At 71.7% G+C, this 115343-nt stretch carries 91 protein-coding genes, 8 tRNA genes, 2 pseudogenes and 1 riboswitch (1 of these 102 running past the window's edge); of the genes and pseudogenes, 48 read left to right on the top strand and 53 right to left on the bottom strand.

Going from position 1 to position 115343, the window contains the following annotated elements:
- A protein-coding gene (locus tag ASC60_RS00615; protein ID WP_055545591.1) for a cytochrome P450 crosses the window boundary here: on the top strand, positions 1 to 221 show its 3' portion. 997 nt of this gene lie to the left of the window's left edge; only the last 221 of its 1218 coding nucleotides appear in the window; its start codon lies beyond the left edge, outside the window; it ends in the stop codon at positions 219 to 221.
- A gap of 95 nt (positions 222 to 316) precedes the next feature.
- On the opposite strand, the gene ASC60_RS00610 is transcribed toward ASC60_RS00615, so the two are convergent.
- Positions 317 to 1969: an ABC transporter permease gene (locus tag ASC60_RS00610; protein ID WP_055545589.1), complete on the bottom strand. Its 1653-nt coding sequence runs from the start codon at positions 1967 to 1969 to the stop codon at positions 317 to 319.
- On the bottom strand, positions 1966 to 2892 hold the full coding sequence (locus tag ASC60_RS00605) for an ABC transporter ATP-binding protein (protein WP_055545587.1): 927 nt from the start codon (positions 2890 to 2892) through the stop codon (positions 1966 to 1968). Before ASC60_RS00605 ends, ASC60_RS00610 begins: the two co-directional genes overlap by 4 nt.
- Positions 2893 to 3098: 206 nt before the next feature.
- On the opposite strand from ASC60_RS00605, the gene ASC60_RS00600 reads away from it, so the two are divergent.
- Positions 3099 to 3563, top strand: coding sequence for a GbsR/MarR family transcriptional regulator (locus ASC60_RS00600; protein WP_055545585.1), 465 nt, complete (start codon positions 3099 to 3101; stop codon positions 3561 to 3563).
- A gap of 24 nt (positions 3564 to 3587) precedes the next feature.
- On the opposite strand, the gene ASC60_RS00595 is transcribed toward ASC60_RS00600, so the two are convergent.
- The gene (locus ASC60_RS00595; RefSeq protein ID WP_055545583.1) at positions 3588 to 4649 is read right to left on the bottom strand and encodes a hypothetical protein; all 1062 of its coding nucleotides are present in this window, start codon (positions 4647 to 4649) and stop codon (positions 3588 to 3590) included.
- 214 nt (positions 4650 to 4863) lie between these two features.
- Here ASC60_RS00595 and ASC60_RS00590 point away from each other — a divergent pair, with 214 nt between their 5' ends.
- A complete protein-coding gene (locus ASC60_RS00590) occupies positions 4864 to 6147 on the top strand; it encodes an adenylosuccinate synthase (protein ID WP_055545581.1) in 1284 nt (427 codons plus the stop codon).
- 56 nt (positions 6148 to 6203) lie between these two features.
- Here the strand turns inward: ASC60_RS00590 and ASC60_RS00585 are convergent, their stop codons facing one another.
- Positions 6204 to 8033, bottom strand: a complete 1830-nt coding sequence (locus ASC60_RS00585; protein WP_055545579.1) for a DUF4328 domain-containing protein — start codon at positions 8031 to 8033, stop codon at positions 6204 to 6206.
- 53 nt (positions 8034 to 8086) lie between these two features.
- Positions 8087 to 10552, bottom strand: a complete 2466-nt coding sequence (locus tag ASC60_RS41975; protein WP_055545577.1) for a serine/threonine-protein kinase — start codon at positions 10550 to 10552, stop codon at positions 8087 to 8089.
- A 265-nt stretch (positions 10553 to 10817) separates the two neighbouring features.
- On the opposite strand from ASC60_RS41975, the gene ASC60_RS00575 reads away from it, so the two are divergent.
- From ASC60_RS00575 to ASC60_RS00565, 3 genes are all read left to right on the top strand, one after another.
- Positions 10818 to 12188, top strand: a complete 1371-nt coding sequence (locus ASC60_RS00575; protein WP_055545575.1) for an aspartate aminotransferase family protein — start codon at positions 10818 to 10820, stop codon at positions 12186 to 12188.
- A 177-nt stretch (positions 12189 to 12365) separates the two neighbouring features.
- Positions 12366 to 13052, top strand: a complete 687-nt coding sequence (locus tag ASC60_RS00570) for a GntR family transcriptional regulator (protein ID WP_055545573.1) — start codon at positions 12366 to 12368, stop codon at positions 13050 to 13052.
- 105 nt (positions 13053 to 13157) lie between these two features.
- Positions 13158 to 13808 (top strand): hypothetical protein, encoded by a 651-nt coding sequence (locus tag ASC60_RS00565; RefSeq protein WP_055545571.1) that lies wholly within the window; start codon positions 13158 to 13160, stop codon positions 13806 to 13808.
- Positions 13809 to 13819: 11 nt separating this feature from the next.
- Here ASC60_RS00565 and ASC60_RS00560 read toward each other — a convergent pair whose 3' ends face one another.
- Positions 13820 to 14578 (bottom strand): SLATT domain-containing protein, encoded by a 759-nt coding sequence (locus tag ASC60_RS00560; protein ID WP_055545569.1) that lies wholly within the window; start codon positions 14576 to 14578, stop codon positions 13820 to 13822.
- 254 nt (positions 14579 to 14832) lie between these two features.
- Between ASC60_RS00560 and purD the strand changes: the two genes are divergently transcribed.
- The 4 genes from purD to ASC60_RS00540 all read left to right on the top strand — a co-directional run bounded on the left by purD (position 14833) and on the right by ASC60_RS00540 (position 20928).
- On the top strand, positions 14833 to 16095 hold the full coding sequence (gene purD, locus ASC60_RS00555; protein ID WP_055545568.1) for a phosphoribosylamine--glycine ligase: 1263 nt from the start codon (positions 14833 to 14835) through the stop codon (positions 16093 to 16095).
- 260 nt (positions 16096 to 16355) lie between these two features.
- Positions 16356 to 18206 carry a hypothetical protein gene (locus ASC60_RS00550; RefSeq protein ID WP_055545566.1) on the top strand — a complete coding sequence of 617 codons (1851 nt, stop codon included), beginning with the start codon at positions 16356 to 16358 and terminating at the stop codon, positions 18204 to 18206.
- 257 nt (positions 18207 to 18463) lie between these two features.
- Complete coding sequence (locus ASC60_RS00545; protein ID WP_055545564.1) at positions 18464 to 19927, top strand: N,N-dimethylformamidase beta subunit family domain-containing protein; 1464 nt, start codon at positions 18464 to 18466, stop codon at positions 19925 to 19927.
- 83 nt (positions 19928 to 20010) lie between these two features.
- The gene (locus ASC60_RS00540; protein ID WP_055545562.1) at positions 20011 to 20928 is read left to right on the top strand and encodes a phosphoribosylaminoimidazolesuccinocarboxamide synthase; all 918 of its coding nucleotides are present in this window, start codon (positions 20011 to 20013) and stop codon (positions 20926 to 20928) included.
- Between the two features lie 53 nt (positions 20929 to 20981).
- On the opposite strand, the gene ASC60_RS00535 is transcribed toward ASC60_RS00540, so the two are convergent.
- The 8 genes from ASC60_RS00535 to ASC60_RS00500 form a co-directional block, all read right to left on the bottom strand.
- A tRNA-Gly gene (locus ASC60_RS00535) sits at positions 20982 to 21054 on the bottom strand.
- A 105-nt stretch (positions 21055 to 21159) separates the two neighbouring features.
- Complete coding sequence (locus tag ASC60_RS00530; protein WP_234356726.1) at positions 21160 to 21780, bottom strand: response regulator transcription factor; 621 nt, start codon at positions 21778 to 21780, stop codon at positions 21160 to 21162.
- Positions 21777 to 23030, bottom strand: coding sequence for a sensor histidine kinase (locus ASC60_RS00525; RefSeq protein ID WP_055545560.1), 1254 nt, complete (start codon positions 23028 to 23030; stop codon positions 21777 to 21779). Before ASC60_RS00525 ends, ASC60_RS00530 begins: the two co-directional genes overlap by 4 nt.
- 37 nt (positions 23031 to 23067) lie before the next feature.
- On the bottom strand, positions 23068 to 23838 hold the full coding sequence (locus tag ASC60_RS00520) for an ABC transporter permease (RefSeq protein ID WP_055545558.1): 771 nt from the start codon (positions 23836 to 23838) through the stop codon (positions 23068 to 23070).
- Between the two features lie 14 nt (positions 23839 to 23852).
- On the bottom strand, positions 23853 to 24845 hold the full coding sequence (locus ASC60_RS00515; protein WP_055545556.1) for an ABC transporter ATP-binding protein: 993 nt from the start codon (positions 24843 to 24845) through the stop codon (positions 23853 to 23855).
- A gap of 140 nt (positions 24846 to 24985) precedes the next feature.
- Positions 24986 to 25061, bottom strand: a tRNA-Gly gene (locus ASC60_RS00510).
- A 78-nt stretch (positions 25062 to 25139) separates the two neighbouring features.
- A tRNA-Gly gene (locus tag ASC60_RS00505) sits at positions 25140 to 25211 on the bottom strand.
- A gap of 115 nt (positions 25212 to 25326) precedes the next feature.
- Positions 25327 to 25644 carry an Lsr2 family protein gene (locus tag ASC60_RS00500; protein WP_055545554.1) on the bottom strand — a complete coding sequence of 106 codons (318 nt, stop codon included), beginning with the start codon at positions 25642 to 25644 and terminating at the stop codon, positions 25327 to 25329.
- Between the two features lie 308 nt (positions 25645 to 25952).
- Between ASC60_RS00500 and purS the strand changes: the two genes are divergently transcribed.
- The 3 genes from purS (at position 25953) to purL (ending at position 29249) form a co-directional block, all read left to right on the top strand.
- Positions 25953 to 26237, top strand: a complete 285-nt coding sequence (gene purS, locus ASC60_RS00495; protein ID WP_079038074.1) for a phosphoribosylformylglycinamidine synthase subunit PurS — start codon at positions 25953 to 25955, stop codon at positions 26235 to 26237.
- Entirely contained in the window at positions 26234 to 26914 is a 681-nt protein-coding gene (gene purQ, locus ASC60_RS00490; RefSeq protein WP_055545550.1) for a phosphoribosylformylglycinamidine synthase subunit PurQ, read from the top strand. The genes purS and purQ overlap by 4 nt, the downstream gene beginning before the upstream one ends.
- 85 nt (positions 26915 to 26999) lie before the next feature.
- On the top strand, positions 27000 to 29249 hold the full coding sequence (purL, locus tag ASC60_RS00485; RefSeq protein WP_055545548.1) for a phosphoribosylformylglycinamidine synthase subunit PurL: 2250 nt from the start codon (positions 27000 to 27002) through the stop codon (positions 29247 to 29249).
- A gap of 55 nt (positions 29250 to 29304) precedes the next feature.
- On the opposite strand, the gene ASC60_RS00480 is transcribed toward purL, so the two are convergent.
- On the bottom strand, positions 29305 to 29706 hold the full coding sequence (locus ASC60_RS00480) for a nuclear transport factor 2 family protein (RefSeq protein ID WP_055547045.1): 402 nt from the start codon (positions 29704 to 29706) through the stop codon (positions 29305 to 29307).
- A gap of 92 nt (positions 29707 to 29798) precedes the next feature.
- Between ASC60_RS00480 and ASC60_RS00475 the strand changes: the two genes are divergently transcribed.
- The 3 genes from ASC60_RS00475 to purM all read left to right on the top strand — a co-directional run bounded on the left by ASC60_RS00475 (position 29799) and on the right by purM (position 33470).
- The gene (locus ASC60_RS00475) at positions 29799 to 30596 is read left to right on the top strand and encodes a maleylpyruvate isomerase family mycothiol-dependent enzyme (protein WP_055545539.1); all 798 of its coding nucleotides are present in this window, start codon (positions 29799 to 29801) and stop codon (positions 30594 to 30596) included.
- Between the two features lie 182 nt (positions 30597 to 30778).
- Positions 30779 to 32338, top strand: coding sequence for an amidophosphoribosyltransferase (gene purF, locus ASC60_RS00470; protein ID WP_055545537.1), 1560 nt, complete (start codon positions 30779 to 30781; stop codon positions 32336 to 32338).
- A 61-nt stretch (positions 32339 to 32399) separates the two neighbouring features.
- On the top strand, positions 32400 to 33470 hold the full coding sequence (gene purM, locus ASC60_RS00465; protein WP_055545535.1) for a phosphoribosylformylglycinamidine cyclo-ligase: 1071 nt from the start codon (positions 32400 to 32402) through the stop codon (positions 33468 to 33470).
- Between the two features lie 134 nt (positions 33471 to 33604).
- Here purM and ASC60_RS00460 read toward each other — a convergent pair whose 3' ends face one another.
- Positions 33605 to 33865 carry a DUF3073 domain-containing protein gene (locus tag ASC60_RS00460; protein WP_055545533.1) on the bottom strand — a complete coding sequence of 87 codons (261 nt, stop codon included), beginning with the start codon at positions 33863 to 33865 and terminating at the stop codon, positions 33605 to 33607.
- A 469-nt stretch (positions 33866 to 34334) separates the two neighbouring features.
- Positions 34335 to 35492, bottom strand: a complete 1158-nt coding sequence (locus ASC60_RS00455) for a Leu/Phe/Val dehydrogenase (RefSeq protein WP_370592877.1) — start codon at positions 35490 to 35492, stop codon at positions 34335 to 34337.
- Positions 35493 to 35669: 177 nt separating this feature from the next.
- Between ASC60_RS00455 and ASC60_RS00450 the strand changes: the two genes are divergently transcribed.
- Together ASC60_RS00450 and bldC are read left to right on the top strand one after the other, a co-directional pair.
- Positions 35670 to 36506: a hypothetical protein gene (locus ASC60_RS00450; protein ID WP_055545529.1), complete on the top strand. Its 837-nt coding sequence runs from the start codon at positions 35670 to 35672 to the stop codon at positions 36504 to 36506.
- 521 nt (positions 36507 to 37027) lie between these two features.
- Positions 37028 to 37234 carry a developmental transcriptional regulator BldC gene (gene bldC / locus ASC60_RS00445; protein ID WP_003949541.1) on the top strand — a complete coding sequence of 69 codons (207 nt, stop codon included), beginning with the start codon at positions 37028 to 37030 and terminating at the stop codon, positions 37232 to 37234.
- Between the two features lie 390 nt (positions 37235 to 37624).
- Here bldC and ASC60_RS38620 read toward each other — a convergent pair whose 3' ends face one another.
- The 3 genes from ASC60_RS38620 to hrpA all read right to left on the bottom strand — a co-directional run bounded on the left by ASC60_RS38620 (position 37625) and on the right by hrpA (position 42257).
- Positions 37625 to 37828: a DUF6274 family protein gene (locus ASC60_RS38620; protein ID WP_079038073.1), complete on the bottom strand. Its 204-nt coding sequence runs from the start codon at positions 37826 to 37828 to the stop codon at positions 37625 to 37627.
- A 286-nt stretch (positions 37829 to 38114) separates the two neighbouring features.
- Positions 38115 to 38189, bottom strand: a tRNA-Asp gene (locus ASC60_RS00440).
- 132 nt (positions 38190 to 38321) lie between these two features.
- The gene (hrpA, locus tag ASC60_RS00435) at positions 38322 to 42257 is read right to left on the bottom strand and encodes an ATP-dependent RNA helicase HrpA (protein WP_055545527.1); all 3936 of its coding nucleotides are present in this window, start codon (positions 42255 to 42257) and stop codon (positions 38322 to 38324) included.
- A 111-nt stretch (positions 42258 to 42368) separates the two neighbouring features.
- On the opposite strand from hrpA, the gene ASC60_RS00430 reads away from it, so the two are divergent.
- The gene (locus tag ASC60_RS00430) at positions 42369 to 43406 is read left to right on the top strand and encodes a hypothetical protein (protein ID WP_055545525.1); all 1038 of its coding nucleotides are present in this window, start codon (positions 42369 to 42371) and stop codon (positions 43404 to 43406) included.
- 170 nt (positions 43407 to 43576) lie between these two features.
- On the opposite strand, the gene ASC60_RS00425 is transcribed toward ASC60_RS00430, so the two are convergent.
- Entirely contained in the window at positions 43577 to 43888 is a 312-nt protein-coding gene (locus ASC60_RS00425; protein ID WP_055545524.1) for a MerR family transcriptional regulator, read from the bottom strand.
- 436 nt (positions 43889 to 44324) lie between these two features.
- On the opposite strand from ASC60_RS00425, the gene ASC60_RS00420 reads away from it, so the two are divergent.
- A complete protein-coding gene (locus ASC60_RS00420) occupies positions 44325 to 44732 on the top strand; it encodes an ATP-binding protein (RefSeq protein ID WP_055545521.1) in 408 nt (135 codons plus the stop codon).
- A 230-nt stretch (positions 44733 to 44962) separates the two neighbouring features.
- Here ASC60_RS00420 and ASC60_RS00415 read toward each other — a convergent pair whose 3' ends face one another.
- On the bottom strand, positions 44963 to 45964 hold the full coding sequence (locus ASC60_RS00415; protein ID WP_079038072.1) for a LysR family transcriptional regulator: 1002 nt from the start codon (positions 45962 to 45964) through the stop codon (positions 44963 to 44965).
- Between the two features lie 242 nt (positions 45965 to 46206).
- Between ASC60_RS00415 and ASC60_RS00410 the strand changes: the two genes are divergently transcribed.
- From ASC60_RS00410 to ASC60_RS00385, 6 genes are read left to right on the top strand one after another with little or no spacing between them, the layout of a single operon-like run.
- The gene (locus ASC60_RS00410; RefSeq protein WP_234356725.1) at positions 46207 to 47298 is read left to right on the top strand and encodes an aminotransferase class I/II-fold pyridoxal phosphate-dependent enzyme; all 1092 of its coding nucleotides are present in this window, start codon (positions 46207 to 46209) and stop codon (positions 47296 to 47298) included.
- A complete protein-coding gene (locus ASC60_RS00405; RefSeq protein ID WP_055545516.1) occupies positions 47295 to 48320 on the top strand; it encodes a polyprenyl synthetase family protein in 1026 nt (341 codons plus the stop codon). Before ASC60_RS00410 ends, ASC60_RS00405 begins: the two co-directional genes overlap by 4 nt.
- A gap of 2 nt (positions 48321 to 48322) precedes the next feature.
- Positions 48323 to 49498: a UbiA family prenyltransferase gene (locus ASC60_RS00400; RefSeq protein ID WP_199830833.1), complete on the top strand. Its 1176-nt coding sequence runs from the start codon at positions 48323 to 48325 to the stop codon at positions 49496 to 49498.
- Positions 49492 to 51201: a prenyltransferase/squalene oxidase repeat-containing protein gene (locus ASC60_RS00395; protein ID WP_063787049.1), complete on the top strand. Its 1710-nt coding sequence runs from the start codon at positions 49492 to 49494 to the stop codon at positions 51199 to 51201. The genes ASC60_RS00400 and ASC60_RS00395 overlap by 7 nt, the downstream gene beginning before the upstream one ends.
- The gene (locus tag ASC60_RS00390) at positions 51198 to 52484 is read left to right on the top strand and encodes an NAD(P)/FAD-dependent oxidoreductase (RefSeq protein WP_055545514.1); all 1287 of its coding nucleotides are present in this window, start codon (positions 51198 to 51200) and stop codon (positions 52482 to 52484) included. The genes ASC60_RS00395 and ASC60_RS00390 overlap by 4 nt, the downstream gene beginning before the upstream one ends.
- A gap of 13 nt (positions 52485 to 52497) precedes the next feature.
- Positions 52498 to 53358: a TauD/TfdA family dioxygenase gene (locus ASC60_RS00385; RefSeq protein ID WP_055547041.1), complete on the top strand. Its 861-nt coding sequence runs from the start codon at positions 52498 to 52500 to the stop codon at positions 53356 to 53358.
- Positions 53359 to 53510: 152 nt separating this feature from the next.
- On the opposite strand, the gene ASC60_RS00380 is transcribed toward ASC60_RS00385, so the two are convergent.
- Positions 53511 to 54491 carry a sulfotransferase gene (locus ASC60_RS00380; RefSeq protein ID WP_055545513.1) on the bottom strand — a complete coding sequence of 327 codons (981 nt, stop codon included), beginning with the start codon at positions 54489 to 54491 and terminating at the stop codon, positions 53511 to 53513.
- Between the two features lie 116 nt (positions 54492 to 54607).
- Positions 54608 to 54739, bottom strand: a pseudogene (locus tag ASC60_RS40490) (aldo/keto reductase); the annotation flags it as partial.
- Positions 54740 to 54840: 101 nt separating this feature from the next.
- On the opposite strand from ASC60_RS40490, the gene ASC60_RS00370 reads away from it, so the two are divergent.
- Positions 54841 to 55062, top strand: a complete 222-nt coding sequence (locus ASC60_RS00370) for a type II toxin-antitoxin system VapB family antitoxin (RefSeq protein ID WP_063787048.1) — start codon at positions 54841 to 54843, stop codon at positions 55060 to 55062.
- Positions 55059 to 55468 (top strand): annotated as a pseudogene (locus tag ASC60_RS00365) (PIN domain-containing protein). The gene ASC60_RS00370 and the pseudogene ASC60_RS00365 overlap by 4 nt, the downstream one beginning before the upstream one ends.
- Positions 55469 to 55526: 58 nt before the next feature.
- Here ASC60_RS00365 and ASC60_RS00360 read toward each other — a convergent pair.
- The 5 genes from ASC60_RS00360 to ASC60_RS00345 all read right to left on the bottom strand — a co-directional run bounded on the left by ASC60_RS00360 (position 55527) and on the right by ASC60_RS00345 (position 59778).
- Positions 55527 to 55880 (bottom strand): VOC family protein, encoded by a 354-nt coding sequence (locus ASC60_RS00360; protein ID WP_055545509.1) that lies wholly within the window; start codon positions 55878 to 55880, stop codon positions 55527 to 55529.
- 170 nt (positions 55881 to 56050) lie between these two features.
- Positions 56051 to 57172, bottom strand: a complete 1122-nt coding sequence (locus ASC60_RS00355; RefSeq protein WP_055545506.1) for an NAD(P)/FAD-dependent oxidoreductase — start codon at positions 57170 to 57172, stop codon at positions 56051 to 56053.
- 413 nt (positions 57173 to 57585) lie between these two features.
- The gene (locus ASC60_RS00350) at positions 57586 to 58533 is read right to left on the bottom strand and encodes a PP2C family protein-serine/threonine phosphatase (RefSeq protein WP_370592845.1); all 948 of its coding nucleotides are present in this window, start codon (positions 58531 to 58533) and stop codon (positions 57586 to 57588) included.
- The gene (locus ASC60_RS43915) at positions 58464 to 58898 is read right to left on the bottom strand and encodes a hypothetical protein (RefSeq protein WP_370592844.1); all 435 of its coding nucleotides are present in this window, start codon (positions 58896 to 58898) and stop codon (positions 58464 to 58466) included. Before ASC60_RS43915 ends, ASC60_RS00350 begins: the two co-directional genes overlap by 70 nt.
- A 199-nt stretch (positions 58899 to 59097) precedes the next feature.
- Positions 59098 to 59778 (bottom strand): TetR/AcrR family transcriptional regulator, encoded by a 681-nt coding sequence (locus ASC60_RS00345; protein WP_055545505.1) that lies wholly within the window; start codon positions 59776 to 59778, stop codon positions 59098 to 59100.
- A 101-nt stretch (positions 59779 to 59879) separates the two neighbouring features.
- Between ASC60_RS00345 and ASC60_RS00340 the strand changes: the two genes are divergently transcribed.
- Complete coding sequence (locus tag ASC60_RS00340) at positions 59880 to 60845, top strand: NAD(P)-dependent alcohol dehydrogenase (protein ID WP_055545503.1); 966 nt, start codon at positions 59880 to 59882, stop codon at positions 60843 to 60845.
- 246 nt (positions 60846 to 61091) lie between these two features.
- Here the strand turns inward: ASC60_RS00340 and ASC60_RS00335 are convergent.
- The 8 genes from ASC60_RS00335 to ASC60_RS00300 all read right to left on the bottom strand — a co-directional run bounded on the left by ASC60_RS00335 (position 61092) and on the right by ASC60_RS00300 (position 68084).
- Positions 61092 to 61165 (bottom strand) — tRNA-Phe (locus ASC60_RS00335).
- A 4-nt stretch (positions 61166 to 61169) separates the two neighbouring features.
- A tRNA-Asp gene (locus ASC60_RS00330) sits at positions 61170 to 61244 on the bottom strand.
- Positions 61245 to 61380: 136 nt separating this feature from the next.
- On the bottom strand, positions 61381 to 62559 hold the full coding sequence (locus tag ASC60_RS00325; RefSeq protein ID WP_055545501.1) for a hypothetical protein: 1179 nt from the start codon (positions 62557 to 62559) through the stop codon (positions 61381 to 61383).
- The gene (locus ASC60_RS00320) at positions 62553 to 63785 is read right to left on the bottom strand and encodes a glucarate dehydratase family protein (RefSeq protein ID WP_055545499.1); all 1233 of its coding nucleotides are present in this window, start codon (positions 63783 to 63785) and stop codon (positions 62553 to 62555) included. Before ASC60_RS00320 ends, ASC60_RS00325 begins: the two co-directional genes overlap by 7 nt.
- An 8-nt stretch (positions 63786 to 63793) precedes the next feature.
- Positions 63794 to 64693, bottom strand: coding sequence for a 5-dehydro-4-deoxyglucarate dehydratase (locus ASC60_RS00315; RefSeq protein ID WP_055545497.1), 900 nt, complete (start codon positions 64691 to 64693; stop codon positions 63794 to 63796).
- Positions 64694 to 64819: 126 nt separating this feature from the next.
- Positions 64820 to 65734 carry a carbohydrate ABC transporter permease gene (locus tag ASC60_RS00310; protein WP_055545495.1) on the bottom strand — a complete coding sequence of 305 codons (915 nt, stop codon included), beginning with the start codon at positions 65732 to 65734 and terminating at the stop codon, positions 64820 to 64822.
- Positions 65731 to 66627 (bottom strand): carbohydrate ABC transporter permease, encoded by an 897-nt coding sequence (locus ASC60_RS00305; RefSeq protein WP_055547038.1) that lies wholly within the window; start codon positions 66625 to 66627, stop codon positions 65731 to 65733. The genes ASC60_RS00310 and ASC60_RS00305 overlap by 4 nt, the downstream gene beginning before the upstream one ends.
- A 173-nt stretch (positions 66628 to 66800) precedes the next feature.
- Complete coding sequence (locus ASC60_RS00300) at positions 66801 to 68084, bottom strand: sugar ABC transporter substrate-binding protein (protein WP_234356724.1); 1284 nt, start codon at positions 68082 to 68084, stop codon at positions 66801 to 66803.
- Between the two features lie 350 nt (positions 68085 to 68434).
- Here ASC60_RS00300 and ASC60_RS00295 point away from each other — a divergent pair, with 350 nt between their 5' ends.
- Entirely contained in the window at positions 68435 to 71488 is a 3054-nt protein-coding gene (locus ASC60_RS00295; protein ID WP_055545491.1) for a glycoside hydrolase family 2 TIM barrel-domain containing protein, read from the top strand.
- 80 nt (positions 71489 to 71568) lie between these two features.
- On the opposite strand, the gene ASC60_RS00290 is transcribed toward ASC60_RS00295, so the two are convergent.
- Together ASC60_RS00290 and ASC60_RS00285 are read right to left on the bottom strand one after the other, a co-directional pair.
- Positions 71569 to 71641: transfer RNA gene (locus ASC60_RS00290), tRNA-Glu, on the bottom strand.
- 103 nt (positions 71642 to 71744) lie between these two features.
- On the bottom strand, positions 71745 to 73214 hold the full coding sequence (locus ASC60_RS00285; protein ID WP_055545489.1) for a metallophosphoesterase: 1470 nt from the start codon (positions 73212 to 73214) through the stop codon (positions 71745 to 71747).
- A gap of 83 nt (positions 73215 to 73297) precedes the next feature.
- Between ASC60_RS00285 and ASC60_RS00280 the strand changes: the two genes are divergently transcribed.
- From ASC60_RS00280 to ASC60_RS00265, 4 genes are all read left to right on the top strand, one after another.
- Entirely contained in the window at positions 73298 to 73648 is a 351-nt protein-coding gene (locus ASC60_RS00280) for a metallopeptidase family protein (protein WP_055545487.1), read from the top strand.
- Positions 73649 to 73752: 104 nt separating this feature from the next.
- A complete protein-coding gene (locus ASC60_RS00275; protein ID WP_055545485.1) occupies positions 73753 to 74310 on the top strand; it encodes a hypothetical protein in 558 nt (185 codons plus the stop codon).
- 261 nt (positions 74311 to 74571) lie between these two features.
- Positions 74572 to 76680, top strand: a complete 2109-nt coding sequence (locus tag ASC60_RS00270) for a DEAD/DEAH box helicase (RefSeq protein WP_055545483.1) — start codon at positions 74572 to 74574, stop codon at positions 76678 to 76680.
- A gap of 106 nt (positions 76681 to 76786) precedes the next feature.
- Positions 76787 to 76859 (top strand) — tRNA-Lys (locus ASC60_RS00265).
- Positions 76860 to 77008: 149 nt separating this feature from the next.
- Here ASC60_RS00265 and ASC60_RS00260 read toward each other — a convergent pair.
- Positions 77009 to 78226 (bottom strand): right-handed parallel beta-helix repeat-containing protein, encoded by a 1218-nt coding sequence (locus tag ASC60_RS00260; RefSeq protein WP_159043187.1) that lies wholly within the window; start codon positions 78224 to 78226, stop codon positions 77009 to 77011.
- A gap of 699 nt (positions 78227 to 78925) precedes the next feature.
- Here ASC60_RS00260 and ASC60_RS00255 point away from each other — a divergent pair.
- Entirely contained in the window at positions 78926 to 79975 is a 1050-nt protein-coding gene (locus tag ASC60_RS00255; RefSeq protein ID WP_234356723.1) for a right-handed parallel beta-helix repeat-containing protein, read from the top strand.
- Positions 79976 to 80046: 71 nt separating this feature from the next.
- Here the strand turns inward: ASC60_RS00255 and ASC60_RS00250 are convergent, their stop codons facing one another.
- From ASC60_RS00250 to ASC60_RS00240, 3 genes are all read right to left on the bottom strand, one after another.
- Positions 80047 to 80505, bottom strand: coding sequence for a hypothetical protein (locus tag ASC60_RS00250; protein WP_079038066.1), 459 nt, complete (start codon positions 80503 to 80505; stop codon positions 80047 to 80049).
- A 211-nt stretch (positions 80506 to 80716) separates the two neighbouring features.
- A complete protein-coding gene (locus ASC60_RS00245; RefSeq protein ID WP_234356722.1) occupies positions 80717 to 81187 on the bottom strand; it encodes a hypothetical protein in 471 nt (156 codons plus the stop codon).
- A gap of 265 nt (positions 81188 to 81452) precedes the next feature.
- Positions 81453 to 81800 carry a hypothetical protein gene (locus tag ASC60_RS00240; RefSeq protein WP_055545474.1) on the bottom strand — a complete coding sequence of 116 codons (348 nt, stop codon included), beginning with the start codon at positions 81798 to 81800 and terminating at the stop codon, positions 81453 to 81455.
- 422 nt (positions 81801 to 82222) lie between these two features.
- On the opposite strand from ASC60_RS00240, the gene ASC60_RS00235 reads away from it, so the two are divergent.
- The 5 genes from ASC60_RS00235 (at position 82223) to ASC60_RS00215 (ending at position 87647) form a co-directional block, all read left to right on the top strand.
- On the top strand, positions 82223 to 82993 hold the full coding sequence (locus ASC60_RS00235; RefSeq protein ID WP_055545472.1) for a DUF6227 family protein: 771 nt from the start codon (positions 82223 to 82225) through the stop codon (positions 82991 to 82993).
- 137 nt (positions 82994 to 83130) lie between these two features.
- A complete protein-coding gene (locus tag ASC60_RS00230; protein WP_055545470.1) occupies positions 83131 to 83514 on the top strand; it encodes a hypothetical protein in 384 nt (127 codons plus the stop codon).
- Positions 83515 to 83707: 193 nt separating this feature from the next.
- On the top strand, positions 83708 to 84961 hold the full coding sequence (locus ASC60_RS00225; protein WP_079038161.1) for a PP2C family protein-serine/threonine phosphatase: 1254 nt from the start codon (positions 83708 to 83710) through the stop codon (positions 84959 to 84961).
- A 284-nt stretch (positions 84962 to 85245) separates the two neighbouring features.
- A riboswitch (cyclic di-AMP (ydaO/yuaA leader) is annotated at positions 85246 to 85377 on the top strand.
- Between the two features lie 11 nt (positions 85378 to 85388).
- Positions 85389 to 86552 (top strand): M23 family metallopeptidase, encoded by a 1164-nt coding sequence (locus tag ASC60_RS00220; protein ID WP_063787046.1) that lies wholly within the window; start codon positions 85389 to 85391, stop codon positions 86550 to 86552.
- Positions 86553 to 86702: 150 nt separating this feature from the next.
- Positions 86703 to 87647, top strand: a complete 945-nt coding sequence (locus ASC60_RS00215; RefSeq protein ID WP_055545467.1) for an aldo/keto reductase — start codon at positions 86703 to 86705, stop codon at positions 87645 to 87647.
- Positions 87648 to 87909: 262 nt separating this feature from the next.
- On the opposite strand, the gene ASC60_RS00210 is transcribed toward ASC60_RS00215, so the two are convergent.
- Positions 87910 to 88215, bottom strand: coding sequence for a hypothetical protein (locus ASC60_RS00210; protein ID WP_199830832.1), 306 nt, complete (start codon positions 88213 to 88215; stop codon positions 87910 to 87912).
- A 126-nt stretch (positions 88216 to 88341) separates the two neighbouring features.
- On the opposite strand from ASC60_RS00210, the gene ASC60_RS00205 reads away from it, so the two are divergent.
- On the top strand, positions 88342 to 88923 hold the full coding sequence (locus ASC60_RS00205; RefSeq protein ID WP_055545465.1) for a hypothetical protein: 582 nt from the start codon (positions 88342 to 88344) through the stop codon (positions 88921 to 88923).
- Between the two features lie 192 nt (positions 88924 to 89115).
- Here ASC60_RS00205 and ASC60_RS00200 read toward each other — a convergent pair whose 3' ends face one another.
- A complete protein-coding gene (locus ASC60_RS00200) occupies positions 89116 to 89316 on the bottom strand; it encodes a DUF397 domain-containing protein (protein ID WP_055545463.1) in 201 nt (66 codons plus the stop codon).
- Positions 89309 to 90127: a helix-turn-helix transcriptional regulator gene (locus ASC60_RS00195; protein WP_234356721.1), complete on the bottom strand. Its 819-nt coding sequence runs from the start codon at positions 90125 to 90127 to the stop codon at positions 89309 to 89311. Before ASC60_RS00195 ends, ASC60_RS00200 begins: the two co-directional genes overlap by 8 nt.
- A 253-nt stretch (positions 90128 to 90380) precedes the next feature.
- On the opposite strand from ASC60_RS00195, the gene ASC60_RS00190 reads away from it, so the two are divergent.
- Positions 90381 to 91013, top strand: coding sequence for an ATP-binding protein (locus ASC60_RS00190; RefSeq protein ID WP_055547032.1), 633 nt, complete (start codon positions 90381 to 90383; stop codon positions 91011 to 91013).
- Between the two features lie 4 nt (positions 91014 to 91017).
- On the opposite strand, the gene ASC60_RS00185 is transcribed toward ASC60_RS00190, so the two are convergent.
- Entirely contained in the window at positions 91018 to 94158 is a 3141-nt protein-coding gene (locus ASC60_RS00185) for a DUF3427 domain-containing protein (protein WP_055545455.1), read from the bottom strand.
- Between the two features lie 151 nt (positions 94159 to 94309).
- Between ASC60_RS00185 and ASC60_RS00180 the strand changes: the two genes are divergently transcribed.
- Entirely contained in the window at positions 94310 to 95395 is a 1086-nt protein-coding gene (locus ASC60_RS00180; RefSeq protein WP_159043186.1) for an MrcB family domain-containing protein, read from the top strand.
- 89 nt (positions 95396 to 95484) lie between these two features.
- Here ASC60_RS00180 and ASC60_RS00175 read toward each other — a convergent pair whose 3' ends face one another.
- The 4 genes from ASC60_RS00175 to ASC60_RS00160 all read right to left on the bottom strand — a co-directional run bounded on the left by ASC60_RS00175 (position 95485) and on the right by ASC60_RS00160 (position 101125).
- Positions 95485 to 97173: a PrsW family glutamic-type intramembrane protease gene (locus ASC60_RS00175; protein ID WP_055545451.1), complete on the bottom strand. Its 1689-nt coding sequence runs from the start codon at positions 97171 to 97173 to the stop codon at positions 95485 to 95487.
- Positions 97174 to 97237: 64 nt separating this feature from the next.
- On the bottom strand, positions 97238 to 98020 hold the full coding sequence (trmB, locus tag ASC60_RS00170; RefSeq protein ID WP_055547030.1) for a tRNA (guanosine(46)-N7)-methyltransferase TrmB: 783 nt from the start codon (positions 98018 to 98020) through the stop codon (positions 97238 to 97240).
- 186 nt (positions 98021 to 98206) lie between these two features.
- Positions 98207 to 99412 carry an L-2-hydroxyglutarate oxidase gene (gene lhgO / locus ASC60_RS00165; RefSeq protein WP_055545449.1) on the bottom strand — a complete coding sequence of 402 codons (1206 nt, stop codon included), beginning with the start codon at positions 99410 to 99412 and terminating at the stop codon, positions 98207 to 98209.
- Positions 99413 to 99673: 261 nt separating this feature from the next.
- A complete protein-coding gene (locus tag ASC60_RS00160) occupies positions 99674 to 101125 on the bottom strand; it encodes a hypothetical protein (RefSeq protein WP_055545448.1) in 1452 nt (483 codons plus the stop codon).
- An 847-nt stretch (positions 101126 to 101972) separates the two neighbouring features.
- Between ASC60_RS00160 and ASC60_RS00155 the strand changes: the two genes are divergently transcribed.
- Positions 101973 to 104060 carry an asparagine synthase-related protein gene (locus ASC60_RS00155; RefSeq protein WP_107096951.1) on the top strand — a complete coding sequence of 696 codons (2088 nt, stop codon included), beginning with the start codon at positions 101973 to 101975 and terminating at the stop codon, positions 104058 to 104060.
- 102 nt (positions 104061 to 104162) lie between these two features.
- Positions 104163 to 108035, top strand: a complete 3873-nt coding sequence (locus ASC60_RS00150; protein ID WP_234356720.1) for a BTAD domain-containing putative transcriptional regulator — start codon at positions 104163 to 104165, stop codon at positions 108033 to 108035.
- 236 nt (positions 108036 to 108271) lie between these two features.
- Here the strand turns inward: ASC60_RS00150 and ASC60_RS00145 are convergent, their stop codons facing one another.
- Positions 108272 to 109063, bottom strand: a complete 792-nt coding sequence (locus tag ASC60_RS00145; RefSeq protein WP_055545447.1) for a TetR/AcrR family transcriptional regulator — start codon at positions 109061 to 109063, stop codon at positions 108272 to 108274.
- 369 nt (positions 109064 to 109432) lie between these two features.
- On the opposite strand from ASC60_RS00145, the gene ASC60_RS00140 reads away from it, so the two are divergent.
- Both ASC60_RS00140 and ASC60_RS41970 read left to right on the top strand, forming a co-directional pair.
- Entirely contained in the window at positions 109433 to 110740 is a 1308-nt protein-coding gene (locus ASC60_RS00140) for an NAD(P)/FAD-dependent oxidoreductase (RefSeq protein ID WP_234356786.1), read from the top strand.
- Between the two features lie 235 nt (positions 110741 to 110975).
- Complete coding sequence (locus tag ASC60_RS41970) at positions 110976 to 113000, top strand: ATP-binding SpoIIE family protein phosphatase (RefSeq protein WP_055545445.1); 2025 nt, start codon at positions 110976 to 110978, stop codon at positions 112998 to 113000.
- Between the two features lie 42 nt (positions 113001 to 113042).
- Here ASC60_RS41970 and ASC60_RS00130 read toward each other — a convergent pair whose 3' ends face one another.
- Complete coding sequence (locus tag ASC60_RS00130) at positions 113043 to 114386, bottom strand: MFS transporter (RefSeq protein ID WP_055545444.1); 1344 nt, start codon at positions 114384 to 114386, stop codon at positions 113043 to 113045.
- A 146-nt stretch (positions 114387 to 114532) separates the two neighbouring features.
- Between ASC60_RS00130 and ASC60_RS00125 the strand changes: the two genes are divergently transcribed.
- Entirely contained in the window at positions 114533 to 115084 is a 552-nt protein-coding gene (locus ASC60_RS00125) for a MarR family winged helix-turn-helix transcriptional regulator (protein WP_055545442.1), read from the top strand.
- Positions 115085 to 115343: the final 259 nt, after the last annotated feature.

Raw genomic sequence — 115343 nt, 5'->3', positions numbered from 1 at the left:
AGCGGCCCGACACCCTCGACCTCGGCCGCGCCGACAACTCCCACCTCAGCTTCGGCGCCGGGATCCACTACTGCCTGGGCGCCCCGCTGGCCCGCATCGAACTCGCCGCGTCCTTCGGCGCGCTGCTGCGCGCCGCCCCGGGGCTGCGGCTGGTCCGGGAGCCGGAGTGGCAGCCGGGGTATGTGATCCGCGGGCTGACGGAGCTGCTGGTGGAGGTCTGACGTCCGAGGTCTGGTGGCCGCAGCCGCAGCCGCACATGGCTCGGCGCCGGGACCGCCACAGGGGGGGGCGGGCCCGGCGCCGAGAGCGGTGACGGTCAGCCGCCGATGTCGCGGCGGCGCAGGGCCACCAGTCCTCCGGCGGTCAGGACGGCCGAGAGCAGCACCATCCACAGATACGGCGCCGCGGTGACGTGCGCACCGGGCAGCTTCGGCAGATGGCTGAACGGCGAGGTGTTCATGACGGACTGCGGCACCTTGAGCGCCGGGCCCATCCAGCCGAGGGCGGCGACCCAGCCGACCAGGCCCCAGGCGGCGGCCGAGTACGTCGGCAGCGCCCCGACGATCAGGACCGTCAGGCTGGTGATCAGCCACACCGCCGGGGTCTGGGAGAGGGCGGCGCCCAGGACGCGCGGCAGCGCCCCGCCCACGTCGCCCGCCGCCAGTCCGTAGCCCAGGCCCAGCGCGAGACCGCCGACGGCGAGCACGGCGACCGGGCCGAGGTAGGCGATGACCAGGTGGCTGGCGGCCCAGCGGACCCGGCTGACGGCGTTGGACAGCAGCGGTTCGGCCCGCTGTTCGGTCTCCTCGCTGCGCAGCCGCAGCACGGAACCGGCGGTGTAGACGGTGAGGATGGTGCCGAGGACGCCGACCATGGCGGCCAGGAAGGCGTCGTTGAGGCCCTGGGCGCCACCCATGCGCTCGATGATCTCGCGGGTCTGGTCGCTGTCGCCGAGGAAGCCGTCCGCGCCGTCCGAGATGGCGCCGAAGAGGGCGCCCGCGAAGACGAACCCGGCGGCCCAGCCGGCCAGGGCGCCGCGCTGGAGGCGCCAGGCCAGGCCGAAGACGCCGCGCAGGAACGGGCCCGCGGCGGGCGGTCCGGGGCGGGTCGCGTAGAAGCTGGCGCCGACGTCGCGGCGGCCCGCGAGGGTGTACGCGAGGGAGATGGACGCGGCGGCCAGCACCGCGATCAGCAGCAGGGGCCACCAGCGCTCGGCCGCGAACGGCCGGGCGTACTCGGCCCAGCCCAGCGGCGAGAGCCAGACCAGCAGATGACCGGAGCCCTTGGAGCCGTCCTCGGCGGCGTCGCCCGCCATGCGCAGCACGAACGCCACGCCGACGGCGGCCGAGGAGAGCCCCCGGGCGAGCCGCGCGCTCTCGGTGAGCTGGGCGGCGACGGCGGCCAGACCGCCGAAGGCCATCCCGGACAGGCCGACGGCCAGCCCCAGGGCGACCGCCCCGCTGCCGCCCTGGCCCGCGAGGCCGCCCGCGATGAGCAGGGTGACGGCGGCGTTGGCGATGGCCACGGTGAGCAGGGCCGCGGTGAGGCCCGCGCGGCGGCCGACCACGCACGAGGACAGCGCCTCCTGGCGGCCGGTCTCTTCCTCCTCGCGGGTGTGCCGGATGACGATGAGCAGGCTCATGATCGCGGCGAACACCGCGAGGAAGGCGCCCACCCGCCAGACGGTGAGCGCGCCGAGCGAGTCGCCGAAGGCGGTGCCGAACAGCGCGCGGGTCGCCCCGTTGCCGTTCATGTCCTGGACGAGCTGGGAGCGTCGGGCGGGGGTGTCGTAGGCGCTGTCGAGGCGGGTGACGGTGCTGGAGGCGGTCAGCCCGAGGCACAGCACCCACACCGGCATCATGATCCGGTCGCGGCGCAGCGCGAGCCGCAGCAGGGTGCCGGTGCCGGTCAGATCGCGGGACGAGCCCCGGGCCCGGCCGGTGACCCGGGCGTCGGCTACGGCGGTCATCGGGCGATCGCCTCTTCCGTGCCGGTGCCGGTGCGGGTGATGTCGTCCTGGTAGTGGCGCAGGAACAGCTCTTCCAGGGTGGGCGGGGTGGAGGTGAGGCTGCGCACCCCCGCCTCGGTGAGCCGGCGCAGCACGGCGTCCAGGTTGTCGGCGTCGACCTGGAGGCTGACCTGCCGGTCCTGGACGTCGAGGCCGTGGACGCCGGGCAGGCCGGACAGCCCGCTGGGCGGGGCGGCCAGCTCCGCGGTCACCGACGTACGCGTCAGATGGCGCAGCTCGGCGAGCGAGCCGGACTCGACCCGCCGGCCCTTGCGGATGATGCTGACCCGGTCGCACAGCGCCTCGACCTCGCTGAGGATGTGGCTGGAGAGCAGCACGGTGCGCCCGCGGTCGCGCTCCTCGGCCACGCACTCGCGGAAGATCTCCTCCATCAGCGGGTCGAGCCCGGAGGTCGGCTCGTCGAGGATCAGCAGCTCGACCTCGGAGGCGAAGGCGGCGACCAGCGCGACCTTCTGGCGGTTGCCCTTGGAGTAGGTGTGGCCCTTCTTGGTCGGGTCCAGCTCGAACCGCTCCAGCAGCCGCTTGCGCCGGGTCTGGTCCAGCCCGCCGCGGAGCCGCCCGTACAGGTCGATGACCTCGCCACCGCTCAGGCTGCGCCACAGGGTGACGTCTCCGGGGACGTACGCGATGTGCTGGTGGAGGTCGACCGCATCGTGCCAGGGGTCCTTGCCGAGGAGCTGGACCGCACCGGAGTCGGCGCGCAGCAGTCCGAGGAGGACCCGGATGCTGGTGGACTTCCCGGCGCCGTTGGGCCCGAGGAAGCCATGGACCTCGCCCGTTTCGACTTCGAGGTCGAGGCCGTCCAACGCATGGGTCCGGCCGAAGGACTTGTGCAGGCCGGACACGGAGATTGCCGTCGTCATGGGGGTGAAGCTACGCTACTTTCACAAATTTGTGAAGTTAAGGAACTGTATTAACTTATGATGATCTGACGGAGAGGGGAGATGATGAGCCGGTGAGCGAGTTGATCGAACCGGGCCGCGCGCACGACCAAGCGCATGACCAAGCGCACGGACAAGCGCACGGACAAGCGCATGACCAAGCACAGGACGCACGTGACGGCGAGGCGGTGTCCCGGTTCGTCGAGCGGTTCGCGGCCGACCTCGTCGAGGCCGGGATGCAGCGGATGGGCGCCCGCGTCTTCGCCGCGCTGCTCGCCTCCGACTCCGGCGCGCTCACCTCCGCCGAACTCGCCGAGCAGCTCCGGATCAGCCCGGCCGCCGTCTCCGGCGCCATCCGCTACCTTGCCCAGGTCGACCTGGTCGCGCGGGAGCGGGAACCGGGCTCCCGGCGCGAGCGCTACCGGCTCTGCAACGCGAACTGGTACGAGTCGCTGTCCCGCCGCGACCAGATACTCGTGCGGTGGGAGTCCACCATGCGGGACGGGGCGAAGATCCTCGGCCCGGACACCCCGGCCGGGCAGCGGGTGTCCGAGACCGCCGAGTTCTTCGAGTTCATGCAGGGCGAACTGCACACGATGCTGGATCGCTGGCGCGCTTACCAGGCTGCGCGCGGCGGAGCCGAGGAGCAGTAACGATCACTCTGGTCCGCCGGCCGGTCACCGGTGGTGCGGCAGGGTCAGGTTCCACGCCCCGGCGAGCACCGTCCAGGTCCGGCTGCGCACCGGGCCGCGGACCAGCGCGTCCGAGTGGTAGCGGAAGTCCTGGCCGGAGACGGTCACGGCGCGGGCCCGCGCCCGCACCGGCTCCTCGGCGCCGTCGCCCGCGTGCGGATGGACCACCACCTCGGCCAGCCCGCCGCCCGGTGCCGCCGTCGACACCGAGACCCCCTCGACCCGCCGGTCCAGATCGGTCAGCAGCACCCCGTCCGCCTCGACCCGCAGCCGCTGCGGCGGCGGCTGCGCCCGGCGCCCCCGGCCGCCCGCGCCGAGCCCGGTGACCGGCAGCGACAGCAGGGTCAGCGCCGTCCGCGCGGTGCGCGCCGCCGGGGTCCACCAGGGGTGGTGGCCGTCCGCCGCGCAGCCGCCCGTACGCCCCGGACCGGCCTCGCCGCCGGGCCCGGACCCGCCGCCCGGCCCGGCCGCGCCCGGGTCCCCGGCGTACGGATCGCAGCCGCAGTCGCAGCCGCCCGCCGCCTCGCCGCCCGCGCCGCCACCGCTCACGCCGCCGTCCGCGCCGCCCGGCCCCGTACCGGGGGCGCCGGCCGGTCCGTACGGCCCGGCCGGGCCCGGTGGCGCCGTACCGGCCGCGCCGTCGCCGGGGATGCGCAAGCCGCCGAGGACCACCCCGCCGCTCTCGTCCACCAGCAGGTCACGCGGGCTGGCGGCGCCGTCGAGCACCGTGCGCGCCGCCGCGACCGCGTCCGTCGGCACGCCGAGGGCGTGGGCGAGGGCGACCGCGGCCGCCCCGCCGACGGGCACGACCGACAGCGCCGCGTCCGCCAGCTCGCGCTGCCGGTGCAGCATCTCCACGACCCGCAGCAGGGCCCGGTCGTCGCCCACCACCACGGGCCGCCGGCCGCCGCGCCGGGCCAGCGCCCGCTCGACTTCCTCGGGGCCGTCCGGCAGGCAGATTTTCGTCTGCGCGCCCGCACACAGCACATCTTTCGCGATGCGCACCGACTCCCCGTCCGTTCGCCGGGCGGTGGGGTCGATGACCATGAGCAGGCGGCGCCCCCGGACGGTGTCCGGCGGAGAGTGCCAGGGGTCTGGAGCCGACACCTCGGTCCTTCCTCAGGTAATCTCTCGGTGCAAGAGCCCCTGTCGCTGTTGCGCCAGGGGCTTCGTCTATCCGGGGCACCGGTTCGACGGCTCTTGTGGTGACGCACGCCACCACGCACGTTGGACATGCCCCGCCCGGAAGGGGTGTACGCCTGTGCCCGCACTTGTGCTGCTCGGTGCTCAGTGGGGTGACGAGGGCAAGGGAAAGGCCACCGACCTGCTCGGTGGTTCGGTTGACTACGTGGTCCGCTACCAGGGCGGCAACAACGCGGGCCACACGGTGGTGGTCGGCGACCAGAAGTACGCCCTCCACCTGCTCCCGTCCGGCATCCTCTCGCCCGGATGCACCCCCGTCATCGGCAACGGCGTCGTCATCGACCCCGCGGTCCTGCTCTCCGAGCTGAGCGGGCTGAACGAGCGCGGCGTCGACACGTCCAAGCTGCTGATCAGTGGTAACGCCCACCTGATCACGCCGTATCACACCACCATCGACAAGGTGACGGAACGCTTCCTCGGGAAGCGGAAGATCGGCACCACCGGCCGTGGCATCGGCCCGTCCTACGCCGACAAGATCAACCGCGTCGGCATCCGGGTCCAGGACATCTTCGACGAGTCGATCCTGCGGCAGAAGGTCGAGGCCGCGCTCGACTTCAAGAACCAGGTGCTCGCCAAGCTCTACAACCGCCGCGCCATCGCCGTGGACCAGGTGGTCGAGGAGCTGCTGGGGTACGCGGACCAGCTCGGCGGCTACGTCGCCGACACCACCCTGATCCTCAACAACGCCGTCGACCAGGGCCAGGTCGTGCTCTTCGAAGGCGGCCAGGGCACCCTGCTCGACGTCGACCACGGCACGTACCCCTTCGTCACCTCCTCCAACCCGACCGCGGGCGGTGCCTGCACCGGTACCGGCGTCGGGCCGACGAAGATCAGCCGGGTGATCGGGATCCTCAAGGCCTACACCACGCGCGTCGGCGCGGGCCCCTTCCCGACCGAGCTGCTGGACGAGGACGGCGAGAAGCTGCGCACCATCGGCGGCGAGCGCGGTGTCACCACCGGCCGCGACCGGCGCTGCGGCTGGTTCGACGCGGTCATCGCGCGCTACGCGACCCGGGTCAACGGGCTCACCGACTTCTTCCTCACCAAGCTCGACGTGCTCACCGGCTGGGAGCGGATCCCGGTGTGCGTGGCGTACGAGATCGACGGCAAGCGGGTCGAGGAACTGCCGTACAGCCAGACCGACTTCCACCACGCCAAGCCGATCTACGAGACGCTGCCGGGCTGGTCGGAGGACATCACCCAGGCCAAGACCTTCGACGACCTGCCCAAGAACGCGCAGAAGTATGTGCAGGCGCTGGAGGACATGTCCGGCGCGCCCATCTCGGCGATCGGCGTCGGCCCGGGCCGCGACGAGACGATCCAGATCAACTCGTTCCTCTGAGCCCGGTCCGGGGACCGCGACCGCGGCCCGCACACCCTGTGCGGGCCGTCGTCGTATCACGCCACGGGCGGGCCGAAGACACCGGCGGGCACCGGCGGTTGCTGCCGCCGCGCCGCCCGCCGCCTCTCCTGCATCCCGGTCAGCTTCACCACCACGACGACGGCCAGCGCCGCGGCCAGCAGCGAGACGACGTCGTCCGCGATGTGGCCGGCGACCCCGATCCGCCGGTCCTCGTTCTTGCTCTCGACGCTGGCCTCCAGCAGACCGGCGAACGGGGCGGAGAAGCACATCATCACGAAGAACATCCACCACCAGTGCAGCGCCGCGCGGGACCTCCGGCCGGGGCCCGGGGGAGTGCTGCCGGTCCAGACGTCGTTCGCGATCTGCTTGGGGATCCACAGCATCGCGACCGGGATGAACCACGCCCCGACGGCGTAGCCACTGCCGAACCGCAACCGGCCGGGGGACAGCACCGTGGCGTTGATGTACGTACGCCGGAACCACACCAGCCACAGCACGATGAGCGCGATCACGCACGTGCCCAGCGCGCCGTCCAGCGAGCTGATCGCCGCCGCCCTGCGGCCGACCGCGGCGGCGGATCCCTCGTCGTCGGCCAGGTCGCGGAGCGCGCCGAACTGCGACATCCGCAGATACAGATCGCTGATCGTCAGCAGCATCCACAGACTGAACACGCCCACCAGGGCGTTCCCCAGCGCACGCACCGAGCGCACCTTCCCGGCCTGCTCCGGCGGAACGGCCGGTGCCTGGTAGCCGCCGCCCTGCCGCGCCCACGGCCCGCCCGGCTGCTGCGCCATGGGCCCCGCGGCCCCGGCCATCGGGTACCCGGACGCCGCCGGGCCGCTCGGAGCGGCGTAGGCGGAAGGCGTCTGGGGAGCGGCGTACGCGGACGGGGTCCGGGGAGTGGCGTAGGCGCTCTGCTGCGGGGCGGGCGCCGGGGCCGTCGCCTGCTGGTACGGGTTCTCGGCCTCCAGCAGCTGCAGCGCGTCCCGGCCGAGCCGGGCCAGCAGCCCGCCGGGCAGCCACGGCTCGGCGGGATCGGGCGCGGCCGCCTCGGTGTACGCGATGAGGTCCGGCACCGAGGGCCGCTGCGTGGGGTCCTTGCTCAGACAGGCGCTCACCAGGCTCAGCAGCCCCTCGGGCAGCCCGTCCAGATCGGGTTCCTCCTGGGCTATTCGGTATATCAGGGCGTGTATGCCGCTGTCCACCCGGCCGAACGGCTGCCGCCCGGTGGCCGCGAACGCGAGCACCGACCCCAGGCAGAACACATCGCTCGCCACGGTCACCGTCTCGCCGCGCACCTGCTCCGGCGACATGAACCCCGGCGAGCCGACGACCGCGCCCGTCACCGTCAGATTGCTGTTCCCGCCGCCCACCGCGTCCAGGGCGCGGGCGATGCCGAAGTCGATGACCCGCGGGCCGTCGATCGTGATCAGGATGTTGGACGGCTTGAGATCGCGGTGGATCAGCCCCGCGCCGTGGATGTCGCGCAGCGCCAGCGACAGGCCGTGCGCCAGGACCCGCACCGACTGCTCGGGCAGCGCCCCGAAGCCCTCGGCCACCACCTCGTGCAGGGACGGTCCACCGATGTACCCCGTGGCCACCCAGGGCACGGCGGCCTCGGTGTCGGCGTCGAGCACGGGCGCGGTCCACTGGCCGCCCACCCGTCTCGCCGCCTCCACCTCACGCTCGAAGCGGCCCCGGAAATCCGGTTGCCGGGCGAGTTCGGCCTGCACCAGCTTCACGGCGACGGTACGGCCACGGGCCGAACGGGCGAGGTACACCTTGCCCATTCCGCCCTCGCCGAGCCTGCCGAGCAGTTGGTACTCGCCGATCCACCGCGGGTCCTGGGCCCCGAGGTTCTCCATCGCGGTGTGGCTCCTGTCCGTGTGCCGATGGTCCCCGTACGCCGATCGGCCGATCAGTCCAGACGGGTGAAGGTCTGGGTCATGGTCTCATCGCTGAAGCTGTCGGGATCTTCATACACGACGCGCAGCTTGTCCTTTCCAGACGCCGTGAAAGTAAGCGAGGTTCCCGATTCGCACAGATCCTCCGGAGTGGCCTTCGTGATCTTGACGGGGCTCAGCACCAGGCCCTTTCCGACCGAGGCCAGCATCCGCTTGCCCTCGCAGTGGTACTTGCTGCTGTCGCCGATCTGCTCGGCCACCGCGGTGCCGATCGCGCCCTGACTGATCGTCAGTTTCCGGGTGGCGCCCTTCTCCCCGAACGCGTCCTTGGCCAGCCACGTGCCCTCGTAGACGGCCGGTACGGGCGCGTCCCCGGTCTTCGAGGGGCGCAGCGTCGCCTCCGCGGAGCCGTCGGTGGTGCTCCACGCGAGCGAGCCGTCGTCCCCCAGCCGCAGGGTCTGCTCCCCGACGGCGCCGCACGCCTCGTCCGGGACGCTGACCGACACGTCCTCGTCCTCGATCACCAGCAGGCTGTCCGCCGACTTGAGGGTCGCCGAACTCCGGCAGAACTTGTCCGGCTCGGACATCATCGTGTCCGCCACCGACGAGCCGACCGCGCCCTGGGAGAGGACGATCCGGCGGATCTTGCCGGTGGCGTCGCCGTCCTGCTTGATCTCGCCCTCCCAGGCGCCCAGATAGCTCTGCGGCACGTCCCCGGTCGAGCCCAGCGCGGTGGACGACGGCCCCGGCGACCCCGAACCCCCGCCGGGCGCCTTCGACTTCGCCGGGCCCGCGGCGGGCGCGGTGTGGGTCGCCTTGTCGTAGTCGGTGGCCTGCTCGCCCTTGTCGTCGTTGGACTTGACCACGGCGACGGCCGCCGCCCCGGCGATGAGCAACGTGGCCAGCGCGGCCGACGCGACGACGACCGTCTTACGCCGCCCCCGCTGCCGGGGCTCCGGCGCCCCGGGGGCGTTCGGGCCACTGGGGCCGCCGGGGCCGCCGGGGCCGCCGGGTGTCGTGGGCGGCCCGAACGACGTGACCTCGGGCGGCCCGAACGCCTGCGGCGCGCCCTGCGGCGACCCGGCCCCGTACGGCCCGGCGCCCTGCGGCCCGCCCTGCGGCGGCGTGGCCTGCGGCGGCGTGGCCTGCGGCGACCCGGCGGCCTGCGACCTCGCGGCGTGCGCCCCGGCGGCGGCCTGCGCCTCGCCCTGCGGGCCTGCGGCCGGGCCTGCGGCGGCGTACGGGCCCGCGCCCTGCGGCTCTCCCTGCGGCGACCCCGGTCCCGGCTGCCCGCTCTGCGGCGGCCCCGCGGCCGGGGCTGCGTCCTGGCCGGGACCCGTCGCCGGAGCGTCCGGCGCCTCCTCCCGCCCCTCCGCCGTCCGTGGCGGGGCGGACGGGGGCCGTGGCGGGGTGGCCGCCGGGGGCGGGCTGCTGGGCGGGGTGCTGGGCGGGGGCGGGGCCAGGGGGTACGACGTGGCCGACGGCGGCCCCGGTGGCGGCGGCGGGACGGCGCCCGCCGTCGGCGGGAGCGGCGGCGGGGCGGGCACCGCGGGCCGTACCGGGGACGCGGGCGTCTCCACGTCGAGCAGCTGCACCGCGTGGCGGCCGAGTTGGGCGACGAGGCCGCCCGGCAGCCAGGGTTCGGCGTCCGCGCCCGCCTCGCCCTCCGGACCGGCGGTGCGGTCCAGCAGCGCGTCCAGGCCGGGGCGTTCCTCCGGGGTCTTCCGCAGGCAGTCGGTGACCAGCTCGCGCAGCCCCTCCGGCAGCCCGGTCAGGTCGGGATCCTCCTGGGCGATGCGGTACATCACCGCGTGCACACCGCTGTCGGCGGTGCCGAAGGGCTGGCGGCCGGTGGCGGCGAAGGCGAGCACCGAGCCGAGGCAGAAGACGTCGCTGGCGGGGGTGACGCGTTCGCCGCGCACCTGCTCGGGCGACATGAAGCCCGGTGAGCCGACGACGGCGCCGCTGCGCGTGAGGATGCCGTCGGTGACGGTCTCCAGGGCGCGGGCGATGCCGAAGTCGATGACGCGCGGGCCGTCGATGGTGATGAGGACGTTGGAGGGCTTGAGGTCCCGGTGGACGAGACCGGCGCCGTGGATGGACCGCAGGGCGCGGGTGAGGCCGTTGCCGAGGATGCGCACGGTCCGCTCGGGCAGGGGACCGGACTCGGCGACGATGGAGTGCAGCGAGGGCCCGGCGATGTACCCGGTGGCGACCCACGGGGTGGCGGCCTCGGTGTCCGCGTCGAGCACGGGGGCGGTCCATTCGCCGCCCACCCGCTGGGCCGCCCGCACTTCCTGGGTGAACCGCCGCCGGAATTCCGCTTGCTGCGCGAGTTCGGTCTGTACGAGCTTCACCGCGACCGTACGGCCCCGCGCCGAGTACGCCAGGAACACCCGGCCCATGCCGCCTGCGCCCAGCCGCCTGAGCAGTCGGTACTCGCCGATCCAGCGTGGGTCTTCCGCCCCCAGGTCTTCCATGCTGACGAACGTCCCTTCCCTGATCCCCCTGATCAGCCCCCAGGAGAGAATAAGGGCGGCTGGGAGTGAAGTGGACGACGCGGGCGATCCGTTACCGGTTCCGTATGCGCGCCCCGCGGACACGAGGGCCCACCGGCGCACCGCGCCCCCCGACACACTGCCGGGTCACCGGGCCGAAGCCGTACACCTTGGCGGTGTGCGGCCGGTCCGGGGGCTCCGTACGCTGGGGGCACCCCAGACCCGCGAGCGATCCGAGGTAGCGAACGTGTCCGTGCAGCCCACGCACCCCAGCCCCGATCCCGCCGCCGGCGCCGCCGTCAAGGCTGCCGACCGCGCCCACGTCTTCCACTCCTGGTCCGCGCAGGGGCTGATCGACCCGCTCGCGATCGCGGGCGCCGACGGCTCGTACTTCTGGGACTACGAGGGCAACCGCTACCTCGACTTCAGCTGCCAGCTGGTCAACACCAACATCGGCCACCAGCACCCCAAGGTCGTCGCCGCGATCCAGGAGCAGGCGGCGAAGATGTGCACGATCGCGCCGGGCTTCGCCGTCGACGTACGGTCCGAGGCGGCGCGGCTGGTCGCCGAGCGCACCCCCGGCGACCTGGACAAGATCTTCTTCACCAACGGAGGCGCCGAGGCGGTCGAGAACGCGGTCCGCATGGCCCGGCTGCACACCGGCCGCTCCAAGGTGCTGTCCGCCTACCGCTCGTACCACGGTGCCACCGCCGCCGCGATCAACCTGACCGGCGACCCGCGCCGCTGGCCCTCCGACACCGCATCCGCCGGTGTCGTGCACTTCTGGGCGCCGTTCCTCTACCGCTCGCCGTTCCACGCCGAGAACGAGGCGCAGGAGTGCGAGCGCGCGCTGCGTCACCTGGAGGACACCATCGCGTACGAGGGCCCGTCCGGCATCGCCGCGATCATCCTGGAGACCATCCCCGGCACCGCCGGGATCATGGTGCCGCCGCCCGGCTATCTGGCCGGGGTCCGGGAGATCTGCGACCGGTACGGGATCGTCTTCATCCTGGACGAGGTGATGGCGGGCTTCGGCCGCACCGGCCACTGGTTCGCGGCCGACCACTTCGGCGTCACCCCGGACCTGCTGACCTTCGCCAAGGGCGTCAACTCCGGCTATGTGCCGCTCGGCGGCGTCGCCATCTCGGCCGAGATCGCCGCCACCTTCGACCAGCGGCCCTACCCGGGCGGCCTCACCTACTCCGGGCACCCGCTCGCCTGCGCCTCGGCCATCGCCACCATCAACGCGATGGCGGAGGAGGGCATCGTGGAGAACGCGGCCGCGATCGGGGAGAACGTGATCGGCCCGGCCCTGCGGGAGATCGCCGAGCGCCACCCGTCGGTCGGCGAGGTGCGCGGTCTGGGCGTCTTCTGGGCGCTCGATCTGGTCAAGGACAAGGAGACGCGCGAACCGCTCGTCCCGTACAACGCGAGCGGCCCGGCCAATCAGCCCATGGCCGACTTCGCGGCCGCCTGCAAGCGCGGCGGGCTGTGGCCGTTCGTGAACATGAACCGCACGCACGTGGTGCCGCCCTGCACGGTCACCGAGTCCGAGGCCAAGGAGGGGCTGGCGATTCTGGACGAGGCGCTGAACGCGGCGGACGCCCACACCGCGTAGCCGCGTCCTCACCGATACGTCACGTCCTCTTCACGCCCCATAGCCACATATAGGCGTCCGGTGTAGACCACCACCTGACTCTGCGTACTTTGCGCAACGGCCCTCGCATATCGTGATGCGAGGGCCGTCCGCTTCCGGATGACATGACACGACGGCCGCGGAAGGAGACGGTCCTCGATGCCCGTGCCCGGCACCAGCCCGGTCAAGCGGAACACCCTGCGGCAGCAGATCGCCGACGCGCTGTGTGACGAGGTGCTCGCGGGCAGACTGCCGGCGGGGCGGCAGTTCACCGTCAAGGAGATGGCCGACCACTACGGCGTCTCCGCGACCCCGGTTCGCGAGGCCCTGCTCGACCTGTGCTCCCAGGGGTTGCTGGACGTCGAGGAACACCGGGGCTTCAAGGTCCACGAGTTCACCATCAAGGACTTCCGGCACATGGTCGACGCCCGCAACATGGTCGTCGAGGGGCTGTTCCGGCGTGCCGTCGAGCAGACGCTGAGCACCATGAACCCGCAGTCCCTGGCGTCGGTGCGGCGCCGGGCGGAGGCCGCCGAGCGGGCTGCCCGCGCCGGCGACCTCGACATCCTCATCGGCTACGATCTGCGCTTCTGGCGCGAGATCTGCGGGCTGGTCGGCAACCCGTACATCACCGACTTCCTGCAGCGGCTGCGGATGCAGACCTGGGTCTTCACCGTGCCCTATCTGCGCCGGGTCCCCGATCTGCGCGGCGAGCTGTGGGCGGGCCACTGCGAGCTGACCACGGCCGTCACCCGTGGTGATCCCACGGCCTCCGAGCGGCTCATATCGGCGTACAACGCGCACTTCCGTGCGCTGATCGAGCGGTTGGTGACCGGCACCCCCTGAGACAACCCCCGGGGGTGAGAGCCGCCGTTGGCGCTCTTCGCGTCGCGTACCCGGGGCACTACGCTGAAGCGACCAGCGACCATACGGATACGAGAGTGAGATCGCGTGGCCTGTGACCTCTGGCTGGTCCCCCTCGTCGATGTGCTGTGCCACAGCCCCGACAATCCCTTCGCCGACGAGATCGCAACCTACGACAAGGCACTGGGTGAGGCCGGTCTGCCGCCGGTGCCCGTCCTCGGCTATATGCCGGGCCTGTCCGGGGACGTCGCCCCGGTAGCGGGATTCGACTACGACGCGCTCCACTTCCTGCGCCGCGCCTACCTGCTGCAGCTGTGCGGCCTCGAGGTCGCCCCGGTCGACGAACTCGGCGGGGACTACGAGCAGTTGCTGGAGATGTTCGAGCCCACGGCCCAGCAGTCGCACCTGGTGTGGCACTACGACCACGCGGGCGCCTACGTCCCCGTCGACTTCCCCTCCCCGCTGTCCAACGACGAACTCATGGAGGGCGGCGGCCCTCTGGGGTCCAGTCACGGGCTGCTGCGCGAACTGGAGGCCGTCGCCCCGGCGCTCGGCATCGACCCGGGCAACCCCCCGGCCGCCCCCACGCCCCCCGCCCGGCCGACCAGCCTGGAGGAACCGGCCGCGCCCGGACCGTACGAGGACAGTCCGTTCGCCCGCGAGCGCCATGTCTGGCTGGGGCTGCACGCGGCCGCGACCCGCAGCCTGAGCCAGGGCTCGATGATCCTCTTCAGCTGAGCCGCCCGGCCTCAGCGGGGCGGCTCGGGAGGACGCTGCCGCGGCATATTGGGCCGGGTGCTGCCCGGCGGCAGCGGAAAGCGGTGCGCGGGGCTCCCGCTGTCCGGGCGGGAGCCCTGGGCCACCAGTGACCGGGTGAACAGCGAATGGGTGAACATCGGCGCCGACCCCGAGCCGAAGTCCACCATCCAGCCCGCGGTCTCCGTCCGCACCAGCTCCGAGACGTCCTCGCAGAACCGCCGCAGCACCGCCAGACACCGCTCCACCGCCTCGGACGCGGTGCCCTCCGTCGGGCCCAGCACCTCCCGGACGCTCTCCGACGCCCAGTCGAACTGCAGCGACTCCAGCCGCCGCTGCACGGCCTGCGCCGTGGCCACGTCCCGCATCCAGCCGGACGTCAGCCCGAAATACCGGTCGCAGCCCACGCACGCCACGGCCAGCAGCAGCGCCAGCGCGCCCCACCCGGCCCCGGCGCCCAGCACCCCGTTCAGCTCCAGCAGCGGCAGCACGGCGCCCGTCACCGCCCCCGCCGCGGCCCCCGCCCGCAGCGCCCGGGCGGCCCGCCGCTTCCACAGCCGGTCGACGAGGTACCAGTCGCCCACCCGCAGCGCGCCCTCCTCGACCCACCGGTACAGCTCGTCCAGGCGCTCGGCGGGCTCCCCCCAGTCGCCGTGCGGGAACGGCCGGCCGATCAGGTCCTCCCGCGCCGGCCCGCTCCTCGCACCCTCCTGCCGAGGGAGTTCCTCGGGCTGCATCTCCGGCTGACTCACCCGTGCGCTCCCTCTGCGGCGGCGTTGCTCCTGGCGCGCGGCTGGCGCGCGACGACCATTCCTACCGCCGAACGGCTGGCCACGCGGCCACGATCACGGGTATTCCGCCCGTAAGTGGTGGACATCGGATATAGGGCCCCATTCCCGCTCACCCGAAAGAGTGCCCGCCCGCCCCGCCCCGCGTCCTGACCCGCCCGTCCCGCCCTCCGACCCGGCCGGGCCGCCCGGACGGGGGAGGCCGTAGGGTGCCTACCGTGAAGGTCCTCGTCATCGGCGGCGGCGCCCGCGAACACGCCCTGTGCCGCTCCCTCTCCCTCGATCCCCACGTCACCGCCCTGCACTGCGCGCCCGGCAACGCCGGCATCGCGGAGGTCGCCGAGCTGCACGCCGTCGACGTCCTCGACGGCGCCGCCGTCGCCGACCTGGCCGCCGCGCTGGAGGCCGAGCTGGTGGTCGTCGGCCCGGAGGCGCCGCTCGTCGCGGGCGTCGCCGACGCCGTGCGCGCCCGGGGCATCCCGGCCTTCGGGCCGTCCGCCGAGGCGGCGCGGCTGGAGGGGTCGAAGGCGTTCGCGAAGGACGTCATGGCCTCGGCCGGTGTGCCCACCGCCCGCGCCTACGTCTGCACCACCCCCGCCGAGGTCGACGAGGCCCTGGACGCCTTCGGCCCGCCGTACGTGGTCAAGGACGACGGCCTCGCCGCGGGCAAGGGCGTCGTGGTGACCGGCGACCTGGCGGCGGCCCGCGAGCACGCGCTGGCCTGCGGACGCGTGGTGATCGAGGAATTCCTGGACGGCCCCGAGGTGTCGCTGTTCGCGGTGACCGACGGCGAGACCGTGGTGCCGCTCCAGCCCGCCCAGGACTTCAAGCGGGCGTACGACGGCGACGAGGGCCCGAACACCGGCGGCATGGGCGCCTACTCCCCGCTGCCCTGGGCCGACCCCGCCCTGGTCGACGAGATCGTGGCCACGGTCTGCCAGCCCACCGTCGACGAGCTGCGCCGCCGCGGTACGCCCTTCTCCGGGCTGCTGTACGCGGGGCTCGCGATCACCTCGCGCGGGGTACGGGTCATCGAGTTCAACGCGCGCTTCGGCGACCCGGAGACCCAGGTCGTGCTGGCCCGGCTGAAGACCCCCCTGGCCGGGCTGCTGAAGGCCGCCGCGACCGGTGCGCTGGCCGCCGAGCCGCCGCTGCGCTGGAGCGACGGCGCCGCGGTGACCGTCGTGATCGCCTCGCACAACTACCCCGGCACCCCGCGCACCGGCGACCCGATCACCGGGCTGGACGAGGTGGCCGCGCAGGACGGGCCCACGGCGTACGTGCTGCACGCGGGCACCCGGCGGGACGGCGCGTCCGGCGACGTGGTGAGCGCGGGCGGCCGCGTGCTGTCCGTCACCGCGTCCGGCTCCGACCTGGCCAAGGCCCGGGAGCGGGTGTACCGGGCGGTGTCCCGCATCGGGCTGGACGGCTCACACCACCGGACCGACATCGCGGCGAAGGCGGCCTCCGACGGCGTCTGAGCGCACGGATCCCGCCCTCTGAGCGCGGTGGCCCCACCCGAGCCCGACCGGGTTCCCAGTTCCGCTCAAGGCCATTCCATCGGGTGAGGGCTTCCGCATCCTGCTGACGCACGCCCGCCCTCCAACTACTGTGCCGCTCAGGCGAGGTGCGGCAACTGGCCCATCGGCATTGCGGAGCGGGCGGCCGGTGCCACAGTGGGGGGGATAGACGAACGCCGCCGTCGTCCGCTGTTCAACCACCGGCCGGACAGGAGGGGGTGATGAGAACCGTGGCAGGTCCGGAAGCAGGAGCACTGGCGGCACGCGCCCGTGCCCTCGCCGTACTGCGTATCCGGGGCGCCGCGCTCGCGGTCGCCCTCCTTCCGGCCGCGGTGGCGGTCGTGCTGCTGGCGGGCGGCGCCACCGGGCGCATCGGCGGCGGTTCGCACGACGAGGGCTGGACCGCGCTGCGCTGGGCGGTGGTCGGCGGTGCCCTGCTGGTCCTGCTGCTGGCGGCGGCGGTGGCCGCCGTGATCGTCCGGGCGAAACCGGCGCTGACGCCCACGGTCCCCATCGCCGAGGAGACGGCCCCGGACCTGTACCGGCTGGTCCGCGACCTGGCGGAGCGGCTGGAGGTGCCCGCGCCCTCCGCCATAGCGCTCACCCCGGACTGCGACAGCTGGCTGGAGGACCGCACGCATCCGGCGCATGAAGGCCGCCCGGGCGAGGACCGGCCCCCGCCCGGGGCGTCCCGCGCGGTGCACACCGTGGGGCCGTCGGCCACGGACCGGGCGGACCGTCTCGGAAGCGGCCGCTCCCGGGCGGACCGGCAGGAGCGCCGTGCCCCCCGGGCCCCGGTCCTGGTGATCGGCTCGCCCTTCCTGTGGTGGATGCGGGTCGCCGAGCTGCGCGCGCTGCTCGCGCCCGTGGTGGCGGGCACCGGCCCCTCCGTCCACCCGGACATAGCCGCCGCCCGCCGCTTCGTGCGCGGGCTGGACGCCGCCGTGGCCATCGCCGCGTCCGGCGACGACGACCCGGCGAGCGGCGGCGGCACCGGCAGCCCGCTCGGCCGGGCCGTCCGCCGCCCCGCCCTCGCCTTCGTCGGCTGGATCGCCCGGCTGCTGCTGCGCGGCTGCCGGGACCACGCCGCCCAGATGGAGCGCGCGGTCGCCGCGGCCGCCTCCGAGCGGGCCCAGGCCGTCGACTACGGGCTGCGGATCGTCGCCCAGGAGCAGGTGGGCCTCGCCTACGCGGGCTGGGACCGGCTGCTGACCCGGGTCGCGCTGCCCGCCTGGCGGATGGGCCGCTGGCCGTCCCGGCTGGACGCGGGCGTGGTGTCGGCGCTGACCGAGCTGTCCCGCCGGGACCGGCTCGCCGAGGGGTTCGCCTCCCGGCTCAGCGAGCGGCCCGCCTGCGATCTGCTGGAGGAGCCCGGCCTGATCGACGAGGCCACCTCGCTGCTGGCCGCGCGGCTCTTCCACGGCGGCCCCCCGGAGCCCGGCCCGGACTGGTCCCCGGTCGACTGGGGGCAGTATCCGGAAGAGGTCGTGGACCGCAAATGGCGCCAGGAGGCGGCCCGCCTCCACCGCGTCCTGGAGGAGCGCACGGATCCCTCCGGCCCGCCGCCGGCCCCCGCCGGCACCCCCATCCCGCCGACCCTGGCCCGGGTCATGGACCGGCTCACCGCCACCACCCCCGACGGCGCGGCCACCGGCGCGGACGGCCTCGGCGAGGATCTGGCGGCCCGGCTCACCGTGGAGCTGGCCCGTGAGGAGGCCGCCGCCCACCGGGCCACCGCACAGGCCCGCCAGGCCCGTACGGCGGAGGGCGCGGGCGGCGACCCCTGGATCGACGGCTTCGCGCCGCTGCTCCCGCTCCAGCCGCCCCGCACCGGCCGTGAGCTGCTGGCCGACCACGTGACCGCGATGGTCTGCTGCGCCGCCGTGGACACCGCGGGCGCGGCCCCCGGCCTGGACTGGCTCGACGGCCCGGCGCTCCTGGTGGCCGGCCGCCGCCGCGCCGATCTGTCCCATCCGGTGCTCACGCTGGTGGAGGACGGGGACGCGGCCCCGCTGCGCAGCTGGCTCGCCGAGGTCGGCGTCCGCCCCGAGAAGCCGGTGCGGCTCGTCTGATTCGTCCCCGTCGGCCCGGAATCATGGCCGATAAATGGTTTTCGTTTGGTGAATTCGCAACGATCGGTGACGGGGTGAGTGCGTAATGTGATGTGCTGGGGCCGGTCGCTGCCACCCGGCCCAGCGGACCGGACCACCAGCCCGGTTCACCGACCGGACCCGCGAACCCGGGCCCACAAGGCCCGGACCTGCGGGACGGGCACACACGGCAGCGAGGCGACGGGACGCCGCCGGGGCACGCAGGGAGGGGAACGAGGATGGGGACGGACCAGATCCAGCGCTGGGAGTCCGGGGCACTGGCCCACGCGGTGACGGATCCTTTCGGCCAGGGCCCGCTGCCCTGGCTGCGCACCAGTGAGAACTACTTCGACGACACGGGCCATGTGGTCCCCTGGTACGTGGATCATGGCCACCCCCCCGGGGCCGCGGCGCGGATCCCCGGCCCGCGCACCGCCGACGATGTGCGCCGCCAGATCAAGGGCTTCGCCTCGACCTCCGCCGCCGCCCCCGGCGAGGCCATCGACTTCCGCATCACGGTCGACCCGCCGCAGCAGTTCGGCGTGGACATCTACCGCATCGGCCACTACGGCGGCGACGGCGCGTCGAAGATCACCACCAGTCCGCGGCTGTCCGGCATCGTGCAGCCCCCGCCGCTCACCGCCGACCGCACCGTCTCCTGCCACCACTGGTGGCTGTCCTGGCGGCTGCAGGTCCCCTCGTACTGGAAGCTCGGGGCGTACGTGGCCGTGCTGACCACCGTGGACGGCTACCGCAGCCACATCCCGTTCACGGTCCGCGACGCCCGCCCCGCCGATCTTCTCCTGGTCCTGCCCGACTTCACCTGGCAGGCGTACAACCTCTACCCGGAGGACGGCCGCACCGGCGCCAGCCTCTACCACGCCTGGGACGGGCAGGGCAGGCTGCTCGGCGAGTCGGAGGCGGCCGTCACGGTCTCCTTCGACCGGCCCTACGCGGGCGCGGGGCTGCCGCTGCACGTGGGCCACGCGTACGACGTCATCCGCTGGGCCGAGCGCTACGGCTACGACCTGGCCTACGCCGAGACCCGCGATCTGCACGCCGGTGGCGTCGACCCCACCCGCTACCGCGGCCTGGTCTTCCCCGGCCACGACGAGTACTGGTCGGCCGCGATGCGGCGCACCGTGGAGCGGGCCCGGGACAGCGGCACCTCGCTGGTCTTCCTCTCCGCGAACACCATGTACTGGCAGGTCGAGCTGGCCCCCTCGCCCTCCGGCCCGGACCGCCTGCTGACCTGCCGCAAGCGGCGCGGCCCCGGCCGCGCCGCGCTGTGGCGCGAGTCGGCGCCCGAGCAGCAGCTGATCGGCATCCAGTACGCGGGCCGGGTGCCCGAACCACGGCCGCTGATCGTGCGCAACGGCGGCCACTGGCTGTGGGAGGCCACCGGGGCGGCCGAGGGCGACGAACTGCCCGGGCTGGTCGCGGGCGAGGCCGACCGCTACTTCCCGCGCACCCCGCTGCCCGAGCATCTGCGCCGCATCCTGCTCGCCCACTCCCCGTACGAGGACGGCGAGGGCGCCACCCGGCACCAGGACACCTCCCTCTACCGCGCCCCCAGCGGGGCCCTGGTGTTCGCCTCCGGCACGTTCGCCTGGTCCCCGGCGCTGGACCGGCCGGGGCACCGGGACGAGCGGGTGCAGCGGGCCACGGCGAATCTGCTGGACCGCATCTGCAAGCGGGCGTGAGGGGGCGGGGCGGGGCTGACCGCACCGCCGGGAGGCCGTGGGGGAGAATCGTGGTGGCTTGGACAGAACCACCAGGAGGAAGCGTGTCCGGATTCGTCGAAAAGCCCGAACCGGTGCAGGTTCCGGGCCTTGAGCACCTGCACACCGGCAAGGTGCGCGACCTCTACCGGACCGAGCGCGGTGAGCTGGTCATGGTCGCCAGCGACCGGATCTCCGCGTACGACTGGGTGCTGCCCACCGAGATCCCCGACAAGGGCCGGGTCCTCACCCAGCTCTCCCTGTGGTGGTTCGACCTGCTCGCGGACCTGGTCCCGCACCACGTCCTGTCCACCGAGCTGCCCCCCGGCGCCCCCGCCGACTGGCAGGGCCGCACCCTGGTGTGCCGATCGCTGCGGATGATCCCGGTCGAGGCCGTGGCCCGCGGCTACCTCACCGGCTCGGGCCTCGCCGAGTACGAGCGCAACCGCACCGTCTGCGGGCTCGCCCTGCCCGAGGGGCTGACCGACGGCTCCGAGCTGCCCACTCCGATCTTCACCCCGGCGACCAAGGCCGAGGTCGGCGAGCACGACGAGAACGTGAGCTACGAGGAGGTCGCCCGCCGGATCGGCCCCGAACCCGCCGCCAACCTGCGCCAGATCACCCTCGCGGTGTACGCCCGGGCCCGCGACATCGCCCGTGAGCGGGGCATCATCCTCGCCGACACCAAGTTCGAGTTCGGCTACGCGGAGGCGACCGCGGGCGCGGAGGGCGCCGAGCTGGTCCTCGCCGACGAGGTGCTGACCCCCGACTCGTCCCGCTTCTGGCCCGCCGACACCTGGCAGCCGGGCCGCGCCCAGCCGTCCTTCGACAAGCAGTACGTCCGCGACTGGCTGACCTCCCCGGCCTCCGGCTGGGACCGGCACGGCGAGCAGCCCCCGCCGCCGCTGCCGGCGGAGGTCGTGGAGCGGACGCGGTCGAAGTACGTGGAGGCGTACGAGCGGCTGACCGGCATCAGCTGGTAGGACCCCGGGCACGACAAGGGCCCCGGTCGCATCGACCGGGGCCCTTGATCCGGAGCGGACGACGAGGCTCGAACTCGCGACCTCAACCTTGGCAAGGTTGCGCTCTACCAACTGAGCTACGTCCGCCTGCGCCGCCGGTTTCCCGTTCGGCGCGCCTCCACTATAACCAAACCTCCGGCCGCCGCCACCACCACCGGGAACAAACCCCCGCGATCCCGCATGACCCGGCCGCTACAGCCAGCCCCGCTCGCGCGCCCGGCGGACCGCCGCGTGGCGGTTCTCGGCGTGCAGCTTGGCCGCCGCCGCGGACAGATAGTTGCGCACCGTCCCCGGGGACAGCGCCGCCCGCCGGGCGATCTCCGCGATGGACGCCCCGTCCGCCGCCAGATCCAGCAGCTCCGTCTCGCGCGCGGTGAGCGGGGAGTCGCCCGCGCTGATCGCGTCGGCGGCCAGGTCCGGGTCCACGTACCGGCTGCCGCCGTGCACCGACCGGATGATCTCGGCGAGCTGCCGCGCCGAGGCGGTCTTCGGCACGAACCCGCGCGCCCCCGCCTCCAGCGCCCGCTTGAGGTGGCCCGGTTTGCCGTGGCTGGTCACGATCATGGTCCGGCAGTCCGGCAGCTCGGACCGCAGCGCCGCCGCGACCCCGACCCCGTCCGTGACCGGCATCTGCAGGTCCAGCACGGCCACATCGGGCCGGTGCGCCCGCGCCATCGCCAGCGCCTCCGGGCCGGAAGCGGCCTCGGCGACCACCAGCAGGTCGTCCTCCAGGGACAGCAGCGCGGCGAGCGCACCGCGGATCAGGTGCTCATCGTCGGCGAGCAGCACCCGGATCACCTCGCCGTCGTTCACGCGGCGCCCTCCAGCCGGAGTTCGGCCCGCAGCCGGTACGTCCCGACGCCGTCGCCGGGACCGGAGTCCAGCGTGCCGCCCAGCGCCGCGAGCCTCTCCCGCAGCCCCTTCAGCCCGCTGCCCTCCCCGGTCCCGGCTTCCGCCCCGGCACCGGCCCCCGTTCCGGTCCGGAGTCCCGTGGGCACTCCGTCGTTCTCCATCTCCAGCACCGCCGTCCCCGCCCGCACCCGGACCCGGATCGCGCACCGTCCGGCGTCCGCGTGCCGCAGCACGTTCGTCGTCCCCTCCCGGACCACCCAGCCCAGCGCGGACCGCACCGCCTCGGGCAGCGGCGTCCCGCCGCCGTCCTCGGCCGGGCAGTCGACGCGGCAGTCGACCCGGGCCGCGCTAAGCACCGAGCGTGCCCCGGCCAGCTCCACCTGCAGATCCGCCTCCCGGTAGCCGCGCACCACGCCCCGGACCTCCATCTGGGTCTCGTGCGCGATCCGCTGCACCTCCACCATCTGGTCCACCGCCTCGGGCCGCTCCCGTCGGGCCAGTTGCACCGCCAGCTCGCTCTTGAGGGCGATCACGGCCAGGTTCCGTCCCATCACATCGTGCAGGTCCCGGCCGAAGCGCAGCCGTTCCTCCGCGACCGCCAGCCGCGCCTGCACCTCCCGGTTGGCGTCCACCTCGTACATCACCTGCACCATCCACCCCGAGCAGCGGACCGTGAACAGACACAGCGCCCCGGCCCCGGCGACCCCGAGGACGGCCCCCAGCGGGGCGGCGAGCCCCGGCCGGACCACCGCCTCCGCCACGGCCAGCGCCGCCGCGATCCCCGTGTGCACGGCGGCGAAGGTACGCATCGGCAGCAGCAGCGCGTACGGGGTGGCGAGCGGCAGCAGGGTGAGCGTGACGGTCCGGGCGGCCGCCCCCGGCTGGTGCGGTCCGCCGGTCGCCTGGAGCACCAGCCCGATCCCCAGCCCCGCGGCGGCCAGGACGATGGCGAGGCCCGGCAGCCGGCGGTCCACCGGGCGGCCGTGGAGATAGTGGTCGAGGCCGCGCCGCAACAGCGGGAGGGCGAGCGCGCTCTGCACCGTGGACAGGCCCAGCAGCGACCACTTCAGCGCGGGTGGCGAGCCCCGCAGCCCCTCCACCAGCGGTGCGCACAGCGCGAGCTGGTAGAACCACGGCAGCGTGTAGAGCATCCACCGGGTGAACAGCTCCACCCGTTTCAGCCGCGCGGCCCCGCGCCATCGCCGTATCACGAACCCCGCATCCCCTCGCTCGCCCGGCCTCGTCCGGTCAGCGCCGCGGTTCCCAGCGGAACCGCTTGCGCACGGACCACCCTGCCAGCACCGTCCAGGCCAGCGCCGTCGTGAGGCTGCCCAGGACGTCGACCACGCCCATGTCCCCGGTCCAGCCGGCCCGTACGAGGTCGACCACCGGGGTCAGCGGCAACAGCTCGCACACCGAAGCCACCTGGTCCGGCATCACGTCCAGCGGCACGAACAGACCGGACCCGACCATCGACAGCATCATCATCGGCACCGGCGTCAGCTGGGCGGACTCCGCGGTCTTGGTGAACGCGGCGGTCGCGGCGGCCAGCATCACCATCTGCACCACACCGACCGCGATCCCGACTACGGCCAGATACGGGGCCTTCGGCGCGGACACGTCGAGCGCGACGCTCACCCCGCCCACCAGCAGCACACATTGGACGAGCCCGAGCAGGACGGCGGGGAGCGCGGACCCGGACAGGATCTCGGAATCGGTCAGCTCCCCGGCGCGCAGCCGCTTGAGGACCAGGCCCTCACGGCGGATCACATAGACGCCGACGAGGTTCATGTAGACGGCCAGCACCAGGGCCATGCCGATCGAACCGGGCACCAGCAGCGTGCCCAGGTCCAGCCCGGTGCCCCCCAGGTCGACGCCCTCGACGGCCGTCTTCATGCTGTACGTGAGCATGCCGGGCAGCACCAGCGCGTACGCCAGCGCGGCCTTGTTGCGGGCCAGCAGGGTCAGTTCGCCGCGGGCCAGCGCGAAGACGCGCCCCCGGGCGACGGTCGGTGCCATCGTGCTCGTACCGCTCACTGTGCCGCCCCCTGGGCCGTCGGTGCCGTCTGTGTCGTGTCCGCCGTGTCCGCCGTGTCGACGGTGCTCGCGATGTGCAGGAACGCCTCTTCCAGCGAGGCCGACCGGGCGTCGAGCCCGCTGAGTCCGATCCGCCGCTCCCGCGCCCACAGCAGCACCTCGGTGGCGGTGTGCTGGAGGTCCCTGGTGCGCAGCCGCACGGCCCGGCCCACCGAGTCCCGTTCGAGGGCGCCCAGCGCGGCGGGCGGCGGGAGGTCGTCGGTGGAGGCGCCCTCGGGCAGGGTGAAGGACAGGCGCGAGGGCCGCGCGGCCACGATGTCCGCGACCCGGCCGGAGGTGGCGATCCGTCCCGCGTGCATGATCGCGAGCCGGTCGGCCAGCGCCTCGGCCTCCTCCAGGTAGTGCGTGGTCAGCAGCACCGTGGTGCCCTGATCGCGCAGCGTCCGCACCAGCTCCCAGGTGTCCCGCCGCCCCTCCGCGTCCAGTCCGGTGGTCGGTTCGTCGAGGAACAGCACCTCGGGGCGGCCGAGCAGGGCGAGCGCCAGGTCCAGCCGGCGCCGCTCGCCGCCGGAGAGCATCTTGACCCGTACGTCCGCCCGCCCGGCCAGCCCCACCAGCTCCAGCCCCTCCCGGACCGGCCGGGCGCCGCTGGTGCACCCCGCCCACATCCGCGCGGTCTCGGCGACGGTCAGCTCGGGCGGGAGGCCGCCTTCCTGGAGCATCATCCCGATCCGCGGCCGCACCTTCCCCCGCTCCCGGTACGGGTCGTGGCCGAGGACCCGCACCGTGCCGCCGGTCGGGGCGGCGAGCCCTTCCAGCAGTTCGACGGTGGAGGTCTTGCCCGCGCCATTCGTGCCCAGCAGCGCGAACAGCTCACCGCGCGCCACCGAGAACGAGATGCCCCGCACCGCGTCGAACCCCCGGGCCCCGCTCGGCCCATAGCGCCGCCGCAGTTCGTCGACCGCGATCGCGTTCTCTGCTCGATCCATGGCTCCAGGCTTTCGCCGCCCGGGGGAGCCTTGTAGTGCGGGCTGTCATCGGCCTCGATGACAAATGTCATCGGGAGAGTGAGCCGGACAACAGAAAGACCTGGGGCGCCAGTCGAATCGACTGGCGCCCCAGGTCTTCATGGAGCGGACGACGAGGTTCGAACTCGCGACCTCAACCTTGGCAAGGTTGCGCTCTACCAACTGAGCTACGTCCGCATGCCTCCGACCGGCTTTCACCGATCGGCGCGCGCATCACTCTACTGGATCTCCCGAAGGGGAACGAAGAGTGATGAGAGCGGGTGACAGGGATCGCACACTGCGCCTCCCCCTTGGAAAGGGGGCGCTCTACTACTGAGCTACACCCGCATGGTGTGTTCCTCGGGGTTTTGGCCTTCCGGCCTCGCCCCTCGGCGTGCTCCAGACTCTAGCGGACCACCCGGGGTGTTGTGCAACTCGGCTGAACGCCACCTGAACGAGCGGTTCAGCAGGACTCGTTGAAAGCCTCGTAGACCTTCTTGGGGATGCGCCCCCGCGGCGGCACCTCCATGCCGTGCGACCGCGCCCAGGCGCGCACCGCGGCCGGGTCCGGGGCCACGGAGGTGCGGCGGTAGGTCCTGCCGGAGCGGGACCGCTTGCGGCCCGCCTCCACGAACGGGGCGAGGGTGTCGCGAAGTTTCGAGGCATTGGCGGCGGTGAGGTCGATCTCGTACGACTTGCCGTCCAGGCCGAACGTGACCGTCTCCTCGGCAGCCCCTCCGTCGATGTCGTCGGAGAGCGTGACTACTACGCGCTGTGCCACGGATATCGGTCCTTTCGGGCTGCATCGTTGCGTTGACGTGCAAAGATGTCAGCTGTCCAGTTGTTAGCGAACAATGCTTTTTCATTTGTACAGCGACCGGCATTGCATTGTGAAGCCCCGGTAATTCCGTCAGCGTGTCACATCACAATCCGGACGACGCGTTTTTGCTGGAACTTCCCCCGGTGGTTGTCGCGGATGGGCCGTGGCTGATGCGCGCATGTGACCCCGAACGAATATCTACCCGCGTAGATTTTTGCTCGGGGTAGGCTTGGGCCACCGCCTTACGCACCAGCACCACACCATCGGGAGTGCCAGTGGCACGCGTCGTAGTCGACGTCATGCTCAAGCCGGAGATCCTCGACCCCCAGGGCCAGGCGGTGCAGCGCGCACTGCCCCGCCTCGGTTTCGAGGGCATCGCCGACGTCCGTCAGGGCAAGCGCTTTGAACTCGAAGTGGAGGGCCCGGTCGACGACGCCGCCCTCGCCCGTATCCACGAGATCGCCGAAACCTTCCTCGCCAACACCGTGATCGAGGACTTCGATGTGAAGGTCGAGGCCGCCGGGGCCGGCGCCACCGCGAAGGCGGAGTCGTGACCGCACGCGTCGGAGTCGTCACTTTCCCCGGAACCCTCGACGACCGCGACACCCAGCGCGCGGTCCGGACCGCCGGCCTCGAGGCCGTACCGCTGTGGCACCGTGACAAGGACCTCAAGCAGGTCGACGCGGTGATCCTGCCGGGCGGCTTCTCCTACGGCGACTATCTGCGAGCCGGAGCGATCTCCCGCTTCTCCCCGGTAATGGAGACCGTCATCGCCCAGGCGAAGGCGGGTATGCCGGTGCTTGGCATCTGCAATGGGTTCCAGGTTCTCACCGAGACCCATCTGCTGCCCGGCGCGATGCTGCGCAACAACCATCTGCACTTCATCTGCCGCGACCAGAAGTTGCGGGTGGAAAACGCGGAGACCGCCTGGACGCGCTCGTACGAGCAGGGCCAGGAGATCAACATCCCGCTGAAGAACATCGACGGCCGCTATGTCGCCGACGAGCGCGTCCTCGATGAACTCGAGGCCGAGGGGCGCGTCGTCTTCCGCTATCAGGAGCTGAACCCCAACGGCTCCCTGCGCGACATCGCCGGGATCTCCAATGCGGAGGGCAATGTCGTCGGCCTCATGCCGCACCCCGAGCACGCCGTCGAGCCGCTGATCGGCACCGGTCGCACCGACGGGCTCGGATTCTTCACCTCGATCCTCAAGAGGCTGGTCAGCGCATGACCCTGGACGCCGGAACAGCCGAGGGAGCGACTGAGCGCCCCAGCTCGCGACCACAGAACCACATCGCGCGAAGGAGCGACCGAGCGTGACCCTCGACACTGTCAAGCACGCCGCCCAGACCCCGGACACCGATCAGCCCTGGGCCGAGCTGGGGCTGAAGCAGGACGAGTACGAGCGCATCCGCGCCATCCTGGGCCGCCGGCCCACCGGCGCCGAGCTGGCCATGTACTCCGTCATGTGGTCCGAGCACTGCTCGTACAAGTCGAGCAAGGTCCACCTGCGGCAGTTCGGCGAGAAGGCCCCCGAGACCGACGCCCTGCTCGTCGGCATAGGCGAGAACGCGGGCGTGGTCGACGTCGGCCAGGGGTACGCGGTCACCTTCAAGGTCGAGTCGCACAACCACCCCTCGTACGTCGAGCCCTACCAGGGTGCGGCCACCGGCGTCGGCGGCATCGTCCGCGACATCCTCGCCATGGGCGCCCGCCCGGTCGCCGTCATGGACCCGCTGCGCTTCGGCGCCGCCGACCACCCCGACACCAAGCGGGTGCTGCCCGGTGTCGTCGCCGGCATCGGCGGCTACGGCAACTGCCTGGGCCTGCCCAACATCGGCGGCGAGGTCGTCTTCGACCCCTGCTACCAGGGGAACCCGCTGGTCAACGCCCTGTGCGTGGGCGTGATGAAGCACGAGGACATCCATCTGGCCAAGGCGTCCGGCGCGGGTAACAAGGTCATTCTCTACGGCGCCCGCACCGGCGGCGACGGCATCGGCGGCGTCTCCGTGCTCGCCTCCGAGACGTTCGACGACACTAAGCCCGCCAAGCGCCCCGCCGTCCAGGTCGGCGACCCGTTCCAGGAGAAGCTGCTCATCGAGTGCACCCTGGAGATCTTCAGGGAAGACCTGGTCGAGGGCATCCAGGACCTCGGCGGCGCGGGGCTCTCCTGTGCCACCAGCGAGCTGGCCAGCGCCGGCTCCGGCGGCATGCGCGTCGAGCTGGACACCGTGCCGCTGCGCGACTCCTCGCTCTCCCCCGAGGAGATCCTGATGAGCGAGTCGCAGGAGCGCATGTGCGCGATCGTGACGCCGGAGAAGGCCGACCGCTTCCTGGAGATCTGCGAGAAGTGGGACGTCATCGCCACCGTGATCGGTGAGGTCACCGACGGCGAGCGGCTGGAGATCTTCTGGCACGGCGAGCAGATCGTGGACGTGCCGCCGCGCACCGTCGCCCACGAGGGCCCGGTGTACGAGCGCCCCTACGCCCGCCCCGACTGGCAGGACACCCTCCAGGCCGACGACGCGGGCAAGCTGCCCCGCCCGGCCACCGGGGACGAGCTGCGCGAGCAGGTGCTGCGCGTGATCTCCTCCCCGAACCAGGCGTCCAAGTCCTGGGTCACCGACCAGTACGACCGCTTCGTGCAGGGCAACACGGTCCTCGCCCAGCCCGAGGACTCCGGCATGGTGCGGGTCGACGAGGAGACCGGGCTCGGTGTCGCCGTCGCCACGGACGGCAACGGCCGGTACGCCAAGCTCGACCCGTACGCGGGCGCGCAGCTGGCCCTCGCCGAGTCGTACCGCAACGTCGCCGCGTCCGGCGCCAAGCCGCTCGCGATCTCCAACTGCCTCAACTTCGGCTCGCCGGAGGACCCCGCGGTCATGTGGCAGTTCGCGGAGGCCACCCGCGGCCTGGCGGACGGCTGCCAGATCCTGGGCACCCCGGTCACCGGCGGCAACGTCTCCCTGTACAACCAGACCGGGGAGACGGCCATCCACCCGACGCCGGTCGTCGCCGTCCTCGGCGTGATCGACGATGTCGCGCGGCGCACGCCGATGGCGTTCGCCGAGGAGGGCCAGCTGCTCTACCTGCTCGGCGACACCGCCGAGGAGCTGGGCGGCTCGGCCTGGTCGCAGGTCATCCACGACCACCTGGGCGGGCTGCCGCCCGCGGTGGACCTGGAGCGCGAGCGGCTGCTCGCCGAGATCCTGATCTCCGCCTCCCGTGACGGCATGGTGGACGCGGCCCACGACCTGTCCGACGGCGGTCTGATCCAGGCCGTGACCGAGTCGTGCCTGCGCGGCGGCAAGGGCGCCCGGATCGTCGTCCCCGACGGCGTGGACCCCTTCGTGCTGCTGTTCTCCGAGTCCGCCGGGCGCGCCGTCGTCGCCGTCCCGCGCAGCGAGGAGATCCGCTTCAACGACATGTGCGGCGCCCGCGGGCTTCCCGCGACCCGGATCGGGGTCGTGGACGGCGAGACGATCGACGTCCAGGGCCAGTTCTCGATCCCGCTGGCGGAGCTGCGGGAGCCCTACGAGGCGACCATTCCCGGCCTGCTGGCCTGAGCGCCCGTCGGGCTTGGCCCCGCCCCGGTGGGCGGGGCCAAGCCCGACGGCCGCGTCATCCCTTCGCCCAGAAGGCGTCGGCGGCGTCGATGTCCTCGACGCAGTAGTCGATGTCGCTGATCTTCCCGCCGACGATGGTGAAGAACAGCCCGGTCTTCATGTCCAGCGTGCGGTTGCCGCGTTCGGCGCGGAGGTGGTGGCCGGAGATCACATGCCCGCGCCCGTCGGGCATCACCGTCTCCAGATCGAACCGCAGTGTGCCGCCGGTCTCCTCGTACTCGGTGCGGTACAGCTGCATGCACGCGTCCCGGCCCTTGTGATGTCCGGAGATCATGTTGTCACCGGGCACATGGTGGACGACGTCCGCCGTCATCAGTGAGCCGACGGTGTCCAGGTCGCCCTGCTGGAACGCGGTGCATGCGCGGCGCACCACGGCGGCATCGGGGTGCTCGCCCATGGTCATTCACACCTTTCGTATCGATAGATACCCCTCTGTCCCCTTCTTTCATCCTCCGCCCACCCCACCGGAGTGTCGATAGGGTCGGCGCCATGCCGCCCCGTTCCCGCGCCCGCGCCCGCAACTACGACCCCGCCAAGACCCGCGCCGCCGTGACCGCACAGCTGCGGCACGTCCAGGAGGCGGTGCGGGGGCTGGACGAGGAGCGGCTGGCCGCGCCCACCCGGCTCGGCGACTGGTCGGTCCGCGAGCTGATCGCGCATCTGTCGATGGCGGTGGGAGCGGTCGCCCGTCATCTGGAGGACCCCGCGCCGCCCGCGCGGGAGATCGACGCCACCGGCTGGGCGGCCGCCACCGCGGGGCGCGCCGAGGCGATCGACGAGGACACCCGCGCCCTCGCGGCGAGCGTCGCGGCGCCTGATGAGCTGCTGGAGCAGGCCGCCGCCCGGTTCGCCGAGCTGGCCCCGGCGGCGCCGGGGGAGCGGTTGCTGGCGGCCCGGGTCGGGGCGATACGGCTGGACGACTTCCTCGTCACCCGCTGCGCCGAGCTGGTCGTCCACACCGACGATCTGGCGGCGGCCACGGGGCTGGACGTGCCGTACGACCGTCAGGCGCTGGCCACCGCCGTCCGGCTGCTGGCCGACGGCATGGCGGCGAAGGCGCCCGGCGGGTCGGTCGAGCTGCGCATCCCGCCGTTCGCCGTCGTGCAGTGCGTGGAGGGCCCCCGGCACACCCGCGGCACCCCGCCGAACGTCGTCGAGACGAACCCGCTGACGTGGGTCCGGCTGGCCGGCGGCCGGATCGGCTGGGCCGAGGCGCTGGAGGCCGGTGAGGTGACGGCGAGCGGTGAGCGCGCCGATCTCACCGGGTATCTCCCCGTGCTCCGCTAGCGGCCGAGGGCGGTGTGATCCTCGCCCCAGCCGCAGACGCCCGTCGATGGCCGGAATCGGCCGTACGCAGGCCGGATCGGGGGTCGGGGGAGGCCGGGAGCGAGTCTTTCGCGGATGTGACATACACCCTCTATCGGGTCCCTCGTTCGGCCGCACCGCGGAACTGGCCTAGACTCGATGCCGTGCCACGTGGTGACGGACGACTCAGCCACGACCTGCTCCCCGGTGAGAAGGGCCCCCAGGACGCTTGCGGCGTCTTCGGAGTCTGGGCGCCGGGTGAAGAGGTCGCCAAACTCACCTATTTCGGGCTGTACGCGCTGCAGCACCGCGGTCAGGAGTCCGCGGGCATCGCAGTGAGCAACGGCTCCCAGATCCTCGTCTTCAAGGACATGGGTCTGGTCTCGCAAGTCTTCGACGAGACCTCCCTCGGCTCCCTGCTGGGCCACATCGCGGTCGGTCATGCCCGCTACTCCACCACCGGTGCCTCGGTGTGGGAGAACGCGCAGCCGACGTTCCGGGCGACCGCCCACGGCTCGATCGCGCTGGGCCACAACGGGAATCTGGTCAACACCGCCGAGCTGGCGGAGCTGGTCGGGTCCCTGCCCAGGGACAGGGGCCGGGCCACCCAGGTCGCGGCCACCAACGACACCGACCTGGTCACCGCCCTCCTCGCGGGGCAGGTCGACGAGGACGGCAAGGCGCTGACCGTCGAACAGGCCGCCCCGATCGTGCTGCCGAAGGTCAAGGGCGCTTTCAGCCTCTGCTTCATGGACGAGCACACGCTGTACGCCGCCCGGGACCCGCAGGGCATCCGCCCGCTGGTGCTCGGCCGCCTGGAGCGCGGCTGGGTGGTGGCGTCCGAGACGGCGGCCCTGGACATCGTGGGTGCGTCCTTCATCCGGGAGATCGAGCCCGGTGAGATGGTCGCGATCGACGAGAACGGCCTGCGCTCCACGACGTTCGCCCCGGCCCGGCCCAAGGGCTGCGTCTTCGAGTACGTGTACCTGGCGCGCCCCGACACCGACATCGCGGGCCGCAATGTCTACCTCTCGCGCGTCGAGATGGGCCGGCGGCTGGCCAAGGAGGCCCCGGCCGACGCCGACCTCGTCATAGCGACGCCGGAGTCCGGCACCCCGGCCGCCGTCGGGTACGCCGAGGCGAGCGGGATTCCGTACGGCTCCGGGCTGGTCAAGAACTCTTACGTCGGCCGGACCTTCATCCAGCCCTCGCAGACCATCCGGCAGCTCGGCATCCGGCTCAAGCTGAACCCCCTCAAGGAGGTCATCCGGGGCAAGCGGCTGGTGGTCGTGGACGACTCGATCGTCCGCGGCAACACCCAGCGCGCCCTGGTGCGGATGCTCCGCGAGGCCGGTGCGCTGGAAGTGCACATCCGGATCAGCAGCCCGCCCATCAAGTGGCCCTGCTTCTTCGGCATCGACTTCGCGACCCGCGCCGAGCTGATCGCCAACGGGCTGTCGACCGAGGAGATCGGCAAGTCGCTGGGCGCCGACTCCCTCGCGTACATCTCCACCGACGGCATGATCGAGGCGACCACGATCGCCAAGCCGAATCTGTGCCGCGCCTGCTTCGACGGCGAGTACCCGATGGACCTGCCGGACCCGGGGCTGCTGGGCAAGCATCTGCTGGAGTCGGAGACGCAGAGCCAGAGCAGCGCCGACGCCGACGGCGTGCGGACGCTGACCGCCGGCGTCGGCGGCGCCGACGCGCTCCGCCGCCCGTAGCAGGCCCCGGGCACCCGGCCCTCGTATGTCGCTTTTCCGAAACGAAAGAACCCAAGGTCACATGTCTGAGTCCACTGGTGCCAGCTACGCCGCCGCGGGCGTCGACATCGAGGCGGGCGACCGCGCCGTCGAGCTGATGAAGGAGTGGGTCAAGAAGGCCGGCCGGCCGGAGGTCGTGGGCGGCCTCGGCGGCTTCGCCGGCCTCTTCGACGCCTCCGCGCTCGCCCGCTACCGGCGCCCGCTGCTGGCGTCCGCGACGGACGGCGTGGGCACCAAGGTGGACATCGCGCGCCGGATGGGCGTGTACGACACGGTCGGCCACGACCTGGTCGGCATGGTCGTGGACGACCTGGTGGTGTGCGGCGCCGAGCCGCTGTTCATGACCGACTACATCTGCGTCGGCAAGGTCCACCCGGAGCGGGTCGCCGCCCTCGTCAAGGGCATCGCCGAGGGCTGTGCGCTGGCGGGCTGCGCGCTGGTCGGCGGCGAGACCGCCGAGCACCCGGGGCTGCTGGGCGCCGATGACTTCGACGTCGCCGGGGCCGGTACGGGCGTCGTCGAGGCGGACGCGGTGCTGGGCGCGGATCGCATCCGTACAGGGGACGTGGTGATCGCCATGGCCTCGTCCGGACTTCACTCGAACGGGTACTCACTCGTCCGCCATGTGCTCTTCGACCGGGCCGGCTGGGCGCTGGACCGCGAGGTGCCGGAGCTGGGCCGGACGCTGGGGGAGGAGCTGCTGGAGCCGACCCGGATCTACTCGCTGGACTGCCTGGCCCTCACCCGCACGGCCGAGGTGCACGCCTTCTCGCACATCACCGGCGGCGGGCTCGCCAACAACCTGGCCCGGGTCATCCCCGACGGCTTGCGCGCGGTGGTGGACCGCTCGACCTGGACCCCCGGCGCGATCTTCGACCTGGTGGGGCGGCTCGGCTCGGTAGAGCGGCTGGAGCTGGAGAAGACCCTCAACATGGGCGTCGGCATGATGGCCGTCGTGCCGGGCGCGTCGGTGGACGTCGCGCTGGCCACCCTGGAGGACCGCGGGGTGCACGCCTGGGTCAGCGGAGAGATCACCGACCGTACGGCCGGTGACACGGAAGCGGTGACGCTGACCGGTGACTACGCGAGCTGAGTCGGCCGCGCCCGGCGCGCGGACAGCACAGAAGCCGGTCCGAGGCGGCTGCCCCGGACCGGCGGAGGTGCGGCGATTGCCGAGCGCCTGGAATGTGGTGGAAGGATCAACCCCGCTGGTGCGGGAACCACATTTCAGGCACGGCGACGTTGCACGGACGAGTCCGACCGGTCGTCGTCCTCGTCATCGTCGTCGTTGTACAGATCCGCGTACTGTGCGTACGGGTCATCGTCCAGCTCATCGTCATCCTCGAACGGCTCGCCATTCGGCGGCTGGTTCGATGTCGGCGATGCGCCCAGCTCCTCGGCCAGGCGTGAGAGGTCCGTCCCGCCGCTGTTGTACTTCAGCTGGCGGGCGACCTTCGTCTGCTTGGCCTTGGCCCGGCCGCGCCCCATGGCTCGACCCCCTCAACGACGGGGCTCGACGGCCCCAGAGTCTTGACACGCGTTCACGTTCATGAATCGGAGCGGACTCCCCAAAAGAGAGACCGGCCCGTAGGGCTTCAACGGTACCTGCTTCTGTGGCCATACGGTACGTCGCCCACACGACGTGCCACGAGGCAGAACCCGCGAGGCGCCCCGTCCCCGCTGGTCAGCTGCGATTTTAACCTGTCTCGTGGGCCGACCCGCCGAGGGGCCGTGAGGGATCTCTCGCCAAGGGGTCCCATACCGGCCGGTACGGCGTGCCCGGAAGAGCTTTCCCGCTCCCCACACGGCCTGTCGCGGCGGCTCATCGCGGCGGCTCATCGCGGCGGTCCGGCGGCGATCCGGCGGCGGTCGAGCGACGTCCGGGCGACGCCCAGGTGGCCCCCGGGCGGCGCTCGGACGGTGCTCAGGCGGTGCTCAGGCGGTGCTCAGGTGTCCCTCAGGTGGCGCCGTGGCCCTCCGCCATACGGTGTTCGGCGAGCCGGTCGGCGGCGGCCGCGGGCGGAATGCCATCGGTCCGGGCCCGATCAAAAATGGCCAAAGTTGTGTCAAAGATCTGTGACGCCTTGGCCTTGGCCCGCTCGAAGTCGAAGCCGTGCAGTTCGTCCGCGACCTGGATCACACCACCCGCGTTCACCACGTAGTCCGGCGCGTAGAGGATCCTGCGGTCGGCGAGGTCCTTCTCGACCCCCGGGTGGGCGAGCTGGTTGTTGGCGGCGCCGCACACCACCTTCGCGGTCAGGACGGGCACCGTGTCGTCGTCCAGCGCGCCACCGAGCGCGCACGGCGCGTAGACGTCGAGACCGGCGCGGATCAGGGCGCCGGTGTCCCGGACCGCCTCGATCCGGGGGTGGCGGGCCAGCACCCGGTCGACCGACTCGGCGCGCACGTCGGTGACGACGACCTCCGCGCCGTCCTCCAGCAGATGCTCCACCAGGTGGTGGCCGACCTTGCCGACGCCCGCGATGCCGACCCGGCGGCCGCGCAGCGTGGGCGCGCCCCAGGAGGCCTGGGCGCTGGCCCGCATGCCCTGGAAGACGCCGTAGGCGGTCAGCACGGAGGAGTCGCCGGCGCCGCCGTTCTCCGGGGAGCGGCCGGTGGTCCAGGGGCACTCGCGGGCGATGACGTCCATGTCGGCGACGTAGGTGCCCACGTCGCAGGCGGTGACGTAGCGACCGCCCAGGGAGGCCACGAAACGGCCGTAGGCGAGCAGCAGCGCTTCGGTCTTGATCTCCTCGGGATCGCCGAGGATCACGGCCTTTCCGCCACCGTGGTCGAGCCCGGCCAGCGCGTTCTTGTAGGACATGCCGCGGGCGAGGTTGAGCGCGTCGAGGACCGCCGCTTCCTCGGGGTGTTCCTCGGCGCTGTAGGCGTGGAAGCGGGTGCCGCCGAGGGCGGGGCCCAGGGCGGTCGAGTGGATCGCGATGACGGCCTTCAGGCCGCTCTCCCGGTCCTGGCAGAGCAGGACCTGTTCATGGCCGCCCAGATCGGTCCGGAACAGTATCGACAGGGGCGAGAGAGGGTTCGGCACGCGACTCTCCGTCGGACCGTCGACGCTGACGGTGTGACGTACGTCGGTCACGGTGGTGACTCCCAGAGGTCGGGGTAAGGCGCCCTCCGAGCTGGTGGGGAGGGCCGGTGGGCACGAGCGTAAGCCCTGGGAGGGCGCGGGAGCGGCCATGTCCCCGCCGAGTCCGCATGGTGGTCGTGGGACGATGCGGTGAGCAGGGGGTAGGCAACTCCTGGCGGTGGTATCGGCCTTGAGGGAGCGCGTGTGACCTTGGCGTCTTCGGTGATTGTCCCGTATGCGGCGTATCTCCGTGTCTATGAGCCACTGGGTGCTTTTCCCGAACCGGAGCGCACGCACTGGGCGGCCTACGCCAAGCGCGAGGAGCTGCCCGGCGTCCAGGACGAGCTGCGGCGGTCGCTCGCCGACCTGCTGCCGGTGCCCCCGGTGCCGGTTCCGGTGCACGAGAGCGCGGACGCCTTTGTGGCGGTCGTGGACGGCGTCACATGCGTCTGTCCGTGGCGGACGCGGCTGCGTGGCTGGTTGGCCCTGGAAGAGCTGCCCGAGCGCCTTCCCGGCCCCCTCCTGGACGCCGCGCTGCCTCCCGTGGTGCGCCGGCAGGCCGCCTCGGACTACGAGCAGTGGCTGGAGCGCAACCCGGACGCCCGTCCGTGGATCCGCTCGGCGACCTGGCATGTCCCGGTCCGCTGGTTCGTGCTCTTCGCGGACGAGGAGCGTGAGTGCACCAAGGGTGACGACGGTCTCATCCTGCGTTACCGCACCCCGATGGTCCAGGCCAGACGGCGGGTGGCGCGCGGGCTTAAGGTGCTCAAGGAGGCTCTCGGCGAGGGGCCGCTCATCGACGGCCTGGTCGACGTGGGCCGATGGCTGGAGGAATTCCATCCGCGGTCGCTGGTCGAACTGGACTACGGCGGTCTGGTGCACGTGGTGCCCGCCGGGCAGCTGGAGGACGATCGCTCGGCGGCGGACGTGGCGGAAGGGCTTGCGGCACTGAGGGACGGGGACGGGGAGCGTGCGGGCAGCGCATATGAGCGGCTGACCGATCGGTGGAGCGAGATCCGGGGACGACAGAACGCCAGCTAGGGCCGGACAGGGTCTGAACGGGCCGGTCCGGGGAAAGCGGATCCAACGGGCGGCCGGGTGCGTCAGAGCTGGAGCGGGGGACGTAGGTCCCGATCCGGGCCATTACGTCAATCGTGATCTAAAGCACTGACTTCGGGTCTTGCGGCAATCCCCCACCCTCGTGTCAAAATAGGACAAGGAGTCCGGGAAGTTCTCCTTCCGCCCAAGTATGGGCGGATTCATCGGTATTGCACTCCTTGGCGGATCTGATACCCCTGATCCTGTTGTGACTGATCGTCATCGCTGCGTGACTGTCCGCTATGACATGGTCCATCGGCTTCCGTCGAGGTTGGGCACCTGAGAGGGCAATTCCATCGGTTTGGCCGACGGGGCTGGACAGATGGTGTAGTTGTAGTGCCGAGGACAAGCCGTTCGTCCTATAACCGACTCGGCCCGCGTCCGCCATTTCGGGCAACGCGGGTCAAGGTGCAGAATTTAGAGGAAAGAACCGTGATGGTTCGGTTCTCCCGAGGAGGCCGCTCATGACCGCTCGCACCCCTGATGCCGAGCCGCTGCTGACCCCGGCTGAGGTTGCCACCATGTTCCGTGTGGACCCGAAGACGGTCACGCGCTGGGCCAAGGCTGGCAAGCTCACGTCCATCCGCACGCTCGGAGGGCACCGGCGCTACCGCGAAGCGGAGGTCCGTGCGCTTCTCGCGGGCATCCCGCAGCAGCGCAGCGAGGCCTGAACAACCGCATAACCGGGCATATCCGGGCCCCCCAGCCCGGCTTTCGCCTGTATGGCTCCACCACGACGGGTGCCTGCCCCAACAGGCCATCACCGCTCAACATGGGTGCGTCGTCGATCGCGCTGGACTCCGCCGGGTCCAGCGCGATCTTTTTATGCCCTCCCGGGCCCCCTCGCCGGGCTGTCGGCGACCGCTCCGGCGGGCATCGGGGCGCGGCCCGGGCGACCCTCTGTGACCCTCTCCGGAGGGCCCGGGCAGAGGGTGCAATTGCACATATTAAATTGACCTGTTGTGGGGCGGGCGTAAGTTCCCCCACTCGTCAAAACTCATTCAGTGACTCCCGTCACATGGTTCAGCGCTTGTTGGCTTCCGCGGAACAGCGGTGAGGGCTCAATGAGTTGACGAGTCGTCGGAGTGTGATCCCCCGGCGGGCGCCGGCTCCGCCGGGTCTGTTGGTGGCGGCGACGGCTCCATCGCCAGCCGCAGCAGCCGATGGCAGACCGGGCAGTGCCGGGTGAAGTGGCGGTAGCCCGAGGCGGCCGCCAGATGGGCCCGCAGCAGGGCCCTGGTCTCATGTTTCGCGGTCGTCGTCATATGCCGCACCTCCCGGCCACCCCCACGCCACCTTCTAGTGCCGCGTCAGCCAAGGTTTGCCCGGTAGCGAGGCGTCCTGGTGCGGTCAGATGCAAGGCGCCGGATCGGCCTCGTAGTGGGCCTACTCGGTCGATTCGGCAACGCCGCAGATGGCCGTGCCAGGGCGGCGAGCGGGGTGAACCTTGGCTGACGCGGCACTAGTCTGGGTACCGCCGGGCGCGGGCTGCCGTCAAGACGACCGGAGGCCCGGATCCTTGTGCGGATCCGGGCCTCCGGTGCGTATGTGCGGTCCTGACGGGATTTGAACCCGCGGCCTCCACCTTGACAGGGTGGCGAGCACTCCAAACTGCTCCACAGGACCATCAGTGACGCCTCACAGCCTGTCGGCTGTGTGCCTCGCTGTGGTGCGTCACAGACTCTACAGCAGGTCAGGGGGTGCGGTCGAACTCGCGCCCGCCCGGCCCGCCCGGCGGCTCCGGACGGGCCCAGGACACTACGGCGCGACCGCGTCGATGGCCTTCACGATGCGCTTGTCGGAGACCGGATAGGCCGTGCCCAGGGCGTGCGCGAAGTAGCTGACCCGCAGCTCCTCGATCATCCAGCGGATCTCCAGCGCCTCCGGGGGCACCGGGCGGCCCGCCGGGAACTGCTCCAGCAGCCAGGCGTACTCGTCCCGCATCTCCTTGACCTTCGCCATCCGGGTGCGGTCCCGCTCGGCGTTGGTGGGGAGCTGCTGGAGCCGGCGGTCCACGGCCACCAGATAGCGCATGAGGTCCGGCAGGCGGCGTACCCCGTGCGCGGTCACGAAGCCCGGCTTCATCAGCTCCGAGAGCTGTTCCCGGACGTCCGCGAGGGACGGCAGCAGCACCGGGCTCTTGATGCCCTTCAGCCGGCGCTCACACGCCTGCCAGGCCGCCAGCACCTCCTGGACCTTCCGGACGGTGTCCAGCGTGGCGTCCGCGATGTCGGCCCGTACCGCGTCGAAGAGCTTGCGGAACGATTCCTCGTCCCACGCCGGGCCGCCGCGCGCCGTGATGAGCCGGTCGGCGGAGGCGGACACACAGTCCTCGAAGAGCGCCGCGATGCTGCCGTGCGGGCTGCTGGAGAGCGCCAGCTTGGCCTGGTTGGACAGCTTCCCCTGCGCGAACTTCGCCGGGTTGGACGGCAGCTGGAGCAGGATCAGCCGCCGGGTGCCCCGCCACATCGCCTGCCGCTGCTCGGGCTCGGTGTCGAAGAGCCGCAGCGCCACCGACGCGCCCTCGTCCACCAGCGCCGGATACGCCTTGACCGGCTGGCCGCCGCGGCGGGTCTCGAAGGTGCGCGGCAGCGTGCCGACCGTCCACGAGGTCAGCCCGCCGCGCTGCTCGATGCCGACGGCCTCCTTGGAGGACTCGAACGCCTTGGAGATCGCCGCCCGGGTCTTCGGCTTCAGCCGCTGCTTGAGCGCTTCCAGGTCCTTGTCCTCGGCGAGCTTGCGGCGCCGCTCGTCGACCACCCGGAAGGTGATCTTCAGGTGGCCGGGGACCCTGCCCGGGTCCCAGTCCTCCGGTTCGATCCGCACCCCCACCATCCGGTGCAGCTCCCGGCCCAGGGCGGCCGTCAGCGGCTCCTGGAGCGGCACGGCGCCGTCCAGGAAGCGCCTGGCGAAGTTCGGCGCCGGGACGTAGTGGCGGCGCACCGGCTTGGGCAGCGATCGGATCAGCTCGGTGACCAGGTCCTCGCGCAGCCCCGGGATCTGCCAGTCGAAGCCGTCCGGGGTGACCTGGTTGAGCACCTGGAGCGGGATGTGGACGGTCACGCCGTCCGCGTCCGCCCCCGGCTCGAACTGGTACGTCACCTTGAACTTGAGCTTCCCCTGGCGCCAGGAGTCCGGATACGCGTCCTTGGAGACGCCCTGCGCCCGCTCGTTGATGAGCATCGACTTCTCGAAGTGGAGAAGCTCCGGCGCGGCCCCTCCTTCACGGCACTTGTGCTTCCACCAGGAGTCGAAGTGTGCCCCCGACACCACGTGCTCCGGGATCCGCTGGTCGTAGAAGTCGAACAGCGTCTCGTCGTCCACCAGGATGTCGCGGCGCCGGGCGCGGTGCTCCAGCTCCTCCACCTCGCCCAGCAGCTTCCGGTTGTCGTGGAAGAACTGGTGGTGGGTGCGCCAGTCGCCCTCGACCAGGGCGTTGCGGATGAACAGGTCCCGGCTCGTCTCCGGGTCGATCCGGCCGTAGTTGACCTTCCGCTGGGCGACGATCGGCACGCCGTACAGCGTGACCCGCTCGTAGGCCATCACCGCCGCCTGCTTCTGCTCCCAGTGCGGCTCGCTGTAGGTGCGCTTGACCAGGTGCTGGGCCAGCGGCTCGATCCACTCCGGCTCGATTTTCGCGTTGACCCTCGCCCACAGCCGGGAGGTCTCGACCAGCTCTGCCGACATCACCCAGCGCGGTGGCTTCTTGAACAGCGCCGAACCGGGGAAGACGGCGAACTTGGCGCCGCGCGCGCCCACGTACTCGTTCTTCTCGGTTTCTTTCAAGCCAACGTGCGACAGCAGCCCGGACAGCAGCGAGGTGTGGATGTGGTCCGGCGCCGCGTCCTGCTCGGACAGCTGGATGTCCATGGTCTTCGCGACCGTGCGCAGCTGGCTGTAGATGTCCTGCCACTCGCGTATCCGCAGGTAGTTCAGGTACTCGTGGCGGCACATGCGGCGGAACGCGGACGAGGACAGCTCCTTCTGCCGCTCCCGGATGTACGTCCACAGGTTGAGGAAGGCCAGGAAGTCGCTCGACTCGTCCTTGAACCTGGCGTGCTGCTGATCGGCCTGCTGCTGCTTGTCGGAGGGGCGCTCGCGCGGGTCCTGGATGGACAGCGCCGCCGCGATCACCATGACCTCGCGGACGCAGCCGTTGCGGTCCGCCTCCAGCACCATCCGGGCCAGCCGCGGGTCCACCGGCAGCTGGGCCAGCTTCCGGCCGACCTGGGTGAGCCGCTTGCGCGGGTCCTTCTGCTTGCCGTCCAGCGCGTGCAGCTCCTCCAGGAGCTGCACGCCGTCCTTGATGTTGCGCCGGTCCGGCGGGTCGATGAACGGGAACTTCTCGATGTCGCCGAGCCCCGCCGCGGTCATCTGGAGGATGACGGAGGCCAGGTTGGTACGGAGGATCTCGGCGTCAGTGAACTCCGGGCGGGTGAGGAAGTCGTCCTCGGAGTACAGCCGGACGCAGATGCCGTCGCTGGTCCGGCCGCAGCGGCCCTTGCGCTGGTTGGCGCTGGCCTGGGAGACCGGCTCGATGGGCAGCCGCTGGACCTTGGTGCGATGGCTGTAGCGGGAGATCCTGGCCGTGCCCGGGTCGATCACGTACCGGATGCCGGGGACGGTCAGCGAGGTCTCCGCGACGTTCGTGGCCAGCACGATCCGGCGGCCGCTGTGTCGTTGGAAGACCCGGTGCTGCTCGGCGTGCGACAGCCGCGCGTACAGCGGCAGCACCTCGGTGGACCTCAGCTGCTTCTTGTTCAGCGCGTCGGCGGTGTCCCGGATCTCCCGCTCACCGGAGAGGAAGACCAGGATGTCGCCGGGGCCCTCGGCCTGCAGCTCGTCCACCGCGTCGCAGATGGCGGTGATCTGGTCCCGGTCGCTGTCCTCGCCGCCCTCCTCCAGCAGCGGCCGGTAGCGCACCTCGACCGGGTACGTCCGCCCGCTGACCTCGACGATCGGCGCGTCCCCGAAGTGGCGGGAGAAGCGCTCCGGGTCGATGGTCGCGGAGGTGATCACGACCTTGAGGTCGGGGCGGCGGGGGAGGAGCTGGGCCAGATAGCCGAGCAGGAAGTCGATGTTGAGGCTGCGCTCATGGGCCTCGTCGATGATGATCGTGTCGTACTGGCGCAGCTCGCGGTCGGTCTGGATCTCGGCCAGCAGGATGCCGTCCGTCATCAGTTTGATGTGGGTGTCCGGGCTCACCTGGTCGGTGAAGCGGACCTTCCAGCCGACCGACTCGCCGAGCGGGGTCCCGATCTCGTCCGCGATGCGCTCTGCCACGGTGCGGGCGGCGATCCGGCGGGGCTGCGTATGACCGATGAGTCCTTTGACGCCCCGGCCCAGCTCCATGCAGATCTTGGGGATCTGCGTCGTTTTCCCGGAGCCGGTCTCGCCCGCGACGATCACCACCTGGTGATCGCGGACGGCCGCGAGGATGTCGTCCTTCTTCTGGCTGACCGGCAGCTCTTGCGGATAGGTGACGTCCGGTACGGCGGCGCGGCGGCTCGCGACCCGCGCTTCCGCCCGCTCGACGTCCTCGGCGATCTCGCCGAGGACGGCCGCACGGGCCTCGGGCTTGCGGATCCGGCGGGCGCCGTCGAGCCGGCGGCCCAGCCGCTGCTGGTCGCGCAGCATCAGCTCGGGGAGCCGCTCCAGGAGGGCGGGCAGGGCGGGGGCAGGAGTCGTGGACATACGGACCCCAGGATCTCACCTCGGCAAAACGGCTGGCGAACCATTTCCCCCGGGTGTTGTCCGGGCCACGTCGTGCCGTATGTCGGGTTTGTCCGTTCTAGCGTTACGTGCATGGCGGACGACGACTCCCCGCGGGCCCGGTCCCCGTGGGCCCGGTTCAAGCGCAGCCCGTACCTCCCGGCCTCGGTCATCGTGCTGATCATCTCGGCGGGCGCGGGGCTCTTCGCGGGCTCGTACACCTTCGCCTTCGCCAACCCCACCCCGCGCCGGATCCCCGTCGCCGTCGTGAGCGCCGACCAGGGCGCCGCCCTGCCGCGGCGGTTCACCGCCGGGATGGAGAAGGCCCTGGACGCCTCGCTGCGGCCGCGCTGGGAGCCTTCGTACGGCCGCGCCCGCTGGGCCGTGGAGGAGCAGCAGGTCTTCGGGGTCCTGCGGACGCGCGGCCGCGGCGTCGAACTGGGCCTGTCCTCGGCGGCGGGCGCCGGCGTCGCCCAGGTGCTCGCCTCGGCCGGTACGACGGTGGGCCGGACGGTGGGCGTGCCCGTCGCCGTGACGGACCTGAAGCCGCTCCAGCCGGGCGATCCGCGGGGTCTGGCGGTCTTCTACGTCTCACTGGCCGCGGTGATCATGGGCTTCCTCGGCGCCGTCCAGCTGAGTGTGAACGCGGCCGCTCTGAACCCGGCCGAGCGGATCGCCTTCACCGCCGCGTACGCGATGCTCGGCGCCTTCGTCATCGCCGCGATCGTCGACTGGGGGCTCGGCGCGCTGGATCTGCCCTTCGCCGGGTCCTGGGCGATCCTCGCCCTGACCATGTTCACGTCGGGGATGGTCTTCTCCATGTTCAACGTCCTGTTCGGACGCTGGGCGCTCATCCCCACCTGGGGGCTGATGGTCCTGCTCGGCAATCCCTCGTCGGGCGGCGCCGTCTCCTGGCCGCTGCTGCCGTCCCCGCTCGGCACGGTGGGCCGCTGGCTTCCGCCGGGCGCGTCCGTCAACGCCCAGCACACCGCCGTCTACTTCGGCGGGCACCAGCACGCTTTCCCGTTCCTGGTGCTGGCGGGCTGGTCGCTGGTTTCCGTCGCGGTCTTCTGGACCTGGCGCCGCCGCCATCCGGGCGGCCGCCCGGGCCGGGCGACTCCGGCCTCATGAGCGCCCTCGACCGGGGCGGGGACGTGAAGAGGCCCCTCCTGGAACCAGGAGGGGCCTTCGTCATGGAGCGCCGAGCAGGCCTTGCACCTACATCCCTCGTTTGGAGACGAGTATCTTTCCTTAGACGACCGACGCATCAACTTCCGCCCCTCGGGGCGGCGTTGCGAGATCTACTTTACCCCATCCGGTTCGTTGCTGACGCGCCGGGCCTCTTCGAGTTGATCTTCCAGGGCGACGATGCGGCATGCGGCGTCGATCGGGGTGCCCTGATCGACCAGCCGGCGGGCGCGGGCGGCGACCCGTAGCTGCCGGCGCGAGTAGCGGCGGTGGCCGCCCTCCGAGCGCAGCGGCGTGATCAGACCGGCTTCGCCGATGGCCCGCAGGAAGGCCGGTGTGGCGCCGAGCAGATCGGCGGCACGGCCCATGGTGAAGGCGGGGTAGTCATCATCGTCGAGCCGGCTGTGCTGTTTTTCTTCGGCCATCGACACCTCATCTTCCCTGTCGTCGGTCACGTCACATCGGTCGCGCGTCGAGGGGCCCTGGCGCCGAAACGGCTCCAGGGCCCCGAGGGGTTCAACACCATTTTCCGCGGACCCGTCTGTGAGGACAGGTGTGCGGGGATCGCGGATAACTGACCGGGGACCACCTTCCCTTCCGGGGCCTGCGGTACCCGAGCGGACTCAACTCCTCGCCCGGGCGATCCTGATGGTGTCGGCCTCCTTGTCGTCGATGTCTGCTGTGCCCTCATCGGGGCGTCGTGACTACGACAGAGAATCTAACTCCCGCGAGCCCGCCATGTCTACAGTCGTCACGACAGATTTCCGTCAGCGTTGACGCCGGCAGAGCGTGCCGGGCGGCAGAGCGGGCAGGCGAGCTTCTGCAAAGCGGAATATCCGATGTAACCAGGGGTGTACGCGCATGAACGGCACGAAGATCGCCAACGCTTCGGCTACGGCCTCGACCGTGGTGCGGGGGGACAGCTTTGGCGGCATTCACCGCACGCGCGCCGTCACCCGGGCCTTCACCAAGGGGCTCACGCCGCCTCCGGAGCCGGACGTGGCCGACGCCATCCTCCTCGTGGTGTCCGAGCTGGCCACCAACGCGCTGCGCCACGGGGGCGGCCGGTACACCCTCGAACTCTCCGCCGACGCCGACAGGGTCACCGTCGCCGTCAGCGATCCGAATCCGGCGGTGCCCCGGGCCCGTCCGCCCGACCTGAACACCGGCACCGGCGGCTTCGGCTGGCACATGATCCGCCGCCTGGCCCGTGAGGTGTCCATCACCCGGGGGCGCGGCAAGACGATCCACGTCAGCCTTTCGCGCTGAGCCCGCCGGCCGTACAGGGCCTCGCGCACAGGGCGCGCGCACGCAGAAGATCCCTCCCCTGATCTCAGGGAAGGGATCTTTCATGGAGCGCCGAGCAGGCCTTGCACCTACATCCCTCGTTTGGAGACGAGTATCTTTCCTTAGACGACCGACGCATCAACTTCCGCCCCTCGGGGCGGCGTTGCAAGATCTACTTTACCCCATCCCGGCGCCCCGCCGTCACCCCGTCGTCACCCCGCGGCCTTCGCCGCCCGCGCCAGCCGTAACGGGGCGGGGTCGCCGTCCGTCGCGAGATGGTCATCCACCGCCTCCTGCAGGGCCGTGAGCAGCGCCTCCACGGCGGGGGCCCGCCGCGTCTCCGCCCTCAGCAGGGCGTGCACGCGGCGCGGCGGCCAGTCGCGGAGGGGGCGGGCCACCACCCGTGGGTCGGGGTGCGGCGGCAGGGCCAAGCCCTCCGTGACGGCCGCGCCCACGCCGTGGGCCACCATGTCGTGGGCGGTGGCGGGGTCGTTCGTGATGGCGGCGGTACGGGGCTCGAAACCCGCCCGGGCGCAGGCGGCGGTGAACTCCTCGCGGTCCTCGTCCAGCACCCAGGCCTCGTCGGCCAGCGCGCTGAGGGGAATGGTCCGCAGATCGGCCAGCGGGTGGTCGGCCGGGAGCAGCACACAGCGCGGATCGCTGATCAGCGGCAGGTCCACCACCTCGGCCTCGGGCACGACGGGCCGCGCCCCGGCGCCGGGGGCATCGGGATCGGGGCCGGGGTCGTCCGGGCGGCAGCCGTCGCGGACGCTCACCAGGGCCACGTCCGTCCTCCCGTCCCGCAGCGAGCGGTAGGCGTCCGGGGAGCTGGCCCGCTCCACGACGATCTGCACATCCGGCCGGACGGTCCGCAGCCGGGCCACCGTGCCGGGCAGCAGCGAGGCGCAGGCGCTGTGGATCGCCGACACCCGCACCGTGCCCTGCGCGTGGGCGGCGTACGTACGGAACTCGTCCTCGACGGCCCCCAGCGCGGACAGCACCGCCTCGGCGTGCTGGGCCAGCCGGCGGCCCGCCGGGGTGAGCCGCACCCCGCGCCCCGACCGGACCGCGAGCTGGACGCCGATGGTCCGTTCCAGCGCGCGCATGCGGTAGCTGACGGCGGGCTGGGTGTAACCCAGTAATTCGGCGGCGGCGGTGTAGGAACCCGCGCGCGCCACGCCTGCTATGACCGCTAACTGATGGATGTCGAGCACATGAACACTGTAAAAGGTGTTTATGGATGCCGGGAAGATCCTTATTGGACGTAGATCCCGGTGCCCTACACACTCGGGGAGACGGCCAAGTGACGGCCGTTGTCAACGGTTTGCCGGACCTGCCGAGCTTATTTTCGTATTCGCCGCCGCCCCTACCACCACCGACCGCCCCCACCATTCGGTGTGCCGCCGATCCAAACCTTGCGGGATTTCCCTAGAATTTCTGCGGATTGGAATGGAACATGTCTGACAAAGACGGCTGGAACAGAATGCAGCCGGTGCTCGCACAGGGCGCCGTACAGCATCAGATGTCGCTGAACGAGACCTGCCATCCACCCCTTCCCGCCGTCCTGCGGGCCGTGTCGGAAACCGCCGCCGAAGCCCATCGCACCCTGGACGCGCTGGGCATGGGCCTGTCCCGGACCATCGCCGAGCACCTGGGGGTGCCGGCCGGGGACGTCGCCGTCGGGCCCGGTTCCGGCGCGCTGCTCCAGCTGCTCTTCTCCGCCCACACCGGACCGGACACCCACACCGTGCACGCCTGGCCGTCCTGGGAGGCGTACCCGATGATGGCGGCCAACGCCGCCTCCGGCACCGTGCGGGTGCCGCTGCGGGACGAGACGCACGACCTGGAGGCGATGGCGGCCGCCGTCACCGACGCCACGCGCCTGGTCATCGTCTGCAACCCCAACAACCCCACCGGCACCGCCGTCGGCGAGGCGGCCCTGCGGCGCTTCCTGGACCTGCTCCCCTCCCACGTCACCGTGCTGCTCGACGAGGCGTACATCGACTTCGCCGACGCGGACGCCGCCTCCGTCGCCCACGGCGTCGAGCTGTACCGGGAGGACGAGCGGGTGTGCGTGGTGCGCACCTTCTCCAAGTCGTACGGCCTGCTCAGCCTGCGCGTCGGCTACCTCGTGGGGCATGAGCGCGCCCTCGCGCCGCTGCGCGGCGCCCTGATGTTCCACCGGGTCGGCGCGGCGGCCCAGGCCGCGGCGGTCGCGGCGCTCGCCGAGTCCGCCGCGATCCGGCGCCAGTGCGAGGAGACCGCCCGCGAGCGGGAGCGGCTGTACGGGGTCCTGACCGAACAGGGCTGGCAGGTGACACCCAGCCAGGCCAACTTCCTGTGGCTGCCGATGGAGACCGGCGTCGAGCGCCTCACCCAGTTCTGCGCGGACCACGGCGTGGTGGTGTGCGGCAAGCCGGGCGAGGGCGTACGGGTGACCATCGCCGAGCCCGCGGCGAACGACGCGTTCGCGCTGCTGGCCGCGAAGCTGCGCGACGCGGACGGGCTCACCGGAGGGGCGGCCCGCGGCGGCGAGGAGACCCCGTGACCGCGGCCTCGCACACCACGGCCACCGCCCCGGCGGATCCGCTCTCCGCCGCCCACCCCACCCTCGCCCGGCTGCTGCGCGACCTCGAGTCCCGCTGGCCCACCGACGGCGAGCGCCTCCACCGCGTATCCCGCTACGCCCTGCTGCCCGCGGGCAAACTGCTGCGCCCGCTGCTGCTCGTGGAGTCGGCCAGGGCGGTGGGCGGCGGCTACGAGGAGAGCCTGCCCGCCGCGCTCGGTGTGGAGTACCTGCACGCCGGGTCGCTCGTCCACGACGACGTCATCGACGGCGACGCGCTGCGCCGCGGCCGCCCCACGGTCGTGGCCCGGTACGGCGTCGCGGACGCCGTCGTCACCGGCGATGCCCTGATCATGGGCATGTTCGCCGCCGTCGCCGAATGCGCCGACCAGGGCCTGCCCGCCGACCGGCTGCTGACCGCCGTACGGGTCCTGGCCCGCGCGGGGATCGACCTGTGCCGCGGCCAGGCGATGGAGGCCGAACTGTGCGGGGACGTGGGATGCGGACTCGACCGCTACCTCACGATGATCTCGCTCAAGACCGGCGCCCTCTTCCGCGGCTCCTGCCACGCCGGGGCCCTCCTCGGCGGCGGCGACGCCACCTGGCAACGGGCCCTCACCGACTACGCCGAACACCTCGGGCTCGCCTTCCAGATGCACGACGACCTGCTGCCGTACACCAGCGAAACCGTGGCCACCGGCAAGTCCGGCTTGAGCGACACCGCCAATGGCCGCCCCACCTTCCCCGTCCTCATGGCGTACGAGCGAGCCGACGCCGCCGAGCGCGAAGCCCTGCGGACCGCACTGGGCGGAACCCTGCCCGCCCAGGACGCCCACGACGCCGTACGCCGCGTCCTGGACTCCACCGGCGCGCTGCGGGCCGCGCGGGAACGCACCCGGGCGGAGGTGGACCGCGCCAAGGACCGCCTCGCGGAGCTTCCCTCCACCGAGGGCTCCGCCGTGCTCGCCGCCGTCGCGGACTTCTCCGCCGACCGGGAGCGGTGACCGTGCCCGGAGCGCGTTTCGCCACCGGGCTCGGGGCGCACCTGCAGACCTGGCGGCCGTACACCCTGTCCTATCCCGGCCTGGTCGGCCTGGCCGGTGCCGCGCTCGCCGACGGCTCACCCCCGGCGGCGCACCTGTGGGCCGCCTGGGCCGTACCCACCCTGAGCTGGATCGCCGGGCACTACCTCGGCGACTACTTCGACCGCGACCTGGACGCCATCGGCAAACCCCAGCGACCCATCCCCTCCGGGCGGCTGAGCCCCCGCGCGGCCGTCGCCTCCGGGATCCTGTGCGCCCTGGCGGCCGCCGTCGTCACCGCGCTGACCGCCTGGACCGCGCTGCTGCTCGTCGCGGCGGGCATGGCGGGCATCGTCGCGTACAGCAAGGTGTTCAAGGGCCGCGGGCTGTCCGGCAACGCGGTGCGGGGCGCGCTGACGGCCCTCACCGTCGTCTTCGGGGCGCTGACGGCCGGAACACAGCCCCGCTGGCCCGCGGTCCTGCTGGCCGCCCTCGCCTTCTGCGCCCACGACACGGCGTCCAACCTGGTCGGTACCCTCCGCGACATCGAGGGTGACCGCAGCGGCGGCTACCACACGCTTCCCGTCCTGCGCGGCGTCCGCTACGCGGCACGCACCGCCGCCCTGCTGTACGCCGCCGCGCTCGTCACCGCCACGGCCTGCGTACCGCTCGCCGCCCCCGGCGGCCGGGCCGCCTTCGCCGCCCTCCTGCTCGTCGCGGCGGCCTGCGGCCTCCGCGCCTTCACCCCGCTGCTGCGCGGCGCGGCCCCGCTGACCCCCGTACGGGCGCTGCGGGCCCACGAGGTCCTGGTCGCCGAACGCCTCATCCTGGCGGCGGCGGTGCTCGCCGGTGGCCGGGGCCCGGCCCCGGCCCTGGCGGTGCTGGTCCCGCTGCTCGCCCTCAGCGTCCTGACCCAGGCCAGGCTGCGCGCCCGCCACGAGTTCCCGCCGGACGACGGGGAGGCGGAGGGGACCGCGCCGCGCCCGGCCCGGCACCTCCACCCGGTCCCGGCCCCCGGTCCGTCCCCGGACCCCGGGCCGCCCACGGAGCGCACCGGTGACCGCCCCGGGGACGGGCCGGGCGAGCGCTCGCCCGGTGCCGACGACCCGCCGCAGCCCGTTCGCGCCGTACTACGGAAGGACCGTCCGAGCCCATGGTGACCTCACCCTCGACACCCTCGACCGGCCGGATCGACGCCGCCGTCACGGCCGGGGCCGAGGCGCTCCTCGCCCGGCGGCGCCCGGACGGGGTGTTCGCTCCCGACGCGGCGGAGGACCGGTTCTCCCCGGCGAACACCGCCCTCGCCCTCATCGCCCTGCACCTGGCCGGGGTGACGGGCCCCGACACCGCCCGCGGCGTCGACCGGCTGATCGAGGCGCAGCGGGACAGCGGCGGATGGGCCATGCGCGGGGTGCCCGACGAGGTGCTGACCACCGCCGTCGTCGCCGACGCGCTCGACCTGGCCGCCCCGCGCGACGCGGCCGGCGCCGCCCACGCCGTACGCGCCGGACGGCGGCGGCTGGCCGAGCTGGGCGGGCCCGAGGCGCTGCCGGAGCCGGTGATGGCGGGGCTGATCCGGCAGTTCGACGTCCTCGCGGGCCGGCTGGACGAGGCGGCGCTGCCCCGTCTCCCGCTGGAGGCGCTGCTGCTGCGCGGGCCCGCCCGGCGGCTGCTCAGCCTGCGGCTGCCGATCCTCGCGAGCATGGCGCTCGGCCAGGCCACGGTGCGCCGCCGCACCCAGGGGCTGGTACGGCGGCGGCTCGACGCCCTGGCCCGGCCCGCCGCGCTGGCCGTCGTCCGCGAGGCGTACGAACGGGAGGGCGGGTGCGGGGCGTTCAGCACCGACCCCTGGCTGACCGGCCTCATCTGCGTCGGCACCACCCGCTCCGGCCTCGCCCCGGACATCGTGCGCGCCGCCACCGCGTGGCTGCGGTCGGCGGCCGGCGCGGACGGCGGGTGGGAGCTGATGCCGCTGGACGTCACCTGGTCGAGCTTCGCCGCCTCCGCCCTCCTGGAGGCGGGGTACGCACAGGACCCCCGGCTGGCGCCGACCCGCGCGATGTTCCACGAGCGGCAGCAGAACACCCCCTTCGCCGCCCTCGCCTGCCCGCCCGGCTACTGGGGCTTCTCCAGCGCCCACAGCTGGCCCATGGCGCTGGAGACCGCGGAGATCAGCTCGGTGCTGCTGCGCCTCCCCGGCGGCGGTGACGATCCGCACGTACGGCGCGGCATCGACTGGCTGACCCGGATGCAGGACTCCGCGGGCTCCTGGAGCCTGGCCGTGCGGAACAGCAAACCGGGCGGGTTCGGCCCCTGCCCGCAGATGACGGCCAAGGCGGTCCGCGCGCTGCTGGACCACGGCGCGGGCGCCGACGACCGGCGTGTGGTGAAGGCCGTGCGCTGGCTCATCTCGCGGCAGCGGGCGGACGGTTCGTACGAGGCCCTGTGGTACCGGGGCCGTACGGCGGGCACCGCGGTGGTGCTGGAAACGCTGTGCCGCACGGTGGGCGCCGCGCATCCGGCGGCCGCACGGGCGGGCGCGTGGCTGCTGCGCCGCCAAGCCGACGACGGCTCCTGGGGCGGCGGCGAATCCGCGGACGGCGGCACCGTGGAGGACACCGCCTGGGCCCTGTACGGGCTGCTCGCCGCGGGCCACGACCCCGGATCGCGGCCCGTGACGGCCGCCGCCCGCTACCTGACGGACGCCCAGCGACCGGACGGCGGCTGGACCGGATCGCCCGTGAACGAATACATCCGCTTCTGCTACCGCTACGCGGACGACACGATCGCCTCCGGTCTCGCCCTCCGCGCCCTGGCCAAACTGCGCACGGCGTCCCTCGGGCCGGCGGAGGGTTCCGCATGAGCGGGAGGAGCACGCGGTACGACGCCGTCGTCTGCGGAGCCGGAGCCGGAGGGCTCGCCTCCGCGCACGCCCTGGGCGCGCTGGGCCTGCGCGTCCTCGTCGTCGACAAGCAGCCCAGGATGCGCCCGGTCGCCAAGGGCGAGGTGCTGCAGCCCGGCGCGCTGCGCGTGCTGCGCCGCTGGGGCACCGAGCGGCTGCTGGAGCAGCGGGGCGGGGTACGGCTGGGCCGCCTGGTGGTCCGGGACCCGGCCGGGGCGCCGCTGATGGCGCTGGACTACGGCAGGCTCCCCGAGGGCGACCGATGGCTGCTCTCCCACGACCACCTGGCCATCCTGGACGCGCTGGCCGAAGGCATCGGCCCGACCGTGGAGGTGCGCCGGGGCGCCCTGGTCGAGGAGACCCTGCGCGACGGCTCGGGCCGGGTCGGCGGCGTGGCGATCACCGAGGGCGGGCGGCGGTACGAGGTCCGCGCGCCGCTGACGGTCGCCGCGGACGGCATCTCGTCCCGGCTGCGCCGCGCCGCGGGCATCGACGCCCGGCGCGTGGACTACCCGCACCGCCTGGTGTCGTTCGACCTCACGGGCGCGCCCCGCCCGGACGACTTCTCGGCGTACCTCAGCCCGCGCGGGCTGAGGCTGGTGTACGCGCTGCCCGGCGACCGGGTGCGGCTGTACGTCCAGACCGCGCCCGACGAACTGCGCGGCGGCCGCGACCGGTCGGCCCTGGCCGCCTGGGCCGAGGGGGTGGTGGCGGAGGTGCCCGCGCTGGAACCCCTGTCCGGGCCGCTGCTGGCCGGTCTGGACAGCAGGCAGATGCTGCCGGTGTCCCGTTTCCTCTCGCCCCGGCTGGCCGTCCCCGGGATGGCCTTCGTCGGCGAGGCCGCGTACGCCGTGCACCCGATGGCCGCCCAGGGCATGAACACCGCGATCACCTGCGCGGCCTCCCTGGCCGACCACCTCGGCCGCTTCGGCGTCGCCGACGGCGCGCCGTCACCCGCCACCGTGGACGCCGCGCTCCGCGCCTACCAGGCGGAACGGCGGCCGATCCTCGCCCAGGCCGCCACCACCAGCGACAACGCGGCCCGCATGGTCACCGACCTGACCTGGCGCGGCCGGGTCGTGGGGCGGCGGGCGGTCCGCTTCACCGGGCGCAATCCGCGGCTGCTGCACACCGTCACGTACAACATGTCCGGCCTGGGCCCCCGGCCGATGACGTTCCTGGACCGCCTCCACCAGCTCGGCGTCCTGCCCGACCCCCGCGCCCACCGCGTCCCCCAGCCCTGAAAGGCCAGTGTTCATGCAGAAACAGGAAGCAGTCGTACGCCCGGTGTCCGGCGCCCTCGGTGCGGAGATCTTCGGGATGGACCTGACGGACATCGATGACGCCGACTTCGAGCGGATCCGCGAACTCCTGCTGCGCTACCTGGTGATCTTCTTCCCGGACCAGTCCCACCTCACCCCGGAGGCCCACATCGCCCTCGGCAAGCGCTTCGGCGAGGTGGAGGTGCACCCGTTCCTGCCGAAGGTCGAGGGCCATCCGGAGCTGGCGCTGATCGAGTCCGACAAGGGCGGCAAGGCCGATGAGTGGCACATCGACGTCACCTTCAGCCCCAACCCGCCGGTCGCCTCCATCCTGCACCTGGTCACCTGCCCGGAGTCCGGCGGCGACACGATGTGGAGCAACCAGTACCTGGCGTACGAGACGCTGTCCGAGCCGTACCGCGAGATGCTCGACGGGCTGACCGCCGTGCACGTCCTCAAGGCGCCCGAGGTCGGCGAGATGAAGGCCGAGCACCCGGTGGTGCGGGTCCACCCGGAGACCGGGCGCCGCTCGCTGTACGTCACCCGCATGTGGACGTCGCACATCCCGCAGCTCAGCAGGCACGAGAGCGACACGGTCCTGCAGTTCCTCTTCGAACACTCCGAGCAGCCCGCCTTCAACTGCCGCTACCGCTGGCAGCCGGGCGCGGTGGCCATGTGGGACAACCGGGCGACCCAGCACCTGGCCATCAACGACTACTCCGCCTACCGCAAGGGCCAGCGGGTCACCATCCTCGGCGACCACCCGACCGGCGACGCCCCGCGCTGGAAGAACTACGAGCGGCGCGGCGACGAGCGCTACTACCCGCGCCGCGTCAACGCCAAGGCGGGCTACTGACGCCGCCGCCGTACGGCCCCGGGGGCGGCCCGGGGCCGTACGGCGAGAAGCGACACCGGCCGCACGGCGAGGGCGACGCAGACCGTACGGTGAGTCCGACACCGGCCGTACGGCGAGAAGCGACACCCGCCATACGGCGAGGGTGACGCCCCCTACGCCCCCAGCGCCCGCGCCCCCGCCGCGCAGCTCTCCCGCAGCGCGGCCAGCTCCTCCGGCGGCAGCCGCTCGGCGCTGCCCCGCCGCCCGCCGTCCAGCAGCCCCCGCGCCCCGGCCAGCCATCCGTCCAGCGGCTCGACGCCGAGGTGCTCCGCCAGGCGGATGAGTTCGGCGTCGGGGGCGTCGAGCAGCGCCTCGTACGACAGCGGCAGCACCAGCTCCCCGGGCAGCGCGTCGAGGTACCCCAGCCCCTCGATCACCGTGTCCGACCACAGCCGCCCGAAGGCGGCCAGCGGCACGGGCCGCGTCAACAGGGGCCCCACCTCGGCGCTTTCGTCGCCCATCAGCGCGGCCAGCTCGCCGGGGACGTCGCCGCCCTCCCGCGTCAGCTGGATCATCCGGAAGCCGGGGTGGCGGCTCATCGACAGCGCGCAGTCGGCCCCGTCCCGGTACAGATGGACGAACCGCGCCTCGGGGAACACCTCCCGCAGCCGGGGCACCAGCCGCAGCGAGTACCCGGACCGCTCCACCACCGCCCGGCTGCCGAACCGCTCGGCCAGCGCGTCGAACAGCGCCCGGTGATGCTCCCCGACCGGCCCCCGGGGCCGCCCGCACACCACGGGCCGCAGCGCGTCGAACAGGGCGTCCGGATCGTCGCCCAGATGCGGCAGCGTCGTCATCGCCACCGCCGGAATCCCGCCCCCCGCCGCCGAGAACCGCCCTCCCGAACCGGGATACGTGTGCTCCGGCAGCCCGAAACCCTCCCGGATGAGCCGATTGGCGAACGCGGGCGGGGTCGCCAGGATCTCCCAGAACTCCTCCCCGGACAGCGCCCCCTCGGGCAGCGCGCTCGGCTCCAGCGAGGCCATCAGCTCACTCAGGCTGAGGATGTGGGGGTGCAGACGCAGCACCTCCGACAGGGCGGTGGAACCGCACCGTCCGGTTCCGACGACGAAGGTCAACGGCCGTGCTGCCATGTTTCTCCCGAGCGTTGAGGGGACGCCGGGACCGACCATTTCCAGCCCCGGACTCCTGCGCGCCCCGTACCCACCCGTCCCGCCCGTACCCCTGCCCCCACCCCTTACCAGGGCGATCACCACACTGGCGGGTTGAGCCGGGCGAATCCTTCCTGCCGCTGGTAGGGGAAGTACGGGTAGGGGGCCGTCCTGCCGCTCGCCGCGTCGAGCTTCGCCACCTGGCCGGGCGTGAGCTCCCAGCCGACGGCGCGGGCCGGGGCGTACGCGTAGCACGGGAGCGCCCCCGCGCGCTGGATGTTGGTGGCGCATACTCCTATGTACATAACCAACATCGCGGGGGAGGGGCAGCGTGTCCGTGACCCAGATCGATATCGACGATGACGCCCTGGAACGAGCAATGGCCCTGTCCAAGGTCAGGACCAAGAAGGAAGCGGTCAATCTCGCGCTTCACTTCTATGCCGAGCAGCAGGAGCGGGCGGCACGCATCAGCCGGCACTTCGAGCGTGCGCGGAACTGGGGCGCCGTCGAGGACGCGGAGCAGCTTCACCAGGCGGAGAAGCGCACCCGGTGATGTACCTGCTCGACCCTCCGGCCTCGTCCGATTGCTTCGCGATCCCAAGCTGCAATCAGCCTGGTACGACGCGATCGACGCCCAGGTCGTGGCGTCCTGCTCTCCACAGCGCGCCGAGTTCCTGTACAGCGCCCGGAACGGACGCGAGTACGACGAGATCGCGGAGATGTTCACGGACCTGTACCCCGACGCGTCGGTGCCGAAGAACGCAGGCCGCTGGGTCGGTTCCGTACAGCACCGCATGGCCCAAGCGGGCGAGCATCGCAGTGCCTCGGCGATGGACCTCATCATCGCCGCGACCGCTGCCCACCACGGCCTGACCGTCCTCCACGACGACGCCGACTACCGAGCCGTCGCCCGGCACGCACCTGATCTGAGCGAACACAACGTCCACGATCTGGCCTGACGCGGGAGTGCGGCCGGAACCGTCCATCTGGGCCCTCGCGCCGGTGATTGAGCCGCCGTCACCGACTCCGCCGGCCAAGGACACAGAACTCGTTACCTTCGGGGTCTGCAATGACCACCCACGGCTGGTCGCCCTGGCCGATGTCGACACGCTGCGCGCCGAGAGCCTCAAGACGAGCCACCTCGGCGTCCTGGTCATCAGGCACGAAGTCGAGATGCAGCCGGCTCTTGGCCTTCTTGCCCTCATCGAGCAGAACGAACTCCAACCCCGGCGAGCGATCCGGCTCCGGGCGGATGGCGAACTCCACATCAGAGGTGTGGACGACAACCCAGCCAAGAGCCTCGGCCCACCACTGCCCCAGGGCCGCCGGATCCGCCGAGTGGACGATGACATTTCTCCATTCCAAGGCCATCAGCCGAGCTTAGAGCGACCAGGCCCTGGGGAGCAGGCGCTTTTCCCGGAGAGCGGGTTCTCGCACACTGCCGGCGCTTGGCACTGTCCCGTTTCTGCCGATGACCGACACCGCTTGCCTCCCCGTTCCCCGCCGGGTCCGCGGTGAGATCGCGAACCCGGACCGAGGTATCAGGAGTGATCGAACAGAGCGACTACGCTCCGCGGTGCTTCCCGGCCGAAAAAGATTCCCAGGTTCCGCGCCGAGCGGCCGGCGGCGTCGCTGCTCCGCGGGAACAGCCGCTCTTCGTAGGCGCTGAGCGCGACCTCGACGTCGGGTTGCTCAACCAGCTTGCCGGCCAGGTCCGCGCCGTCGAACATGGCGAGGTTCGCGCCCTCGCCGGCAAAGGGCGACATCAGATGCGCGGCGTCACCGACGAGCGTCACTCCGGGCACCCTGTCCCAGTCAAGGCCGACGGGAAGGGCATAGACGGGCCGGAGCCACGGTTCCGCGTCGCTCTCCGTCACGAAGGCGGTGAGCAGTGGCGACCAGCCGTCGAACTCGTCGGCAAGCTGGCGGAGGCCCACGGACGGGTCGCCGAAGTCGATCGACCTCATCCACTCCTGGGGCTTGTTCAGCGCCACGTACCCGCGCACCTGCCCGTCGGCGTAGCGATGGGCGATGATGCCTTTGCCCGGTGCGACCGCCATCAGCGTGCCGCTGCCGATCGCAGCCACGCTCGCCCGGCAGTTCTGGCCGCCCGAGGTGAGGGCGATCTCGATGAAGCAGGTTCCGCTGAAGAGAGGCTCGGCGGGGGTGAGCAGCGGACGCACCTTCGACCAGGCGCCGTCCGCGCCGATGACGATGTCGGCGCGCGTGGCGGAACCTTCCGCGAAGGTGAGGACGTAGCCGCCCTCCGGACGGTGCCGGACCGAGGCGACCTTGTGGCCCCACCTGATCGTCCCGGGCGCCAGCGAGTCGATGAGCAGGCGCCTGAGTTCGCCACGATCCACCTCGGGACGGGGCGAACCGGGGTCCGCGGGCATGTCGGACAGGATCGTGCCGTGGCGGTCGACCACACGCTTGGCGTCCTCGCCCGGGCGGACCAGAGTGAGGAACTCGTCGTACAGACCAGCTGCGCGAAGCGCGACCTGTCCGGTCTCTTCGTGGATGTCGAGCAGGCCGCCCTGGGCACGGGTCGTCGCCGAAGCCTCACCCTCGTAGATCGTCGCGGCGACGCCGTGAGCCTGCAGCACCCGGGCGAGCGTCAGCCCGCCCAGTCCCGCTCCGACGATGGCGATGGTCTTCTGCATGCTGCGCTCCTCTGTAGCGCCGACACGCGCCGGCGATGGTCAGCGCCGTGAGCGGACGGGATGTCCGGTCTCGGCAGGAGACGCTCACCGATCAGAACCATCTGCGTCGATGTATGTGCGATGCCCAGCGGGTGGACCCGCGAGACATGGTTTTTCGCGACCCCGCGACTATAGCCCGGCACCCACCTCGCGGCGGCCGGGGCCGCTCACGCCACCGCGCCCGCCACGTTCATCTCCGACAGCCGACTCGATCGGCTCGGCGGTGTCGTTGGGCGTGGTTGTCCGAGTGCTGCCTCGTCCACGGCCAGGCTGCTGCACTGGTCCATCTGGCGCCGACAGCACCAGGCGACAGCCCGGCGCAGCCACTACCGACGACGAGCCCACTGGAAAGATCGCGAAACCAGACTGGAGTACTAGGAGGACCCCGTTAGGTCTACGCGCCGACCACGACAACAAGGCCCATCGGTGTCCTGCTGGATATCGAGCTCGGCCAGGTGGTCTGCTGTACGGCCGTGCCATTCGATGAGGAACAAGGTGGAGTCGTCGCTGCTCACACCGCCCCGGGCGCGTTCCAGGTCGGCGGCGAGCCTGCGGACGGTTTGAATAACGCCCTTGCTGGAAGGCACGACGCGCTCGATGGCCTCGATCAAGCGGGCTTCATGGAACTCTTGCCCGGTGGGCCCTCGTTCCTCGATGACGCCGTCGGTGAAGAACAACACCCGATCCCCCGGAAGGAGTTGATGCCTGGCTACCTGTGGGGCGGGGAGACCGAAGCCCATGGGCAGCCTGTCCGCACTCTCCAGCCGCTCAATGACGCGGTGCCCCCTGATCAGCAGCGGCTCCGGATGACCGGCGTTGACCCACTGGAGGTAGCCCGTCGAGACGTCCAGGCGCATCATCTGAGCGGTCACGAAATGTTCGAGTCCGAACGTGCCGTCGATGCTCCCCTCCCTCAACGCGTACAGCTCCAGGAGCCCGACATCCATGCGTCGGCCCCGGCGATGGGCTCCCAGCGCGAGGGTCGCCAGCAGCGCGGCTTCCAGCCCGTGCCCCATCGCGTCGATGATCGCCAAGTGCAGGACATCGCCGTTGAGCGCGTAGTCCAGGCTGTCCCCCGCCACCTCATATGCCGGCTCCAGGGCAGCGGCGAGAGATACCTGCGGCGTGTGCATCGCCAACGGAGGAAGTTGCGCGTACTGGATCTCCGCGGCCAGGCTCAGCGGCCGGCCTTGGCGTCGGGCCATGAAGAACTGGTCCGTGTAGCGGGTCTTGGAGATCGTCATCTCCGCGATCAGGGCCGCGAGTCGCCGCAGGAGCCGACGGTCGTCCTCGCCCAAGGTATCCAGGGTGATCGACAGCACGCCGACCTCGTCAGCACCATCACCAGCGGCACATGAACGCGCACCCCGTCGGCCTGCGACTCCTCCACCATGCGCCTGCCGAGGAATGCCTCCCCCTCCGGTGATCCGTCAATGGCGATCGGCTCACCCACAGTGAGGCCCCGGCCCGGCAGCGGCACCAGTGTGATCAGCGCGTAGTCCTGAAGGCGTACCGAAACGTCGCGGCCTCCAATCCTGGCAACCTCTTCCGCCACCAGCGGAGCGATGAGCTGCGGCGGCAGCTCGTGAGACCGGTCCAGCAGCTGCCCGAGCAGCCGCTCACCGAACCCTTCAGAGCGATCCTCAGGAATTCGCCGGGGGCCGTGCCGACCCTCATCCACGGGCACGCCACCTCCCCAACGCGGAACAACACTCCCAGCTCAACCATCGCCCCCGACGATCACCGCGGCCCCCGGAGGGAGCCCGCGAGGGTGAAGACCCTCCCCCCCCGCCCACAGGGACCACCGTCCCCTCCCCACGCCCCGGAGCAGACGCCAGACAGCAAGATCCGCAACGGATGTGCTCTGCGGCACGTACCGTTTCTTGTCAGGCTCGGCAGGGGCGTTGCCCCTGGGGACTGGCTGTTGCAATCGGGAGGCTGCGCAGTGTCAGTGCAGCCGGTGGGGGCAGCGGTTTGTTGGCCGGGTCGGTGCGGAACGACTGGAGCAGATAGGCCACCAGGCGCCGGGACGCTGCACCGTCATCCGGGAGGGCGGTCGCCAGACCGCAGTGTGCCAAGAGGACCACGGCGAGGTCGGAAGGGTGAAAATCGGACCGTAGCGCGCCCGACGCCTGGGCCCTGCGTACCAGAGTCGTGAAGTCCCGCTCGGCTCGTTGCCGGGACCGCGCGTGTTCCGACGCGGTTTCCGGGAAGGCCGCGACGAACGCGGCCGGGAACCCGCGTTCCTCCCGTTGCAGAGCGCAGACCGTCTCGACCAGCTGCTGGAAGCCCTGCCACGGGTCAGGGGCGGCCAGAGCCTCGGTGAGCGCCCGCGCGCAGGTCTCCATCTGCTGCGCGAACGCGCCTCTCACCAGGGCGTCCCGGGTCGGGAAATGCCGGTACAGCGTCGCCACGCCGACCCCGGCCCGTCGGGCCACGGTCGCCATCGGGGCGTTGATCCCGTGCTCCGCAAAGACCGCACGGGCGGCGACGAGGACGCGCTCCCGGTTGCGCCGGGCGTCCGCCCGCACCCCGTCCCGGGCTGTGATTCGAGAGGATTCCGCCATCACTGTCTCTCTCTTCCGGCCCAAGCGGACGATTGCGTCCACTTAAGAGCTTACGGTCGATGCCAGCTCCCTGTACGGCCCCCGGCGGCAAAGGCAGAACGATGAACGACCGCATGATGAAGACAGTGCTCTACGACCGCTACGGCGGCCCCGACGTGCTCTACACGGGCCACGTGCCACGCCCCGAGCCGGCCCCCGGCGAGATCCTTGTGAAGGTGTGCGCGTTCAGCGTCAACGGCGGCGAACTCGCAGCACGTGCCGGCCGTCTCCGCCTTCTGAGCGGCCGGAAATTCCCCAAGCGCGTCGGGTTGGACTTCACCGGCGAGGTCGCCGCGCTGGGGGCCGGAGTCACCCGGTTCGCGGCCGGCGACCGCGTATGGGGGGTCTTGGGCCGCACCTCCGGGTTCGGCAGCGCCGCCGAGTACGTGACCGTACCCGCTGAGCGGGTCGGCCGACTCCCCGACGGCCTTGACCTGGTGGACGCCGCCGCGCTGCCGGTGGCCACCACGGCCATCACCGCGCTGCGGGACAAAGCCGGGCTGCGCCCCGGCGAACGACTCCTCGTCCGGGGCGCGGCGGGCGGTGTCGGCAACGCTGCCGTCCAGCTCGGACGGGCCTACGGCGCCGAGGTCACGGCCCTGGCCCGTGCGGCCAACCTCGGCTTCGTCCGCGGGCTCGGCGCGCACAAGGCCGTCGACCACCGGACCGTGCGGCCGGCGGAACTGGGCCGCTTCGACGTGGTCCTGGACACCGCGGGGACCGACCTGCGGGCCTTCCGGCGCCTACTGAATCCGGGCGGGCGCATGGTCACCATCGCCTTCGACCTGAAACGGCCCGCTGCGTCGCTCGGCTACGTCGCGGCCAGCACGGTCCACGGACACGGCCGGGTGCGTTTCTTCAGCGGCAACCCCACGCGGGCGGACTTCGACGACCTTGCCCGCCATGTGGTCGAGGGCAAGCTGAGCCCTGTGGTGGACACGGTCTTCCCCCTGGAGAAGACAGCAGCGGCACACCAGGCGCTGGAAGCGGGCGGCGTCCAGGGCAAGTACGTGGTCAGGGTCGCGTAGGACGGCTGTGGAGGTGCTGATCACAGCCACTCGTTGATGGCAGCGATGAGGACGGTCGCCTCGTGGCGGACCGCCAGCTTGTCGTATCGCGTGGCGATGGCGCGGTGCCTCTTGAGGTGGTTGATCCCGCACTCGACCGCGTGCCGCTGTTTGTAGTCGTCCTTGTCGAACAGTAGCCGTCACCGGCCACGAAGAAGCCCCCTCCGGGCGAACCGGGAGGGGGCTTTGCCCTGGTGAGGGCTGCGGTGGCTGGGGCCGGGGTCGAACCGGCGACCTTCCGCTTTTCAGGCGGACGCTCGTACCAACTGAGCTACCCAGCCGCAGCGGTCCTGACGGGATTTGAACCCGCGGCCTCCACCTTGACAGGGTGGCGAGCACTCCAAACTGCTCCACAGGACCTTGCGTGTGTACGAGAACGAGTCTCGCACAAGGCGGTGTACGGGCCTAACGGGTTTCCGTTGAGGGGGTCGTACTGCCTGCGATCTTCTCGGCGGAGATTTTGCTTTCCCCGCGTCGATGTCGCTGGATCAGCGTATCAGACCTCAGGCCCTGTCCTGACCGGGCCGAGGGCCGTGCCGGGTGCCGTGCCGAGGACCGTGTGGAGGGCGGTGCGGATGGCGGTCAGGCGGGCCGGGGAGGCGAGGCCCGCGTGGTAGAGGTGCAGTTCGTCCGCGCCCGCCGCCAGGCAGGTGGTCCATTCGGCGGCCAGGGCCGACGGGTCCGCCGGGCGGGGTGGGAGGGCCGGGACGTAGGCGGCGAGGCGGGTGTCCGGGGCGGCCAGGGGGCGCAGGGCGGTGAGGTTGGCGGCGCCCTGGTCGGCGCTGGTCCAGGCGGAGGCGACCAGGGTGGTCACGGGCGGGGCGGGGGCGTCGGCGATCGTCGCGAAGGGGCCCGTGGCCCAGGGGTCCGCGCTCGCGTGCAGGGTCAGGGGGAGGGGGCCGGAGGCGGCTGCCAGGACCTCGCGGCGCAGGTCCGCGGTGAGGGTGGTGCGGATCTCGCGCAGGGTCGACATCAGGGTGGGGGAGAGCGGGGTGGAGCCGTCCAGGGCGTCGGCGACCTGGTGGCGGAGGTGGCGGGGGTCCAGGCCGGCCGCCTCGTAGCGGGTCAGGCAGGATCCGCAGAAGCACCACGACAGGAGGCGATCGCCCGCCTCGCCCCAGTCCGCGCCCTCGGTCTTCTCGTGGTGGCCGCCGTGTCCCAGGCCCAGCGGGCCGCACGCCTCCAGCACCAGGCCGTCCGGCTCGCCCAAGGTCAGGACCTCCCGCACCAGCGTGGTGCAGTACGCCCTGACCTCGGCGGACGAGGGGCACAGGGCGTACGGGTACGGGTCGCCGAAGGCGTTGCGTACGGCGAGGTCGGGGTGGGCGCGGCCGAGGCGGGTGTTGTGGGTGAGGACCGTCCAGGCGTGGACCGGGAGGCCCACGGCGCGCAGCGCGTCGCGGGCCTCCCGGAAGGAGTCGGGGGTCGGCATCCAGGGCGGGGTGCCCGGGGTCAGGCGGGACCCGGCCCACGCCTCGCCCCTGACCGGCAGGTACAGCGCGGCGTGGTGCGCCTCGACCACCCGGTGCGCGGGGTGGAACGGGGTGGCGGCCCGTACGGAGTGGTACGCGGCGGCCAGGGCCACCGCGTCCACCCCCAGGGCCGCGATCCGCTCGGCGGCGGCCGGGTCGCCGACCACGTCCCAGGGGTACAGATACGCCGTCGCCGTCACCACCGCGGCAGGCCCGCCTGGAAGTCCGGGTTCACGCGCCGCATGTATCCCGTGTCGTCGCGCTTCCGCAGGCCGCAGGTCAGGTAGTTCTCGTGCAGCCGGGCGAGGACGTCCTCGTCCAGTTCGACGCCGAGGCCCGGGCCGGTGGGGACCGGGATCGCGCCGTCCACGAAGGTCAGCGCGCCGGGCCGCACCACGTCGTCCTGGGCGCTCCACGGGTAGTGGGTGTCGCACGCGTACGTCAGGTTGGGGGTCGCGGCGGCGAGGTGGGTCATGGCGGCGAGGCTGATGCCCAGGTGGGAGTTGGAGTGCATGGACATGCCCAGGCCGAAGGTGTCGCAGATCGTGCCCAGGTGGCGGGTGCGGGTGAGCCCGCCCCAGTAGTGGTGGTCGCCGAGGACGACCTGCACCGCGCCCTGCGCGACGGCCGGCGGGATGTGGTCGAAGGCGACCACGCACATGTTGGTGGCCAGCGGGAGCGGGGATTCGGCGGCGACCCGCGCCATGCCCGGGATGCCGCCGGTGGGGTCCTCCAGGTATTCGAGGACGCCGTCCAGGGCCCGGGCGACCTCCAGCGAGGTCTCGTGCGTCCAGGCGGTGTTCGGGTCGAGCCGCAGCGGATGGCCGGGGAACGCCTCGCGGAGCGCGTGGACGGCGGCGATCTCCTGGTCGGGCGGGAAGACGCCGCCCTTGAGCTTGATCGAGCCGAAGCCGTACTGGTCGATCATGCGGCGGGCCTGCGCCACGACGCCCTCGGGGTCGAGCGCCGCGCCCCACTCGTCCTCGTCCGCGCCCGGGTGCCCGGCCCACTTGTAGAAGAGGTACGCGCTGTACGGGACCGACTCCCGGACCGCACCGCCGAGCAGATCGCTCACCGGGCGGCCCGCCAGCTTGCCCTGGACGTCCAGGCAGGCGACCTCGACGGCCGCGTGCACCCGGCCGAGGTCGAAGGAGGAGATCTTGCCGCCCGCGTGGTCGAAGAGGGTCGCCGCCTTCTCGTACAGCTCGCCCAGCGCGTACACGCTCAGGCCCGCCAGATGCGGGCGCAGCGCCGCGAGCCGGTCCAGGTGGAGGGTGTCACCGAACGTCTCGCCGAGGCCGGTCACCCCGTCCTCCGTCACCAGCCGCACGATGCTGCGCAGCGCCCATGGCTCGTGGACGCCGTCCGCGTTGAGCAGGGGCGGGTCGCGGAAGGCGATCGGGGTGATCACCAGGTCCTTGATGCGCATATGTGTGGTCACACCTGTCCGAGTCCGGCGTCGATGATCTTTTTGAGTTCGGCGAGGTGTTCCTCGCTCGGGTCCACCAGCGGCGGTCGTACCCCGCCGACGTCCAGCCCACGCAGCCGCACCGCCGCCTTGATCAAGGAGATGGCGTAGCCGGGGACCTTGTCCCGCAGGGCGACCAGGGGCTGGAAGAACGCGGCCAGCAGCCGTTCCGCGGTCGCGGTGTCGCCGGAGCCGACCGCCCGGTGGAAGGCGAGGGAGACCTCGGGGGCGAAGCAGAACACCGCGGAGGAGTAGAGGTCCACGCCGACGGCCCGGTAGGCGGGCACGGTCATCTCGGCGGTGGGCATGCCGTTGAAGAACTGGAAGTCCTCGCCGACCGTGGAGCGCACGGTGAGCACGATGCGCTGCATCAGGTCGAGGTCGCCGGTGCCGTCCTTGAAGCCGGTCACCCCGGGGATGGAGGCGATGCGGGCGGCGGTCTCGGGGGTGAAGACGGCGTTGCCGCGCTGGTAGACGATCAGGGGCAGCCGGGTGGCGGCGGTGACCTGTTCGACGTACCGGACCAGGCCCTCGGGCGGGAAGGTGACCAGGTACGGGGGCAGCAGGAGCAGCCCGTCCGCCCCGGCCCGCTCGGCGGCGCGCGCGAACTGGGCGGCCAGCGGGACCGGGCCGCCCGCGCCCGCGTAGACGGGGACGCGGCCGCCGGTGACCTCGACGGCGATGCGGACGACGCGTTCGTACTCGCCGGGCTCCAGGCTGTGGAACTCACCGGTGCCGCAGGCGATGAACACCCCGCCGGGACCGGCGGCGACGCCCTGCTCGATGTGGGTGGCGAGGGTCTTCTCGTCGACGGTGCCGTCGGCGGCGAAGGGCGTGACGGGGAAGAAGAGCACTCCGGTGAGTCTCATACGGGACCTCATCAGTGGGGGGTGGGCAGAGAACAGATGACGGATGGCGGATGACGGATAGCGGATGACGGATATCGAGTGACGGATGACAGACGGTGAAAAATGTCAGCGTCTTGACGGCATCCGTCAGCCCTTCAGCGCTCCGGCCGTCATGCCGCGGATCAGCGACCGCTGCAGCAGCAGATAGACGATCAGGCTCGGGATGAGCGCGAGCAGCGAACCGGCCAGCACCAGCCCCGGCCCGATCGTGTCGCTGCGCATCGTGGAGAGCGCAACGGACAGGGTGTAGTCCGAGGGGTCGTTGGCGACGATCAGCGGCAGCAGGTACTGGTCCCAGATCATGATGAAGCCGAAGACGGTGATCACGCCGAGCGCCGGGCGGCACAGCGGCAGCACGACCTGGGCGAAGATGCGCCACTCCCCGGCGCCGTCGATCTTGGCGGCCTCCTCCAGCTCGGCGGGCAGCTCCCGCATGAACTCCGTCATCACGAAGATCGAGAATCCCCAGGCGCCGAGCGGCAGGATCATGCCGAGCAGGGTGCCCTTGAGGCTCAGGTGGACGACCGGGAGGTCGCCGAGGACGAGCGAGAGCGGGATCGCGATGACTTCCTCGGGCAGCATCATCGTCGTCAGGAAGAGCAGCGACAGGATGGCCCGTCCCCGGAACCGCTTGCGGGCCAGGGCGTACGCGGCGAAGACGCTGACGCTGACCTGGAGCAGCAGCGCGCCGCCCGCGACGATGAGGGAGTTGGCGAGGTAGTGCCAGACGTCCCGTTCGCCCGCGACCTTGAAGTTCTCCAGGGTCGGGGAGTTGGGGATGATGGACAGCTTGGTCGGGTCGGGGTTGTTGTCGAACGCGCCGGAGAACAGCACGATCAGCGGTCCGGCGAAGATGGCGAGCGCGATCAGGCACAGCAGGGCCCGGAGCGCCATGCTCAGCAGATGGCTGCGGCCGGTGCGCCAGCCGAGCGCGGTCTCGACGCTCTGCGAGACGCCGACGCCGCCGGGGCGGCGCTGTTTGCCCGGAAGGGAGAGCGTCATGGCCGGGCCTCCTTCCGTCGCTGGTACCACTGCATCGTGACCGTCAGGCACACCGTGACCAGGAACAGCAGTGTGGCGGCCGCGGAGGCGACGCCGATCTCGTTGCGGGTGAATCCGAGCTGGTAGATCCGGGTCATCCAGACGTCCGTGGATCCGGCGGGTCCGCCTCCGGTGAGGACGTAGACCTCGGTGAAGGTGCGGAACCCGCGGATGGCGGCGAGGGTGAGCAGGATCGTGACGACGGGCCGCAGCGCGGGCAGGGTGATGTGGCGCAGCCGCTGCCAGGTGTTGGCGCCGTCGAGGGCGGCCGCCTCGTACAGACCGCGGTCGACCTGGGTGAGCCCGGCGAGGACGATCACCATGTTGTAGGGGCCGCCGGTCCAGACGGTGACGGCCATGACGGACCAGATGGCGGAGCCCGTGTGGTCGAGGTAGTGCAGCGGCCCGATGCCGAGGAAGCTGAGGATGGTGTTCAGGAAGCCCGCGCTGGTCGGGTAGTAGAGCAGCCGCCAGATCTCGCCGACGACGGCGGTGGCGGTGACGACCGGCAGGAAGACGGCGGAGCGCATGAACCACAGGGAGCGCGCCGGGCCTTCGAGCAGCAGGGCCAGGAAGAAGCCGACGATGACGGAGCCGATGGTTCCGCCGACCGCGAGCAGCACGGTGTGGCCCAGCGCGGCCTGGAACTGCGGATCACCGAAGACCGACCGGTAGTTGGCCAGGCCCACCCACAGGTTGCCGAGGAACGGCCGGACGTCGTAGAAGCTCAGCTGGACGCCCTTGGCCATGGGCAGGTACTTGAAGACGACGAAGAGGAGCAGGGCGGGGGCCACGAACAGCCAGGGGACCCACGCCGAGGCGGTGAGGCGGCGGCCGCGCGGGCCCCGCTTCACCGCCCCGGCGGGCGGGGCGGCGGCCCGGCGGCGCCCGCCGGGCCGCGCCTCGGCGGCCGCCGCCGTCGTGGAGACGGCCGTCGTGCTCCCCGCGTGGTCCGGAGACGTCCCCGCGTGGTCCGGGGGCGTCGCCGAGCGGCCCAGCGGCGTCCCCGCGTGGCCCAGGGGCTGGGTCACTTGGCCACCCCTTGGGAGGTCAACTCCTGCTTCAGGGTGGAGTTCAGCTCGCTCAGCCCGCCCTTGACGTCGGAGCCGCAGTTGGCGAACAGCTTGTTCAGCGCCTCGGCGGTGTCCTGGCGGATGGGCTGGTAGTTGATCGCGGACGGGAAGGGCTTGGAGTCGTGTCCGTACGCGTCCGAGAAGATCTTCCACCGCGGGTCGTGGTAGACCTTGCCGGTGTCCACCTTGGTGTTGACCGACAGCCGCACGACGGGGGCGTCGGGGGCGGTCATGCCGAGCTTCTGCGCCTCGGGGCTGATCAGGAACTCGGCGAGCTTGCGCTGCTGCTCGGACTTCTTGGACCCGGCCATCAGATAGACGTTCTCGCCCTCGGCCAGCACGGTGTTGCCGTCCGGGCCCTTGGGGGCGGGGATGACCTCCAGCTTGTCCTTGCCCGGGGTCTTGTCGAACAGCGGGAACTCATAGGGGCCGGTGAGGGAGATGCCCACCTTGCCCTGGGTGAAGAAGGGGTACGAGTCGCCGGTGGTCATCGTGAGCGAGCCGGGCTGGGTGACCTTGCTGGAGCAGTACAGGCCCTTGAGCCAGTTGACGGTCTTGACGTTCGCCGGGGAGTCGGCGACCGCCTGGTACTTGCCGCCGCCGCGTGAGGCGACGATGTCGCCGCCGCCCTGCCAGATGAAGTTGGACGCGAACCAGGCGAGGTAGCCGTTGTTGGTGGAGCCGGGGACGAGGAGGCCGTAGGTGTCGTTCTTGCCGTTGCCGTCCGGGTCCTTGTTCGTGAAGGCCTTGGCGACGTCGAGCAGTTCGGCCCACGTCCTGGGGGCCTTCATGCCCACCTTCTTCAGCCAGTCCTTGCGGATGAACATCCCCTGGGCCTGGCGGGAGAACGGAATGCCGTAGGTCTTGCCGTCGGTGCCGACCGCGCCGGACCAGGCGGTGCCGGTGATGTCGGAGGTGCCCGCGATCGCCTTCTTGTCGATGGGCTGGAGCAGCCCCTGGGACTGGTAGTTCCCGAGGCTTCCCATGTCGTTGATGGTGACGTCGGGCAGGTTCTTGGAGGCGGCTCGCTGCTGGAGGAGCTTGTCGAAGTCGACGACGGGCTTGTAGTCGACCTTGATGCCGGTTTTCTTGGTGAAGGCGCCGAATATCCTGTTGTAGGCCTTCGCGTCCACAGCGTCGCTGCGGGTCCACACCTCCAGGGCCCCCTTGGCGCTGCCGCCGCCGCTGCCGCTGGTGCTCGCGCCGCACCCGGCGACGAGGGAACCGGCGAGTGCCACGCATACCAGAGGTGCCAGTCGCTTTGTTGTGGCTGAGTGTCTGAACATGGCCACCGCTCGTTCGCATAGATGAACACTGGTTATGTCTACGAACCAGATGGCGGGACGCTAGAGCGCTCCGAGACGGCTGTCAATACTTGTTTCGCTGTGTGCCATGTTGTTTGCTAAGTCGGAATCATTGCCTCCATATCCCCGGCTGAACAGGGCATCTCTCGAATCTTCGAGAGGGATACGGACAATGATCAACACCGCCCGGACGCCCTGGCCGGGCGTGCCCCCCGTCTCGCTGCCTGTGCGGCACCCTGCTCCGGAGGTCAGTCATCGGACTCCGCCGACGCTCAGATCGAGCCATGATCACGTACTACGAGGACCCCTCGCCCGGCACCGGAGCACTCGCCCCCCGCGCCGCCTTCCGCTCCGACGCGCGGACTCTGTCCCTGAACGGCGCGTGGGACTTCCGGCTCTTCCCCACCGTGGCCCACGCGGAGGCCGCCGAGGCCGCCGAGGAGGGGACGGAGAGGACGGAGAGGACGGAGGGGACGGAGGGGACGGAGAGGACGGAGACGACGGCGGAGAGGACGGAGACCGCCGGCTGGGAGCCGCTGCCCGTCCCCTCCCACTGGGCCCTGCACGGCCACGGCGCCCCGCAGTACACCAACATCCGCTACCCCTTCCCGGTCGACCCGCCCCGCGTCCCCACCGAGAACCCGACCGGCGACCACCGCCTCGTCTTCGACCTCCCCGACGACTGGCCGGGGCCGGACGACGGCCGCACCCTGCTGCGCTTCGACGGCGTCGAGTCCTGCTACCGGGTCCGCCTCAACGGCCGCGAGCTGGGCACCGCCAAGGGCAGCCGGCTGCCGCACGAGTTCGACGCCGGCCCGCATCTGCTGCGCCGCGGCAATGTGCTGTCCGTACGGGTCCACCAGTGGTCCTCCGGCAGTTACGTCGAGGACCAGGACATGTGGTGGCTGGCCGGGATCTTCCGCGGTGTGACGCTCCTCCACCGGCCCGAGGGCGCCGTCCGCGACGTCTTCGTGCACGCCGGATACGACCACCGCACCGGCCACGGCACCCTGCGCGTGGACGCCGACCCGGGTGGCCGCGTCACCGTCCCCGAGCTGGGCCTGACCCTCGCGGCGGGCGAGACCGCGACCGTCCCCGGCGTCCGGCCCTGGTCCGCCGAGGCGCCCCGGCTGTACGAGGCGACGCTCGCGACCGACGCCGAACGCGTCCCGCTGCGCCTGGGCTTCCGTACCGTCGCCGTCGAGGACGGGCTGATCACGGTCAACGGGCGGCCGCTGCTGCTGCGCGGCGTCAACCGCCACGAGTTCCACCCCGACCACGGCCGCGCCGTCCCGTACGCCACGATGCGCGAGGACGTGGCTCTGATGAAGCGGCACAACATCAACGCGGTCCGCACCAGCCACTACCCCCCGGACCCCGCCTTCCTCGACCTGTGCGACGAGTTCGGGCTGTGGGTGATCGACGAGGCAGACCTGGAGACCCACGGCTTCGTCTACGGCGGCTGGCACGGCAACCCCGCCGACGACCCGGACTGGGAGGAGGCCCTGATCGACCGGGCCGCCCGGATGGTCGAGCGGGACAAGAACCACCCGAGCGTGATCATGTGGTCGCTGGGCAACGAGTCCGGCACCGGCCGCAACCTGGCCGCCATGTCCCGCTGGATCCGGGACCGCGACCCGCACCGGCTGATCCACTACGAGGGCGACTGGTCCTGCGAGCACACCGACGTCTACAGCCGGATGTACGCCTCGCACGAGGAGGTCGAGGCGATCGGCCGCCGCGCCGAGAAGCCTTGGGACGACCCCCGGCTGGACGCCCGCCGCCGCGCCCTGCCGTTCATCCAGTGCGAGTACGCGCACGCGATGGGCAACGGCCCGGGCGGCCTCACCGAGTACCAGCGGCTGTTCGAGACGTACGAGCGGCTGCAGGGCGGCTTCGTCTGGGAGTGGATCGACCACGGGCTGCGCGCCCGGGACGCCGCCGGGCGGCCGTACTTCGCGTACGGCGGCGACTTCGGCGAGACGCAGCACGACGGCAACTTCTGCGCGGACGGCCTGGTCTTCCCCGACCGGACGCCGTCCCCGGGGCTGCTGGAGTACAAGAAGGTCGTCGAGCCGGTCGGGATCGCCGTGGACGCGGCGGCCCGCACCGTCCGCGTCACCAACAAGTACGACGTCATCGACCTGACCGGGCTCGCCTTCCGCTGGTCACGCGAGGTGGAGGGGCTCCGGGTGGCCGAGGGCGCCCTCGGCGTACCGCCGCTCGTCCCCGGGGAGTCCGCCGAGGTGGCGCTGCCCGAGCCGGATGCGGAGACCGAGGGCGAGGAGTGGTGGACGGTACGGGCCGTCCTGGCCGCCGACACCGCCTGGGCACCGGCGGGCCACGAGGTGGCGTGGGGCCAGGCGCGCGCCCGGGGCCCCGCCGTCAGGCGTACGCCCGGGGCGCGCATAGCTCCCGTACGCGCCCCAGAGTCCGCCGGGCCTCCCGGCGGGATCACCCTCGGCCCGGCCACCTTCGACCCCCTCGACGGCAGTCTCCGCACCCTCCACGGCCTGCGCGTCGCCGTCCCGCCCCGGCTGAACGTCTGGCGCGCCACCACCGACAACGACCGGGGCCCGGACGAGGCGACGTCCCTCGCCGCGCAGTGGCGTCGCCACGCCCTGGACCGGATGCTGCACCGCTGCGACGGCGTCACGGTGGAGGACGGCGAGGCGCTGGTGGTCAGGGCGCGGGTGGCGCCGCCCGGGGGCTTCTTCGGCCTGACCGTCGTCTACCGCTGGACCAGCGAACGGACCAGCGAACGGACCGGAGAGCGGACCAGCGAACGGACCGGAGAGCAGGGCGGCGACGGCACCGGCGACGGCACCCGGCTCGACCTCGCCGTCGACATCGTCCCGGACGGCGAGTGGCCCTGCCCGCTGCCACGCCTCGGGCTGACCATGGGCGTACGGGCGCCGCTGGACCGGATCGAGTGGTACGGCGGCGGCCCCGGCGAGTCGTACCCCGACACCCGGCGCGCGGCGCGCGTCGGCCGCTGGGCGACGACCGTGGACGGGTTCCAGACGCCGTACGTCTTCCCGCAGGAGAACGGCAGCCGCGGCGACGTCCGCTGGGCCGAGCTGCGCGGCCCGGACGGCGGCGGGCTGCGTATCGAGGGCCGCCCAGCCTTCGCGCTCACCGCCCGATGCTGGACCACCGGGCAGCTGGAGGCCGCCCGGCACCCGGCCGACCTGACCCCGGGCGAGGTGCTCCACCTCGACCTGGACGCGGCCCACCACGGCATCGGCACCGCGTCCTGCGGCCCGGGCGTCCTGGCCCCGTACGAGCTGCGGGCCGCCCGGACGCGGTTCGGCGTCGGCTTCACCCTGCCGCGCTGAGCGCCGTACGCACCCCCGGGAAAAGCACGAAGGCCGCGTCTCGACGAGCGAGACGCGGCCTTCGCACCAAAACGTGTGGGTGCCCCCAACGGGATTCGAACCCGTGCTACCGCCTTGAAAGGGCGGCGTCCTGGGCCACTAGACGATGAGGGCCGATGGCCCACCTGGGCGCCTTCCGGCGCTTTCGGGGACGCGAGAAGCATATGGGATGCCGGTGAGGTTCGCCAAAACGGTTTACGAACCGCTGACGAACCGCTTACCGAGCGGTCGTCGCCGGGGCCGCGCCGGGCCGGTTCTCGGCGGGCAGATGGCGGCTGACCTCGGCCTTGGCCAGCCCGAGCCCGCCCAGATCTATCTCGTCCCAGGCCTGCAGCCGATGAGTGTCCCGGTCCAGGTAGAGGACCGACGCCTGCACCGTGTCGGGCTCGGCGTCGTCCACCGCGCGCAGCCCGCTGCCGCCCGTCGAGCCCTCCGTCATCAGCCGGGTGCCGCCGGGCAGCACCTGCGTCCGGCGGTGGTGGACATGACCGGCGAGGGCGAGGGGGACCGTGCCGTCGGTCTCCTCGGCGGCGAGCGGATTGTGGGCGACGGCGATGTCCACCGGCGCGCCCGCCGCCTTCCGGGCCCGGATCGCGTCGGCCAGCGCCCGGCCCGCCCGGCGCTCGGCGGCGTCCCCGGCCACGGCGGCGGAGCGGTCCGGGGTGAACTGCGGATCGCCGACGCCCGCGATCCGCAGACCAGCGACGGTCACCGTCCGCCCGTCGTCGACGACGTGGACGCCCTTGCGGCCGGACAGATGGCGCTGCGTCGTCGCCGAGTCATGATTGCCGCGTACCCATACATAGGGGGCGCCGAGGTCGGAGACCGGTTCGAGGAAGCCGTTCTCGGCGGCGGTGCCGTGGTCCATCGTGTCGCCCGTGTCGACGATCACATCGATCTTGTACTGCTCGACCAGTGACTGGACGATGTGCCAGGCGGCCGGGTTGAGGTGGATGTCCGATACGTGCAGGACGCGCATCGTCGTCGGATCGGGTCGGTAGGCGGGCAGGGTCGATGTCGCCTCGTACAGCCGCGTGACATTGGTCACCAGCCGGGCCAGCTCCCGCTGGTACACGTCGAAGTCGGTGACGATGCTGCGCGCGTTGCCGACCACCGAGGGCGCGCTGGACAGCAGCCCCGAATAGCGCGGCTCCAGCACCGACTTCGGGTTCCAGGTCGCGTACGCGGCGCCGCCGGAGGCGGCCAGCAGCCCGAGCGCGAGGCCGCCCGCGGCCAGCGCCCGGCGCGGGCGGCGGTAGACGGCCAGGCCCAGCGCGGTGGCGCCGAAGACGACGGCCGCGCAGGAGCGCACCGCCAGGTCCCGGGTGCCGCGGACGACATCGCCCGCCACCTCCTCCTGCAGCCCGGACAGCCGCTCGGGGTGGTCGACCAGCGCCGCGGACCGGATGGGGTCGAGCCGGTCCACATCGACGTCGAGGCGGAGCGGGGCGTGGTGGCTGCGGAGTTCGAGGGCCCCGAGCGGGGACACGTTGATCTTGGTGCCGCCGGTGAGGGACGGCCTGAGCGCCATCCGGGTGTCCATCGGGCCCACCGAGGCGTGGACGCTCCCGACGACCAGCAGCCCCATCCAGGCCCCGAGCACGGTCACCGCGGCCAGCCCGATGGCGCGGACGACCGGCCGTGGCCGCTCGGCGGCGGAGGCGAGGGGGAGCGGGTCGCGGGCCATGGGGCCCGTATGCCCGGACGTACGGCCACCATTCCCGGGCGCGGACCGTCCCGTTCCGGGCTCGGCTGTTCGACAATGGCCACGTGCTGGAGATGACGCGCGAGGAGTTCGAGGAACTGGTCGCCGAGGCGCTGGACCGGATCCCGCCGGAGCTGACGCGGCTGATGGACAATGTCGCGGTGTTCGTGGAGGACGAGCCGCCGTCCCACGACCCCGAGCTGCTGGGGCTCTACGAGGGGACGCCGCTCACCGACCGCGGCGAGTGGTACGCGGGCGTCCTGCCCGACCGGATCACGGTCTACCGGGGGCCGACGCTGCGCATGAGCGAGACCCGGGAGGACGTCGTCCAGGAGACCGAGGTGACCGTGGTGCACGAGATCGCGCACCACTTCGGCATCGACGACGAGCGGCTGCACGCCCTCGGCTACGGGTGAGGGAACCGTGCGTGGCGCACGGGTTACGCCGCACGCGTGTCCTAAGGGGGGTGGGGCCAGTTGGGCACTGCGTCACAGCCCTGCGGCCTGGAGGTGTCCCACGCATGTCTGGAACCCCCGCTCCACGCACCGACCGTTCCCCTCGGACCGACGCGCCCCGCGCCTCGCGCGGCCCCCGCGTCTCGGCGCGGAGTGCCGTGGTGGTGACCCTGGTGGCCGGGGCCCTGGCCCTGGGCGGCTGCATGAGCATCTCCGACGACTCCGGTAAGCCGGACCGGCACCGGGGCGGCTCCGGCAAGGGCGGCGGGGTGTCCGAGCCCGGCGGCGGCGTGGTGGTGCGCACCGACGGCCGGGGGCATACGTACACGGTGGCGCCGAGGGACGCCAAGGGCCACAAGCGCAAGGGCGGCGAGCGCCGTTCGCCGTCGGCGTCCGCCGTCGCGGAGCCCGGGGCGGAGCCCACGCCGTCGGCCGGGAAGGGTGGCTCCCGGGCGCACGGCCCGGCGCCGTCCCTGCCGCCGGAGCCGGGTCAGCCCGCGCCCTCCGAGGCCGCCCCGGAGCCGCGCCCGTCGAGCCCGCCGCCGAGCGCGCCCGATCCCAAGCCCACCCCGTCGGAGCCGGCGTCCGCGCCCGCTTCGGAGCCCGAGGAGTCCGAGGAGTAACGGGGGCGAGCGCCCGGCGCGGGGCGGGGTGTGACGCGTGGCACGGGGGGCGGGGACAGCCGGTTGGCCCAGCGAATTTGCTCTTGGGGGGTGGGGGTGCGTATGGTGGTAGATCGTTTGATCCCATTTGCCCGGCGCCTCATCGAAGTGCGCCGCGAGGCGCGTTCCTTGCCATCCCGTGGCTGACCGCATAGAGGCGGTCGTTTGCGACAACACGGAGTTTGGGCGCGTGCCGAGACTCCGGAAGGTTTCGCATTTCGCATGTCCGTTTCCACTGATCACGCCGTCATGCCCGCCGTCGACGAGCAGGGCGACCACGGCGACCAGTCCCAGCCGGTCGAGCAGCCCCAGGCCGAGCAGGCCCAGCCGGTCGAGCGCGCCGAGTCCGCCCCCGCCACCGAGCGCGCCGCCGGCGCCGACGTCTCCACCGATGACGGCGATGACACCGCTGCCGCCGAACAGAGCGCTCCCGAGACCTCCAAGGGCCCCGACATCACCTTCGCCGACCTCGGCCTCCCCGAGCAGATCGTCCGCAAGCTCGCGCAGAACGGCGTCACCACGCCCTTCCCGATCCAGGCCGCGACCATCCCCGACGCCATGGCCGGGAAGGACATCCTCGGCCGCGGCCGCACCGGCTCCGGCAAGACCCTCTCCTTCGGCCTCCCGCTGCTGACCACGCTGGCCGGCGGCCACACCGAGAAGAAGCGCCCCCGGGGCCTCATCCTCACCCCGACCCGCGAGCTGGCCATGCAGGTGAGCGACGCGCTGCAGCCGTACGGCGACGTCCTCGGTCTCAAGCTCAAGGTCGTCTGCGGCGGCACCTCGATGGGCAATCAGATCTACGCCCTGGAGCGGGGCGTGGACATCCTGGTCGCCACCCCGGGCCGGCTGCGCGACATCATCGACCGCGGCGCCGCGACCCTCGACAAGGTCCAGGTCGCCGTCCTCGACGAGGCCGACCAGATGGCCGACATGGGCTTCCTGCCCGAGGTCACCGAGATCCTGGACCTGGTGCCGGGGGGCGGCCAGCGGCTGCTGTTCTCCGCGACGCTGGAGAACGAGATCGACAGCCTGGTCAAGCGCTACCTGGTCGACCCGGTCACCCACGAGGTCGACTCGGCGCAGGGCGCGGTCACCACGATGACCCACCACGTGCTCGTGGTGAAGCCGAAGGACAAGGCCCCGGTCACCGCCGCCATCGCGGCGCGCAAGGGCCGCACGATCATCTTCGTCCGCACCCAGCTGGGCTGCGACCGGGTCGCCGAGCAGCTGTGCGACGCCGGGGTGCGCGCCGACGCCCTGCACGGCGGCATGACGCAGGGCGCCCGGACCAGGACCCTGGCCGACTTCAAGGACGGGTACGTCAACGTGCTCGTCGCCACCGACGTCGCCGCCCGCGGCATCCACGTCGACGGCATCGACCTGGTGCTCAACGTGGACCCGGCCGGTGACCACAAGGACTACCTGCACCGCTCCGGCCGTACGGCGCGGGCGGGCAAGAGCGGCACCGTCGTGTCGCTGGCCCTGCCGCACCAGCGGCGGCAGATCTTCCGGCTGATGGAGGACGCGGGCGTCGACGCCTCCCGTCACATCGTCGGCGGCGCGGGCGTCTTCGACGAGGACGTGGCCCTGATCACCGGCGCCCGTTCGCTCACCGAGGTGCAGGCCGAGGCCGCCGCGAACTCCGCCAAGCAGGCCGAGCGCGAGGCGCAGGACCTCACCCGGGAGCTGGAGAAGGCCCAGCGGCGCGCGACCGAGCTGCGCGAGGAGGCCGACCGGCTGGCGGCCCGCGCGGCGCGCGAGCGCGGCGAGACCTTCACCCCGGCCGCCGAGGCCACGGCCGGTGCCGAGGCGCCGGGCGCGGCGGCGGGCGAGACCGCCGGGGACGCCGTGCCGTTCGTGCCCGCGCAGCGCTCGTCCGAGTCCACGGCCCCGGCCGGTGAGCGCCGGGACGAGCGGGGCAACTTCGACCGTCGGGACCGCCGGGACAACGACCGTGGCGGCTTCGGCCGGGACCGTCGTGACGACCGTGGTGGCCGTTCGTTCGACCGTCGTGACGACCGTCCGTCCGGTGGCCGGGACCGTCGTGACGACCGGGGTGGCTTCAGCCGGGACCGCCGGGACAACGACCGTGGTGGCCGCTCGTTCGAGCGCCGCGACGACCGTGGCGGCTTCAACCGGGACCGTCGTGACGACCGTGGTGGCCGCTCCTTCGAGCGCCGTGACCACAACCCGGCCCCTCACCGCGGCGGGGACCGCCCCTTCAACCGTGACCGCCGCGACGACCGCCCGGCGAGCCGTGACGACCACCGCGGCGGCCGCTCGCACGACCGCCGCACGGACAAGCCGCGCTGGAAGCGCAACGGCTGACCGACGCCGATGAGGGCCGTGCAACCCCCGCGGTTGCACGGCCTTTCGGTCCGGGGCGATATTGTCTCGGGGCGGACCCCGTGGCCGGGCTATGCTGCGGGGGTGCGGGTCATTAGCTCAATTGGCAGAGCAGTGGACTTTTAATCCATTGGTTCAGGGTTCGAGCCCCTGATGACCCACAGTGAAGGCCCAGGTCAGAGAGTATCTGGCCTGGGCCTGGATCATTCGGACGCGCCGTGAGGACCATGAGCGGGTCGGGCCACACGCGAGGAGGCACCACCCTGGGCCGGGGTGGTGCCTCGGGGCCGTCCCTGACCCCGGTCGTGGGTCAGCAGCCTGCTACACCGACACAGTTGTTGGGATTGTTGTTCGTCACCACGCTGTTGTTGAGGGTGGTGGTGGAGGCGTTGTTGTAGATGCCCCCTCCGGTCGTCGTCGCGGTGTTCAGGACGACGGTGGTGGTGTTGAGCGTGGCGCTGGATCCGTTGAGCGTCGCCAGTCCGCCTCCGAAGCCATTGGACGTGGCCGTGCCCGCCCGATTGAGTTTGAACGAGGTGCTGGTGAGCGTGGTGCTCGCGCCGTCGAAGGTGGCCAGTCCGCCTCCGAAGCCATTGGACGTGGCCGTGCCCGCCTGATTGGACTGGAAGCTGTTGCTGATGATGGTTGCCTGGCCGCTGGCGCCGAAGTTGGCCAGCCCGCCTCCATTCTGAGCGGCGGTGTTGCCGGAGAAGGAACTGCTCCTGAGCGTCAGCGTGCGGTCGTTGGCCACCGCACCGCCGTGCTGGCCGGCGGTGTTGCCCGAGAAGACCGTGCTCGTGATCGTCAGGGTGCCGTCGTTGGCCAGCCCACCGCCGTTGACATTGGCCTGGTTGTTGGTGATGCGGCTTGAGGTGATCGTGCCGGTGCTGCCGAAGTCGAAGCCGATGCCGCCGGAGAAGTTACCGGTGTTCCCCGTGACCGTCGAGGACGCCAGCTGGAGGGAGCCGCTGCCACCGACGCCGATTCCGCCGCCGAATCCGCTCGCGGTGTTCGCACTGACGGTGCTGGACCTGATGACGGTGCTGCCGTTGGTGAAGATGCCGCCGCCATTGGAGGCGGTGTTGCCCGTGATGGCGCTTCCGCTCTGGACGGTCAGCTTGCCCCCGGAATCGACGAGGATGCCTCCGCCGTTACTCCCTCCCGGGTTGCCGTTCCGCACGGTGAGCGAGTTGAGGGTGAGGTCGCCGGTCGGGCCGGCGACCTCGAAGATGCGGAACGTCCCGCTGTCCCGCTGGATCGTCGAGCCGTTGCCGTTGATGGTGACCGCGCCCGTGATGACGGGCAGACCATTGGAGTCGTTGTCGGCCGTGGGGCCGAGGTGGTAGACGCAGGACGGAGCCAGGCTGACAGTTCCGCCACCGCTGTTCGCGGCGGTGATGGCCGCCTTCAGCGCCGGTACGTCGTTGCAGGCGATGGTGGCGGCGGACGCCGGGGTGGGCATGGTGGCCAGTCCGATGGCAAGCCCGATGACGGACAGTACTGCGCCTGCTCTGGGTGGGAATCTCACGGGGGGCTCCTTGTTTGGGATCCTGATTGGCTATTCCCTCGGCTCAAGTTGGGATCCGTCGGCTCGGCCAATCAAACGACAGGTTTCCCCACCTCATGGCAGTCTGGATCTCAGCTCGGCGCGAGACCACGCGAGGTGTCGTTCGTCTCGCTTAGCAGAATTGAACTGAGCATCCTAGGCAGGGTGAAGGCGTGAACGGGTATCTTCCGAGGCGGAAGTGACTTATTGGATAATCAGATTAGGCGCCGTTAGGGGCCCTTTTGTTCCGGCGCACCGCGCGAGGCCGCAGAAGGTCACGCATTTGGGCCCCGGACCAGTCGTGGATGTGGGTCGCGTGCGCCCGGCGCCGGGGCGAGCGCCCATTTTCCCGGCCCGCGGATGCCATTCGCCGCGTGGGCCGCACCGTTTCTCAGCCTGACCGGCGATCACCCGTGCACACCGCCCCCCTTTCCGGACGGAATGTCACCCGCCCGGCACTCAGCGGGTGCCGTCCTCCCGCGCTTCGGACAGGCTGATTCCGCTGCTCTGCCGCGTCTCGTGATCGGTAGTGCGTGGCGGACTCTCCTCCAGTTCCGGGCGAGGTCCCGCCACGCGGCGATGAGGCACCCCTGGAAGGGCAGCGTGGCAGCGCGCCACCCGGAACAGTGAAGGAGACATCTCGTGCGACTCGTGGCAGCGGTTCGCGGTTTCATCCCGATCATGACGCTTGCGGTATCGGCGTGGGCGTTTTCCGCTCCCGCAGGGGCCGCCGAGGGCCGGGGCGGAGGCGGTGGTGAGGAGCCCGCCCTGTCCGTCGTGCCCTGTGGGGACACGGCTGCCCTGGTCGCCGCCGTCACCACCGCCAACAACACGGCTGGAGGGGGAACCGTTTCCCTTGCCACGGGGTGTGTGTACACCCTGGCCTCCGCGGCGGAGACCGGCTCCAACGGCCCCGACGGGCTGCCGGTCATCACCGGGAAGGTGACCATCAGCGGTACCGGAGCGACCATCAGACGCAGCGCCTCGGCCCTGGACTTCCGCATCGCCGAGGTCGCGCCCGGCGGCCGTCTGACCGTCAGCGGGGTGACGCTCTCGGGGGGCAGGGCGGTGGTCGGGGGCGGCATCCTCGACCTGGGCGCCCTGACCCTGGCTCAGAGTGCGGCCACCACGAACGCCGCGAGTAGTGTCGGTGGCGGCATCGAGGTCGGTTCGGGCGCCACGGCCACCCTCGGCTCGAGCCACGTCTCGGGCAACACCGCCAACGACGGCGGCGGTGTGCACGTCAGTACGGGGGGCTCGCTGGCCGCCAACAGCAGCACGTTCTCCGACAACACCGCCGACAGCACCGGCGGCGCCATCGCGAACTGGGGGAATTCCGTCCTGACCGCCGTGAGGATCGAGACCAACCACGCAAATGATTTCGAGGGCGGCGGTATCTGGACGTCCATCGGAGATATGACCTTCAATGGCGGACGCATCATCGGAAATACGGCGGGAGGCAGCGGCGCCGGTATCGCGAACTTCGACAGCGCACTGCATTTGCAGGCCGCCGTGGTGTCCGGAAACGTCGCCACCCTCAACGGCGGCGGACTCTTCAACCACGCCGGAAACACGCAAATCGTCGGCACCAACATCACCGACAATACCGCCCATGGCAGCCAGGGCGGCGGCATCTTCTCCGACGGCGGTTCGGTGTCGCTGTCGGCGACGAACGTGACCGGCAACAACCCGAACAACTGCGTCCCGGCCCTCGCGGGCTGTTCCGCGTAACTCGTCCGCACGCGACCGCGGCCCCGGAAGCGAGTGCTGCTTCCGGGGCCGCGGTCGCGTGCGAGGCCGTCTCAGTGGTGGCCGTGCACCTTCTTCTTGGCGTGCTTCTTGGCCTTCTTTTCCTTCTTCACGGCCTTGTGGTGCTTGTCCTTCTTCTCCACCTGCTTGACCACGATCGCCGGCGGGTCGGAGATGGCGAGGTTGGTGCAGTGGCTGCCGAGGTCGACGTCGCCGGTGGGGCCCGTGATGCCGCTGAGGGTGATCGGGCCGGTGGCGGTGTCGCAGTCGTTGCTCTGGGACACGTCGCCGGTCTGGTTGGTGAAGTTCAGGCAGTCCGAGCTGAAGTCGGTTTCATCCGTCGGGCCGAGGATGTCGCCAACGGTCAGCGAGCCGGCGTTGCTGTCACACGCGTTGCTCTGCGAGGGACCGCCCGGCCCGAACGCACCGTGGGCGCTGGCGCCCGCTGCGCTGCCGATGACCATCGCACCGGCAGCAGCGGCCATAAGGGCTGCCTTCTTACCAATCTGCATGGGGTTTTGCCTCCGTTTAGCTCTTCCGCGAATTCCGCAGATGCCTTAATAACGAAGGCGAATGGCGAAGGGATCGGGGTGCCTCGCAGCTTCACCCGGGCGCCGTAGTAAGGATATCTTCTCCAAAGGGGTCGAAAGTGTGGTCGGTGTGAGCATGCGCACGACCCCCGGTAAAAGAAATCCGAGGGTCGTGCGCATAATAGAGGTGAACTCAGCGGCTCTCGTGCTCGCCGTTGCCTCCGCCCTTCTCTCCGTTCTCGGGATCGTCGTCACCGGCCAGAATGATGCAATTGGTCTCGGTGGTGATCTTGTTTCCGGGGGCGGCGATGTTGATGGGGCCGGTCAGCGACGTCGTTCGGCACCGGTTGGTCTGCTTCCGGACGCCATCGCCGGACTCCACGTAATTGATGCAGTTGGTCCTGTGGGTGATGTCGGTCCCGGGCGCCAGTGAGATGTTGACGGGGCCGATCACCGAGTTCGTCCGGCAGCGATTGCTCTGCTCGGCCACGCCCGACTTGGCGTAGTTGACGCACTCGGTCTCGTTGGTGATGTCGGTTGTCCCGGCGATGGTGATCTCGCCGAGGAGTGAGTTGTTGTCGCAGCGATTTCCCTGGACGGTGCCTCCGCCGGTGGCCTCGGCCGCTCCTGCGCCACCGATGGCCAGTGCGGTCACTGCCGCCATGAGAATCGCTGTCCTCTTGCGCATATGCATAAAGAGCCTCCATGTGAGTTCTTCGTGATATCAGCAAACATCTGGCCGACGATGGCGGCGTGCTGAGGCCCAGAAACCGGCGGCAGCTGTACCCGTTCGGCGCACAAAACTGAAAGCTGTTGCCGCCCTTTTGCGTGGCAGCGGCCCTGGAAGGCGTGCTTCCAGGGCCGCTGCCCGGTGGTGACCGACCGGTGGTGTTCCGGCCGGACCGGAACACTACCGGTCGGTCAGCGCCTCACGGGTTGTCGTTGAGGGCGATGTTGGCGCACTTGCTGCCGACGTCGAGGTCGCCCGTGGGACCGGAGATCCCGCCGATGGTGATCGGGCCGGTGGCGGTGTCGCAGTCGTTGCTCTGCACCGCGGCCCGGCTGTTGGTGAAGTTGACGCAATCGGACCCGATGTTCGTGTCGCCCGTCGGGCCGGTGATGCTCCCGAGGTAGATCGAGCCGGTGGCGGTGTCGCAGCTGTTGGACTGAGTGGTCCCGCTGCTCAGCCAGTTGTTGGCGCTCGCGCCAGTCGAGCCGACGATGACCAGCGCGCCGGCCGCGGCGGTCAGAAGCGCTGCCTTCTTGCCGATGTTCACTAAATCCTCCGTGTGGTTTCTTCCGCGGATTCACGGACGCCTGACTCAACGAAAGTAATCAGAAAAGGCACTGGGCAGGCACCTCACTTCACCCGTCTGGCATAGGCTGTCCCTCATATGACAGGCCTTCAGGGAGCCGTGAGCTTGGCGCCTTTATGGGAAATCCCGGGGAAGTGGTCCGGGAGGCCCGGGGGCGGCTGGTGGCGGGCCATGGTGGTGTCCCGGCGATGGCCGCCGAGTTTCCGGAGCATGACATTCCGGGTTGTTCGGCCCGCCGAACGAGTGATACATCCTGACCTCACGGCGCAGGAGTGAGTGAGGCACAAGTCCGACCGGCTGCTTCGCGCAACCACAGGCGCGGCGCGTGTTCACACCGCTACGCTAAGTGCGCGAGGGAGTCACCCGGGGGCGGGAGGAGAGACGTGGGGCACTCAGGAGCGGGGGGAACCCCCGCCGAGCTGATGGACGGGTTACTGGCCCGTGCGCAGAACGGCTTCGAGATCGGCGAGGCGGTGCTGACCCGGGCGCGGAGCGCCCTGATGCACCAGTCCGAGCTGCGTTCCTGCCGGCAGTGCAACGAGCCGTCAGGTCCGCGCGGGTACACGACGTACCGGCATGTCTTCCTGCTGCCCGACGGCGGCAGCCTGCTGCTGTGGGAGCTGGAGCACAACACCGGCCCGGACGACCGCCCGCTGTTCGAGCTGTACGCGGGCGAGGACGCCCTGGAGCTCGCCGAGCGCCGCGTCCACCGGTGCATCGGCGGTGCCCGCTGGGAGGAGCTGGACGGGTTACCGCTGTGGCTGCCGGACCAGATGCTCCAGGCCGCCGAGCCCCCGGGCGCCCAGCGTGCGTACGTCGCCGACGACTCGGCCGACCACGCCCGCCGCGTACTGCGCCGCGCGGAGAACCCGGACCGGCCGGGGGAGGAGACCGAGCGGTTGCTGGCGACCGCGTTCGCCCATGACATCGCCCTCGCCCCCAAGCCGCGCCGCCGCTCCGGCGGCCCCGGCGCCACCTGGTGCCGTTTCTACGAGCACGCCTTCCTGCTCGCCGGCGGGGACGAGATCGTGCTGTGGGAGCTGGAGCACAACCTGACCCGGGACGGGCGGCTGGTGTGCGAGGTGTACCTCGACGAGGTGTCGGCGGAGCTGGCGGCCGACCGCCACGCCCGCACCCTCGGCGTCGACCTCTGAATTTTCCTACTCCGGAATGATCCGACAGTGGGCCCATCGGGTGAAGTGCGTGCGCGCCTCCCCGATGTCGCGGATGTCCTTTCGTTGAATCGCAATGTGTGGTTTTCCGCGGATTCGGCTCTTCTGGAGGAAATCTCGTGAACATCGGAAAGAAGCTTGCTGTCCTGACCGTGGCGGCAGGTGCCCTGGTCCTGGGGAGCGCGGGCGGGGCGTCCGCCCACGGTTTCGGGGGCTTCGACCCCTTCGGAGCGATCCAGACCAACTCGTGTGACACGGCCGTCGGTCCGATCGTCAACACGGCTGTGGGCGCCACCACGGGTGACATCTCGTTCTCCGGTAACTGCCTCAACTACACCCAAGGCACCGCGGCCATCCAGGCCAACGACTGCGACACGTCCACCGGCCTCGTCACCAACATCGGCGGTCTCGCCAGCTCGGGTGACATCACCGGTGGCAGCAACTGCACCAACATCGCCCTCGGCAACGCCGGCGGCTACGGCGGTGGCTACGGCCGCGGCTGACGCTCACCCGAGCCCTGGCGGATGCCACGGCTCACCCCGCGGCCCCGGACGCTTGCCGTCCGGGGCCGCTCGGCGTCTTGTGTGTGCGGTGACGCACCCACATGGCCGCCACCGGCTCGCACCCCGCCCGCGCGACCGGAAGCCTGAGGGCGGGGGCACGAACCAGCGAAAGCGAGACAGGCCGGTGGCGCGGGTGCGAGGGAGCAGGGCTCGTACGGGCGCCCGTACGCACGGCCGTAGGCTCGTCCGTACGCCCACGCGTGCGCCCGCCCGTACGGCCGCCGCCGAGTCCCCGGGCGTGGCCGCCGGACTCGTCACCGCCGAGGAGGCCGTCGAGGCCTCGGCGGGGCGTCGGCCGATCCGCTGGACCCCCGCCGTCCTCCTGCTCGGTGGCGTCGCCTTCGACCTCGCCGCCCCGGCCCCGTACACCGCCTCCCCCTTCTTCGCCGCGGCCCCGCTGGCCGCCGCCTCCCTCTTCCCGCTGCGGCAGACCGTCGCCACCGCGGTCCTCGCCCTCACCGCCGTATGCCTGCTGGCCGAACTGCACGGTGTGAAGGACCCGACCCAGGCCGCGACCGAGATCGCCACGGTGGCCACCGTCGCGCTGCTCGCGCTCGTGATCAACCGCGTCGTCCGCCGCGGCGACCGCCGGCTGGCCTCGGCGCGCGGCATCGCGGAGGCGGCGCAGCGGGCCGTGCTGCCCGTACCGCCCGCCCGCATCGCCGGGCTGGACGTCGCGGCGCGCTATGTGGCGGCCGAGCGGTACGCGGCGATCGGCGGCGACCTGTACGCGGTGCAGGACACCCCGCACGGCGTACGGCTGCTCGTCGGGGACGTGCGCGGCAAGGGGCTGCAGGCCGTGGAGGTCGTCGCCGTCCTCATCGGCGCCTTCCGGGAGGCGGCGGAGCAGGAGGCGACGCTGGAGGGGCTGGCGGGGCGGCTGGAGCGGGCACTGCGGCGCGAGGGCGCGCGGCGGGCCGAGCTGGAAGCGTTCGAGGGGTTCACCACCGCCGTCCTCGGCGAGATCCCGCGCGGCGACTCCACCCTCCGCCTCATCAACCGCGGCCACCCCCCGCCGCTGCTGCTGCCCGGCGACGGCGAGGTGCGGTCCCTGGAGCCGGAGACGGCCGCGCTGCCGCTGGGCATGGGCGAACTGGGCGCGTGGCCCGACCGGGTGACGGAGCTGCGGTTCCCCGAGGACGCGACGCTGCTGCTGTTCACGGACGGGGTGACCGAGGCCCGCGACCGGCACGGCGCGTTCTACGTACCGGAGGAGCGGCTGCGCGGCCGCCGCTTCCCCGGGCCGGGCGGGCTGCTCGACGCGCTGGTGGAGGACGTCGTGCGGCATGCGGGCGGGGAGGCCTCGGACGACATGGCACTCCTCGCGGTCCGGCGCCCGCCCGGACCGAACGGAACGCCGCCGCCCGCCGGTGGACACGGACCGTAGCCAACCGTGACGGGTGCGCATAACGATTGACGCACGATCAGCTCTCCAGAGGTTTTTGCCATCCCTTTTCAACTGGGGTGATACGCCCCCACTTGTCCCTCGGTGCTTACTAAGTTCATCCCAAAGCTGCGCGAATTCTTCAGAAGAGCTTGGAATCATGTCGCGCTCTCTATTAACGTTCGATAACGCAGCGCGGTCGGCACAGCCGTCGCAGAGGCGGCACCGTGCGCCGTCGCCGAATCCCGTACGTGCAGCGACAGCACCACCGGCAGCACCACGCACCACGGTGGTAGCAGCCGCGGCACAGGGAACCGGGGAACCACCACCTTGGGGTGAATCGGGTCGAACCTGACCCGTAGGAGACCTTCCTGCTCCGAACCCGTCAGCTAACCCGGTAGGCGAGAGGGAAGGAAAGGAGTGCGCCCCGGTGGCGTCCAACAGGTCCGTACTGGACGAGGCCCCGTACCGATCGTCCGGTACCGGCATCGGCACCGCGACCGCGTACGGAGTCGGCTTCGACGCCGGAGCCGGCGCCCGGCCCACGATCGGCCTCGGCGCTGAAGGGGATGATTTCTCCGGCGCCAAAGAAGCCGTCTGGGACGAGTGGAACCCGACCGAGGAGTCCATCGCCCCGCTGCGCGGCAAGCACCGCGTCGTCAAGCAGCGCGGCGGGACCATGGCCCGCAGCGGCGCCGTCCTCGGCGTCGGCGTCATCGCGGCGGTCGGCGCGGGCGGCATGGCGAGCGCCAAGGACCGGCCGGCCATACCGATCTCCATGCCGGACCTCGCCCACGTCGCCGACGAGGTCAAGGCCCAGCTGCCCGCTGCCAAGGACCTGCCCGGCATCGGCTCCCTGATGGCCGGCGACGAGGACTCCTCCCAGCCCGCCGCGGCCACCCTCACCACCAGCGCCACCGACTCGGGCGAGGCGCTGCGCACCCGCATCCTGCGGCAGGCCGAGAGTCAGCAGACCGCCGCGGACGACGACCGGCGCGAGGCCGCCGCGCGAGCCGCCGCCAAGGCCGCCGCCGACGACGCGGCCAAGGCCGCCGCCAAGGCCCGCGACCTGGCCGAGCAGAAGAAGGCCGAGGCCGCCGCCAAGAAGAAGGCCGCCGAGGCGAAGGAGAAGGCGGAGGCCGAGAAGGAGGCCGCGGCCAAGGCCGCCGCCGACCGCCCCGCCAAGACGTCCACGGCCGGCGGGTTCACCCTCCCCGTCGCCTCGTACACCCTGACCGCGGGCTTCGGCCAGGCCGGCGACCTGTGGTCCGCCGACCACACCGGCCAGGACTTCGCCGCCCCGACCGGCACCCCGGTCAAGGCGGTGGGCGGCGGCACCATCACCCAGGCGGGCTGGGCCGGTTCGTACGGCTACCGCATCGTGCTCAAGCTCGATGACGGCACCGAGATCTGGTACTGCCACCTGTCGTCCATGGTCGTCACCTCGGGCACGGTGTCCTCCGGTGAGACCATCGGCCGCGTCGGCGCCACGGGCAACGTGACCGGCCCCCACCTCCACCTGGAGGTGCGGCCGGGCGGCGGCTCGCCGATCGACCCGATGCCCTGGCTGCGCGACCACGGGCTGAACCCGTGACCCGCTGATCCGGCCGTCGCTTCCGGCGGCCCCTCGCTCCGGCGGCTCTGGCGCTCTCTCCCCCCTTGACGCCAGGGCCGCCGGTTCGTTCTCCGCCCTCTGCCCCCTCCGGTGGAATAACCCCCTCCGCGCTGGGCGTTGTGAAGACGTATGACTGACACCCGTAAGACCATCGGCGATCTGTCCGTCTTCCCGCTCGCCCTGGGCGGCAACGTCTTCGGCTGGACGGCCGACGAGGCCGAGTCCTTCGAGGTGCTCGACGCCTACGTGGCGGCGGGCGGCAACTTCATCGACACCGCCGACGTCTACTCCGCCTGGGCCCCCGGCAACCAGGGCGGCGAGTCCGAGACCATCCTCGGCAAGTGGTTCGCCTCCCGGGGCAACCGCGACGACATCGTCCTCGCCACCAAGGTCGGCGCCGGCGTCCCGGAGCCCCGCGGGCTCTCCTCCTCCGCCATCAAGTCCGGCCTGGACGAGTCCCTCCAGCGCCTGGGCACCGACCACATCGACCTCTACTACACCCACTACGACGACACGTCGGTGCCGGTGGAGGAGATCATCTCCACCCTCGACGAGCAGGTGAGGGCGGGCAAGGTCCGCGAGATCGCCGCCTCCAACATCTCCCCCGAGCGCCTCGAAGCCTCCCTGGCCCTCTCCGCCCAGGAGAACCTGGCCCGCTACGTCGCCCTCCAGCCCCACTACAACCTGGTCTCGCGCGACACTTTCGAAGGCGACCTGGCCGACGTCGCCGCCCGCCACGGCCTGGCGACGCTCCCGTACTACGCCCTCGCGTCCGGCTTCCTCACCGGCAAGTACCGCCCCGGCACCACGGTCGACAGCGCCCGCTCCACGGGCGCCGCCCAGCACCTGGAGACGGAGCGCGGCCAGAAGGTCCTCGCCGCCCTCGACGACGTGGCCGCCAACCACGACGCCGACCACGCCGCCGTCGCCCTGGCCTGGCTCGCCGCCCAGCCGACCGTGGTCGCCCCCATCGCCAGCGCCCGCGTCCCCGCCCAGCTCCCGGCCCTGCTGGCCTCGGTCGACCTCCGGCTCACCAAGCCCGAACTGGACCTCCTGACGTCCGCCTCGGCCTGACCCGCCCCTGGCGCACCCCGGCGTTCGGCTTCCGACGGCCGAGGCGCGGACCGGGCGGCGACGCGCTGCGCCGCCGGCGGGTCGCTGTCGCACGTCCACCCCATCGCCGGGGCACCGATGGGCGGGCCCCCACGACGCCCCATGACGAGAGCCGCCGCCACTGGCCGTCGGCCCCGTTCGCGGTGCGTCCAGCGCCGTCCGTACGCCGTCGCGCCGGCGTACGGACGGCGCCGAACCCACCGCTGGCCCAGGGCCCGAAGGGTCACCCCTCCCGTCGGTCGGCGAGCACCCAGGACGCGAGCCCGACCCCGCCCGCCACGGCGAACACGGACGGCCACGCCCCGACCTTCTTCGCCAGCGGATGCGATCCGGCGAACGCGGCCACGTACAGCCCGCCCAACACGGCCGCCGTCCCGTTCCCCGCCTTCTCCCGCCACCCCTTCGCGGCCAAGGCCCCGGCCGCCGCCAGCGCGACCCCGCCGAGCGGCCGCCTCTTCGTCCACCGGGCCACCCCGTACCCGCCGATCAGCCCACCCGCGGCCACCAGCCCCGCCGGTACTCCAGCCATGCTGTTACCTCCCTGCTCAGAGCGTTGCACCGCATTAGTTGTCCGTTAGTGGAACGCCAACTCGATCTTCGAGACTGATGGTCGTCCGGAAACGGCACAAGAGCACAGAGCAACGGGAGAAGCACCATGAACCTCGTCACCAACCGCCTCCGCGGCCGCGCCGGCCGCCGCATCGCCGCCACCATCGTCGCCGCCGCGGCGCTGGGCCTGGGCGCCACCGCCTGCGGGCCCGACGACGGCGCGGCGAGCTCCTCCAGCTCTTCGAAGGCGCCCGCCTCGCAGGACGCCTCGACCCAGTCCACAAGCGGTGGCGGCTCCTCCGCCTCGGACAATTCCGCCACCCAGGGCCAGAACGGCGGCGAGTCCCCCGCCGAAGGGGGCGGCGTCGCCAACGCGGGCAACCACAAGGTGGTCGTCGGCAAGATGTCGTACCTCGCCCCCGGCAAGCTGATCGTCAAGCCCGAGGACGGCAGCACGGATCAGGCGTTCCTGGTCGCCAACGCCACGAAGATCCTCGGCGCGGCCGCGATCTGCTCCGACGACGGGGGCGCCGGCGGCGCGAGCATCGGCGACGACGGCTACGGCACCGCGAAGTGCACCGTGGACGAGCTGGAGAAGGCCGCCAAGACCAACAGCGTGACCGTCCGCGTCACCATGGACCGCAAGTCCGGCGCGGCCGAGACGGTCGAGGAGAAGTACCACCCGTAAGCCCCCGCACCCCACGCCCCACACCCCACGCCACGCGCGCCGCGCCCCGCACCCCGCACCCCGCGCCCCGCGCCCCGCGCCACGCGCCACGCGCCACGCGCCACGCGCCACGCGCCACGCGCCACGCGCCACGCGCGCCCGGCGGGCCCTCCGGCCCGGCCGGGCGCGCGGGCCCGCGTCCACCCCGGGCCGTCAGCCCAGCCGCCCGCCCCGCACGGCCGCGACGAAGTCGCCCCAGGCCCCCGCCGAGAACCCGAGCACACCCCGCTCCGGCTCCTTCGAGTCCCGCACGGCGGTCTCGTGGTCCGGCAGCGTCGCCGTCTCCACGCAGTTGCCTCCGGCCCCGTTGCTGTAGCTGCTCTTGTGCCACACGAGCGGTGCTATGTCAGTCATCTGTCAGTCCTCGCATCGCATGCCTGATGAGGTTGCTGGATCGCTGAGGACTCAAGGACAACGCACGTAGGTTGTCAAACGCATTCGAATATGTAGCGATGTCTTCCGGACGCTCCAGATACACAGCGTCGGTCAGGCCGTCGCGGTATACGAGGTCAAGGTCCTCTTGCTCGGGGAACTTCAAAATGCTGAACGCCCCAACGGCAGGGTAGCTGCCAGCATCGAACGGCAGCACCTGGATCGTGACGTTCTTCAGCAGGGCGACCTCCAGGAGGTGTTCGAGCTGTTCACGCATCACCTTGGGGCTGCCGATCGCATGTCGCAGGACACTCTCGTGGATGATCGCCCATAGGTCGGGAGGCGTCGCATTCGTCAGTAGGGCCTGCCGTTCCATCCGTACGCCGATCACCTGCTCCACGTCCTCGGTGCTTGAGGGAGATGTGGCGTGGCGGAGTTCGCGTGCGTAGTCAGCCGTCTGTAGTAGCCCGGGAATGCATTCACACTCATACGTCCGTAGCCCCGAGGCCGCCTGCTCCAGCCCGACGTAGACCGAAAACCACGAAGGCACGGCGCTGCCATACGCATGCCACCACCCACGCACCTTGGACTGCTTGGCCAGATCCCTGAGGAGTTCGCGAAGCTCATCGGAGGTTCCGTAGAAGCGGCAGAGCGCGTCGACGTCCGATGGCTGTACGCGACCCTGGCCAGTCTCCAAGCGGTTGACCTTCGAACCGCTCCAGTCCAGCTCCTTGCCTACCTGGCCGCAGGTGAGCTGGTGCTCCTCACGAAGCTTCTTCAGCTCGATCGCCAAGCGACGACGTCGTGCGGTGGGTGATCCGGACACGTGAACTCCTCAGTCTGGTGACGTCCGTTCAGTCTTGTCGGCGTTCGGCGATTCGTCAGTCACTCAATCGGGCGAATCCGTATATGCACATTGCATGACGGGATATGTCGATGCCATGCTCTCACATGAAGTAACCAAGAGGCACCACACGATTGCTTTAAGTGATCACTTGGTGTGGCGCAACGGCAAGGGGTTGAAGCGCGTGGTTGTTGAGCAGTGCATGCAGAGGAAGGCGTGGGACCTTCCCTTTCTGGCGGAACCCGGCGAAGTGGCCGCGCTGAGACGCATCATGCGTACGCACTTGACGCTCTGGGGCCTACCTGACGTGGTGGAGGCGGCACAGATCTGCGTCAGCGAACTCGTCGCCAACGTCATCACTCACGTCGGCCTCGGGACGCCGACGACCATGAGCGTTGACATGAACGGCACGTTCCTGCGCATTGCAGTGAGCGATCCGGACTGCCGTGCATTGCCCACGCTGCTGAGCGCGGCCACCACGGCTGAGTCGGGTCGGGGGCTGGCACTGGTCGCTGCTGTGACCGACCGTTGGGGAGTGATCCCGACCGAGCGGGGAAAGACCACCTGGTGCGAGATCGCCACCGCGCTCACGCGCAACGACACCCACGTTGATCGACCCCAGGTGCATCGCGCCGAGGCTCTGCTCACCCTCTACGGCCAGTCCCACCTCCGGACACACTCCACGTCGCCCCTGAGTCATGCGGTGGCGGAGGAGGCGGCGATTACCTTGATCGCCGATGTGCTCCATTGGTTCCGTGCCCATGGGCACGATCCCGACACGGCCTTGGACCGAGCCCAAACGCACTTTGAGTCGGAACTCGGTGCGGTCGGCTGAGCCGCTATCCCGCCGCGATGGCTGAGTACGTCCAGACATCGGCAGGCAACGTGTGCTGGAGTTTCCAGACGATGCCCATCGGCTTGCTGCCCTCATGAGATTCGTACGTAGCGGGTCCGAGCAGCATCCACGGTTGCGGCCCACCGATGTCGGTCTTCTTGTAGCGCCGTACAAAGAGCAGCACATGGGTGCCGCGCTCCTGATGTTGCTGATAGCGCAAGCCGGTGGGCGACGATTCCGATGTCTGGTTCTGCGATTCCCAGTGGAAGCGATCTGGGCTCATCGCGTAGTCCTTGTATCGGGTCTGTGGTGAGAAGTCCTTGTCGTCCTTCTCAAGGGTGATCAAGAGTGCGTCGGTCCGGAGCCCTTCGCACCACTTCACCCCCTCGCGGAAGTTCCCCGGCATGAAGCCGTCTACATCCGCCTGGCCGAGGGCGGGCAGGATTTCCTCACGGCTGTAGGAGGCGTGGATGGCCAGCGGGATCCCATCATGGTCGCCCAGGAGCGGGATCGGGTAGTGATCGGTGTGCTCCAGGTTGTACGCGAGTACTTGGCTCAGCTCGCTTCGGAAGGCGCTCTGCTGGCGCAACGAAGCGAAGCCCTCGGCGTAGCTGGAGAATCCTCCTCCCAGCGGCCACAAGGAGAAGAAGAGCATCCGTGCGTACGCTTGCCCCGGTGCATCCAGCGAGTCGTACCCTGGGGCGTCATCGGAAAGCATGCGCTGGTAGGCATGGACGCGTTGCGGGTCGTCGACATGGAGGAATGCCGAAACTCGCTTGAGGAGTGCTTCTTCGGCTTCGGGGTGCTCCTCGGCTAGAAGCCGGGCTCGCCGCAAGAGGCGTGTCCATGAGTTGTTGCTGCGATACAGCTCTTTGAGCTCGCGGCGACTCTCACGGAGATAGGCGTCCAGACGTGGTTCAGCGTATGCCGCCACCTCCTGCGTCAACTGCCGCACGTTGACGTTGATCTGGCTCTTGATGTTGTCCAGGATGCGCTGTTTGGACTTACGGTCAAGGATGATTTCGCATCCGGAGGGCAGCTGCGGGAAGTCACGCTCCATGTGCTCGGTGAGACGGTTGCGGGTGAAGCTCGTCAGCGCACGGAACTGCTCCTCGAAGCGAAACTCCTTTCGATGCTGGCCGATGAAATCGAGGACCGTGAGCACAGCCTTGTCCGGAGTCCGTCGCAGGCCCCGGCCCAGCTGCTGCAGAAAAACCGTGGCGCTGGCGGTCGGACGGAGCAGGAGGAGGGTGTCCACGTCTGGGATGTCGAGCCCTTCGTTGAAGAGGTCGACCGAGAACAGGACCTGCACCGTGCCGTCACGTAGGTCCTTCAGGGCCTGGGCACGTTCCGCAGGGGGCGTGGTTCCATCAAGGGCCTGGGCACTGATGCCAGCCTGACGGAAGAAGTCGGCCATGAAGTGAGCGTGCGCAACGGTGACGCAGAAGCCCAGCGCCCGCATGGCGCCGGGATCCGTCACCTTTTCCTGCACGGCCTTCACGATGAGCCGAGCTCGCGCATGATTTCCCGTGTAGAGCTTGCCCAGCTCGCCCGTGTCGTACGAACCCTGCTTCCAGGTGAGCCCTTCGAGATCGGTGTTATCGGCTATGCCGAAGTAGTGGAAGGGGCTGAGCAGATCATTCTCCAGCGCCTCCCACAGGCGCATCTCGGCGGCGATGTGGCCGCCGAAGAACTCATCTTGGACGTTTCGGCCGTCCATGCGCTCTGGGGTGGCCGTCAGGCCCAGCAGCTCCATCGGCTCGAAGTGATCGATGATGCGTCGATAGGTCGGGGAAACGCCATGGTGGAACTCGTCGATGACCACGACGTCGAAGTGGTCCGGACCGAGTTTTTCTAGGGATCGAGCGTTGAGGGACTGGACACTAGCAAAGACGTGCGTCCAGTCTTGTGGCACATCTCCTCCGACCAGGAGCTCCCCGAAGTTCGCATTATCGAGCACTTCTTGATAGGTGCGAAGCGACTGCTTCAAGATCTCTTGCCTGTGCGCGACGAAGAGGAGGTTGAGAGGGCGCTCCCGGTGCTTCCTCTTCAGCTTCTTGTAGTCGAGCGCGGCCATGACGGTCTTGCCGGTCCCCGTCGCAGCAACCAACAAGTTTCGGTGCCGGCCGTGAATGTCCCTCTCGATGTCGAGCCGTTCGAGCATGTCCTGCTGATGAGGGTAGGGCCGCACTTCGAGGCCCGACAGGCTGATGGCGTGGGTGCCGGGCCGTTGTTTTCCGCTGGCTCGGGTGAGCGCGTCTTCCAGTCGGGCGGCGTCGCTGTCGGGGTCGTACCTCTCGAAGGAGGGCTCACTCCAGTACGAGTCGAAAGTGGCCTCGAACTTCTTCAACACCGGCGGCGTCGCCACCGATGAGAGGCGGACGTTCCACTCCAAGCCGTCGAGCAGTGCGCTCCTGGAGAGGTTCGAGCTGCCTACGTACGCGGTGTCGTAGCCGCTGTTCCGCCGGAACAGCCATGCCTTGGCGTGCAGCCGGGTGGACCGCAGCTCGTAGTTGACCTTGACCTCGGCGTTGAACTCCCTGACGAGCCGATCCAGGGCGGTCCGCTCGGTGGCTCCGATGTAGGTGGTCGTGATGACGCGGATCGGCACCCCGCGATCCCGCGCCGCCTTCAATGACTCCTCCAGGACGCGCAGGCCGTGCCACTTCACGAACGCGCAGAGCAGGTCAACTCGGTCTGCGGTGGCCAACTCGGCCCGCAGCTCGAAGCCCAGGTTCGGGTCTTCGGGGGAGTTGGTGATCAGCGCCGTCTCGGAGAGCGGCGTGGCCGGGCGCACGGAGTAGACACCTGGCGCCTCCTGCTCGGCGACGGCGATCAGTTGCCGAGGCCCGTCCGCGATCAGGTCTACCCACTGCTTGGCCCCGTCCAGCGCGCTGATCGACTCAAGGATGTGGTTGGCCGCGATCACCTGCTCATAAGGGGGCAGGCTAGTGAAGATCTCCCGCACCGTATCGGCGACGTGGCGCGCGAGCACGTGAGGGGTGGAGTGCTCGCCGACCTTCTGCTGGATGGTCTTCCATCCTGCGGCGTCCAGCGTCTTCAGCTGCTCCTCGACGCGAGCGGTGATCAGCCGCTCATATAAGCCCGGTGCTGGACTTGCGCTGTGGGTGAAGGCATCAGTCATGGCGGCGGCTCCTCGTATCACCAGTCCACACACCGTTCTATCAGCGACCTACGACAGTTCGAGGCGTACCGAGGCTGGCACTGCATGGTGCGTGATGACCGTAAGCGATCGAAGACGGTCGATGTCAGACCAGCAATGCATAGTTTTGACCATGGGTATACGTGACCTGCTCCTCGACGTGGCCAGCACGTACGACTGGAAGAAGGGGATTTCAAAGGGGGTTTACGCCCAAGACCGTCTCCGCGAGGTGAAGAACCTGTGGGGCGACCTCGTGCCGGGAGGGTTCGAAGCCGAAGGTAAGGGAGGTAGTGGCGGCGCCAGCAAGACGCCATGGATCGGTGTGTACGACCCCGACATCACCCGCGATCCGAAGAGGGGTCTCTACCTGGCGTACATCTTTGCCGCTGACCTCAGCACCGTGACGCTCACGCTCCAGCAGGGCGTGACATGGTTGGCAGATGCACTCGGTGAAGGCGAGAAGCGCCGTGTATACCTGAGTGAACGCGCTCAAGCCCTGTTTGGCGGGCTGCCGAAGGACTTGGTGGCGGGGTATGAGGGCCGTCCGGACTTCAAGTGCGACGCCCTACGTGCTCTTTCGTACGAGGCCGGAAGCGTGGCTGCCCGGACCTATGGCTTGGACGCCATGCCATCTGAGTCACGCTTGCGTGAAGACCTCTGGCACATGGCCGAAGTCCTTCAGCATGCTGCCGCTGTGGAGAAGACACTCAACGATGAGAAGACGTCTGAGGGTGTCAAGACAACCAACGGAGCAGCCAAGGCTCCTGAGGGGCTTGACGGTTTCCGGCCCAAGGATGGAAGCGACTATGTCGCGCACATTCCTCAGCGAACAATCACCAAGTCCCGAAGCCATGAGCTGCTGGTCGCAGGGTTCGGTGAGTACATCGACAAGCAGGGCTTCGTACCGATCACCGAGAAGATGCATCCCAAAGACCTCGTGCTGAGGCAGGCCGACCTGGAGTGGCTGGTGGAAGCCAAAACCGTCAAGCGGGGGAACCCCACCACGGCAGTGCGCGAAGCTCTGGGGCAACTCTCTGAGTACAGCTACTTCCTGTACGAGCAGAAGGGGCAACCCAAGCCGCATCTGCTGGCGCTGTTCACCGAGGACATCAAGGCGTATGCGCCCTACCTGGAAGAGCGGGGTATCGCTTCTGTGTGGAAGACGGTAGATGGATGGGCCGGGTCGCCCACCGCCGTGGCGTGGGGAATGGTCGAGTAGCAGGAACGATCCTCCAACCGGGTCCTATGCCTCCTGTGCCCGCGTCCTCGGCCAGGTCCCTGAGCGTGAGCCCCCCACAGCGGCGAGGGTCACGATTGTCCCTGCGGGCCTGTGGGGCCGTACGGGACGGGAGCCGGGAGCGCCGGTAGCTGCGGGGCGTAAGACGGTTGGAAGGCGTACGTCGGGTGCGGGGTCTGCTGGGCTTGGGGCGGCTGGGGGCCGCCGTAGCCGTACCCCTGACCCGGGGAGCCGTACCCGTAACCCTGGCTGGGGCTGCAGTATCCGTAGCCCTGGCTGGGGCCGCCGTACCCGTAACCCTGGTCCGGGGAGCCGTAGCCGTAGCCTCCGGTGGGCCAGTACGGCGGGGGGAGGGGGCCCTGGGGTGGGCCCGGGTAGGGGAGGGGGAGGGAGAGGGCCGCGTGGGCCAGGGCCGGCTGGGCGGTGTCGCGGCGTTCCCACAGGGTGTCGAGGAGTTCGCGCTCGCGAGTGGTGAAGTCCGGGCCCGCCGTGCCCCGGTACGCGCGGCGGCGGAGGAAGGCGAGGGAGGTCGCGGCGGCGATGTACTCGCCGACCGCGCGGGCCGCCGCCGAGCCCTGGGTGCGGCGGGCGAGGTCGCGGGCGATGCCGCGGGCGCGCATCGAGGACAGCGCGATCGGCTCGGGCGGGGTGAGCCACCCGGCGGTCTGGTAGGCGGTGAGCTGCTCGCGTATGGTGCGCAGCTCGCTGGTGCGGGACCAGACCGTGAGCCAGGTCAGCAGCCCGAAGACGGGGACCATGAACGCGGCGTAGACGATGATGAAGCCGTAGCCGCCGAGGGCGGACGAGCCGTTCCAGAGGCCGTGCAGGACCATCGCGGCCAGCAGCGCCACGATCGGCAGCAGGACGCGGCGGGTGCGCTGGTGGACGGCGGCCGCGGCGGCCAGGCCGAAGCCGACGCCGGTCATCGAGGTGAACAGGGGGTGCGCGAAGGGGGACATCACCGCGCGGATGAAGAACGTCGCGGCGGTGGTGGAGCGGATGCCCGAGTAGCCGAACTCCTGGTCGCTGACGAACGCCGAGCCGAGGTAGAGGATGTTCTCGGTGAAGGCGAACCCGGTGGCGGTGATTCCGGCGGCGACGACGCCGTCCACGATCCCGTTGAAGTCGCGTCGTCGGAACACGAAGAGCAGGAGCACGGCGGCCGCCTTGGCGCTCTCCTCCACGAACGGCGCGACGAACGTGGCCCCCCAGGTGTCGGCGTCGGCGCGGCCGCCGGGGGACGAGGAGTCGGCGACGGTCGTCATGAGCCATTCCGTCGCGAAGCCGTTCGCGATGAGCGCGACGAGCGTCGCGGCGCACGCGCCCCAGGCGAAGGCGAAGATCAGGTTCCGCCAGGGTTTGGGGTCGACACGGTCCAGCCAGCGGAACACCGAGATGATCAGCGGTACGGGCAGCACGGCGAGGCCGAGCCCCACCAGGAAACCCTTGGTGCCGGTCTGCTCGCGGACGAGGGCCAGGATGACGAGGCCGGAGATCGACAGCAGCCCGATGAGCGCGGTCGCGCGCAGGGCCTTGTTGTCCCAGAGGCGGCTGAGACGGCCGCTTCTGGCCCACGGCCCGGGATGGCCTGGGTGTCCCGGGAACCCCGGGTATCCCGGGAGCCCCGGATGCCCGGGGTGCCCCGGCTGCGGCGCCTGCGGCCGGCCCCCCGGAGCGGCCGCGCCGTCGAACCACGGCTGCTGGTCGTGCGGCGTGACCGGCGGATCGGGCGGCTGGTGGGGGGACGGGGACTGATGCACTCAACCGACCCTAACGAACGCGGAAGTGGCGGACTGCGTGATTGTTCCCATCCGCGCAGGGCCGCTATGCGTCGTTGCGGCGGAAGATCAGGTCGTGGACGATATGCCCCTTGTCCAGCCCCTGGGACTCGAACTTGGTGAGCGGGCGGAAGTCCGGGCGCGGGCTGTAGCCGCCGTCGGGCTGGGTGTTGTCGAACGACGGGCTCGCGGTCAGGACCTCCAGCATCTGCTCCGCGTACGGCTCCCAGTCGGTCGCGCAGTGCAGCAGCGCGCCGGGGCGCAGCCGGGTGGCGGCCAGCTCGACGAACTCGGGCTGGAGCAGCCGCCGCTTGTGGTGCCGCTTCTTGGGCCAGGGGTCAGGGAAGTAGACGCGCAGCCCGGAGAGGGCGGCGGGCGCCAGCATCTCGCGCAGCAGGATGATCGCGTCGCCGTTGGCCACCCGGACGTTGGACAGCCCGTCGCGCTCGGCGAGGGCGAGCAGATTGCCCTGGCCGGGGGTGTGGACGTCGACGGCGAGGATGCCGGTGCCGGGGTCGGCGGCGGCCATCCGCGCGGTGGCCTCGCCCATGCCGAAGCCGATCTCCAGGACGACGGGGAGGTCCGGGTCGCCGAAGAGCGCGCCGAGGTCGAGGCGGTGCAGCCCGTCGATGTCCAGCCCCCACTGCGGCCACAGGCGGCGCAGCGCCTCGCCCTGGCCGGCGGTCACCCGGCCGCGGCGGGGGCGGAAGGAACGGATGCGGCGCTCATGGTGCGAGCCCGCCGGATCGGCGGCGGGACCGCCGGGGAACAGCGGCTCGCCGCGGTCGCGGCCGGGGCCACGGCCGGATTCGGGGCCGGGGCCGGGCACGGTGCGGTCGCGCTCCGCGTGGGCGTCGGGGGCGGTGGAGTTCTCGGACACAGTGCTTCCGATTCTACGGGCGGGGCGGGCACCCCGACGGGCCCGCCCGGGATGCCACGGTGCGGGCCCGAGGGCCCGCCGGCGGGCCGCCCCGCTACCCGCCCCGCAACCCCTCGGCGGCGGCCGTGAGACCGCTCACAGCGCCTCCAGCACCCGCCGGGCCACCTCGCGGCCGATGGGGAGCGAGGCGGTGGCGGCGGGGGAGGGGGCGTTGAGCACGTGGACGACGCGGGGCGACTGCGAGATCAGGAAGTCGTCCACGAGCGTGCCGTCCGGCAGCACCGCCTGCGCGCGCACCCCGGCCGGGGCGGGTATCAGGTCGTCGGGCGTGACATCCGGCAGCAGCCGGCGCACCGCGTCGGTGAAGGCACGCTTGGACAGGGAGCGGCGCAGCTCGCCCGCCCCGTACCGCCAGTGGCGGCGGGCTATCCGCCAGGCGCCGGGATACGCCAGCGTCCCGGCCAGCTCGCGCGGGCGCACGGTGCGCCAGGCGTATCCCTCGCGGGCGAGGGCGGGCACCGCGTTGGGCCCGATGTGGACGCCGCCGTCGATGCCGCGGGTCAGGTGGACGCCGAGGAAGGGGAACGCCGGGTCGGGCACCGGGTAGACCAGGCCGCCCACCAGCGAGGTGCGGGACGGCGCCAGCTCGAAATACTCACCGCGGAAGGGCACGATCCGCATGCCCGGGTCGTCGCCCGCGAGCCGCGCCACGCGGTCGCACTGCAGCCCCGCGCAGTTGACCAGGGCCCGCGCGCGCAGCACCGTGCCGTCCGCCGTGCGCACCGCGACGGCCGTCGGGCGGCGGCCGATGCGGGTCACCCCCGCCCCGTACCGCACGGACGCGCCCGCGTCCCGCGCGAGCCGGGCCAGCTGCGCCGCCACCGCCCCGAAGTCGCATACGCCCGTCGTGCCGACGTGGATCGCGGCGAGCCCGCGCACCCACGGCTCGTACTCCGCCATCTGGGCGGGGCCCAGCTCGCGCACCGGGATCCCGTTCTCCCGGCCGCGCTGGACCAGGGCGTGCAGCCGCGGCAGCTCGGAGCGCTCGGTGGCGACGATGAGCTTGCCCGTCACCTCGTGGGCGATGCCGTACTCGGCGCAGAACTTCACCATCTCCGCCGCGCCGCGCACCGCGAACCGTGCCTTGAGCGAGCCCGGCCGGTAGTAGATCCCGCTGTGGATCACTCCGCTGTTCCGCCCGGTCTGGTGGCGGGCCGGGCCCGCCTCCTTCTCCAGGACGGTCACCCGGGTGCCGGGCGCCGCGCGCGTGATCGCATACGCCGTCGACAGGCCGACGATCCCGCCCCCGATCACCAGCACGTCGCAGTCCACCGCCGTCACGCCATGCACCTCCCCACGCGCCACAACCCTCCGGTCGCCCCGACCGTCGATCCCTATCATGACCTGCGCCACCGACAGCAGCCCGAAACCCGTGCGGCGCCTGGGATCCGGAAGGGTGCGTGAAGATCACGCGGGCTTTCCCCGGCGCTCACGCCGGCGCCACACACAGGGGCGCGAAAACCCGGGGCCCCACCCTCACACCGGCTCCCCTCCCACCGGACACCCGCACCACCCGCACCATCCGCACCACCCGTACCACCCTCACGCCGGCGCCACCAGCAGCGGCCGCGCCCGCTCGCGCAGCTCCGCCACCCGCGGCTCGTCGCGGTACGCCTCGAGCCGGTGCATCAGGTCGCGCACGTACTCCGTGGTGCGCGCGGAGGAGATGCGGTTGGCGACCTCCACGGCCCGGGCGCCCGCCGCGCACGCCGCGTCCAGGTTCCCGGACTCCAGTTCGGCGACGGCGGAGACGACGAGCCGCAGCCCGTGGGACCGTACGAACTCCTCCGTCGGCCGGGCCAGCGCCTGCTCGGTGAAGCGCCGCACCTGGCGCGGCAGCCGCAGGTCGCGGTAGCACTCGGCGGCGTCGGCCGCGAACCGCTCGTGGCTGTAGAAGTCGAGCCAGGACGGGTCGGCGTCGCCCGACCGGGACCGCTCCAGCCAGCCCTCGGCGGACTTCAGCGCCGCGCCGCAGGCCGGGCCGTCCCCGGACTTGGCCTGGGCGCGCGCCTCGACCAGCCGGAAGAAGCTCATGGTGCGGGCGGTGGCCAGGCCGCGGTTGCGCTCCAGGGCGGCCTGGGCGAGGTCCACGCCCTCGTCGGCGAAGCCGCGGTAGGTGGCCTGGAGGCTCATCGACGCCAGCACGTACCCGCCGAGCGGGACGTCGGCGGCGGCGCGGGCGAGGCGCAGCGCCTGGATGTAATACCGCTGGGCGGCCTCCTGCTGGCCGGTGTCGAAGGCCATCCACCCGGCCAGCCGGGTCAGTTCGGCGGTGGCGCCGAAGAGGGAGCGGCCGACCTCGTCGCTGTACGAGCCGAGCAGCAGCGGGGCCGCGTCGACCCGCAGGCATTCGGGGACCATGGAGGAACGCCAGTCGCCGCCGCCGTACTTGGAGTCCCAGCGGCGCGCGTCCTCGGCGGCCTCGCGCAGCTTGGTGACGTCGCTGTGGCCGACGCGCTGCGGTAAGCCGTCGGGGCCGCTGCCGCCGGCGCCTCCCGCCGCGTCCTCGGCGTCCTCGGGACCGCGCGCGACGGAGGTGTCGGCCGGGGATATGAGCCAGCGGGACGCGGGCGTGGCGTACGCGCTGACGGCGAAGGATCCGGCCAGGCTCTGCCAGATGCCCACCCCGCCGCGCCGACCCGCGAGATCAAGCCGGTACAACTCGGCGGCGGAGCGGACGGCCTGGCCGATGTCGCGCGGGAAGGCGAGCCCGACCTCGGGGGCCGGATCGGCGTCGGCGAGCCCGATCTCGTGCAGCGGGACGGGGCGGCCGAGTTTGCTGCCGATAGCGGCAGCAATCAGATGGGGCGCGGCGCCCTGGGGCACCATGCCCTTGGAGACCCAGCGCGCTACGGACGTCTTGTCGTAGCGAAGGGTCAGGCCGCGCTGGGCGCCGAGATCGTTGACTCTGCGCGCGAGCCCGGCATTGCTGATCCCAGCGAGGGCGAGAACGGTGCCGAGCTTCTCGTTCGGCCCGCGTGGCTCCCTGGACATGCGCACCCCTCGACAGCACCGACGGCCGCCCCGGCGTGGGCGCGGGGCATTCGTAAACCCAGCGTAGTTCGCCGCATCCCGACCGTTAAGAGGTGGTGTCCCGGATGGCGAGATTCTTGTACGAACGGGCGTGCGGGGCGTGACGTGTGCTCCCGGTGTGTGTGGCTGTGCGCCTGGGTGTGCGCTCTGTCTCGGTCGCGGCGAGAACGTTTCGATGGGACCTGCGTGGGTCGGCCCGCTGTACTGGATCCAGTGGGCTGGGGGACGCCGCCGCCTCATTCCCCGCGGGTGGCGGAACGGTCCGGGAGGCGGACGCCGCCTCCCGGACTGTCGTGTTGGGAGGCGTTGGGGGCGAGCGAGGGCGAACGGCGCGCGGCGGTCCGGATGGTGGCGGGGCATCCGCAAGACCACCGAGTGCGCCACGGCGAACTTGGCCGGATATCGCCCGTCGGTGCCGGGCTCCCGCGGCGGGCCGGGGAGGGGGAGGCCCGGCGCGGGAAGCCCCTTTCCTCGCGGCCCCGTTGGCGTCCCGTCGTCCACGTGTCGGCGTCCTTGCGCTGTTGTACGCCCCAGTCGTGGCAGCATGGGCCACGGCGGAACGGTGCGTCGTGACCGGTGACGGCTCTCTCCTGGGCTTCCCGTGAACGCCTGCCCGCGGGGGCCGCATGGTGTGATCAACTCTTGGGATCCCTGCGGTCATCGGCGGTCATCGGCGGTCAGCAGCGGTCAAGGGAGATCCAAGAGATCTACGTAGTTGTCCGGTTCGATGTCGAAACCGTCAACGTGCTGTGCATGATGGCACCTCGTTCTTGGTGGCCCTGGATGCCCACAGCCTGTGGAGGCGGCGATGCGGTGGTTGGTGGGGTGGAGCAGTACCGCATCCGGCCCGGTCCCCCCGGAAGGCCGTGCGATCCAGCCGGTCGGTGCCCAACTCCTGTGGTCCGACCCCGATCCGCTGTGGGCGGTCGGCGACTGGCGGCCCGACGAGGTACGCGTCGTCCAGGCCGACCCCTTCACCCGGCTCGCTGTCTTCGGCTGCTGCGGCGCCACCGACGAGGAGCTGCGGGTCGGCCTGTTCGCCGCCCGCGGCGGCGCCCTGCGCCACCTCACCGCCTGGCCCGGCAGCTACACCGCCGTCGCCCAGGTCGGCCGCCGCATCACCATCGCCGGTGACCTGGCCGGTGCCCGGCCCGTCTTCCACACCGACTGGTCCGGCGGCACCGCGTACGCCACCGCCGCCCTCCCGCTCGCCGACCTCATCGAGGCACAGCTCGACGTCAGCCACCTCGGCGCGCTGCTCGCCTGCCCCGACTCCCCGGAGGCCGTCGGCGACGGCACGCCGTACATGGGCGTCAGACGGGTGCCGCCCGGGCACGCCCTCGTCCTGCGCGACGGCGCCCGCGACGTCACCGGCTACGAGCCCACCGCCTCGCTCGCCGTCGCCGCGCCCCCGCTCGACCAGGACACGGCCGTGGAGGGCGTACGGGACGCCCTGCTCGAAGCCGTACGGGCCCGCCTCACCGCACCCCGCCACGCCCCCGCCACCGACGGCCTCGACCCCGGGCCCGTCCCCGGCATGGGCCCCGCCGAACGCCGGGCCGCCCGCGGCGCGCCCGCCCCCGGCATCGGCGCCGACCTGTCCGGAGGCAGCGCCTCCGCCACGCTCGCCCTGCTCGCCGCCGGGCTCCCCGGCATGCCCGGCACCCTCCTCGGCCACGGCACCGAAGCCGGTGAACGCCTTCTCGCCGTCACCTTCAACGACCTCGCCACCACCGGCGGCGCCCGCACCCGCGAAGCCGAACTGGAACGCGCGGGCACCATCGCCGCCAACCCCCGGCTGCACCACGTGGTCGTCGCCGGAGGCGAGGAGGCCCTCCCGTACGCCGCCCTCGACACCGGCGCCCTCACCGACGAACCCGGCCCCTCCCTCGTCATCGCCGAACGCCACCGGCGCCGCCTCGCCGCGGGCAGCGCCGACCACTTCGTCGGCCACGGCGCCCGCGAGGCGCTCGACGCCCACCCGGCCCGCCTCGCCGACCTGCTGCTCGACCGCCGCAGACGCCATCTGCTGCGCCCCGCCACCGCCCTCGCCAAGGCCGACGGGCCCAACGCCCACTCCTTCTTCGTCCCCTTCACCGTCTACCGCGCCGCCCGGCGGCTGGCCCGCACCCCCTACCGGGACGGCGTACGGGAAGCCGCCGCGAGCCTCCTGGAGCGCCGCTTCACCGACGACGGAGCGGGCGTGGCCGCCGGCGCCGTCTCCGCATCCCTGGCCTCCCTCGCCTGGTGCCGCCCCGGCCCCGCCGCCCGCTGGCTCACCGGGGAAGCCCTCGCCGAGGTGTCCATCCGCCTGGAGGAAGCGGCGCTGCGCCCCGTCCTCGTGCGCCGCCCCGGCGAACGCCGCGCCGACGCCGCCCTCGCCCGCTACGCCGCCGACCACCGCGTCTTCGAACAGGCCGCGGAGGTGCGCAGCCAGCGCCTGCACGCCCCCTTCCTCGACAACCAGGTCGTACGGGCCTGCCGCGCGCTCCCCGAAGCCCTGCGCGTCCAGCCCGGAGCGCGCGCCTCCGTCCTGCGTACGGTCCTCGCCGGAGCGGGCATCCGCGACCTCCCCACCGGCTGGGGCGCCACCTCCCACGCCGCCCACGCCGCGTCCGTACGCGCGGGCCTGCGCACCTGGCTCGGCGACCTGGTCGGCCTCTTCGACGCCCCGCTGCTGGCCGACGCCGGGCTCATCGAGGCCCGCGTCGTCCGCAAGGCGCTGCGCGCGGCGTCCGAAGGCGAACGGCTGCCCCTGGACGGCCTGGCCGAACTGGTCTCCACCGAAGTCTGGCTACGCCGCCTCCTGGCCCGCCGCGGCACCTGCTGGACCGGCACGGCCGCGCCCCGCCAGCGCGCGGTGGCGGGCGGAGTGGTGCCCCGGCCCTCCCTGTGACGCGTCGGCCGCCGGGCCGGGCCGCCGGGTCTGGCCGACCGTGTGTGCGACCCGCTCGGGTGGAGCGTCCCGTTCCGCCGCGAACCCAGGAGAATGACCGCCGTGCGGTATCTCATCCTCGGCACCACCGAAGCGCGTGACGAAGACGGCGACCCGCTGCCCCTCGGCGGCCCCCGGATCCGCGCGCTGCTCGCCGCGCTCGCCCTGCGCGCCGCACGCCCCGGGCCCACCCCCGTCGATGTGCTCATCGACGAGGTGTGGGCCGCCGACCCGCCGTACGACGCGCCCGCCGCGCTCCAGGCGCTGGTGGGCCGGTTGCGACGGGCGATCGGGCGGGAGGCCGTGGTCTCCTCGCCCGGCGGTTACCACCTCGCGACCGCCGCTCCCGGGGACGACGTCGACCTGCTGCGCTTCGAGCGGCTGACCGACGCCGGGATGCGCGCCCTCGACGCCGGCGACCCGCACACGGCCGCCACCACGCTCCGGCAGGCGCTCGCGCTGTGGCGCGGCCCGGCGCTCGCCGATCTGCCGGAGCGCGACGCGGCCGCCGCCCGCGCCGAGGCCCTGCGGCTGGCCGCCCTGCACCGCCGGATCGACGCCGACCTGGCGCGCGACCGCCCGGCGGGCCTCGTCCCGGAGCTGCGCGAACTGGTCGCCGACCATCCGTTTGACGAAACGTTCCACGCCCAGCTGATCCGCGCGCTGCGGGCCGCCGGGCACTCGGCGGACGCCCTCGCCGCCTACGAGGAGGTCCGCACGCTCCTCGCCGACCGTCTCGGCACCGACCCGGGACCGGAACTGCGGGAGCTGCACCGCCAACTGCTCCTGGGCGAGCCCACCCCGCCGCCGGCTCCACCGGCCGCCGGACGGTCTCGTGACGGAGCCGGGCACCGCGGGCCGGGCGGTGACCGGCACCCCGACGCGGATGGCCCCCGCGCCTCGGACGGCGACGGTGACCCGGGCCGGGAGGGTTACGCGAAGGGTGACGCCGACCGTGCCCCGGGCCGGGACGGCGCCCGCGCCCCGGGCCGGGGTCGCGTCCTGGACGGCGACCGGTACCGCTACGAGGACGGCGCTCGAGACCGCCACCCGGACGGCGACCGGTACGGCGCCCGCGACGGCGATGGCGACGGCGACCCGGGCCGGGACCGGGGCCGCCGCCCCGACGACGACCGCGGCCGTGCCTCGGTCCCCGGCGCGCGTCCCGCCGCGTTCGTGGCGCCGCCCGGCAATCTGCGGGCGCGTCTCACCAGCTTCGTCGGCCGACGGAGCGAGATCGGCGCCCTCCGCAAGGACCTGGACGGCACCCGGCTGGTCACGCTCACCGGAGCAGGTGGTTCCGGCAAGACGCGGCTGTCCGTGGAGACCGCCGCGACCCTGACGGACGCCTACCCGGACGGCATCTGGGTCGTCGAACTCGCCTCGCTGGACGACCCCTCCGCCGTCCCCGGCGCCGTCCTGAGCGCCATCGGCCGCCGCGAGACGACGATGTTCGCCTCCGGACTCGAAGGCCGGACCAGCGGGGCGGACGCCGTCGACCCCGCCGGCCGCCTGGTCGAGTACTGCGCCGACCGCCGCCTGCTGCTCCTGCTCGACAACTGCGAGCACGTCATCGACACCGCCGCCCGGCTCACCGAGACACTGCTGGCGCGCTGTCCGGGCGTGACCGTGCTCGCCACCAGCCGCGAGCCGCTGGGCGTGCCCGGCGAGACCGTACGGCCCGTGGAGCCGCTGCCGCCCGCACCCGCCCATCAGCTGTTCGCCGAGCGGGCCGCGACCGTACGGCCCGGCTTCGACCCGGCCGGGGACCCGGACACGGCGGCGGCGGTCGCGGAGATCTGCCGCCGCCTCGACGGACTGCCGCTGGCGATCGAGCTGGCCGCGGCCCGGCTGCGGCTGCTGACCCCGCGGCAGATCGCCGACCGCCTCGACGACCGGTTCCACCTGCTGACCAGCGGCAACAGGACCGCCCTGCCGCGCCAGCAGACCCTGCGGGCGGTGGTCGACTGGTCCTGGGACCTGCTGGACGAGCGGGAACGCACCGTGCTGCGCCGGGCGTCGGTCTTCGCGGGCGGATGGAGCCTGGCCGCGGCGGAGGCCGTCTGCGCGGAGACGGGATGCGGGGACGCGACGGAGCATGAGTCCCTACGCGCCGGTGCATGCGCCCCGGCGCACACCCCGGCACACTCCGGCGTCCCCATCGCGCCCCCGGAGGTGCTCGACCTGCTCGGGGCGCTGGCCGACAAGTCCCTCCTGGTCGTCGACCACCCGCCGGGCGAGGCCCGCTACCGCATGCTGGAGACGATCCACGAGTACGTCAGCGAGCGCGCCGCCGAGGATTCCGCCGCCCGCGCCGACCACGCCGCCGCCACGGCCCGGCACATCGCCCACTTCCGCGACTTCGCGCGCGCCGCCGAACCGCGGCTGCGCTCCGCCGAACAGCTGCCCTGGCTGCGCCGCGTCGAGGCCGACCTCGACAACATCCGGGCCGCCCTGCACCGCTCCCTGACCGCCCGCGACGAGAACACCTCGTTCGCGATCATCCTGGCGATGGGCTGGCTCTGGTGGCTGCGCAACTACCGCGACGAGGGCGCCACCTGGGCCCGCCGGGCCCTGGACCTCACCATGAACCCGAACGACGCGCAGGACGACGCGCAGGACGACGCACGGGGCGACGCACGAGACGGCGAACGAAACGGCGAACGAAACGACGAACGAAACGACGAACGAGACGGAGAACGAGACGGCGGCCGACCGGCGCTGGACATGCCACCCCCCGCGCCGGACGGCGCCGACGGGGACGATCCCGCCGCCACCCGCTACTGGCACGCCATGGACCTGAGGCTGCTGCGGTTCTTCCTGCTCATCGACGCCGGTCACGGCCCCGACGGGCAAGACCCCGAGACGCGGCTCATAGCCCGGCTCACCCGCGACGCCTACGGCAGCCATCCGGGCCCGCGCAGCGCCCGCTTCCCCGGTCTGCTGTGGCCGTTCGCCGGATACATCCTCGACGGCCACACCGCGATGATCCCGCTGATGGACAAGGCGGTGGCCAACTGCCGCGAGAACGGAGACGACTGGGCGGTCGGCGCCGCGCTCATGTTCCGCGCCCACCTCGCCATCGACACCTCCAGCGGCATCGAGCGCGCCGAAGCCGACTACGCCGAGGTGCGCGAGCTGAGCGCGCGCGTCGGCGACCGCTGGATGCTCGCCCAGGTGGAGAGCGCCAGGGCCGAGATGGCCGCGCTGCGCGGCCGGTTCGGCGAGGCGCGGGCCGCCTTCGAGGAGGCGCGGCGGCTGGCCCGGGAGATCGGCGCGCACACCGAGGTGCCGTTCTTCATCACCCGGCTGGCCGACCTCGCCCTCAACTCCGGTGACCCCGAGGGCGCGGCGAAGCTGCTGGACCACTCCGAGCAGGAGGCCGAGCGCTGGGGCGCCGTGGACGTCCGGGCCTTCAACCGCCTGCTGCGCGCCCACATCGAGCTGCTGCACGGTGATCCGGCCAAGGCGCGGGCGTACTGCGAGGACTCCCGGCGGCAGGCGGCGAGATCCAGCCCGCCGCAGCTGTTCTGGGTCGTCGTCCAGGGGCTGGAGGGCCGGGTCGGCGCCGAGGAGGGCGACCCGTGGGGCGGGGTGCGCATGCTGCGCGACGCGCTGGGCCTTGGCCTTGAGGTGGGCTGTACGGAGGCGTTGCTCGCCGACCAGGCCGAGTCGGCGGCGTACATCCTGGTGCGGCTCGGACATGAACGGCCCGCCGTCCGGCTGCTGGGCGCGGCCGACGGCTGGCGCGGCCGGCTGCCGCGCATCCCGCTGGCGCTCGCGGAGACCCGGGAGACCGAGGCACGGGCGGGTGCCGCGCTGGGCCCCGCCGTGGCCGGGAAGCTGCGCGCCGAGGCCACGGCCCTGACCACGGAGGAGGCCATCGCCCTGCTCGACGAGGTCCTGGCCGGCTCCGGCTCCGACACCGCCCGCTGACCGAGCGCCCGGGGGCACGCCCCCGGAACGGCATCAGGACGGCAAGCGCATACGTTCACCCGCACGGGGAAGACGCGCACCGCGAACCCGAAACGTACGAGCGAACCCCGGACCGCACCCTCGAAAAGGTGGCCGTTCGCCGGGCAGAACGCACCCGGCGAACGGATCGATCAGTAATCGGTCAGCACCGACCATCAATTCGGTCAGAAAGCGCCCAGAAGGTGGCTCCCCCCCGGTCACCCCATCGGCCGAGACCGCAGCCCGTCCAACAGGATGTCCAGCAGCCGGGCCGACGCCGCGGCCTGCTGCGCCGCGTCCGGCAGCGACGGCGCCGCCGTGGCGATCACCAACAGCACATCGGCGACCGTGACATCCGGGCGCAACTCACCCGCTGCCCGCGCCCGCTCCACCAACTGCCCGACGACCTGCAGCAGCGCTGCCGCGCCCGCGTCGTCCGGCTCTTCGACCAGCCGCAGATCCGGCTGCACCGCACCGGCCGATGGCACCGCTGCCGCCGCTGCCGCCGGTGACGGCACCGCGGGCTGCACCGCCGACGGCACCGCTGCCGCCTGCGGCGGGCCGGCTAACGCCACCTGCCGCTGCTGCGGAACCCGGACCTCCGTCTCCGCGTCGACCCCGACCCGCAGCACCTGCGGCGGCAGCAAACGGCCCGCGCCGGACGCCACCGAGGTGCGCAGGAACCGGGCCAGCGCGGACCACGGCTCGTGCTCCTGACCCAGCGCCGCCCGTGCCTGATCGGTCAGCCTGGCCGTCTCCTCCTCCGCTATGCGGCGGACGAGCACGTCCTTGCTGGGGAACCGCCGGTAGACGGTGCCCACCCCGACCCGCGCCCGCCGTGCGACGTCCTCCATCGGAGCCCCGTACCCCAGCTCACCGAAGACCTCGCGCGCCGCCCGCAGGACATGTTCCAGATTGCGCTGCGCGTCCACGCGCAGCGGAGTGTTCCGGCCGCCGTTCCCGTCCGAGGACGCGACGGCTGCGGACCATGACGAACCCTGAAGGTGCATAAGTGATCCCCCGGTAATGACGTCTCCCCCCGGAGACTCCCCGCCCTGTCAGCCGGGGCAGTCACAACCCCGACGAAGTACGAACATAGTTGAGCCCAGGTCAAGAATGAAGAGGGTAGGTCGGGACAGACCGTCCCCCAACCGGACCAGCAGGCCACCTTACCCCGCCTCTCAGACCGCCCCACCCCCCAAGACCACGCTCTGACCTGCGTGTATTCCCTCCTCCACCCCACGGCCCGGCCCCGGGGCACCTTCGGCCCTCCGGTCACACAATTGGTCGGGGCTGTGGACAAACGGCGGTCGCGGATGCCTCATGGGAGGGTGAAGGAACCAGCGCGCATTCTCGTTGTCGGCGGCGGCTACGTCGGGATGTACACCGCGCTGCGCCTCCAGCGGAAGCTCAGGCAGGAGCTGAGGCACGGCGCCGTACAGGTCATCGTGGTCGACCCCGAGCCGTACATGACCTACCAGCCCTTCCTGCCGGAGGCGGCGGCCGGGTCGATCTCCCCCCGCCACGTCGTGGTGCCGCTGCGCCGTGTCCTGGGCGACTGCCAGGTCATCATCGGCGAGGCGACCGCGATCCATCACGGCAAACGCACCGCGACCATCAGAACCCTCGCCACCGAGGAGGAGGGCACCGGCTCGGTCGAGATCCGCTACGACGAGCTGGTCCTGGCGCCCGGATCCGTCTCCCGCACCCTCCCGGTCCCCGGCCTCGCCGAGACCGGCATCGGCTTCAAGACCGTCGAAGAGGCCATCGGGCTGCGCAACCACGTCCTCGAACAGCTCGACATCGCGTCCTCCACCCGCGACCCCGACGTCCGCGACGCCGCGCTGACCTTCGTCTTCGTCGGCGGCGGATACGCGGGCGTCGAGGCGCTCGGCGAACTGGAGGACATGGCCCGGTACGCCGTCCGCTACTACCACAACATCGAGCCCGAGGACCTGAAGTGGATCCTCGTCGAGGCCACCGACCGGATCCTCCCGGAGGTCGGCGAGGAGATGGGCAAGTACGCGGTCCGCGAGCTGCGCGGCCGCAACATCGACGTACGGCTGGAAACCCGCCTCGACTCCTGTCAGGACCGGGTCGCCGTACTGAGTGACGGCTCGCGCTTCCCCACCCGCACCCTCGTGTGGACCGCCGGCGTCAAACCGTCGCCCATCCTCGCCTCCACCGACCTCCCGCTGAACGCCCGCGGCCGCCTCACCTGCACCGCGACGCTGCAGGTGGACGGCGTGGAGCACGCCTGGGCCGCCGGGGACGCCGCGTCCGTGCCGGACCGTACGGCGGCCGACCCCGGCGCCGTCTGCGCGCCCAACGCGCAGCACGCCGTCCGCCAGGCCAAGGTCCTCGCCGAGAACCTGATCGCCTCGCTCGGCGGCCGGCCCCTTGACGACTACGAGCACAAGTACGTCGGCTCCGTGGCCTCCCTCGGCCTCCACCGCGGCGTCGCGCACCTCTACGGCCGCAAGCTGAAGGGCTACCCGGCCTGGTTCATGCACCGCGTCTACCACCTCAGCCGGGTGCCGACCTTCAACCGCAAGGCGCGGGTACTGGCCGAATGGATCCTGTCGGGGCTGTTCAAGCGGGAGATCGTCTCGCTCGGATCGCTGGAGAACCCGCGCGCGGAGTTCAAGCTCGCCGCCGATACCGGACGCCATCCCGAAGCCAGTTGACCCCGCCGGGGCGGAGCCGGGAACTCCCCTCCCACGAACGGCGTCTCACGGATGTCAGTCCGGTCGGCCACACTGGTCGTGTGACCATGGGTGGGCTCGTATCTGCAAAGAGTGACAATCGCGAGGATTCGGAAGTTTGCTGCATTCCCCCGGGGGCCGTCCCCCGCACCCGCATCCCTTTCCCCGATCCCGCGCCGGCGCGCTGCTCAGCCACCACCCCACGAGGTAATCCGCAGTGAACTTCACGCGCTGGAGCGCCCGGCTCCCCCGCACGCAACGACGCACCGCCGCGCGGTCCGACCGTGCCGCGCGGCGTCCACAGCCCGCGGCGGGCGCCGGCTCCGTCCCGGCCGCCCGCGGCGAGCGCACCGGCCCCTCCGCCGACGGTGAGCCGCCGCTGCCGGGCGCGCCCGGCACCGCCCCTGGCTGCCCGCCGCCCGCCGCCGTCCCGACCCTCGACGGCCTGTCCGTCCATGACGTCCTCGGCCAGGTCCCGGCCCTGGTCGCGGTGGTGTACGGCCCCGAGCACCGCATCGCCTACCTCAACGACGCCTACGCCGACCTGTTCGGCCACCGCACCCGCGGCGTCCCCGCCGGGCAGGCCCTGCCCGAGCTGCGCGAGCTGGGCCTGCTGCCGCTCATGGACCAGGTCCTGCGCAGCGGCACGCCCCGCACCGTCAAGGCGCGGCGCGTTCCCGCGGCACCCGGGCCCGCATCCGAGTCCGAGTCCGCATCCGCATCCGCATCTGCGTCCGAGTCCGGGCTCGCGGCGGGCACCGAAGCCGAGCCCGAAGCCGAGCGCGAGGCGGCGCCCATGGCCGTCGGGCGGTCGCGGCACGGGTACTACACGTTCACCTGCTCGCCCATCGAGATGGCCGCCCCGGTCCCCGAGCCGGCGGTCCGCGTGCCCCATCCGGTGCCCGCGCCCGCTCACGACGGCGCCGTCCCCGATGCGGCAGTACCCGTGGCGACCGTTCCCGAGACGGCGGCCCCCGTGGCGGCCCTTCCCGTAGCGGCCGCGCAGACCGCCGCGACCGCCACCGAGGACACCCCCGCACGGGTGCGCGGTGTCCTCGTCTTCGGCGCCGACGTCACCGACCAGGTCGAGGCCGCCGAGCGGCTGCGCGTCGGCGAGCGGCTGCAGCGCAAGGCCGCCGTCACCCTCCAGCGCAGCCTCCTCCCGCAGGAGCTGGAACAACCCGACGACCTGCGCGTCGCCGCCACCTACCAGCCCGGCGGCAAGGACACGGCGGTCGGCGGCGACTGGTACGACGTCATCACCCTCGGCGCCGGCCGTACCGCTCTCGTCATCGGCGACGTCATGGGGCGCGGCGTCCGCGCCGCCGCCGTCATGGGCCAGCTGCGCACCGCCGTCCGCGCCTACGCCCGCCTCGACCTGCCCCCGCACGAGGTGCTCCAGCTCCTCGACGGACTGGCCGCCGAGATCGACCCCAACCAGATCGCCACCTGCGTCTACGCCGTCCACGACCCCAACGAGAGCCGCCTCGTCTACGCCTCCGCGGGCCATCTGCCGATCCTGGTCCGCGACCCGGACGGCACCGTGCGCCGCGCCGCCGAACCCACCGGCCCACCGCTGGGCACCGGAGGCTGGCTGCACACCTCCGGATCCATCCCGCTCGGCCCCGGCTCCAGCGCCGTCCTGTACACCGACGGACTGGTGGAGCGGCGCGACAAGGACATCTACGACGGCGTCGCCGCCCTGGAGCGCGTCTTCGCGGGCGCGACCGGCACGCCCCAGGTGATGTGCGACCGCCTCATCCGGGCGCTCGGCATCACCGCCGCCCACGACGACGACGTCGCCGTCCTGGTCCTCCAGCACCCCGCCCGCACCGGCCATGACGCCGAGCTGTTCCACAACGCCGCCCTCGAACTCCTCGGCGGAGTGGAAGCGGCCCCGCGTGCCCGGGCCTTCGCCTCCGGCGTCCTCGCCAGCTGGCGCTTCCCCATGGAGCTGCGCGACTTGGGCGTCCTCGCCGCCAGCGAGCTGGTCGCCAACTCCCTCCAGCACGGCACGCCCCCGATGCGGCTGCGGCTGCGCCGCACCGACCGGCGCCTGATCATCGAGGTGACCGACGGCGACGACCATCTGCCGCGCCGCCGCCGGGCCGAACCGGTCGACGAGGCCGGCCGCGGCATCTCGATCGTCGCGACCATCGCCTCCTCCTGGGGCTCACGCCGCACACCGGGCGGCGGAAAGGCGGTGTGGTGCGAATTCGCCCTCCCCGCCGGAGATCCGTAAGACCTCCGGCGGAAAGGGCGATGGTGTGGACACGGCGGCCGGTCAGACCGCCGTGGTCACCGGAGCGGACGACTCCGACTCCGACTCCGACTCCGACTCCGAACCCGAACCCGAACGCGGCGCGGGCACCGGGGCATCAGCGGTCCCGCGCAGCGGATTGTCCTGCCGGGCCGACAGCCGCCTGCCGAGCCGCAGCGAGAGCACCGAGACGCCCAGCGAGCAGACGATCAGCAGGGCGATGTACGCCCCGTACGCACCGGCTCCCGCCATCAGCCCGCCGACCGCCGGGCCGACCGCCAGCGCCAACTGCTTCACCAGGGAGAACGCCGCGTTGTACTGCCCCAGCAGGGACGACGGCGCCAGATCGGCCACCAGCGGCGCGACGGTCGGCGACAGCATCGCCTCACCGAGACCGAACAGCGCGTACGCCGAGACGATCGCGGCCGTGCCCATGGCCTGGCCGCCCGGTACCAGGGCGGCGGACCCGGCCACCGCCCACGCGACCGTCCACACCAGCCCGACCACCGCGATCACCCGGCTGCGCCGCCGCCGCTCGACCAGCTTGAGCACCACGAACTGCGCCAGCACGATGGCCGCCGTGTTCGCGGCCAGCGCCACGCCCAGCATCGCGGGGGACACCCGGGCGACGTCCACGGCGAACGCCGACAGCCCGGACTCGAACTGCCCGTAGCAGGCGAAGAACAGCACGAAGCCCAGCACGCACAGCTGCACCATGGCCCGGTGCCCCAGGAGGGCCCGCCGGCTGCCCGCCCCGGTGGCGGACGCGTCGGTCGGCACCGCACCGTCGAACGCGGGCCCCTTCGCCAGCCGTACGGTCCCCACCGTGGCACCCAGCACCAGGAACATCACCGCGTCGATCGCGAAGAGCCGCACGAACCCGGCCGGGGACGAGGTGTCCACCAGCAGCCCGCCGAGCAGCCCGCCGACGCCCAGCCCCAGATTGCTGAGGAAGAACTGCGTCGCGAAGGCCCGCGACCGGGTCGCGGGCGTCGAGCACCACACGATCAGCGTGGCCAGCGCGGGCTGGATCACCGCCATTCCCGCACCGAGCACCCCGGCCGCGGCGAGGACCAGCGGCTCGCTCGCCGCCAGCCCGAGCCCCAGCGAACCGACGGCGGAGGCGACCGCACCCACGACGGCAACGGACAGCGGCCCCCGCCGGTCGATCACCCGACCGGTGAAGGGCAGCACGACCAGCGCGGCCACCGCGAACATCGCGAGCACCAGGCCCGCCGTATCCGCACCGAGATCCCGCACCTGCGCCACATAGACGAACAGGAACGGGACCGTGAAGCCGTTGCCGAACGCGCTCAGCGCGTTGCCCAGCTGGATCCGGCGCAGCGCTGCGCCCATCGCGGTGGTCACACTCACCTACCTAGGTCGAGAAGGGTCGTACGGACCGGAAGAAGCCCGCGTACTCGAAGCCTCAACACTTCGAAGCTAAAGTTCAGCGCTTAAGAGTACACGTCGAAGAACTTCGGTGCGAACGACTTCCGTGTCATACTCCGCACATGGCTGACACCCCCGACCCGGACGACCTGCTCACCCTCGAGGAGCAGATCGCGGCCTACCAGCGCGAATTCCAGGACCTGGACCCGCAGGTGGAACAGGTCGTCAACGCCCTGAGCCGGCTCACCCGGCGGATGAACGTCGCCTACAGCAGGCAGTCCTCGACTCTCGGCATCAGCAACGTCGAGTTCGAGGTCCTCAAGGCCCTCGTCCTGTCCGGCTCCCCGTACCAGCTGGGCCCCGGCGAGCTGGCCAAGCGGCTCGGCCTCACCCCGGCCGCGATGACCCATCGCATCGACCGTCTGGTGAACGAGGGGCTCGTCACCCGGGAGCGTGATGAGAACAACCGCGTGCGCGTCATCGTCGAGCTGACGACCGGTGGGCGGGAGAAGTGGCTGGAGGCGATGCGCCGGGCATCGGTCTTCGAGGAAGACCTGCTCCAGGACCTCTCCTCCGAGGAGCGCGGCGCCCTCGGCGAGATGCTCGCCCGCGTCCTGCGCCGGGTGGAGGAGGCCCAACCGGACGCCGAAGGGCGGCTCAACGACCTCGGTTGAGGCATTCGGCCGACACGGGTTGACACCGATCAGGCCGATCCGTAATGTTCCCCGAGCTGCCACAGAGCCGTAATGGTTCATCGGTACGCACTCGAGCCGCACCGGCGGCAAACCACTCCGCACGACCTCCCATCGGGAACGACTTCGGCATGCCGAAATCCGGACCGAAAAGCTCGATTATGAGCATCCGGGGGAATCCGCTAAAGTGGTGGACACGCCGGAAGGCGCGAAACACCCCGCTCCAACAGGGGGCCGGAAA

This window comes from Streptomyces sp. NBRC 110028, from assembly GCF_001417735.1.
GTDB lineage: Bacteria > Actinomycetota > Actinomycetes > Streptomycetales > Streptomycetaceae > Streptomyces.
The sequence above is the reverse complement of the archived record's forward strand: the minus strand, read 5'-3'. Positions and strand labels throughout refer to the sequence as shown.

Coding starts and splice junctions, on each gene's coding strand:
- ASC60_RS00610 (WP_055545589.1), bottom strand. CDS start 1,969: ATGACCGCCGTAGCCGACGCCCGGGTCACCGGCCGGGCCCGGGGCTCG.
- ASC60_RS00605 (WP_055545587.1), bottom strand. CDS start 2,892: ATGACGACGGCAATCTCCGTGTCCGGCCTGCACAAGTCCTTCGGCCGG.
- ASC60_RS00595 (WP_055545583.1), bottom strand. CDS start 4,649: ATGGTCATCGACCCCACCGCCCGGCGAACGGACGGGGAGTCGGTGCGC.
- ASC60_RS00585 (WP_055545579.1), bottom strand. CDS start 8,033: ATGGAGAACCTCGGGGCCCAGGACCCGCGGTGGATCGGCGAGTACCAA.
- ASC60_RS41975 (WP_055545577.1), bottom strand. CDS start 10,552: ATGGAAGACCTGGGGGCGGAAGACCCACGCTGGATCGGCGAGTACCGA.
- ASC60_RS00570 (WP_055545573.1), top strand. CDS start 12,366: ATGCCCGTGCCCGGCACCAGCCCGGTCAAGCGGAACACCCTGCGGCAG.
- ASC60_RS00550 (WP_055545566.1), top strand. CDS start 16,356: ATGAGAACCGTGGCAGGTCCGGAAGCAGGAGCACTGGCGGCACGCGCC.
- ASC60_RS00545 (WP_055545564.1), top strand. CDS start 18,464: ATGGGGACGGACCAGATCCAGCGCTGGGAGTCCGGGGCACTGGCCCAC.
- ASC60_RS00520 (WP_055545558.1), bottom strand. CDS start 23,838: ATGGCACCGACCGTCGCCCGGGGGCGCGTCTTCGCGCTGGCCCGCGGC.
- ASC60_RS00515 (WP_055545556.1), bottom strand. CDS start 24,845: ATGGATCGAGCAGAGAACGCGATCGCGGTCGACGAACTGCGGCGGCGC.
- ASC60_RS00480 (WP_055547045.1), bottom strand. CDS start 29,706: ATGGGCGAGCACCCCGATGCCGCCGTGGTGCGCCGCGCATGCACCGCG.
- ASC60_RS00475 (WP_055545539.1), top strand. CDS start 29,799: ATGCCGCCCCGTTCCCGCGCCCGCGCCCGCAACTACGACCCCGCCAAG.
- purM (WP_055545535.1), top strand. CDS start 32,400: ATGTCTGAGTCCACTGGTGCCAGCTACGCCGCCGCGGGCGTCGACATC.
- ASC60_RS00460 (WP_055545533.1), bottom strand. CDS start 33,865: ATGGGGCGCGGCCGGGCCAAGGCCAAGCAGACGAAGGTCGCCCGCCAG.
- bldC (WP_003949541.1), top strand. CDS start 37,028: ATGACCGCTCGCACCCCTGATGCCGAGCCGCTGCTGACCCCGGCTGAG.
- ASC60_RS38620 (WP_079038073.1), bottom strand. CDS start 37,828: ATGACGACGACCGCGAAACATGAGACCAGGGCCCTGCTGCGGGCCCAT.
- hrpA (WP_055545527.1), bottom strand. CDS start 42,257: ATGTCCACGACTCCTGCCCCCGCCCTGCCCGCCCTCCTGGAGCGGCTC.
- ASC60_RS00430 (WP_055545525.1), top strand. CDS start 42,369: ATGGCGGACGACGACTCCCCGCGGGCCCGGTCCCCGTGGGCCCGGTTC.
- ASC60_RS00425 (WP_055545524.1), bottom strand. CDS start 43,888: ATGGCCGAAGAAAAACAGCACAGCCGGCTCGACGATGATGACTACCCC.
- ASC60_RS00420 (WP_055545521.1), top strand. CDS start 44,325: ATGAACGGCACGAAGATCGCCAACGCTTCGGCTACGGCCTCGACCGTG.
- ASC60_RS00410 (WP_234356725.1), top strand. CDS start 46,207: ATGTCTGACAAAGACGGCTGGAACAGAATGCAGCCGGTGCTCGCACAG.
- ASC60_RS00395 (WP_063787049.1), top strand. CDS start 49,492: ATGGTGACCTCACCCTCGACACCCTCGACCGGCCGGATCGACGCCGCC.
- ASC60_RS00390 (WP_055545514.1), top strand. CDS start 51,198: ATGAGCGGGAGGAGCACGCGGTACGACGCCGTCGTCTGCGGAGCCGGA.
- ASC60_RS00385 (WP_055547041.1), top strand. CDS start 52,498: ATGCAGAAACAGGAAGCAGTCGTACGCCCGGTGTCCGGCGCCCTCGGT.
- ASC60_RS00380 (WP_055545513.1), bottom strand. CDS start 54,491: ATGGCAGCACGGCCGTTGACCTTCGTCGTCGGAACCGGACGGTGCGGT.
- ASC60_RS00360 (WP_055545509.1), bottom strand. CDS start 55,880: ATGGCCTTGGAATGGAGAAATGTCATCGTCCACTCGGCGGATCCGGCG.
- ASC60_RS00355 (WP_055545506.1), bottom strand. CDS start 57,172: ATGCAGAAGACCATCGCCATCGTCGGAGCGGGACTGGGCGGGCTGACG.
- ASC60_RS00345 (WP_055545505.1), bottom strand. CDS start 59,778: ATGGCGGAATCCTCTCGAATCACAGCCCGGGACGGGGTGCGGGCGGAC.
- ASC60_RS00340 (WP_055545503.1), top strand. CDS start 59,880: ATGAACGACCGCATGATGAAGACAGTGCTCTACGACCGCTACGGCGGC.
- ASC60_RS00320 (WP_055545499.1), bottom strand. CDS start 63,785: ATGCGCATCAAGGACCTGGTGATCACCCCGATCGCCTTCCGCGACCCG.
- ASC60_RS00315 (WP_055545497.1), bottom strand. CDS start 64,693: ATGAGACTCACCGGAGTGCTCTTCTTCCCCGTCACGCCCTTCGCCGCC.
- ASC60_RS00310 (WP_055545495.1), bottom strand. CDS start 65,734: ATGACGCTCTCCCTTCCGGGCAAACAGCGCCGCCCCGGCGGCGTCGGC.
- ASC60_RS00295 (WP_055545491.1), top strand. CDS start 68,435: ATGATCACGTACTACGAGGACCCCTCGCCCGGCACCGGAGCACTCGCC.
- ASC60_RS00285 (WP_055545489.1), bottom strand. CDS start 73,214: ATGGCCCGCGACCCGCTCCCCCTCGCCTCCGCCGCCGAGCGGCCACGG.
- ASC60_RS00275 (WP_055545485.1), top strand. CDS start 73,753: ATGTCTGGAACCCCCGCTCCACGCACCGACCGTTCCCCTCGGACCGAC.
- ASC60_RS00270 (WP_055545483.1), top strand. CDS start 74,572: ATGTCCGTTTCCACTGATCACGCCGTCATGCCCGCCGTCGACGAGCAG.
- ASC60_RS00255 (WP_234356723.1), top strand. CDS start 78,926: ATGACGCTTGCGGTATCGGCGTGGGCGTTTTCCGCTCCCGCAGGGGCC.
- ASC60_RS00250 (WP_079038066.1), bottom strand. CDS start 80,505: ATGCAGATTGGTAAGAAGGCAGCCCTTATGGCCGCTGCTGCCGGTGCG.
- ASC60_RS00245 (WP_234356722.1), bottom strand. CDS start 81,187: ATGGCGGCAGTGACCGCACTGGCCATCGGTGGCGCAGGAGCGGCCGAG.
- ASC60_RS00215 (WP_055545467.1), top strand. CDS start 86,703: ATGACTGACACCCGTAAGACCATCGGCGATCTGTCCGTCTTCCCGCTC.
- ASC60_RS00210 (WP_199830832.1), bottom strand. CDS start 88,215: ATGGCTGGAGTACCGGCGGGGCTGGTGGCCGCGGGTGGGCTGATCGGC.
- ASC60_RS00205 (WP_055545465.1), top strand. CDS start 88,342: ATGAACCTCGTCACCAACCGCCTCCGCGGCCGCGCCGGCCGCCGCATC.
- ASC60_RS00200 (WP_055545463.1), bottom strand. CDS start 89,316: ATGACTGACATAGCACCGCTCGTGTGGCACAAGAGCAGCTACAGCAAC.
- ASC60_RS00190 (WP_055547032.1), top strand. CDS start 90,381: ATGCAGAGGAAGGCGTGGGACCTTCCCTTTCTGGCGGAACCCGGCGAA.
- ASC60_RS00185 (WP_055545455.1), bottom strand. CDS start 94,158: ATGACTGATGCCTTCACCCACAGCGCAAGTCCAGCACCGGGCTTATAT.
- ASC60_RS00180 (WP_159043186.1), top strand. CDS start 94,310: ATGGGTATACGTGACCTGCTCCTCGACGTGGCCAGCACGTACGACTGG.
- ASC60_RS00160 (WP_055545448.1), bottom strand. CDS start 101,125: ATGTCCAGGGAGCCACGCGGGCCGAACGAGAAGCTCGGCACCGTTCTC.
- ASC60_RS00155 (WP_107096951.1), top strand. CDS start 101,973: ATGCGGTGGTTGGTGGGGTGGAGCAGTACCGCATCCGGCCCGGTCCCC.
- ASC60_RS00145 (WP_055545447.1), bottom strand. CDS start 109,063: ATGCACCTTCAGGGTTCGTCATGGTCCGCAGCCGTCGCGTCCTCGGAC.
- ASC60_RS00140 (WP_234356786.1), top strand. CDS start 109,433: ATGTACACCGCGCTGCGCCTCCAGCGGAAGCTCAGGCAGGAGCTGAGG.
- ASC60_RS00125 (WP_055545442.1), top strand. CDS start 114,533: ATGGCTGACACCCCCGACCCGGACGACCTGCTCACCCTCGAGGAGCAG.